Source organism: Flavobacterium sp. YJ01 (assembly GCF_029320955.1).
GTDB lineage: Bacteria > Bacteroidota > Bacteroidia > Flavobacteriales > Flavobacteriaceae > Flavobacterium.
This window is the reverse complement of the sequence record NZ_CP119757.1, coordinates 1672472-1787814: the sequence shown is the minus strand read 5'-3', so window position 1 is coordinate 1787814 and position 115343 is coordinate 1672472. Positions and strand designations below refer to the sequence as shown.

The 115343-nt window shown below is 34.5% G+C and carries 88 protein-coding genes, 4 tRNA genes and 6 rRNA genes (1 of these 98 cut by a window edge); 49 read left to right on the top strand and 49 right to left on the bottom strand.

The window, feature by feature from the left end; translation table 11 throughout:
• The 5 genes from kdpB to P0R33_RS07830 form a co-directional block, all read right to left on the bottom strand.
• Positions 1–1083, bottom strand: partial view of a potassium-transporting ATPase subunit KdpB gene (gene kdpB / locus P0R33_RS07850; RefSeq protein WP_276174921.1) — the 5' portion only. The gene continues 975 nt to the left of window position 1, outside the view; only the first 1083 of its 2058 coding nucleotides appear in the window; its start codon is at positions 1081–1083; its stop codon lies off the left edge, out of view.
• A gap of 272 nt (positions 1084–1355) precedes the next feature.
• The gene (kdpA, locus tag P0R33_RS07845) at positions 1356–3077 is read right to left on the bottom strand and encodes a potassium-transporting ATPase subunit KdpA (protein ID WP_276174920.1); all 1722 of its coding nucleotides are present in this window, start codon (positions 3075–3077) and stop codon (positions 1356–1358) included.
• A 67-nt stretch (positions 3078–3144) separates the two neighbouring features.
• On the bottom strand, positions 3145–3222 hold the full coding sequence (gene kdpF, locus P0R33_RS07840) for a K(+)-transporting ATPase subunit F (RefSeq protein ID WP_081909388.1): 78 nt from the start codon (positions 3220–3222) through the stop codon (positions 3145–3147).
• A gap of 172 nt (positions 3223–3394) precedes the next feature.
• A complete protein-coding gene (locus P0R33_RS07835; RefSeq protein WP_026730398.1) occupies positions 3395–3676 on the bottom strand; it encodes a hypothetical protein in 282 nt (93 codons plus the stop codon).
• A 280-nt stretch (positions 3677–3956) separates the two neighbouring features.
• Positions 3957–5303 carry a sigma-54 dependent transcriptional regulator gene (locus tag P0R33_RS07830; RefSeq protein WP_276174919.1) on the bottom strand — a complete coding sequence of 449 codons (1347 nt, stop codon included), beginning with the start codon at positions 5301–5303 and terminating at the stop codon, positions 3957–3959.
• A gap of 164 nt (positions 5304–5467) precedes the next feature.
• Here P0R33_RS07830 and P0R33_RS07825 point away from each other — a divergent pair, with 164 nt between their 5' ends.
• The gene (locus P0R33_RS07825; RefSeq protein ID WP_276174918.1) at positions 5468–6676 is read left to right on the top strand and encodes a polysaccharide deacetylase family protein; all 1209 of its coding nucleotides are present in this window, start codon (positions 5468–5470) and stop codon (positions 6674–6676) included.
• 100 nt (positions 6677–6776) lie between these two features.
• On the top strand, positions 6777–7793 hold the full coding sequence (locus tag P0R33_RS07820; RefSeq protein WP_276174917.1) for an LLM class flavin-dependent oxidoreductase: 1017 nt from the start codon (positions 6777–6779) through the stop codon (positions 7791–7793).
• A 271-nt stretch (positions 7794–8064) separates the two neighbouring features.
• Here P0R33_RS07820 and P0R33_RS07815 read toward each other — a convergent pair whose 3' ends face one another.
• Positions 8065–8190, bottom strand: coding sequence for a hypothetical protein (locus P0R33_RS07815; RefSeq protein WP_276171999.1), 126 nt, complete (start codon positions 8188–8190; stop codon positions 8065–8067).
• Between the two features lie 649 nt (positions 8191–8839).
• Here P0R33_RS07815 and P0R33_RS07810 point away from each other — a divergent pair.
• The 11 genes from P0R33_RS07810 to P0R33_RS07760 all read left to right on the top strand — a co-directional run bounded on the left by P0R33_RS07810 (position 8840) and on the right by P0R33_RS07760 (position 24424).
• Positions 8840–10353, top strand: a 16S ribosomal RNA gene (locus P0R33_RS07810).
• 125 nt (positions 10354–10478) lie between these two features.
• Positions 10479–10552, top strand: a tRNA-Ile gene (locus tag P0R33_RS07805).
• A gap of 108 nt (positions 10553–10660) precedes the next feature.
• Positions 10661–10734, top strand: a tRNA-Ala gene (locus P0R33_RS07800).
• A gap of 120 nt (positions 10735–10854) precedes the next feature.
• Positions 10855–13735 (top strand): 23S ribosomal RNA (locus P0R33_RS07795).
• Between the two features lie 173 nt (positions 13736–13908).
• Positions 13909–14018 (top strand): 5S ribosomal RNA (rrf, locus tag P0R33_RS07790).
• The 16S, 23S and 5S rRNA genes sit together here with 2 tRNA genes alongside, the layout of an rRNA operon.
• 326 nt (positions 14019–14344) lie before the next feature.
• On the top strand, positions 14345–14914 hold the full coding sequence (locus P0R33_RS07785) for an RNA polymerase sigma-70 factor (RefSeq protein ID WP_276174916.1): 570 nt from the start codon (positions 14345–14347) through the stop codon (positions 14912–14914).
• Positions 14915–15112: 198 nt separating this feature from the next.
• Positions 15113–16258: a FecR domain-containing protein gene (locus P0R33_RS07780; RefSeq protein WP_276174915.1), complete on the top strand. Its 1146-nt coding sequence runs from the start codon at positions 15113–15115 to the stop codon at positions 16256–16258.
• 236 nt (positions 16259–16494) lie between these two features.
• The gene (locus P0R33_RS07775) at positions 16495–20034 is read left to right on the top strand and encodes a SusC/RagA family TonB-linked outer membrane protein (RefSeq protein WP_276174914.1); all 3540 of its coding nucleotides are present in this window, start codon (positions 16495–16497) and stop codon (positions 20032–20034) included.
• 3 nt (positions 20035–20037) lie between these two features.
• Positions 20038–21462, top strand: coding sequence for a RagB/SusD family nutrient uptake outer membrane protein (locus tag P0R33_RS07770; protein WP_276174913.1), 1425 nt, complete (start codon positions 20038–20040; stop codon positions 21460–21462).
• A 5-nt stretch (positions 21463–21467) separates the two neighbouring features.
• Positions 21468–23906 (top strand): zinc-dependent metalloprotease, encoded by a 2439-nt coding sequence (locus tag P0R33_RS07765; RefSeq protein ID WP_276174912.1) that lies wholly within the window; start codon positions 21468–21470, stop codon positions 23904–23906.
• A complete protein-coding gene (locus P0R33_RS07760) occupies positions 23903–24424 on the top strand; it encodes a DUF3347 domain-containing protein (protein ID WP_276174911.1) in 522 nt (173 codons plus the stop codon). The genes P0R33_RS07765 and P0R33_RS07760 overlap by 4 nt, the downstream gene beginning before the upstream one ends.
• Positions 24425–24615: 191 nt before the next feature.
• Here P0R33_RS07760 and P0R33_RS07755 read toward each other — a convergent pair whose 3' ends face one another.
• From P0R33_RS07755 to P0R33_RS07735, 5 genes are all read right to left on the bottom strand, one after another.
• Positions 24616–25554: a ring-cleaving dioxygenase gene (locus P0R33_RS07755; RefSeq protein ID WP_276174910.1), complete on the bottom strand. Its 939-nt coding sequence runs from the start codon at positions 25552–25554 to the stop codon at positions 24616–24618.
• A gap of 379 nt (positions 25555–25933) precedes the next feature.
• Complete coding sequence (locus P0R33_RS07750; RefSeq protein WP_276174909.1) at positions 25934–26284, bottom strand: hypothetical protein; 351 nt, start codon at positions 26282–26284, stop codon at positions 25934–25936.
• Positions 26284–26904 (bottom strand): dienelactone hydrolase family protein, encoded by a 621-nt coding sequence (locus tag P0R33_RS07745; protein ID WP_276174908.1) that lies wholly within the window; start codon positions 26902–26904, stop codon positions 26284–26286. The genes P0R33_RS07750 and P0R33_RS07745 overlap by 1 nt, the downstream gene beginning before the upstream one ends.
• Positions 26905–27029: 125 nt before the next feature.
• A complete protein-coding gene (locus P0R33_RS07740) occupies positions 27030–27320 on the bottom strand; it encodes a GNAT family N-acetyltransferase (RefSeq protein ID WP_276174907.1) in 291 nt (96 codons plus the stop codon).
• Between the two features lie 122 nt (positions 27321–27442).
• Positions 27443–28258 carry an alpha/beta hydrolase gene (locus tag P0R33_RS07735; protein WP_276174906.1) on the bottom strand — a complete coding sequence of 272 codons (816 nt, stop codon included), beginning with the start codon at positions 28256–28258 and terminating at the stop codon, positions 27443–27445.
• A gap of 502 nt (positions 28259–28760) precedes the next feature.
• On the opposite strand from P0R33_RS07735, the gene P0R33_RS07730 reads away from it, so the two are divergent.
• Genes P0R33_RS07730 through P0R33_RS07715 form a run of 4 tightly spaced genes read left to right on the top strand, consistent with a single transcriptional unit; the run spans position 28761 to position 31217 of the window.
• A complete protein-coding gene (locus tag P0R33_RS07730; protein WP_276174905.1) occupies positions 28761–29567 on the top strand; it encodes an SDR family oxidoreductase in 807 nt (268 codons plus the stop codon).
• A gap of 45 nt (positions 29568–29612) precedes the next feature.
• Positions 29613–30524 carry a helix-turn-helix domain-containing protein gene (locus tag P0R33_RS07725; RefSeq protein ID WP_276174904.1) on the top strand — a complete coding sequence of 304 codons (912 nt, stop codon included), beginning with the start codon at positions 29613–29615 and terminating at the stop codon, positions 30522–30524.
• 23 nt (positions 30525–30547) lie between these two features.
• On the top strand, positions 30548–30886 hold the full coding sequence (locus tag P0R33_RS07720; RefSeq protein WP_276174903.1) for a nuclear transport factor 2 family protein: 339 nt from the start codon (positions 30548–30550) through the stop codon (positions 30884–30886).
• Positions 30887–30899: 13 nt separating this feature from the next.
• Positions 30900–31217 carry a MazG-like protein gene (locus P0R33_RS07715; protein ID WP_276174902.1) on the top strand — a complete coding sequence of 106 codons (318 nt, stop codon included), beginning with the start codon at positions 30900–30902 and terminating at the stop codon, positions 31215–31217.
• Positions 31218–31261: 44 nt separating this feature from the next.
• On the opposite strand, the gene P0R33_RS07710 is transcribed toward P0R33_RS07715, so the two are convergent.
• The gene (locus P0R33_RS07710) at positions 31262–31567 is read right to left on the bottom strand and encodes a hypothetical protein (RefSeq protein ID WP_276174901.1); all 306 of its coding nucleotides are present in this window, start codon (positions 31565–31567) and stop codon (positions 31262–31264) included.
• Between the two features lie 193 nt (positions 31568–31760).
• On the opposite strand from P0R33_RS07710, the gene P0R33_RS07705 reads away from it, so the two are divergent.
• A complete protein-coding gene (locus P0R33_RS07705) occupies positions 31761–32120 on the top strand; it encodes a hypothetical protein (protein WP_276174900.1) in 360 nt (119 codons plus the stop codon).
• Positions 32121–32197: 77 nt separating this feature from the next.
• Here P0R33_RS07705 and P0R33_RS07700 read toward each other — a convergent pair whose 3' ends face one another.
• From P0R33_RS07700 to P0R33_RS07675, 6 genes are all read right to left on the bottom strand, one after another.
• On the bottom strand, positions 32198–32887 hold the full coding sequence (locus tag P0R33_RS07700) for a CPBP family intramembrane glutamic endopeptidase (RefSeq protein ID WP_276174899.1): 690 nt from the start codon (positions 32885–32887) through the stop codon (positions 32198–32200).
• A 74-nt stretch (positions 32888–32961) separates the two neighbouring features.
• Positions 32962–33552 (bottom strand): cyclic nucleotide-binding domain-containing protein, encoded by a 591-nt coding sequence (locus tag P0R33_RS07695; RefSeq protein WP_276174898.1) that lies wholly within the window; start codon positions 33550–33552, stop codon positions 32962–32964.
• 322 nt (positions 33553–33874) lie between these two features.
• Positions 33875–34393 (bottom strand): PPC domain-containing DNA-binding protein, encoded by a 519-nt coding sequence (locus P0R33_RS07690; RefSeq protein ID WP_276174897.1) that lies wholly within the window; start codon positions 34391–34393, stop codon positions 33875–33877.
• A gap of 314 nt (positions 34394–34707) precedes the next feature.
• Entirely contained in the window at positions 34708–36219 is a 1512-nt protein-coding gene (locus tag P0R33_RS07685; protein ID WP_276174896.1) for a glycosyl hydrolase family 32, read from the bottom strand.
• Positions 36220–36436: 217 nt separating this feature from the next.
• Complete coding sequence (locus tag P0R33_RS07680) at positions 36437–38611, bottom strand: HAD-IIB family hydrolase (protein ID WP_276174895.1); 2175 nt, start codon at positions 38609–38611, stop codon at positions 36437–36439.
• A gap of 171 nt (positions 38612–38782) precedes the next feature.
• Positions 38783–39679 carry a carbohydrate kinase gene (locus P0R33_RS07675; RefSeq protein WP_276174894.1) on the bottom strand — a complete coding sequence of 299 codons (897 nt, stop codon included), beginning with the start codon at positions 39677–39679 and terminating at the stop codon, positions 38783–38785.
• Between the two features lie 187 nt (positions 39680–39866).
• Between P0R33_RS07675 and P0R33_RS07670 the strand changes: the two genes are divergently transcribed.
• Positions 39867–40247: a hypothetical protein gene (locus P0R33_RS07670; RefSeq protein ID WP_276174893.1), complete on the top strand. Its 381-nt coding sequence runs from the start codon at positions 39867–39869 to the stop codon at positions 40245–40247.
• A gap of 147 nt (positions 40248–40394) precedes the next feature.
• Positions 40395–41120: a hypothetical protein gene (locus P0R33_RS07665; protein WP_276174892.1), complete on the top strand. Its 726-nt coding sequence runs from the start codon at positions 40395–40397 to the stop codon at positions 41118–41120.
• Positions 41121–41188: 68 nt separating this feature from the next.
• Here P0R33_RS07665 and P0R33_RS07660 read toward each other — a convergent pair whose 3' ends face one another.
• From P0R33_RS07660 to P0R33_RS07620, 9 genes are all read right to left on the bottom strand, one after another.
• Positions 41189–41635 carry a copper resistance protein CopD gene (locus tag P0R33_RS07660; RefSeq protein WP_276174891.1) on the bottom strand — a complete coding sequence of 149 codons (447 nt, stop codon included), beginning with the start codon at positions 41633–41635 and terminating at the stop codon, positions 41189–41191.
• A gap of 21 nt (positions 41636–41656) precedes the next feature.
• Positions 41657–42373 (bottom strand): anaerobic ribonucleoside-triphosphate reductase activating protein, encoded by a 717-nt coding sequence (locus P0R33_RS07655; protein ID WP_276174890.1) that lies wholly within the window; start codon positions 42371–42373, stop codon positions 41657–41659.
• The gene (nrdD, locus tag P0R33_RS07650; RefSeq protein WP_276174889.1) at positions 42327–42494 is read right to left on the bottom strand and encodes an anaerobic ribonucleoside-triphosphate reductase; all 168 of its coding nucleotides are present in this window, start codon (positions 42492–42494) and stop codon (positions 42327–42329) included. Before nrdD ends, P0R33_RS07655 begins: the two co-directional genes overlap by 47 nt.
• On the bottom strand, positions 42475–44598 hold the full coding sequence (locus P0R33_RS07645; protein ID WP_276174888.1) for a ribonucleoside triphosphate reductase: 2124 nt from the start codon (positions 44596–44598) through the stop codon (positions 42475–42477). The genes nrdD and P0R33_RS07645 overlap by 20 nt, the downstream gene beginning before the upstream one ends.
• 11 nt (positions 44599–44609) lie before the next feature.
• The gene (gene ric, locus P0R33_RS07640; RefSeq protein WP_276174887.1) at positions 44610–45341 is read right to left on the bottom strand and encodes an iron-sulfur cluster repair di-iron protein; all 732 of its coding nucleotides are present in this window, start codon (positions 45339–45341) and stop codon (positions 44610–44612) included.
• A gap of 30 nt (positions 45342–45371) precedes the next feature.
• Positions 45372–46886 carry an L-aspartate oxidase gene (gene nadB, locus P0R33_RS07635; protein ID WP_276174886.1) on the bottom strand — a complete coding sequence of 505 codons (1515 nt, stop codon included), beginning with the start codon at positions 46884–46886 and terminating at the stop codon, positions 45372–45374.
• A gap of 27 nt (positions 46887–46913) precedes the next feature.
• Positions 46914–47846 (bottom strand): quinolinate synthase NadA, encoded by a 933-nt coding sequence (gene nadA / locus P0R33_RS07630; RefSeq protein WP_276174885.1) that lies wholly within the window; start codon positions 47844–47846, stop codon positions 46914–46916.
• Between the two features lie 230 nt (positions 47847–48076).
• Positions 48077–50431 carry a mechanosensitive ion channel domain-containing protein gene (locus P0R33_RS07625; RefSeq protein ID WP_276174884.1) on the bottom strand — a complete coding sequence of 785 codons (2355 nt, stop codon included), beginning with the start codon at positions 50429–50431 and terminating at the stop codon, positions 48077–48079.
• Between the two features lie 207 nt (positions 50432–50638).
• Positions 50639–50770 (bottom strand): hypothetical protein, encoded by a 132-nt coding sequence (locus P0R33_RS07620; RefSeq protein ID WP_276174883.1) that lies wholly within the window; start codon positions 50768–50770, stop codon positions 50639–50641.
• 92 nt (positions 50771–50862) lie between these two features.
• Between P0R33_RS07620 and P0R33_RS07615 the strand changes: the two genes are divergently transcribed.
• From P0R33_RS07615 to P0R33_RS07600, 4 genes are all read left to right on the top strand, one after another.
• Positions 50863–51156: a winged helix-turn-helix transcriptional regulator gene (locus P0R33_RS07615; RefSeq protein ID WP_276174882.1), complete on the top strand. Its 294-nt coding sequence runs from the start codon at positions 50863–50865 to the stop codon at positions 51154–51156.
• A gap of 132 nt (positions 51157–51288) precedes the next feature.
• Entirely contained in the window at positions 51289–51666 is a 378-nt protein-coding gene (locus tag P0R33_RS07610; RefSeq protein WP_276174881.1) for a hypothetical protein, read from the top strand.
• Positions 51667–51743: 77 nt separating this feature from the next.
• A complete protein-coding gene (locus tag P0R33_RS07605; protein WP_276174880.1) occupies positions 51744–56120 on the top strand; it encodes a CusA/CzcA family heavy metal efflux RND transporter in 4377 nt (1458 codons plus the stop codon).
• Position 56121: 1 nt separating this feature from the next.
• Positions 56122–57252 (top strand): efflux RND transporter periplasmic adaptor subunit, encoded by a 1131-nt coding sequence (locus tag P0R33_RS07600; RefSeq protein ID WP_276174879.1) that lies wholly within the window; start codon positions 56122–56124, stop codon positions 57250–57252.
• A 65-nt stretch (positions 57253–57317) separates the two neighbouring features.
• On the opposite strand, the gene P0R33_RS07595 is transcribed toward P0R33_RS07600, so the two are convergent.
• The 6 genes from P0R33_RS07595 to P0R33_RS07570 all read right to left on the bottom strand — a co-directional run bounded on the left by P0R33_RS07595 (position 57318) and on the right by P0R33_RS07570 (position 65620).
• Positions 57318–59258: an oleate hydratase gene (locus P0R33_RS07595; protein ID WP_276174878.1), complete on the bottom strand. Its 1941-nt coding sequence runs from the start codon at positions 59256–59258 to the stop codon at positions 57318–57320.
• 135 nt (positions 59259–59393) lie between these two features.
• Positions 59394–60029, bottom strand: a complete 636-nt coding sequence (gene pdeM, locus P0R33_RS07590) for a ligase-associated DNA damage response endonuclease PdeM (protein WP_276174877.1) — start codon at positions 60027–60029, stop codon at positions 59394–59396.
• 6 nt (positions 60030–60035) lie between these two features.
• A complete protein-coding gene (locus tag P0R33_RS07585; protein ID WP_276174876.1) occupies positions 60036–62495 on the bottom strand; it encodes a ligase-associated DNA damage response DEXH box helicase in 2460 nt (819 codons plus the stop codon).
• Positions 62496–64097 (bottom strand): ATP-dependent DNA ligase, encoded by a 1602-nt coding sequence (locus tag P0R33_RS07580; protein WP_276174875.1) that lies wholly within the window; start codon positions 64095–64097, stop codon positions 62496–62498.
• Between the two features lie 45 nt (positions 64098–64142).
• A complete protein-coding gene (locus P0R33_RS07575) occupies positions 64143–65153 on the bottom strand; it encodes a ligase-associated DNA damage response exonuclease (protein WP_276174874.1) in 1011 nt (336 codons plus the stop codon).
• Between the two features lie 149 nt (positions 65154–65302).
• Positions 65303–65620 carry a hypothetical protein gene (locus tag P0R33_RS07570; protein WP_276174873.1) on the bottom strand — a complete coding sequence of 106 codons (318 nt, stop codon included), beginning with the start codon at positions 65618–65620 and terminating at the stop codon, positions 65303–65305.
• 209 nt (positions 65621–65829) lie between these two features.
• Here P0R33_RS07570 and P0R33_RS07565 point away from each other — a divergent pair, with 209 nt between their 5' ends.
• Positions 65830–65961, top strand: coding sequence for a hypothetical protein (locus tag P0R33_RS07565; protein WP_255596598.1), 132 nt, complete (start codon positions 65830–65832; stop codon positions 65959–65961).
• Between the two features lie 177 nt (positions 65962–66138).
• Entirely contained in the window at positions 66139–68670 is a 2532-nt protein-coding gene (gene ligD / locus P0R33_RS07560) for a DNA ligase D (RefSeq protein ID WP_276174872.1), read from the top strand.
• Here the strand turns inward: ligD and P0R33_RS07555 are convergent, their stop codons facing one another.
• From P0R33_RS07555 to P0R33_RS07515, 9 genes are all read right to left on the bottom strand, one after another.
• Positions 68671–69444 (bottom strand): Ku protein, encoded by a 774-nt coding sequence (locus P0R33_RS07555; protein ID WP_276174871.1) that lies wholly within the window; start codon positions 69442–69444, stop codon positions 68671–68673.
• 111 nt (positions 69445–69555) lie between these two features.
• Positions 69556–70185, bottom strand: coding sequence for a DsbA family oxidoreductase (locus P0R33_RS07550; RefSeq protein WP_276174870.1), 630 nt, complete (start codon positions 70183–70185; stop codon positions 69556–69558).
• A gap of 405 nt (positions 70186–70590) precedes the next feature.
• Positions 70591–71709, bottom strand: coding sequence for a DNA polymerase III subunit beta (gene dnaN, locus P0R33_RS07545; RefSeq protein WP_111283020.1), 1119 nt, complete (start codon positions 71707–71709; stop codon positions 70591–70593).
• A gap of 107 nt (positions 71710–71816) precedes the next feature.
• Complete coding sequence (gene gldG, locus P0R33_RS07540; RefSeq protein ID WP_276174869.1) at positions 71817–73502, bottom strand: gliding motility-associated ABC transporter substrate-binding protein GldG; 1686 nt, start codon at positions 73500–73502, stop codon at positions 71817–71819.
• Positions 73502–74227 carry a gliding motility-associated ABC transporter permease subunit GldF gene (gene gldF, locus P0R33_RS07535; RefSeq protein ID WP_276174868.1) on the bottom strand — a complete coding sequence of 242 codons (726 nt, stop codon included), beginning with the start codon at positions 74225–74227 and terminating at the stop codon, positions 73502–73504. Before gldF ends, gldG begins: the two co-directional genes overlap by 1 nt.
• Positions 74228–74288: 61 nt before the next feature.
• Positions 74289–74663: a YbbC/YhhH family protein gene (locus tag P0R33_RS07530; protein ID WP_276174867.1), complete on the bottom strand. Its 375-nt coding sequence runs from the start codon at positions 74661–74663 to the stop codon at positions 74289–74291.
• 56 nt (positions 74664–74719) lie between these two features.
• Positions 74720–75016, bottom strand: coding sequence for an antibiotic biosynthesis monooxygenase family protein (locus P0R33_RS07525; protein WP_276174866.1), 297 nt, complete (start codon positions 75014–75016; stop codon positions 74720–74722).
• A 138-nt stretch (positions 75017–75154) separates the two neighbouring features.
• Positions 75155–75673: a hypothetical protein gene (locus P0R33_RS07520; RefSeq protein ID WP_276174865.1), complete on the bottom strand. Its 519-nt coding sequence runs from the start codon at positions 75671–75673 to the stop codon at positions 75155–75157.
• A 38-nt stretch (positions 75674–75711) separates the two neighbouring features.
• Positions 75712–76539, bottom strand: coding sequence for an SAM-dependent chlorinase/fluorinase (locus P0R33_RS07515; RefSeq protein ID WP_276174864.1), 828 nt, complete (start codon positions 76537–76539; stop codon positions 75712–75714).
• 262 nt (positions 76540–76801) lie between these two features.
• On the opposite strand from P0R33_RS07515, the gene P0R33_RS07510 reads away from it, so the two are divergent.
• The 7 genes from P0R33_RS07510 to P0R33_RS07480 all read left to right on the top strand — a co-directional run bounded on the left by P0R33_RS07510 (position 76802) and on the right by P0R33_RS07480 (position 84576).
• Positions 76802–77752, top strand: a complete 951-nt coding sequence (locus tag P0R33_RS07510; protein ID WP_095954015.1) for a PhoH family protein — start codon at positions 76802–76804, stop codon at positions 77750–77752.
• Between the two features lie 148 nt (positions 77753–77900).
• Positions 77901–78263 (top strand): DUF1801 domain-containing protein, encoded by a 363-nt coding sequence (locus P0R33_RS07505; protein WP_276174863.1) that lies wholly within the window; start codon positions 77901–77903, stop codon positions 78261–78263.
• Between the two features lie 135 nt (positions 78264–78398).
• Positions 78399–79229, top strand: coding sequence for a Cof-type HAD-IIB family hydrolase (locus tag P0R33_RS07500; protein ID WP_276174862.1), 831 nt, complete (start codon positions 78399–78401; stop codon positions 79227–79229).
• A gap of 194 nt (positions 79230–79423) precedes the next feature.
• A complete protein-coding gene (locus tag P0R33_RS07495; RefSeq protein ID WP_276174861.1) occupies positions 79424–81769 on the top strand; it encodes a prolyl oligopeptidase family serine peptidase in 2346 nt (781 codons plus the stop codon).
• A 127-nt stretch (positions 81770–81896) separates the two neighbouring features.
• Positions 81897–82850 carry a phosphoribosylaminoimidazolesuccinocarboxamide synthase gene (locus tag P0R33_RS07490; protein WP_276174860.1) on the top strand — a complete coding sequence of 318 codons (954 nt, stop codon included), beginning with the start codon at positions 81897–81899 and terminating at the stop codon, positions 82848–82850.
• Positions 82851–82881: 31 nt separating this feature from the next.
• The gene (locus P0R33_RS07485) at positions 82882–84018 is read left to right on the top strand and encodes a glycosyl hydrolase (protein ID WP_276174859.1); all 1137 of its coding nucleotides are present in this window, start codon (positions 82882–82884) and stop codon (positions 84016–84018) included.
• Positions 84019–84195: 177 nt separating this feature from the next.
• The gene (locus P0R33_RS07480; RefSeq protein ID WP_276174858.1) at positions 84196–84576 is read left to right on the top strand and encodes an ankyrin repeat domain-containing protein; all 381 of its coding nucleotides are present in this window, start codon (positions 84196–84198) and stop codon (positions 84574–84576) included.
• Positions 84577–84648: 72 nt separating this feature from the next.
• Here the strand turns inward: P0R33_RS07480 and P0R33_RS07475 are convergent, their stop codons facing one another.
• Positions 84649–85185: an SRPBCC family protein gene (locus P0R33_RS07475; protein ID WP_276174857.1), complete on the bottom strand. Its 537-nt coding sequence runs from the start codon at positions 85183–85185 to the stop codon at positions 84649–84651.
• 381 nt (positions 85186–85566) lie between these two features.
• On the opposite strand from P0R33_RS07475, the gene P0R33_RS07470 reads away from it, so the two are divergent.
• A complete protein-coding gene (locus tag P0R33_RS07470) occupies positions 85567–85947 on the top strand; it encodes an ankyrin repeat domain-containing protein (RefSeq protein WP_276174856.1) in 381 nt (126 codons plus the stop codon).
• Positions 85948–86123: 176 nt separating this feature from the next.
• Here P0R33_RS07470 and P0R33_RS07465 read toward each other — a convergent pair whose 3' ends face one another.
• The 6 genes from P0R33_RS07465 to P0R33_RS07440 form a co-directional block, all read right to left on the bottom strand.
• On the bottom strand, positions 86124–89222 hold the full coding sequence (locus P0R33_RS07465) for a CusA/CzcA family heavy metal efflux RND transporter (RefSeq protein WP_276174855.1): 3099 nt from the start codon (positions 89220–89222) through the stop codon (positions 86124–86126).
• Positions 89223–89225: 3 nt separating this feature from the next.
• The gene (locus P0R33_RS07460; protein ID WP_276174854.1) at positions 89226–90311 is read right to left on the bottom strand and encodes an efflux RND transporter periplasmic adaptor subunit; all 1086 of its coding nucleotides are present in this window, start codon (positions 90309–90311) and stop codon (positions 89226–89228) included.
• Between the two features lie 14 nt (positions 90312–90325).
• Entirely contained in the window at positions 90326–91573 is a 1248-nt protein-coding gene (locus P0R33_RS07455; RefSeq protein WP_276174853.1) for a TolC family protein, read from the bottom strand.
• Positions 91574–91657: 84 nt separating this feature from the next.
• Entirely contained in the window at positions 91658–93019 is a 1362-nt protein-coding gene (locus P0R33_RS07450; RefSeq protein WP_276174852.1) for a HAMP domain-containing sensor histidine kinase, read from the bottom strand.
• A complete protein-coding gene (locus P0R33_RS07445) occupies positions 93016–93696 on the bottom strand; it encodes a response regulator transcription factor (RefSeq protein WP_276174851.1) in 681 nt (226 codons plus the stop codon). The genes P0R33_RS07450 and P0R33_RS07445 overlap by 4 nt, the downstream gene beginning before the upstream one ends.
• 65 nt (positions 93697–93761) lie before the next feature.
• Entirely contained in the window at positions 93762–94850 is a 1089-nt protein-coding gene (locus P0R33_RS07440) for a M42 family metallopeptidase (RefSeq protein WP_276174850.1), read from the bottom strand.
• A gap of 80 nt (positions 94851–94930) precedes the next feature.
• Here P0R33_RS07440 and P0R33_RS07435 point away from each other — a divergent pair, with 80 nt between their 5' ends.
• The 15 genes from P0R33_RS07435 (at position 94931) to P0R33_RS07365 (ending at position 115096) form a co-directional block, all read left to right on the top strand.
• Positions 94931–95617 (top strand): DUF4294 domain-containing protein, encoded by a 687-nt coding sequence (locus P0R33_RS07435; protein ID WP_276174849.1) that lies wholly within the window; start codon positions 94931–94933, stop codon positions 95615–95617.
• Positions 95618–96603: 986 nt separating this feature from the next.
• Positions 96604–98117 (top strand): 16S ribosomal RNA (locus tag P0R33_RS07430).
• Between the two features lie 125 nt (positions 98118–98242).
• A tRNA-Ile gene (locus tag P0R33_RS07425) sits at positions 98243–98316 on the top strand.
• A gap of 108 nt (positions 98317–98424) precedes the next feature.
• Positions 98425–98498: transfer RNA gene (locus P0R33_RS07420), tRNA-Ala, on the top strand.
• Between the two features lie 120 nt (positions 98499–98618).
• A 23S ribosomal RNA gene (locus P0R33_RS07415) occupies positions 98619–101499 on the top strand.
• A gap of 173 nt (positions 101500–101672) precedes the next feature.
• Positions 101673–101782, top strand: a 5S ribosomal RNA gene (rrf, locus tag P0R33_RS07410).
• Between the two features lie 285 nt (positions 101783–102067).
• Positions 102068–102511 (top strand): PepSY-like domain-containing protein, encoded by a 444-nt coding sequence (locus tag P0R33_RS07405; RefSeq protein WP_276174848.1) that lies wholly within the window; start codon positions 102068–102070, stop codon positions 102509–102511.
• 145 nt (positions 102512–102656) lie between these two features.
• The gene (locus P0R33_RS07400) at positions 102657–103688 is read left to right on the top strand and encodes a LacI family DNA-binding transcriptional regulator (RefSeq protein WP_276174847.1); all 1032 of its coding nucleotides are present in this window, start codon (positions 102657–102659) and stop codon (positions 103686–103688) included.
• 271 nt (positions 103689–103959) lie between these two features.
• Positions 103960–106113: an alpha-glucuronidase family glycosyl hydrolase gene (locus P0R33_RS07395; protein WP_276174846.1), complete on the top strand. Its 2154-nt coding sequence runs from the start codon at positions 103960–103962 to the stop codon at positions 106111–106113.
• A 65-nt stretch (positions 106114–106178) separates the two neighbouring features.
• A complete protein-coding gene (locus P0R33_RS07390) occupies positions 106179–106916 on the top strand; it encodes an SDR family oxidoreductase (RefSeq protein WP_276174845.1) in 738 nt (245 codons plus the stop codon).
• A 174-nt stretch (positions 106917–107090) separates the two neighbouring features.
• A complete protein-coding gene (uxuA, locus tag P0R33_RS07385; RefSeq protein WP_276174844.1) occupies positions 107091–108263 on the top strand; it encodes a mannonate dehydratase in 1173 nt (390 codons plus the stop codon).
• A 101-nt stretch (positions 108264–108364) separates the two neighbouring features.
• Positions 108365–110956 (top strand): glycosyl hydrolase 115 family protein, encoded by a 2592-nt coding sequence (locus P0R33_RS07380; protein ID WP_276174843.1) that lies wholly within the window; start codon positions 108365–108367, stop codon positions 110954–110956.
• 280 nt (positions 110957–111236) lie between these two features.
• Positions 111237–112346, top strand: coding sequence for an endo-1,4-beta-xylanase (locus tag P0R33_RS07375; RefSeq protein WP_276174842.1), 1110 nt, complete (start codon positions 111237–111239; stop codon positions 112344–112346).
• A gap of 261 nt (positions 112347–112607) precedes the next feature.
• Entirely contained in the window at positions 112608–114041 is a 1434-nt protein-coding gene (locus P0R33_RS07370; protein WP_276174841.1) for an MFS transporter, read from the top strand.
• Positions 114042–114061: 20 nt separating this feature from the next.
• Positions 114062–115096: a glycoside hydrolase family 43 protein gene (locus tag P0R33_RS07365; protein ID WP_276174840.1), complete on the top strand. Its 1035-nt coding sequence runs from the start codon at positions 114062–114064 to the stop codon at positions 115094–115096.
• The last annotated feature ends 247 nt before the right edge of the window (positions 115097–115343 follow it).

Genomic DNA, 115343 nt, shown 5'->3' with positions numbered 1-115343 from the left:
TTTTACATCGATCATTTCACTTAGCTCTAAAATACTTTTTCCTTCAGGAGTATCATCAGCAAGCGAACTCAAAACAGCCGATTTAACGAAATCATCAAAAGAGATTCCTTTTGTTGGATAAAAATTGGTTGCTTTTCTGTTTCCGATTGTAATAGTTCCGGTTTTATCCAAAAGTAACACATCAATATCTCCGGCAGTTTCAACCGCTTTACCCGATTTTGTAATGACGTTAGCTCGTAACGCTCTGTCCATTCCCGCAATACCAATCGCAGAAAGCAATCCTCCAATTGTAGTTGGAATCAAACAAACAAACAAAGCAATGAAAGCCGCGATCGTGATGGGTGCGTTGGCATAGTCGGCAAACGGTTTTAGCGTAACGCACACAATCACGAAAATTAAAGTAAATGCGGCTAATAAAATGGTTAAGGCAATTTCGTTTGGTGTTTTCTGACGGCTCGCACCTTCAACTAAAGCAATCATTTTATCTAAAAAGCTTTCGCCAGGTTCAGAAGTTACTTTTACTTTAATTTTGTCAGATAATACTTTTGTTCCTCCGGTAACGGAAGATTTATCTCCGCCGGCTTCGCGGATTACAGGAGCACTTTCTCCGGTAATAGCACTTTCGTCGATTGTAGCCAGACCTTCGATAATTTCACCATCGGCAGCAATTGAATCGCCGGCTTCACAAATGAAAATATCGTCTTTTTTTAATGCCGAAGAACTAATGTTTTTAATTTCTCCGTTTGGAAGAATCTGTCTTGCAGGAGTCTCTTCTCTTGTTTTTCTTAAACTGTCGGCTTGTGCTTTTCCTCTTGCTTCGGCAATGGCTTCGGCGAAATTGGCAAATAAAAGTGTTGCCAATAAAATCAAGAACACAATTAGATTATAGGTAAAACTTCCCTGGTCATTGGCACCCATTAATATCGAAACGCAGACAGCAAACATAATGGCAGTTCCAATTTCTACGGTAAACATTACCGGATTTTTGATCATCATTGTAGGGTTCAGCTTGACAAAAGACTGCACTAAGGCTTCTTTTACCTGTTTACTTTCAAACAATGATGTGGATTTATTAGTTGTCATTTTCTTGTAAAAAGTTAAATGTTATTTGTTAGATGTTATGCGAAAAAAATACATAGATTATAGAACATAGCCAGCGGTTTTAACCGCTGGGACGCAACGTATATCACAATCTTTGTCCCTGCAATTCGTTTCCCGTCGTTAAAACCACGGGCTATATTAAAATAGGAATGAACAATTTGTTATTTCAGCTATGTGTGAAAACGAGTTTTCTTTTTGTTCTTTTTTATAGATTTAGATTCTATGTTTTTATGTGTTTAAATGATTCAGCATTTTTATTTTAGTGTAAAGAATTCTGCCAATGGACCTAAAGCCAACGCTGGGAAGAATGATAAAGCAGCGATAATTGCGATTACGGCAAAAGTCATGATTCCGAAAATTGATGTATCCGTTTTTAAAGTTCCTGCACTCTCTGGAATGTATTTTTTACCTGCCAGTAAGCCTGCAATTGCCAATGGGCCAATGATTGGAATAAAACGGCTTAACAGTAATACAATTCCAGTTGTGATATTCCAGAACGGATTATTATCTCCCAGACCTTCAAAACCAGAACCGTTATTGGCCGCGCTTGAAGTATATTCATATAATATTTCTGAGAATCCATGATTTCCTGGATTGTTTAACCAGCCTGTTGCATTTCCGTTAAACCAATAGCCCATTGCAGTATCATTTGCAGCAAAATAAGAAGCCAAAGCTGTTCCTGCTAATATTAATAAGGGGTGAAGAATGGCGATAAAAGCAGCAATTTTAACTTCCCGCGCTTCGATTTTTTTACCTAAAAATTCTGGTGTTCGGCCGACCATTAATCCGGAGATAAAAACAGCCAGAATAATGAAAATATGGTAGTTCAAAATACCAACACCACATCCGCCATAAAAAGCATTTACCATCATCGATAATAATTGCATTGCGCCAGACATTGGCATCGAACTATCGTGCATACTGTTTACAGAACCTGTAGAAATTACCGTTGTAGCAATACTCCAGAAACCTGACATTGCTGGACCAAACCGAACTTCTTTTCCTTCCATCGCTCCGGTTGCCTGTGCTATACCCATTTTTTCGATAGCAGGATTTCCGTTGATTTCACTCATAACTGTTGGAACAACCAAGAGTAAGAAACCAACCGTCATTACACCAAAAATAATATTCGCTAATTTTCTTTTGTTTAGGAAAAATCCAAGAGCAAAAATCATCGCAAACGGAATAATCATTTGCGCCCAAAGTTCAACTCCATTCGTAAAATAAGTTGGGTTTTCTAATGGATGCGCTGAGTTGGCTCCAAAAAATCCACCACCATTTGTACCAATATGTTTAATAGCAATAAAAGCTGCAGCGGGTCCGCGAGAAACTTCTACATGATCACCTTGAAGCGTTGTAATAGCATCTTTACCTTCAAAAGTCATAGGAGTACCGCTGAAAACTAATGCGATAGCTACAATTGCTGAAAGAGGTAATAAAATACGAGTACAGCTTTTGATAAAATAATTGTAAAAATTACCTAATTGTTCTGTTGTTCTTTCTTTCATTGCTGTAAAAATCATTGCAGCAGCAGCCATTCCGATACCAGCAGAAACAAATTGAAGAAACATCAAGACGATTTGTGAAAGGTAAGAAACCCCGCTTTCGCCTGAATAATGCTGTAAATTGCAATTGACTAAAAATGAAATAGCAGTATTAAATGCCAAATCTGGCGTCATGGATGGATTATTATCCGGGTTAAGCGGTAAAGATCCCTGAAATAATAAGACAAAAAAACAAAGAAAGAACCAAACCATATTAATACTTAAAAGTGCTTTTAAGTGTTGTTTCCAGTTCATTTCTTCAGCCGAATTAATACCGCTGATTTTAAAAATAAATTTTTCAATTGGATTGAAAATTGGGTCAAGAAGTGTTTTATCTCCCAAATAAACTTTAGCAATATATTTTCCTAAAGGAATCGCTAAAACAATAGTGAGGATAAAAATACCAATGACGCCTAATAATTCTGTGTTCATATTTTTAATATTAGATTGTTGATTTTAGATTTATTTGAGGGAATCTTAAATTCTAAAAATTCATTTTTTAAAACTTTTCGGGTTTGATTAGTACATAAACCAAGTACACGAAAACGGCGATTGAAATAATAAATAGTGCGGTCATGATTTAGATTTTTTCAAAAAATTCAACAGAGAGAAAACAAATGGCAAACAGCACAACGGCCAGTACGAGTAAAAGAAAAGTGATCATAGGATAATTATTTTAGATTTAAGATTGTAGATTTTAGAATTCAGAGTTTAAATTTTTTCGATTAAACAATTAAACAGTTAACCGATTAAACACCAGAAGCATTAACCTGCTTTATATATTCCGCTTTAAGTGTTTGTGGAAAAAGATGTGAAATATTGCAATGACGCACTTCCATAAAAGAAGAAACCGAAAAAACATACACATTAGAAATGGCGTTTTTAGTTTCTATGCTTCCGGTTATAAACAAACGTTCAGCAAGTGCCAAGCATTTTTTTGCTCGAACGATGTTTCCAGAAATAATAGATTTTTTGGTTATCTCAGCAAACCGTTCGGCTTGTTTGTAGATTGAGGTTACTTGATTTTTCATTTGGAATGAATTTTAATGTTCTCCCTCCTTATGCCAAAATATGTTCCGAAAAAATCAGGTTGTGTGTAAAGTGTTGTGAATAAAAGGAATGTAGTTGTGTGCCGAAAATTAGGCATAAAAAAAGCCTATCATTTTGATAAGCTTTTATTGAAATGATAAGGTGTATGTTGAGAATCTACGTTTCCTGCAAGGTTTTCAAAACCTTGTAGGTATTCTATTTAAGTATAAAGTTCCAATTATTTAAAATCTAAACCTACAAGGTTTTGAAAACCTTGCAGGATCACGCCTGTATATTATACTCTTCGAGTTTTCTGTATAAAGTCGCAATTCCAATTTCTAATAATCGTGCCGTTTCTGCTTTATTTCCTTTTGTATAATTTAAAACTTTTTGAATATGCAGTTTTTCAACACTCTGCATGGAAAAAGCCGACATTGATTTGGTAGTTTTCTCCGCTTGATGCTGCATTTCATAAGGTAAAACATCCGAAGTTAAAGTATCGCCATTACTCAAAATAACCGATCTTTCGATAATGTTTTTAAGTTCGCGGATATTTCCAGGCCAAGAATAATTTTCTAATTTTTGCAGAAAATCATCTGAGATATGTAATGTTTTTTTATTCGTTTTTTCAGAAAACTGTTTCACGAAATGATTTGTCAAAACCGCAATATCTTTAATTCTTTCTCGTAAAGAAGGCAGTTTTATTTCGAAGATATTTAAACGGAAGTACAAATCAGAACGGAAACGATGTTCGTCACTTTCGGCTTTTAAATCACGGTTTGTTGCGGCAATTAATCTGAAATTTGATTTTTTTGGAGTGGTATCTCCAACGGGAATATATTCTGAAGTTTCTAAAACACGCAATAATTTCGCCTGAAGATCAATTGGCATTTCACCAATTTCATCCAGAAATAAAGTACCACCGTTTGCTTCTTCAATAAAACCTTTTTTATCTTTTACAGCTCCAGTAAAAGCGCCTTGTTTATGACCGAAAAGTTCGCTTTCTAAAATTTCTTTTGTGAAAGTACTGCAATTCAAAGCCACAAAAGATTTCCCAACACGATTACTGTTTTCATGAATCGCCTGTGCAAAAACTTCTTTTCCAGTTCCAGTTTCTCCAGTTAATAAAACAGTCGAATCTGTTTTGGCTACTTTTTGCGCGAGATCGATAATTTGTTCAATTCCTTTTGATTTTCCAACAATGGTGCTGAAAGAATATTTGTCGTTGATACGTTTTTCGAGTTGTTGTACTTTTTTTTGCAAATGCACTTTTTCAACCGCTTTATAAAGAAGCGGAATAATTTTATCGTTGTCGTCGCCTTTTACAATATAATCGAAAGCGCCATTTTTCATTGCCTGTACGCCGTCTGGAATATTCCCGAAAGCGGTTAACAGAATAACTTCCGTAAGCGGAAAATTTTCTTTTATGTTTTGAAGAAAATCAACGCCATTTCCGTCAGGAAGTTTTACATCGCACAAAACGACATCAATATCCGTTTGTTCCAGTTTCTTAAAACCCGATTTTAAATCTTTGGCTTCAAAAACTTCAAATCCTTCCGATTTTATAATTCGCGCTAACAGACTTCTCAGTTTTTCTTCGTCGTCTATAATTAAAATTTTGTGTGTCATTTTGCAGATAAGCTAAAGCCGAATTGGTATTCGATGTACAAATTTAGGTTTAAAATTAGTTCTGTTTTTTGATTCTGAATAAATTATTTTAAAGAGGTAATCACTTTTGAAATATTTTTGAAAAAGAAATGTATTTTTAGATCTAAAAATAACCGCTAAAATTTATGTCAAAACAAATCCTCCTTATATTCACTGCAATTATTTTTGGCAGCTTTAATAGTTTTTCGAACGAAATAATTGAAAAAGATTCTTCAAAATCAAAGACTATTTCATTTAAAATAAAACTGAAATCGGCAGATAAAATCAAAATTGTCGTTTCCCCTTTAAAATATAACAAACATTTCGCTTATAGTTTTACGCTCGACGATGGTTACAGATCGGCTTATTTAACTGCTTTTCCATTATTGAATGGGGGAAAAATCAGTAATTCATCAATTAACGAATGGAAAATTGATCAAGGCGGTGACGGAACAACTTCAGAAGGACTTTTTTATTCGGACGGAATGGGGAATAAAATTCCGTTTAAATTAGGATTGGCGATAAATGGCGCTTCAATTCGTGATTTGCCAGAAAATCGCGGACATCTTTCTTGGTCAGAAGTTAAAGAAATGTACAATGCTGGCTGGGATATTTTGAATCACAGTTTTCATCATTTTACAAAACTAGGCACCAATTTCTTGACAGAAGTTACAGAAAACACGATTTCGATTAAACAAAATTTGAATTTTACAATGTCGCATTTTGTAGTTCCAGGCGGAGAAGGCGATCCGAATTACCGTTACGAATATGAAAATAATGCTTTAAAAAATGGGCATTTTTCTGTAGCTTCTTATACAGGAGTTGGACCAATGCTGAAAGTTGACTCTAAAGTGAATTTAGATAAAATGATTACGGCAAGAACTTTTGTGCTAAGTTCCAAAGACACTACAAATTTTAAAACAATGGATCGTTTTCTGAAAACGGTAGATTCAATTGCTAAACTGCCAAATCCGAATTGGTACAACGAATTCACTCACGGAACAGGAAATGGAAATCTGTGGAATTTGAGTATGCGTTTTCCAGATTTCAAATATTATATGACAACACTTGCGGATAAATATGGTTTGAAAGGAAATGACTCGATATGGATGGCACCGTGGCAAGAGGTTTATGAATATATTTGGTTAAGAGATCGAATTAAAGTCGATTTTCAGCAGAAAAATAAAGAAATAACAGTAACGATTCAGCTTCCAAAAATTCCGGAAATGTTTAGAAATCGAGATATTTCATTAAATATAGAAACACGTTCTAAATTTGAAATTGAATCGAGTAATGATTTGAAAATAAAAAATGATGGGAAAACAAATCATAAATTGATTTTGATACAATTGTAGGGGTAATATTTGTAACTACAAATATTATAAATCTATTAACATAAGAAAACAGAAGGCATTCATATAAATGAGTTAATTTTGCATTTTAGCCTTAATTTATATGAAAAAACCAATTTCAGTCTCAATATTAGAACTTGCAATTATCAACCAAGATAGTAACGCAACCGAAACATTTAAAAAAACAAAAGACATTGCGCAATTGGCCGACAAATTAGATTATAAAAGAATCTGGTTGGCAGAACATCACAATATGGCGCACGTTGCGAGTACAGCAACCGTAGTTTTAATTGGTTATGTAGCAAGTCAGACACAGAATATCCGTGTAGGTTCTGGCGGAATCATGCTCCCGAACCATTCACCTTTGGTAGTTGCCGAGCAATTCGGGACTTTAGAAACGCTTTATCCTAATCGAATCGATTTAGGCTTAGGAAGAGCGCCAGGGACAGATCAGCCAACTGCCGAAGCAATTCGAAAAGACTTTTTCGAACAAGCGCAGCGATTTCCACAAAACGTAAGTAAGCTTCAAGAATATTTTTCGAGCGAAAATGCAACAGGAAAAGTACGTGCATTTCCAGCTGAAGGTCTAAATGTGCCAATCTGGATTTTAGGATCAAGTATGGATAGTGCGGCTTTGGCTGCAGCTTACGGGCTTCCTTATGCTTTTGCTGGACACTTTGCTCCAAAATTGATGATTCAAGCATTTGAGTTTTACAGAGAAAATTTTCAGCCATCAGAGTATTTAGATAAGCCAAAAACTATGGCATGCGTCAATATCATTGCAGCAGATACAAACGAAGAAGCAGAATTATTATCTACAAGTTTGTACCAAATGTTTTTAAACCTAATTAGAAACGACCGCAAAGGATTACAGCCTCCAGTTCCGTCATTAGATGATATTATGAATGAAGCAGAGCGTTTTCATGTAAATCAAATGACAGCAGGGACCTTTACAGGAAACAAAGAACAATTAATAACAGATTTGAAAAAGTTTATCGATTACGCTAGAATCGATGAACTAATGGTAACAAGCCCAATCTTTGATCATCACGCAAAACTAAAAAGCATTCAAATAACAAAAGAAACAATAGATAGTTTAAACGAAGGTATACATATATAAGTATACATACATATAAGAGTAGATTTTATTCGTATAGCCCGACAGATTTCCAAAACCTGTCGGGTTTCTTTTTTTATAAGCATACATATATATAATATAGTATAGATTCCGATTTTCCGAAGAGGCGAACCGCAGTGCGTCTTATGCGCAAAGCATATTTGAAAGGGAAACAGATTCATGGAAGCTATAATATAGGAGAGCTGCCAGCTTTAATTATTTTCAGGAGCCATTTCCCGCTATGCGCTGCAATCTTTTTGCGGCGAACCCCTCCTCAAAAAGGATTTCCTCCCGAAGCTTCGGGACTGTCGGGGCTGGAAATCCCGTATTCTGGAGAAACATCAGCGGAAAAAGAGGCTTGAAGATCGATTTCGGGAGCAGATTGGGAGCAAAAGCGCATTTCAGGATTTAGATTTTCCCAATAAAAGTGCCTTAAAGGTTGGAAAATCCCCAAAATCGCTGTTGGTAAAACCCGCAAAACAATCAAAAACGCATGTGAATTCAGAAAAAGGCTACAGGCGGGCAAAAAAAGCGCATCCGTAAAGAATGCGTTATCAGCGCGTTAAGAAAAAGTTTTAAAAAACATTGAAATTATATAAACAAAAGGCTTGCGAATGTAAATAAAGGTTGTACTTTTGCACCCGCAACAGCGAAAAACGCTCATCGAAATACTGCAGAAGAATAGGAATCGGAAGGGAAGAAATTTTCTGAAAAAAAGATTCGGAAAAGCTTGCAGGAAAAGAAAAAGGTTTTTACATTTGCACCCCGCAAAACAGGGAAAGTTCATTGAAATATCGGAAGGGAAATCGGGAAAAGGAGACGAAAAAAAAGTTTCAAAATTTTTCAATTTTTTCTTGCGAGAAACAAAAAGAAGTTTTAGTTTTGCACCCGCTTTGAGAGATAAGCGAAAGACAAAAAAATTACGTTCGTAGACATATTGAATTGACAGCCGTTCCGATGCAAATCGGAACAGAAAAAATAAGAGTAATGGAATCGTAAGATTCGAATAAGACCGACTGGAAAAGCATCGCATAATAATATTAAAATATACGATGAAGAGTTTGATCCTGGCTCAGGATGAACGCTAGCGGCAGGCTTAACACATGCAAGTCGAGGGGTAGGATTCTTCGGAATCTGAGACCGGCGCACGGGTGCGTAACGCGTATGCAATCTGCCTTTCACAGAGGGATAGCCCAGAGAAATTTGGATTAATACCTCATAGCATAATGAGTTGGCATCAGCACATTATTAAAGTCACAACGGTGAAAGATGAGCATGCGTCCCATTAGCTAGTTGGTAAGGTAACGGCTTACCAAGGCAACGATGGGTAGGGGTCCTGAGAGGGAGATCCCCCACACTGGTACTGAGACACGGACCAGACTCCTACGGGAGGCAGCAGTGAGGAATATTGGTCAATGGGCGCAAGCCTGAACCAGCCATGCCGCGTGCAGGATGACGGTCCTATGGATTGTAAACTGCTTTTGTACGGGAAGAAACACTCCTTCGTGAAGGAGCTTGACGGTACCGTAAGAATAAGGATCGGCTAACTCCGTGCCAGCAGCCGCGGTAATACGGAGGATCCAAGCGTTATCCGGAATCATTGGGTTTAAAGGGTCCGTAGGCGGTCTTGTAAGTCAGTGGTGAAAGCCCATCGCTCAACGGTGGAACGGCCATTGATACTGCAGGACTTGAATTATTGGGAAGTAACTAGAATATGTAGTGTAGCGGTGAAATGCTTAGAGATTACATGGAATACCAATTGCGAAGGCAGGTTACTACCAATTGATTGACGCTGATGGACGAAAGCGTGGGTAGCGAACAGGATTAGATACCCTGGTAGTCCACGCCGTAAACGATGGATACTAGCTGTTGGGGGCAACTTCAGTGGCTAAGCGAAAGTGATAAGTATCCCACCTGGGGAGTACGAACGCAAGTTTGAAACTCAAAGGAATTGACGGGGGCCCGCACAAGCGGTGGAGCATGTGGTTTAATTCGATGATACGCGAGGAACCTTACCAAGGCTTAAATGCAGACTGACCGATTTGGAAACAGATCTTTCGCAAGACAGTTTACAAGGTGCTGCATGGTTGTCGTCAGCTCGTGCCGTGAGGTGTCAGGTTAAGTCCTATAACGAGCGCAACCCCTGTTGTTAGTTGCCAGCGAGTAGTGTCGGGAACTCTAACAAGACTGCCAGTGCAAACTGTGAGGAAGGTGGGGATGACGTCAAATCATCACGGCCCTTACGCCTTGGGCTACACACGTGCTACAATGGCCGGTACAGAGAGCAGCCACTGGGTGACCAGGAGCGAATCTATAAAGCCGGTCACAGTTCGGATCGGAGTCTGCAACTCGACTCCGTGAAGCTGGAATCGCTAGTAATCGGATATCAGCCATGATCCGGTGAATACGTTCCCGGGCCTTGTACACACCGCCCGTCAAGCCATGGAAGCTGGGGGTGCCTGAAGTCGGTGACCGCAAGGAGCTGCCTAGGGTAAAACTGGTAACTAGGGCTAAGTCGTAACAAGGTAGCCGTACCGGAAGGTGCGGCTGGAACACCTCCTTTCTAGAGCCCGATCAGTTAGCCGCAAGGCACGATTGGGAAATAAGATGCCGGACCATTGGTTTGGAATCGTGATTGCATTACTCTTGCTGTTAATTTAAAAAAATGATAAAAATTAAGTAAAACAGAGTCTCGTAGCTCAGCTGGTTAGAGTACTACACTGATAATGTAGGGGTCGGCAGTTCGAGTCTGCCCGGGACTACTATTTGACTTGATTTGAAGGAAATTCTGGAAGCTGGGATTCACCAAAGGAAATTAGAGAAGAATGGGAAATCTAAAATCTGAATTCTAAAATCTAAGATTTAAAAATGGGGGATTAGCTCAGCTGGCTAGAGCGCCTGCCTTGCACGCAGGAGGTCAACGGTTCGACTCCGTTATTCTCCACAGTTCCGAAAGGAAAAAAGTTCATTGACATATTGAGATAAGAAAATAATAAGAAAGTAGAAAGAACACGTTTTGCGATTTATTGCAAGACGGCAGAGACAAGGCATGCCTTGTCTAGTACAATAAGCAAAATAAGGGCGCATGGGGAATGCCTAGGCTCTCAGAGGCGAAGAAGGACGTGATAAGCTGCGAAAAGCTGCGGGGACTGGCACACACAGATCGATCCGCAGATATCCGAATGGGGCAACCCGCTATGCTGAAGGCATAGCACACCGATAGGTGGGCAAACCCGCTGAACTGAAACATCTAAGTAGGCGGAGGAGAAGAAAACAAAAGTGATTCCGTAAGTAGTGGCGAGCGAACGCGGATTAGCCCAAACCGGCATTGTTACGGCATTGCCGGGGTTGTAGGACCGCGATATTTCATGCATGAGGAACCGGAAGCTTCTGGAAAGGAGCGCCATAGAGGGTGACAGCCCCGTATGGGCAACAAATGTAATGGATAGCGGTATCCTGAGTAGGGCGGGGCACGTGAAACCCTGTCTGAATTTGGCGGGACCATCCGCTAAGGCTAAATACTCCTGAGAGACCGATAGTGAACCAGTACCGTGAGGGAAAGGTGAAAAGAACCGTGAATAACGGAGTGAAATAGATCCTGAAACCATGCGCTTACAAGCGGTCGGAGCCCTTTCGTGGGGTGACGGCGTGCCTTTTGCATAATGAGCCTACGAGTTAACGTTGCCGGCAAGGATAAGTGGTTAAGCCATGGATCCGCAGCGAAAGCGAGTCTGAATAGGGCGCTTTAGTCGGCAGTGTTAGACGCGAAACCGTGTGATCTACCCATGGGCAGGTTGAAGCTGTGGTAACACACAGTGGAGGACCGAACCGGTTGACGTTGAAAAGTCTTCGGATGACCTGTGGGTAGGGGTGAAAGGCCAATCAAACTCGGAAATAGCTCGTACTCCCCGAAATGCATTTAGGTGCAGCGTTATTTTAGTTATATAGAGGTAGAGCTACTGATTGGATGCGGGGGCTTCACCGCCTACCAATTCCTGACAAACTCCGAATGCTATATAATGGTTGATAACAGTGAGGGCTTGGGTGCTAAGGTCCAAGTCCGAGAGGGAAAGAACCCAGACCATCAGCTAAGGTCCCCAAATATATGTTAAGTTGAAAGAACGAGGTTTGTCTGCCCAGACAGCTAGGATGTTGGCTTGGAAGCAGCCATTCATTTAAAGAGTGCGTAACAGCTCACTAGTCGAGCGGACGAGCATGGATAATAATCGGGCATAAACATATTACCGAAGCTATGGATTTGCAGCTTGCTGCAAGTGGTAGGGGAGCATTCTGACAGGGCAGAAGGTGTATCGTAAGGTATGCTGGACCGGTCAGAAAAGAAAATGTAGGCATAAGTAACGATAATGCGGGCGAGAAACCCGCACACCGAAAAACTAAGGTTTCCACAGCTATGCTAATCAGCTGTGGGTTAGTCTGGTCCTAAGGCGAACCCGAAAGGGACAGTCGATGGCCAACGGGTTAATATTCCCGTACTTCTTATTGCTGTGATGGGGTGACGGAGTGATGAAAGCGCCGCGAACTGACGGAATAGTTCGTTAAAGCACCTAGCTATAGGGTCTCTAGGCAAATCCGGAGATCTTGGTGAAATGCGATAGTACTCGGAGTCTTCGGACAAAGAGATAGTGCGCCTAAGGGCTTCCAAGAAAAACCTCTAAACTTCAGGCAATAAGAACCAGTACCGTAAACCGACACAGGTAGTTGAGGAGAGAATCCTAAGGTGCTCGAGAGATTCATGGCTAAGGAATTAGGCAAAATAGACCTGTAACTTCGGGAGAAAGGTCGCCCCGAGCAATCGGGGCCGCAGTGAAGAGGTCCAGGCGACTGTTTATCAAAAACACAGGGCTCTGCAAAATCGTAAGATGAAGTATAGGGCCTGACACCTGCCCGGTGCTGGAAGGTTAAGAGGAGATGTTATCTTCGGAGAAGCATTGAATTGAAGCCCCAGTAAACGGCGGCCGTAACTATAACGGTCCTAAGGTAGCGAAATTCCTTGTCGGGTAAGTTCCGACCTGCACGAATGGTGTAACGATCTGGACACTGTCTCAGCCATGAGCTCGGTGAAATTGTAGTAACGGTGAAGATGCCGTTTACCCGCAGTGGGACGAAAAGACCCTGTGCACCTTTACTATAGCTTAGTATTGACCTTGGATAAATGATGTGTAGGATAGGTTGGAGACTATGAAGCGGCGTCGCCAGGCGTTGTGGAGTCATTGTTGAAATACAACCCTTTGTTTATCTGAGGCCTAACCCCGCGATGTGGGGGACAGTGCTTGGTGGGTAGTTTGACTGGGGTGGTCGCCTCCAAAAGAGTAACGGAGGCTTCTAAAGGTTCCCTCAGTACGCTTGGTAACCGTGCGTAGAGTGCAATGGCATAAGGGAGCTTGACTGAGAGACATACAGGTCGATCAGGTACGAAAGTAGAGCATAGTGATCCGGTGGTTCCGCATGGAAGGGCCATCGCTCAAAGGATAAAAGGTACGCCGGGGATAACAGGCTGATCTCCCCCAAGAGCTCATATCGACGGGGGGGTTTGGCACCTCGATGTCGGCTCGTCACATCCTGGGGCTGGAGAAGGTCCCAAGGGTTGGGCTGTTCGCCCATTAAAGTGGCACGCGAGCTGGGTTCAGAACGTCGTGAGACAGTTCGGTCTCTATCTACTGCGGGCGTTAGAAATTTGAGTGGATCTGATTCTAGTACGAGAGGACCGAATTGGACAAACCTCTAGTGTATCTGTTGTCCCGCCAGGGGCACCGCAGAGTAGCTACGTTTGGAAGGGATAAGCGCTGAAAGCATATAAGCGCGAAACCCACCACAAGATGAGATTTCTTTTAAGGATCGTGGAAGATGACCACGTTGATAGGCTACAGATGTAAAGGCAGTAATGTCACAGTCGAGTAGTACTAATAATCCGTAAGCTTATGTACGCCCTTTTCCCGATCCGCCCAGGCGGATCGGGAGGAAACTTTCTAAACTATTCTTCTTTTCTTTATCTCAGTATGTTAAAATATTTGCTCGACGCAGAGCAGTTGATGGTTAATAGTTGATAGTTGATGGAAAATCCAACAACCGACAACCGCAAACCAACAACTAAAAACCTTAAGGTGGTTATTGCGGCGGGGCTCACCTCTTCCCATCCCGAACAGAGAAGTTAAGCCCGCCTGCGCAGATGGTACTGCAGTTATGTGGGAGAGTATGTCGTCGCCTTTCTTTTGTGAAACCCTATCCAAACCGGATGGGGTTTTTTGTTTTATAAATTTTGTGAATATTAGAATTAAGGTTGGAAAGACTCCATATATTTTAGCAACTTTGAAGTTGTATTTAAAAAGCATAATTTTAAACGTTTACTTCTAAAGTAAAAAATGCAAAATACAAATTTTACTAATGTATTATCTTAATAAAAATTTATTGTTATAATGTTTAAGCTAAGAATTAATCTATTTTAAGCAAATGTTATTCTTTTAGATATTATTCTTTTAGTATTTAACATAAAAAATGTTTAATATTGCGTTTTTCATACTTATCTGTTTAATTAAATGTCTGTTTATAGCAAATATGCTGATCATATTTTATTGAATCTTCTTAGAGAGGATGATCAGTTGGCTTATACAGAAATTTTTGAAAGATATTCCAGACTACTTGTCAATCATGCTTATAAAATACTTGGAAATCGTGATGAATCACATGATATCGTTCAAGAAGTGCTTTTATTAATCTGGACGAAACGTAATGAAATAACTATTACAACTTCTCTTTCTTCTTACTTATACAAAGCAACAAAGAATAGAATATTAAATCATATCGCGCATGATAAAGTAGTTTCACGTTATGCTGATTCTATCTCTAAATTTATTGAGAATGATTATGTTTTTGCAGATTCAAAACTAAGAGAAAAAGAATTAGAACGGATAATAGAAAACGAAATCGCTTTACTTCCAGAAAAAATGCGTGAAGTTTTTCTTCTACGAAAAGTAGAAGAACTCTCATACGACGAAATTGCACTACAATTAAATATCACGGATAAAACTGCAAAGCAACAGGTCTACAATTCGTTAAAAATTCTTCGTAACAAACTTAAATCTTCAATGAATTTCTTTATTTGGTAAAGTTTTTCAAATTTATCTTGTAAATTTTTTGTTATCCAGTCAGCCTGTAGTTTGTTCATTATTAAGTGATAAGTAACATTGTAAAGATGTTATTTAATAATAATATAATATTTTTTAATTTTTTTTTTGTTTTCGTCTATGACGAAAACCATTTATAACTGTCTTATTTAAAACGGGACAAAATTTCGTATTGTAATTATGAATGAATCAGAAATCTTAGCGCTACTACAAAAACATCAAGAAGGTATCTTATCAGATTCAGATAAGGATAAACTTGATGCATGGTATTTGCATAAATCTTTGAATAGTGATAAACAGCTTACAGCTTATGAATTGGAAGATAGTTACGAACATTTAAAATCTAAATTACCGCTAAAGCAAGAAGAAAAAGTTATTAGTATTTGGCCACGTATTGCAGTTGCAGCTTCAATTACGGTTTTACTTGGCTTGGGAATATTTTATTTTACAATATCAAAACAACAAGAACAAAATATTCAAGTTGTAGAGAAAACTGTAGACATTGCTCCTGGAGGAAATAAAGGAATTTTAACTCTTTCTAATGGAAAACAAATCATTCTTTCAGATATATCATCAAAAGATATTATTGCAAAAGAAGGGGAAGAAGATGAAGTTACAATTAAAATGGATGAAAATGGAGTTATAACTTACGTAATAAACCCAAATAGTGATATTTCCAAAGAAGATGTCAATTCATTTAATACGCTTTCAACTCCAACGGGTGGGCAATATAATATTGTTTTAGCAGATGGAACTAAAGTATTTTTAAATGCGGTTTCATCAATTAAATATCCAACTCAGTTTAATGGCCATCAAAGAATAGTTGAATTAGAAGGAGAAGCTTATTTTGAGGTTGCTAAAAATAAAAGCAAACCTTTTTTAGTAAAATCGGATAACCAAACTATAGAAGTTTTAGGGACACATTTTAATGTGCATGCTTATAATAACGAATCGCTTGTAAAAACAACCTTGTTAGAAGGGAGTGTAGCTGTTTCATACAAAAATCAAAAAACAATTTTAAAACCAGGTCAGCAATCTAATACATCAAATAATTTCAATAAAATAGTAGTAAAAGAGGTTGATACTGAAGAGGCTATTGCTTGGAAGAATGGTCGATTTAAATTTGATAATGCAGATTTAAAATCTGTTATGAAACAATTAGAGCGTTGGTACGGAATTAAAGTTGAATACCGAGGCGATATTTCTGATGTGAGATTTAACGGAGGTACGTTTAGAAATAAAAATTTATCTGAAGTATTAAAAGTACTTGAGCTTAGTAATATAAAATTTAAAGTTGAAGGAAAAACAGTTATTGTATATCCCTAAATTTAAGTTTATCCGATTATGTTGAGTTTATAAACTAAAAAAACCAGAGGCAGTTGCGATGCTTCTGGTTGTTATAAAAGTTTATAGCCAATATAAGTTGTCCACTATTGTTTAACTATAACCAATGTAAATGTATGAAATTAAATTTACAACCAAAAAAACCTTACAAAAAACTTAAAAAAAAGATCCCAAAAATTAATTTTTCGACGAATTTATTGTCGTTATGCTTAATGTTTATGTTATTGTGCAGTTTATCAGGACAAGCTCAAAGCATTTCTATTAATTTTAAGGATGCACCATTAGAAAAAGTTTTAAAAGAAATTTCTAAACAGGCGAATTACGAGGTTTTCTACACTCAAAAATTACTAAAAGATTCAAAACCTTTAACAATTAATTTAAAGAATTCTAGCCTGAATGAAGCTTTAAATCAGGTCTTTAAGAGTCAAAATTTAAAATACACACTTACTAATCAAACTATTGTTGTAACTGCTTCAAATTCAAAAGATGAAGAGCGGGGAAACGGATTAATCGATATACGCGGAAAAGTCGTAAATAATAGAAATGAACCTTTTCCTGGTGTATCGGTGAATATTTGGGGGACTAATCGCACCGCAGTAACTGATTTTGATGGTAGTTTTTCTTTTGAAAAAGCACCATCGAATGGTATTTTAGACTGCTCAGGATTAACTATTGAAAAAAAATCAATTGCTATTAACGGACGTACAGATTTAACACTTGTTGTTGAAGATAAGGTCGCTGCAATGAAAGAAGTAGTTGTTACTGGTTTTCAAACTATTGCAAGAAGCAACTTTACTGGTGCCATAACTAAAGTCGATGAAAAAACATTAAACGAAAACATAAACACCAATTTATCAAGTGCATTAGAAGGTCGTGTTGCAGGTTTGATGTTTCAAAAGAACCCAAGTGGTTCCGCTGCTGACAAACCTATATTACGTGGTATGGGAACTTTTTCTAATCAAGTCGGTTATAGTCCACTTTTAGTAATTGACGGTTTACCAACAGAATTGACTTTAGATGATATAAATCCATATGATATTGAAAGTGTAGATGTGTTGAAAGATGCCGCTGCAGCTTCAATTTACGGTTCGAGAGCAGCAAATGGAATTATCGTTTTAACTACTAAAAAAGGAAATGGTAAATTAAAAGTAAGTATCAATTCTGATTTCTTTATAGCAGATAAACCCAATTTAAGAGATATGAATTATGCTTCTACAAGCGATTTAATCGATCTTGAACAAGCAGTTTACAATAGAGAAAGAGCGAGATTTGCTAATACTGCTACAATGTTTAGCAGTTATGGAGATATTGGGAATAGTAGTATGAAATATTACAGTCCGCTTTATCAGCTTAATAGAGATTTGGAGGAAGGTGTTATTAATAATGCTGATTATAATTCTACAATTGCTCAATGGAGAAAGAACGATTATATTAAGGATTATCGTGATAATGTATGGCAGAATGAATTAAGACAACGATATAATATTGCATTTTCGGGAAGTACTAGCAGGCAAAATACTTACGTTTCGCTGAATTATGATGAATCGAAAAATCGTATTAAATACAATAACAGCCGTGCATTTAATCTTTATGCCAAAAGTAGTTTTCAATTTAATGATTGGTTAAATGCTACATTTGGTGTGAATGGAACTTACAGTAATGATGATGTTACAGATTCTAGTTATAGCAATTATGATATTCAAAAAAGATACGAGCGCATCACAGATGACAACGGAAATCTTGTAATATCTCCATTTGTTGGAATTAATGACGGTTTTACTTCTGGAAGTGTTATTAATCCGTACGTAGCTAGAAAATTAGCTGGTTTAAGCGGATTTAAATCTAGTCAATTTAATGTTTTAGACGCGCTTCAAGAAGGTATAGAACAACAGAATTCATTAAGCTTAAGAACTTTCGCCAACATAAAAGCTAAACTTTGGAGAGGTTTAAGTTTTAATACACAGTTTCAATACGAAGTAAGAAAAAACGATAATGAGCAATATTATGCTATTGACTCTTATAAAATGCGTATGGCAATTAATTCTTTAACAGGATATAATCCAGCTACAAACGCGTATACTTATGTGGATGGATTTTCAACTGGTGGCCGATACAAACAATTAAGCAGTCAAGCGAGTAATTATTCTTTTAGAAATCAATTAGACTTTAATCAAGATTTTGCCGATGGAAAGCATTCTATAAATGCATTAGCTGGTTTTGAAATGCGTGAAACTTTTGTTCCAAGAAGTATAGAACAGCTAAGATATGGTTACGATCCAGTTACGCTTAGTTCTGCCGTGTTAAATAATCTTGCGTTAAGCCAGACAGGAGTTGCTAGTTATATCTATGGAAATAACAGAACTCTAGCAGCTTTAGGAAGAACACAACAAGAAATTTTACACCGTTATTTTTCAGTTTTTAGCACTGCTAGTTATACTTATTTGTCTAAGTATAATGTAACAGGAAGTTATCGTGTTGATCGAGCAGATTTGTTTGGAGTTGATCCAAAATATAAAAATCGTCCGTTGTGGTCTGCAGGTTTAGGATGGAATATAAGCAATGAGGATTTCATGAAAGAAGTAAAATGGGTTAGTATGCTTAAATTAAGAGCAACTTATGGTATTAATGGAAACATAGATCAAACTACAACTCCATATATTACGGCTACAAGAAGAAACGATAATTTATATCAATCTTTACAGTATACGAATATTACCGCACAACCAAATCCGATGTTGAGATGGGAAAAAACTCAAAGTACAAATTTAGGTGTAGATTATAGTTTGTTCCGTGCGAAGTTAAATGGTACTATTGATGTTTATCGCAAATACAGCAGTGATTTATTAGCTACAACAGATTTAGATCCTACAGTTGGAGCATTGACAAGAAGAATTAATGCTGGAGCGTTATTAAATAAAGGAATTGAATTTAGTTTAGGTTCTGAATGGTATAACAATGGAAGTTTCCGTGTTGCTTCTAATTTAATCTTTGCTTTTAACGAAACGACCGTCAAAAAAGTTACAAGAGCTCAATCTACAGCAAACTCATATGTGGCTTCTCCTGGAGATTATTTTATAGAAAATCAAGCTTATAATAGTTTGTATGCTTACAAATATGGCGGAATGGTAAATGGATATCCGTATGTATTAGATGAAAATGGAAATCCATCAATCACTTTTGATGAAAATGGAAATCCAATTTCAACTACAATTAAATCTGTTACAAGCCCTGATGCTTTGGTGAATATGGGAACTTTATTGCCAACTTATACAGGTTCGCTTTCGCAACGATTTTCATACAAACAATTTGATTTAAATTTCTTATTTGTTTTTTCTGGAGGAAATGTAATGCGTAAAGAAACCTTAGATATGTCATCTGATTTGGTGAATCTTTCAGGAATTTCGGATCGTTATACTGATACAAATAAAAATGGCAATACACGTCTATATGTAGATTTTGACGAAAGCATTAGAAATTGTGCAACTACAATAAGTAGTCAATGGAGAAATTCGAGTGCAAATGTTGTAGATGGAGATTACATTAAACTTAGAAATATTTCATTAGGTTATAATCTGCCAAAAACTTTTGCAAACAAAATCAAGATGGCATCGGCTAAATTTACTTTTCAGGTAAACAATCTTTGGTATTGGAGTGCTGCCGGAAATCATATTGATCCAGAAGTTTATACTGCAAATAGTGGAACACGTAATTTACCATCGCCAAAAACATATTTATTTGGCTTTAATCTTACTCTTTAAAAAATGAAACATATATATATAACACTACTGTCGCTTATGATGTTAACCGTAACATCTTGCGAAGATTATACTGATGTTACGCCAAAAGGAGCTCTTGTTATAGAAACTCCAGAACAATTTCTTGAATTGGTATCATTGCCAAATAGAGGTTATCCAATTAATAACTTTCAGTATTTGTCTGATGATCAATGGATGAGAGAAGCCAACGTAATCGGAAGAACTCCAAATATTGATATCATTAATTTTACATTTGATGAAAGTGTAGATCGCGTCTCTTTGTTGACAGGTTCAAGTTTTTACAACCAAGCTTACACGTACATCAACCGATGGAATACCATTATTTCGTTAGTCGATAATAGTAAAGGAGATGAAAGCATTAAACAATTAGCGAAAGCAGAAGCTAAAATTTTTAGAGCTTATGATCATTTTTTATTGATTAATACTTATGCTAAAGGTTATGATCCACAAACTGCTGCTACCGATGGAGGTATTTGCATTATGGATAAATTTGATTTAGAAGCACAACCTGCAAAGTCTACTGTAGCACAGGTTTACGATTTTATTCAAAAAGATATCGAAGACGCATTACCATATATTAAAGAAAAACCAGCTGACGTTTATCATCCGTCTTTAGCATTTGCTTATGCTTTTAAAGCTAAAGTTCATTTGTTTAAACGTGAAATAGCTCAAGCGCAAGCTGCTGCAGAAAAATCATTAACTTATAATAATCAAATATTTGATTTAGTTGCTTATAACGCTCAAGGCGGACCAACAGCTGTTGCTGTTCCGGCAGCAAATAATGTTGAAGTTTTGAGTTATATGTACATGACAGGTTATAATGAAATGAACTTCGCGCAAAGCTACATCATCAGTCCAGAATTGAGAACTTTATTCGGCACCAACGATGCTCGTTTTAATTTGTTTTTCAATTCTACAAGTACAACCAATTTAGATATAGGCTCGGGAACTGCTTATTGGGCAACGCAATACACAAGATTTTTTTATCCGACAGTTGGTATGAAAACGCCTGAAGTATATTTAATTCTAGCAGAATGTTATGCAAGAGATAATAAACTTGCAGAAGCAGTTGACGTTTTAAATAAATTAAGAGCAAAACGTATTGTATCAGGTACTGTAAATTTAACTGTTCCAGCAACAAGAAAAGAAACAATGCAATTGGTTATAAACGAACGCAGAAAAGAATTGCTTTTAGGATTTAATCGATTTTTTGACTTAAAAAGATTGAATACTGAAACGGAATATGCTAAAACAGTTACGAGAGTATTTCCAATCGTAAATAAAACAGTTCCGCAAAAGACGTACACATTACAGCCAAATTCTAGATTGTATATTGTTCCGTTTCCTTTAAATGCATTAATGAAGAATCCAAAACTTACACTAAATACAGACGAAAAAGTTCCGTTTTAATTCCAATGAAAAAACTATTTATAATGCTAATCATGCTGGCTCTCGGAAGTCAGCATGGTTTTGCTCAAACTCCAGAAAAAAAAGCCGATAGTACAAGTACTCAGCCAAAAGGCATGCAGGCTTATCATAAAATAATTACAGATAAAGCGATCAACAAGTCAGGTCTTTTTACGATTAGTCAGGTTGATACTAAATATTACTTTCAAATTCCAGATAGTTTATTTAATCGATATATGTTGGTTGTAACTCGATATCTGTCTACTCCAGAAGGAATGGGAATTTTTGGTGGAGAAAAAGCAAACGAACAAACTATTTATTTTGAGAAAGGATCCAACAACACCGTTTATTTAAGATCATTGCAATACAAGCAAGATGTTCGTTCTGCCGATTCAATGCTGGCAAAAGCGTTGGCAGGAAGTAACGAAAATCCAATTGTAGCTGCATTTCCAATTAAAACCACCAATCCTGATACGGGGAGTGTTGTAGTTGATATAACCGATGCTTTCAAAAAAGAAAATGCAATGTTTTCTATCGGAAGCACAGAGAAAACAGAAAAAAAATTAAATTCTCTTGCAGACGATAAATCTTTTGTTGAAAGTATAGATACCTACCCAATTAATATTGAAGTTAAAACAACAAAGACTTACACAAGTTCTACAGCAAGTAGTGGAAGCGTTACATTAAGATTAAATACTTCTATTGTATTACTTCCGAAAACGCCAATGCGTAAACGTTTTTTTGATGAGAGAGTAGGTTATTTTGCGAATAAATATGTTCTGTTTGATGACGATGAGCAACGTGCGCAGAAAAAATTTATTATTCAGCGTTATCGCTTAGAACCTAAAGACAAAGACATTAAAAAATATCTAAGAGGCGAATTAGTTGAACCAAAAAAACAAATCGTTTATTATATTGATCCGGCAACACCAAAAAAATGGAGACCTTATTTAATTGCTGGTATTAACGACTGGCAGAAAGCTTTTGAAGCCGCTGGTTTTAAAAATGCGATTGTTGGTAAAGAATGGCCAGAAGATGATAAAACGATGAGTTTAGAAGATGCTAGATATTCTGTCGTTAGATATTTAGCTTCTGAAACTCCAAATGCTTACGGACCAAGAATAAGCGATCCGAGAAGTGGAGAAATTATGGAAAGCCACGTTGGCTGGTATCATAATGTGATGAAATTAGTTCAGAGATGGTACATGATTCAGGCTGGACCATTAGATCCAAAAGCAAGAAAAATGCATTTAGATGATGAACTAATGGGACAATTAATTCGTTTTGTTTCTTCGCATGAAATCGGACACACAATCGGTTTACGTCACAACATGGGAGCGAGCAGCGCTACTCCTGTAGAAAAACTTCGCGATAAAAAATGGGTAGAAGCGAATGGACATACGGTTTCTATTATGGATTATGCTCGTTTTAATTATGTAGCTCAGCCAGAAGACAATATTAGTTCAAAAGGAATTTATCCACGCATTGGAAGCTACGATAAATGGGCTGTTCAGTGGGGATACAAATATTATCCAAATGCTAAAGATGAGTTTGAAGAAGAAAAAACATTAGCAAAATTAACGACAGATAGTTTAACTGCAAATCCGAAGTTATGGTTTGGCGGTGAAGGAAAAGACGAAGATCCAAGAAGTCAGTCTGAAGATCTTGGTGATGATTCAGTAAAGGCAAGCGATTATGGAATTAAAAACCTAAAGCGAGTAGTTCCAAATCTGGTTCAATGGACTTATCAGCCAAACGATGCTTATGACAATTTATCGGATATGCATAAAGCTGTTGTATTACAATACAGTCGCTATTTGTATCATGTATTGAAAAATATTGGTAATAATTACGTAACCAAAAGAACAGTTGACGAAAAAGGCGTGGTTTATCAGCCAATTCCAAAAGCAAAAGTAAAAGCAGCAATTGATTATGTTGGCAGACAATTGTTTATCGCACCTTTATGGATGTATCCAACAGAAATTGAACAGCTTATTCCGTTAAAAACGGCAGACCAAATAGCAGACCAGCAGAATCAGGTTTTAAATATGCTTTTGAGCTCTGGAATGCTTTACAATATCAGCGTAAAATCACTGCAGTTTGAAGGTGCTTATACAGTTCCAGAATTTTTAAATGATTTACAGCAAACGGTTTGGGTAAAATTCAGCGGAGATGAAAAACAAGATTTTTACAGAAGAAGTTTGCAACGTAGTTATGTTGAAAAACTTGGAATGCTTTTATTGCCAAAAGAGTTAGAGCCTGGTAAAGCTGCAAATACAGCACAACGTAGTGATGTGAACTTGTACGGAAAACAGCATCTTTTAAAATTAAAAGCAGATGTGACAAAGCTTATGAATGGAACTACAGGATTAAGCAAAGATCATTACGAAAGTATTCTGATAGACATCGAAAAAATTATTACAAAATTAGATAAACCTACATCATGAAAAAATTATTAGTTCTAGCATTAATTTTCTTTTGCAGTTTGGCGCAAGCACAGCTAACATCAAAAGAAGAAGTAACTCCTGAATTAGTTCAAAAAAGAGAAGAACAAAAAAGAGAAATCACAAAAAATTATCTGGCTTTAAAAAACAGTCTAATTTCTTCTGATAGTCTTGCTGTTGTTAAAAATGCGGAAGCTTTAAAAATTTCCTTAAAAAACTTTAAGTTTAAAAAATTGACGCTGGATCAAATGAATGCGGCAACTACAACAAGAAAAGCAATTTCAGATTTAGCAACCGAAATAGCGGCAACCAAAAATATCAACAAACAACGCAAAATTTTCGAATCGTTATCGGTAAAATATTGGGATGTTGCTTCAAAATTTAAAGCAGCCGATGCGACGTTATATTTACAAGTTTGCCCAATGACAGGCGCAGTTTGGACAAGTGATAGCAAAGAAATTAAAAACCCTTATTATCCAAAAAATATGCTGACTTGCGGTGAAGTAAAAGCAAGTTTATAAAAAGTTAGAATTTGAATTAGTTTGATAAATACGGTATTCTGAGCAAGGAGCCGTATTTGTCATTTCTAATTGATATGGGTTAATTGACTATTCTTTAAGTTGATTATTAATCAAAAAAGCTGTCTTAATAAGGACAGCTTTTTTAAAATAATAGTTGTGTGTTTTGGAATAAATTCCGTTCAGTATTTAAATTAATTTATTTTAACCAAATGCTCTTCAATAGCTTTTCTGTGTGATTCGTATTGAGCTGGAAGCTTCAAGTTTTTACCTAATTCTTCTAAGCTTTCATCAACAGTAAATCCTGGATTATCAGTTGCAATTTCGAACAAAACTCCGCCTGGTTCTCTAAAATATAAAGAGTGGAAGTATTGCCTGTCAATTTGTGGCGTTATAGACAATCCGTAGTCTTCAATTTTTTCACGGAAGTGCATTAAAATCTCATCGTTTTTTACACGGAAAGCTTCGTGGTGAACAGTTCCGTTGGCATTTAAACCGCGTTTTTCATCACTTAATTCTACCAAATCTACAATTGCGGCATTTTCTACAGCATCTGTTGCATAACGATAGCGATTTACGTCTTGATCGATTAATTTATAACCAAATATTTCAGTTAAAATCGCAGCAGTTGGTTTGATATCGTTTAAAGTCAAAGTAATGTTATGAAAACCTTTTGTTGCTACATCAGCTTTTACTTCGTCAGTTTCCCAAGCCTTTCTGTTATCGTCTGTTTTAGATTCGATTAACTCTAATTTTAATCCGTCTGGATCTAAGAAAGTCAAGTATTTTTCACCGAATTTTTCAGCAGGTTTATTGTAAATCACATTATATTGCTCAAAACGTTTTTGCCAGAAATCCAAGCTTCCTTTTGGAACAGAATAGCCAATTTCAGTTGCCATTCCAGAACCTTTTCTTCCTTGCTGAATTCCTTCTCCCCAAGGGAAAAATGTCAAAATAGTTCCTGCGCTTCCAACTTCATCTCCAAAGTAAAAATGGTAAGTTCCAGGATCGTCAAAATTCACTGTTTTTTTGATGAATCTTAATCCTAATATGTTTGAGTAAAAGTTAAAGTTACGTTTAGCGTCGCCTGCAATTGCAGTAATATGGTGTAAGCCTAAAATTTTATTTTCCATGGTATTTTTTATATTAAATTGTTATTTGATTTTTCTTTTACAAATTTACGTCGGTTATGGTTCTGCGTCGATTAACCTAGATTAAGAAATAAAAAGCGGTTAATTTTTGGCGTGTAATTATATAACCAAAGAATATTCTGTTTAGGTTAATGTGTTGTATATTAATGGTTTTCAGGCAAAAGCCATTTTTCGATTATACGATATATCGTAATTTTATGAAACGATTATTTCATATTTAGAAAATCAATAATGATTTGATAAGGACAATTATTAAATTGAATTTTTTGAATATGAAAGAAGTATTGAAGAATTAAAAAGTATAGTTTTAATACATAGAATCTTTAACTATAGATGTTAAAAAAACTTCTATGTATTAAAATTATAATTTTATAAATATTGATTTTCGAAGTTTAGACTCAATATTTTTTGTTTTGTGTCCTTTTCCTGTAGTATCTTCTACCAAAAGAATTGAACCAGTATTAAATGTTCTTTTTGCTCCCAAAGAAGTTTCGATTTCGACTCCGCCTTCTAACAGAACAATATACTGACGATCGGGAGCATTATGAAAATCGTAATCATAAGACGGACTTACTTCTCTAAAAACGATAGATTTTACTGCTTCATCATCAGATAAAAAACCGATATCTCCATTGTTTTTTAACGGAACTTCAAAGTCTTCAAAATGACTTTCTCCGTTTTCATCGCTGTAAACTCGCGTTATCGTAATCATTATTTTTTATTGAAGACCAAAGCATTTGCACAATTAATTTCGTCTTGGCTAATTGTATGTCCCATATTTGGGTAGATTTTTTTAGTAACATCTGCGCCCAATTTTGTCATAAATACCTCAGTATCATTTACTCTTCCTACAGGAACATGAAAATCTGGATCGCTTGTTCCGATAAAAACTGGCGTGTTTTCGAAATTTCCTGAATAATGATTTTCATAAATTTTATCGCCAATTAATCCGCCAGTAAAAGCTACGATTCCGCCATATTTTGCAGCATTTCTAGTCGTAAATTCCAAAGCAAGACAAGCTCCTTGAGAAAATCCTAAGAAATAGATATTTTCTTTTTCGATTCCGTTTTGCTGAATCGCGATCACAACTTGATGAATGGCTTCAAGCGATTTTGAAAACGAAGGCTCATTTTCGTTTAAAGGCGCTAAAAACGAATACGGATACCAAGTTCTGTTTTCTGCCTGAGGCGCCACTAAAGCAAAATCTTCCACTTTAAGATGTTTCGCAATCGACAGAATATCATGCGCTCCGGCACCACGACCGTGAATCATAATTAATGCTTTTTTTGCTTCATTTAAAGGAACACCGTCTGTTATTATTTCTGTATTCATAATAGATTTTTTTTAATGTATAAAGTTTTTTTCTCTCAGATTTCACACAATCTTGTCATTTCGACGAAAAAGAAATCTCCACAAGAAGCTCGACAAAGATTGCAGAAATTCGGTATCAGAAAAAACTACTTTTTCCAAATATCTTCATATTCATCTGGATGCCTCTTAAATTGAGCATGCACATAAGGACAAAGCGGTAAAACTTTTAAATTATTAGCGCGTACATACGATACCATTTCTTCCAAAAGTTTTTTGGCATAGCCTTTTCCTTCGGCTTCTGGTTCAACTCCAGTGTGATAAACCGTAAGCAAATCAGGTTTAAGGCTTACAGTCATTTCTCCTAATTTTTTGCCATCAACATAAAGATTAAAAGCACCATGCTGTTTTTCGTCTAATTCTAATTTTATTGTTTCCATATATTTATTTTCGGTATTTGTAAAAATTTTGGGCTTAAGTAACTATTAAAGTTATGATTTTTTTTCTTTTGAGAAGAGATTAAACTGCCCGAAAAGAAACCTTTGCAGGCAGTTATAATTAATTATTTTATAAAATCTAAAATATCCTTATTAATTGTTTCAGCTTCTGTAGTTGGCATTCCGTGTGGAAATCCTGGATAAGAAATTAATTTACTGTTTTTAAGCAATTTTGCTGCTCTAGGTGCTTGTGCATAAGGTACAATTTGGTCGTCTTCTCCGTGTAAAACCAAAACCGGAATGTCTAAACTTTTCAAATCTTCCGTAAAATCTGATTCAGAGAAAGCTTTAATTCCTTCGTAATGAGATAAAACAGAACCCATCATTCCTTGGCGCCACCAATTGTGTTTGATACCTTCTTGAACAGTTTGTCCTTCGCGATTCCATCCGTAAAATGGAATAGGAAAATCATAAAAATATTGCGCTCTATTAAATCCAGTTCCTTGTCTAATTTCATCAAAAACAGATAATGGCACACCTTCAGGATTAGATTCATTTTGAATCATAATTGGTGTTACAGCACTAATAATAACTGCTTTTGCAACACGACCTTTTCCGTATTTTGCTGCGTAACGAATTACTTCTCCGCCACCAGTTGAGTGTCCTACGTGAATTGCATCTTTTAAATCTAATGCCTCAGTTAATTCAGCAATATCAGATGCGTAAGTTTCCATATTATTTCCTTCAGAAGCTTGACCAGAACGACCATGTCCGCGTCGATCGTGTGCAATAACTCTGTAACCTTGTTTTAGGAAAAACATCATTTGTGCGTCCCAATCATCGCTTGATAAAGGCCATCCGTGATGAAAAACAATTGGTTGTCCATTTCCCCAATCTTTGTAATAAATTTCTGTTCCGTCTTTTACTGTAAATGTGCTCATGATTTTTTAGTTTTTAGATTAATATTATTTTATTATTTTAATTAAAATTGATAATTAAGTTTAAGATTTAAACTTTTCTATTGTTTTAATTATTGTTTTGTTATTAGTATGATGCAAATGTATATTAGAATGAAATCTTGATCGATTAATCTAGATTAAGAAGTAAAAAATGTTCTTAATTTTTAACTTGATCAAATGCATTTGTCTTGCGTGTTTTCATTTTAGGTATTCAAATTTGTTTTTTTATCGTAAATAACAGCCAATTAATATGCCTTTATTTAAATGTCTTTGATTTTAGGTAATTGCCTGATTTTAAGCATTTTTAAATTTACGATATTTCGTTGTTTTAGGAAATATTCGTTGCAATTTATCTGAATAACAACAAATTATAATAAAACATTTTTTTGTGCTCCGTAATTTCGACTTATCTATTCTCCTTTTTGGCTACATGCTAAAGTTTAAATAAGGACAATTTTGCAGTGTACAATTAAATACTGCAATTATGAGAAAGACAATTTTTATTACAGGCGCTTCATCAGGTTTAGGAAAAGCAACAGCAAAATTATTTCAAGAAAAAGGCTGGAATGTTATTGCTACCATGCGCAAACCTGAAAACGAAACAGAATTAACGAGTTTAGAAAATGTAAAAGTTATTGCGCTAGACGTTACAAATTCATCTCAGATAAAGGAAAGCATAAATCAAGTTTTAGCAACAGAAAATGTAGATGTTGTTTTGAATAATGCAGGTTATGGATTAATAGGTCCTTTAGAATCTTTTAGCGAAGAGCAAATTGAGAATCAGCTTCAAACGAATCTTTTTGGTGTAATCAATGTTTCAAGGGCTTTCGTGCCTTATTTTAGAGAAAGACAAAGCGGAACATTCATTAATATTACCTCAACATTTGGTTTATTGGGTTATCCGACTTGTTCGATTTATAATGCTTCAAAATTTGCAGTTGACGGATTTTCAGAAGGTTTGGCTTATGAATTGGCGCAATTCGGAATCAAAGTAAAAGTCGTAGCTCCCGGCGGAATGCAGACTGATTTTGCCGGTAGATCTTTGCAAGGCGGTTTACATCAAGCATATCAAGGTTTAATTGCGAAAGTCAGCGAAGGTTACAGCGAAGAACAACTGGCAAATTATACTAAAGCAGAAAGCGTTGCTGAAATTATTTATGACGCAGCAACAGATGATAAAGCTCAATTGCGATATATAGCTGGAAAAGATGCTAATGAATTGTATAACGAACGTTTGGTTATAACGCCAGAAAATCAATTTCAAAAAATGCTTCCTCAATTTTTAATATAAATCAAAATACATTCTAAGCATTATAAATGATTAAATTTGTTAGCAATGAAAAAACAACCCGTTATATTCAATTCCTTATCTCAATTGCACAAAGCAATGGGACTTCCAGCGCCACTTCATCCGCTTATTAGTATTATAAACTATGGGGAAGCCGAATTTGATCCTGACGATTTGGAAGGCGGAATTATTCTGAACTTTTATAAAATCTCTTTTAAAACCAAATTTTCAGGAAAACTAAAATACGGCCAGGGATTTTATGATTTTGAAGAAGGCGGAATGTCTTTTGTTGCGCCGGGACAATTATTGCGCATGCAAGAAGAAGAAGCCAATTACGACGGAATGTCTTTACACATTCATCCTGATTTACTTCGTTCTTATGCTTTAGATTCACAGATAAAACAATATGGATTTTTTAGTTATTCTGCAGCAGAAGCACTTTATCTTTCTGAAAAAGAAAAGACGACAATCTTAAGCATTTATCTGTTTATTCAAGATGAATTGAAGGAACGAATTGATAAATTCAGTCAAGATGTTATTATTTCGCAAATAGAATTACTGCTCAATTATGCCAATCGTTTTTACGATCGTCAGTTTATTACGCGAAAAGCGGTAAATAATGATCTTCTTTCTAAATTGGAAAATCAATTAGAAACTTATTTTAGAGAAAATAAAGCTGCAATGAAAGGTTTGCCTTCAGTAAATATTATTGCAGAAAGTTTGAATGTGACACCTCGCTATCTGAGCGATTTACTTCGAAATTTAATTGGTTTAAATACACAGCAATTTATTCATGAAAAAGTAATTGAAAAAGCAAAAGAATATCTGGCGAAAGATGAAATGACAACAGCAGAAATTGCGTTTCATTTAGGTTTTGAACATCCGCAGTCTTTTAATAAGCTTTTTAAAAGCAAAACCAATCTGTCTCCTTCAGATTACAAAAAAAGCCTATTGAACTAGGTTTAATTTTTAAAGAAATTACAATGAACATACATAATTTTATTAATGATTGGCTTATTGCCAGCAATAACTTTGATGCCGAAAAGTATCTTGAGTTTTACGAATCCGATGCCATATTAGACGATCCTTCCGTTGGAAGACAATTTATTGGTCACAAAGGAATTAAAGATTATTTTGATAGCTATTTTATTGGTTATAATACCACTACAAAATTAATAAATTTGAATGTAAAAGATGAAGAAAACGTTCATCTTGAAGTCGAATTTACGGGAGATTTTTCAGAAGGAAAATTGGGAGGAACCTTTGATTTAACATTTAAAAATAAAAAAATAATCTTCGCGAAAGCAGATTTAATTCATTAAAAAAAAAGAAATTATGAGCACAACATTTGACGAGATTATTGAGCGTTCTTTAGAAATCAGAAAAAAATATCACGAACTAGAATTGCATCATCACGGCAGTAAATGGTCTGTAGAAGAAGATGCTTTGGCTTATCTAACCGATGCTGGTTTAATTGGCAGAAATGTAATGTCGCAACAAGAACGCTGGCCTAAACTGGATTCTGAATCTGAATTAAAACATAAATTGGGCGAAAATATTTGGTGGCTAATTGTAATTGCAGAAAGATCTGGAATTGACATTAAAGAAGCTATGAATAGTTTTTTAGAAAAAACAGAAAGACTTTTAGAATAAAAAAAATGCTGTCTATAAAGGCAGCATTTTTTTATTTTTATAAATTAATCAATCTTATAACCATCATCGCTAAACGTTTCTGGTTCGCGATCATTTTCATCGTAACGTTCCACTAGATCGTCATCCATGTCATTTTCGTCTAAATCTTCAATATCATCATCTAGATCGCTTTCCGGTGTATTTTGTTCAAAATCAAAATCATCGTCATTATTTTTATCCGTAGCATTCAAAAAATCATTTTCGGTTAATTGATTTTCTTCAAAAAGAAATCTTTCATCAAAAGGATCTTGATATTGTTCTGAATAATTTTGATTTTCATCTTCGTAATTGGTGTATCTATCAGTTGTCATAATTCATTTCTTTTAATTAATAAATCTTAAAACTTATTTCATTAAAATTAAAAATTAGGTTTCGGGTTATTTTATACGATTCTCATTTCCAGTTGCTAAATTTTCATTAAGAGCTAAAATTGAAGTTTCAAAATGTTTTACTACAAAGAAGCTGTTTGATATTTTTATCTTTGCCTTTTTATATTAAGAACAAATGACAATACAAGATTTAGTTGGGAATTATGCCATTTCAGGAAGCAATCAAGATGAAAGTAACGAGATCACTTACAAAGGCGTTTTGACTTTAACTTTAGATTCCAATAATAGAATAAAAGCAGAGTGGGTTATTAATAATTCGCAAGTGCAAAAAGGGACTGGTTTTTTTAAAGACAATATTCTAGTTATTAATTTTAGATATAAAGGAGACGATCATAAAACCTACAAAGGAGTTGCGGTTTACAGATGCATTAACAAAGATATTCTAGACGGATTTTGGTCTGAAAAACATGGTAATCCGCTTTATTTGGGAAGTGAATATTGTCTGAGAATGGAAACTACAGAAAGATTGAATTAATTTTCGTTAAAAAATAAAAACAGCGCAAACTCTTACTATTTGCGCCGTTTTTTTATAAAATATTTAAAACTTATTCCTTAAGCCGCATTTGCAGCGGTTTTATATTTTCTATTATAAATAATAATAAAACTAATCCATATTATGAGTAAAGAAAGAATCAGGGTAAGTTCTGTTTGATGCAAACCGTTGCGAAAGAAATTGTTTAATGAATGCACTCCAGCAACTGCTAATAATGATCCGGTAGAAGAATAAACTTTTCCGATTCCCCAAGTTCCAAAGAAAATTATTCCAAAGAAAATCATATTGCTTGGCGTGGTTTCGAAATTTAAATGCCACGCAAACCAAAGAATAGCAATAATCAATATAGAAGTAAATTTAGGAAGTGATTTTAGCTGTTCTTGTAAAAATCCGCGCCATCCGATTTCTTCTAAAAGTCCGTAAACTAAAACTGTAAACAGTAATAAAATCGGGAATTTACCCATTACAAAATAATAAACACCAGCAATTAAAACCGCTGGAAGAATCCAATATACTGCAAAAGGTACAATTGCATTTTTGTATATTCCTTTCAAAGACATTGGATTATGAAGCGAGAATATTTTTATGGCAGCCAAAGCTCCTAAAGCTGGGCCAACGCCGCGAAGAAGAATTTCTAAATAAGGATTTTCTATTGCAGATAATAAAGTAGTTTTTACAGCAACATATCTGCAAGTAATTGCAATTACGTAATAAACTATAATGGCTCCAAAGTTGATTTTATTTTTCATCGGTTATTTTGTTTGATTTAGTAAAGCAAACTTAGCAAGGCAAAATGAAAACAAAATTGACTTTGGGTAAGAAATCATTTTTCGATAACTCTTTTTCGAATTCGGCTTAAACTTTCTGCCGTTAATCCGAGGTAAGAAGCGATGATTTTTAATGGAGTTCTTTGAAAAATTTCAGGTCTAGATTCTATAAGTTTTATATAACGTTCTTGAGGCGAAAGCGTCAAAAGATTAATCTGTTCCTGCTGTTTGCGCACATAAAGCATTTCAGAAATGGCTTTTCCGATTCGCAAACCTGTTTCAGATCTTTGATATAATTCAGTTAGATCCTGATGAAAAATAGACCATAAAGTAATATCTTCCAAAGCTTCAGTTTTAATAACAGACGGCTGCTGATTTAGAAAAGACATATAATCGCTGATAAAACTATTTTCGTATAATAAATTGATGCAGATATCTCTTTTTCCGTCCCAAACAAATAATCCAGCCGATCCTTTTATAACGATGTTTAGGTATTTTTCAACACCATTATAATCTTTAATAATTTCAGATTTTTGAAATTCACGTACTTTAATTTTCTCTGAAAAACCTTTCCAGATATTCATATCGGCAGAAAAATAAGTTTCGAAAATTCTTTTTACATCTTCTGGAGAAGGACTTTGTGGCATTTTTTTGGCGTATCAGTTAAAAGACCAAATTAAGTTTTTTCTGTAAAAATAAAAATAACTGTGTTACCTCGTTACTTTATTTTTTTAAACACATAGAAACATAGATTTTTCTTTTTTGGAAAAGGTGATGGAAAGAAACTAGTTTCTCACACATAGCGATGTGCCTACTTTGGGATCAACTTTGTCAAAGTTCAAAACTTTTACAAAGTTAGACACTCACAAAACTATGTTTGTTAATGCAAGTGAAACGCCTATTTTTAAGTATACTATTCTATGTTTCTATGTGTTTAAATAATAACACCAATGAATTTAGTACAAAATCTTACTTCAAACAAGGCAATTGTAAAACATTAGCATTCAAAGGCTGTTCAATCTTTCTTTCGAACTTTTCGCTATTGACTGTAATATAAATTTCCATAGAGCCAGTTCCAACTTTCAGTCCAAGAATATGTCCGCCGTAAGCATCAAATTTATCATCGGTTGCAACGCCGTGCATGTGTATTGAAGGTTTGTCGCCACTCCAGGCAATAGATCCTGTAATGCTTCCCATTTCTACTTTATTGAAAGTTTTGGGGTGAAATTTCTTTTCTCCAAAATCATAAAAACCAAAAGTAGCATCTTGTGCAAAACCAATTCCAGTAAAGTTTGCAGACGGAATATTTTGTTCTTTGGCGAGATTTTCGATTAATTCTAAAACATTATCGCCTTCGCGAAGAACCATCAGATAACCATAATTGGTTTTAGTATAACGGCATTTTTCTTTATCATTTTGTTGCGCATTAGCTAAATTAAAAGTGAGCAAAAGCAATAAAATGAGGGTTTTATGGATTTGAAATTTCATAATTATTTGAATTGAAATTGTAATCAATCTGTTGAATTTATTGCAAGAAAAGATTTTAAACACATAGAAACATAGGTTTTTTAAATCGTTAACGAGCTTTGTCAAAGTTTTGAATCAAGAGTGTAAGGGTTTTAAATTTGCACAAAGTAAGCACAATCTTTGTCATTTCGACGAAGGAGAAATCTCCGCAAGTAACTCCGCAACGAAAGTCCAATCTTTGTCGAGCTTCTCGTGAAGATTTCTCCTTCGTCGAAATGACAAAAAGTGCGTAAATATACACTATGTGTTTAAATTTTATCGCTTTAAATAAAACATCAAACTACAGAATTAGGCTGTAATTCATTATTATATTTTTCAGGATCAGATGCTGCATATTCATTTTCTGGTTCTGGAATAACATGAATTTTTGAATCGCTGATTGAAATTACAGCCGAACAAACATAGATTCCGACTTTTCCTTCATTGTATTTAAAATCAAGTAAAGTCAGTTTTACTATCTCATTAATCGAAAGTTCGTAATAATTTCCGTAGCGGATAATCTTAAAAGAAATCTGTTTTTCTTCACCAATTTCAAATTGATTGGTTTGAATATTCTCAAAAATAAAATTGTTCTTAACATCTTTTTCATTAAATCCCCACGCTCTAAACTGAACAAAACCGTTCATAAAATCAATCGAAATATAATATCCAGTTCCTTCTTTATCGCATTCTATTACAAAACCAGTCTTTCCCATTCCTTCCACAGAAAGCGTTCCTTCCCAAACAAAATCGCTTGAAGGTTTTTCGAAACCATAAATTTCGTAACCGCTTCTGCAACCAAAACGCCATTTATTTTCATTTTCTAGAATAAATTCAGCAGTAGGATTTCCGAGAATAGGCAAGGGAAGTGGCAGATCTTTTTGAAGAATCGTTTTCTGATAGAGTTTTTCCCAATAATAATAACTTTTTAAAAGAAGTCTGCCGCTTTTATCTGTTTCCAGTTCTTTTGGCGGCGGAATAACGCGGTGTGTATTAACATTTCCGTCGGCAAAATAAAAATTATAAAGCAAAAAATGTTTTCCGTCTTTTACGACTCTTGCGGCATAATTTCCCTGTGGTAGCAAAACATTATTATGAAAAGCCGAATATTCGCCTTTAAATTCAGAAGAAGACCAATAACGAACTTTAATATCTTCTCGAATAGAACCCAATAAATAATGTGATCCTTTAATTTCAAAAACACACGGACACTCAACATCATCATACACGTACGGAATATGAAGCGGTTTTTGCAACACATAGCCTTCCTTTTCTCTTTTAGCAACTCCAATACAACCTCTTCTATAAGTTGGTCCAGAAGCACTTCTGGCGCAGATTAGCAGATAATCTTCATTTTTATATTGGTATTTAAACGGATCTCTAAAACTAATCCATTCTCTTGGATTATTGTTTTTTCCTTCATAATGAGGCGCTTCACTTTTAAATGGAAGTCCGTATAAGTTTTCTTTTTTCCAAGTAATTAAATCGGTAGAAATTGCTCTTCCTACTTTTTGTTCGATTCCTTTATCTTGACGTTTAAGTCCAGTGTAATACATTTCATAACCTTCGCCTTCCGATTTTTTGCTAATATGCATGGTCCATAACATATCATCGTCCCATTCTCCGGGATCGCCAACAAAGAGAGCATTTTTAACCCTTTTCCACGAGAGACCATCTTTTGAAACTGCATGCGCAATATAATCGTGATTTGGGATAATTAAATGAAATAAATGATGAATTCCTTTTTCATCTATAAATACATCAACATCTCCAATTTCCCAATTGCTAAATCCTGAACCTGAATACATTTTATTACTTATTTAATAGGTTATTTTTTTTTTTTTTAAACACATAGAGACATAGGTTTTTGTTTGCGTTAAAAGGCGTTTCACTTGCATTAACAAACATAGTTTTGTGAGTTTCAAACTTTGTCAAAGTTTAAATACAGCTATGTGTGAGAAACTAGTTTCTTTCAATTAACTTTTACAAGAAAGAAAAGCCTATGTTTCTATGTGTTTAAATTTTTTATTTAATGACTTTATAATGTTTTAAACCTTCTAAAATTCCTTCTGATGCTGAAGTTGCGGCAACATAAATACTTTTTGTGGTTTCGTAAGCTGCCAGTTCAGCGCTTCTGTTTCCAACAATAATTCCTTTTACAGGACCTCTAAACATATCTACATCATTTCCTGAATCTCCAGCAGCAATCACATTTGAAAGCGGAATCGACCATTTTCGGCATAAAAATTTAATCGCATTTCCTTTTGAAGCTCTTTTTGGAATAAAATCCAGAAACTGCCCGTGACTCGGAATAATATTCACTTTATACCAGCCCGTTCCTAAAACGCGAATTAATTCCTCATGATCGTAATGTTCTTTTTCATAATAATAAGAGATTTTATAAGGATTCTGAGCATCTTCTTCCTGCAATTTTATCCATTTAATGGCTTTTAAGCGATTAACAATATCCTCTCTTTTCCACCTTCCAGAAAGGAATTTTGCCCAGCCTTTATCTAAAATGTAGTCTTTTCCGTTGGTGTAATAAATTTCAGTTCCGACAGAGCAAATAATAAAATCGGGAAGAGGAAACTCTTCTTCGTCAATTACTTGTTTTACAAGTTCAAGATTTCGTCCAGACGCCATTGCAAAAGCCATTTTATCTGTTCGATTGGTTAAATGAGATTTTAATTCTTTTAAACCAGGATTAGAAAGTTTAGGTTCAATTAAAGTTCCGTCAATATCAGAAACTAACAAATGATCGATTTTTCTTTTTAATCGGTCAATGTTGATGTTTGGATAATGCTGTTTTTTAATGCCAGCAGAAGAAACCGATAAATTCTCATTTATTAAGTCAACATATTGATTGACGTGACTTACCCAACTGTAATGTTTTTGAATATTAATCGCACCATTATTCGAATAGTATTTCCATTGATTTTCATCGGTTAAAATATTGCGAAGCGCTTTTTTAATCTGGCTTTCTTCTTGCGGATCGACCAATTCTCCATTTTGGCAAACAGGAATAATTTCCGAAGGTCCGCCATTTTTAGTTACTACAACGGGAAGTCCAGAACTTGCAGATTCGATAACGGTCAAGCCGAAGTTTTCATGCAAAGCTAAATTCACAAAAACACCTCTTTTTTCTGCGGCATAACGATAAATAATCGAAACTTCATTTTCGACATCATGTTTTTTCGGAATTGCCATTTTTCCATACAAATCGTATTTATCCATAAGCAGAAGCAAATCGGTTAAAACGTTTTTTTCAGATTCTGGCATTTTGGCAATATCTTTTCGAATTCCGGCAAAAATGACAAGATTGGCAAGACTCTGAAGTTCTTTGTCTTTTCCGTAAACTTCGATTAAAGTGTTGAGGTTTTTATGGCGATCTGGTCTAGAAAGTGCCAGAATAATAGGTTTGTGCGGATTGGTAAGAAATTTAGAAATACTTTCTTGAACCCAATATTTTCGTTGTATTTCTTCCATGTTTTTCTCAGAATCATTTTCTTGAAAATAGTAAGGAACAAATTTTCGGGTATCAATTCCGGGAGAAATGGCGTGGTATTTTCCTAATTCGAAATTTTTATACGCTTTATAAGTTTCAATTTCTTGTTCGGTAGAAGTGACAATAAATTCTGCGAGTTCAAGTGTCCTTTCTTCGGCGGCAATTCGGGTTTCAAATTTGAATTTTTTTTCTATTTCTTCTTCGTTTTCACCGCCTTCGAGTAATTTTTTCTTTTTATAAAATCCCAATGAGTGTCCAGTATGAGCAAAAGGAATATTTAAAACGGCTGATAATTCGGCTGCCGCATAACCTGCGTCTGCATAATGAGAATGTATCCAATCGGGAAAAATATTATGTTGTTTAATGTGCTGCATCGCACCATTCACGAAAGTGTCCAAACCTTCCCAAAGCTGTTCTTTTGCTTTGTATTTTTTACCCAGAAAAGGAATTCGCCTAATGTCTAATTTATCATTGATAATTTCTACAGGAACAGCATATTCTGGAGAAAGAGCAGGATCGTCTATCAATCTGGTAAAAAGATGCACGTGTTCTACATCTTCATGCTGAGATAAAAATTCGGCTAATTCGTAAATGTATTTGGTCTGACCTCCATTGTCGGCATCTCGTCCAATTTCAAGACCAGAACCTTTTAGAAGTCCGTGTATATTGATAAGTGAAATTCGTAATTTTTTCATCATTCTTCATTAAATATTTTCAAAACGCAAGTTACAGCGCCTGTCTCGATCTCGAAGAAATAATTACGTTTTAAATTTACATAGTTCCCATGTTTGAAAGTTAAATTAGATGTTTTAACTATAAAAAAGCCTGATCGTTAAATCAGGCTTTTAATATATTATATTTAATCTTTAATTTTGATTGATAAGATTTTCAATAGAATTTTTCGAAATTTCAGGATTTGCTCCAGCCGATCCTGCTACCAAAGCTCCCGTTGCACAAGCAAAATTTAAAGCATCTTGCGGTTCTTTATCCGTTAAAAGGGATGTTACTAAAGCACCTAAAAAAGAATCTCCGGCGCCAACTGTGTCTTCAACTTTAACGGTGTAACCTTTATTTTCATAAAGATGTTTGTCCCAAAGTAGTACAGCACCATCTTTTCCTCTTGTCACACAAATTGCAGTTGCATTGGTTAGCGAACAGATGAAGTTTATATTTTCTTCTAAAGTTGTATAAGGAGAATCTAAAGCAGCACTAATTTCAGCCAATTCTTCATCATTAAATTTAATGAAATTGGCAAACTGCATTAATTCAAGTAAAAGTTCATAATCGTAATGCGGTTTTCTTAAATTAACATCAAAAACCTTGTAAGTATGTGTGTTCAATAATTCTTCTAAAGCCTGTCTAGAAACCTCATCTCGACAAACTAAGCTTCCGTAAATTAAGACATCAGAATTAATAACCAATTCTCTTGCTTCTTCATTCAGAACAATTTTATCCCAAGCAGATGGATAAAGAATTTCATAAGTAGCAGATTTACTTTCGTCCAAAGTTACGTTCACTAATCCAGTAGGAAAATCATCAGATTTAAGAATAGTGTCTGTTTCCAAACCTAATTTTTTGATTTCATTGATGATTGTTTCGCCATTGTCGTCGTTACCAACACAGCTTATCATATTGGTTTCCGCTCCCAGAGCTTTCATTCGAAGCGCCACGTTTAATGGAGCTCCGCCAATTCTTTTTTCGTCGCCAAAAACGTCATACAATACTTCGCCAAAAGCGACAGCTTTAAGTTGTTTGTTACTCATTTAGTTTTCTTTTAATTTAATATTTGGGGCTTATAAAATCTTTCTTGATTCGATAAAAATAAAAAACATTAGCGGTATGTGCAACCAAAAGGCAAGAAAGCAAAGTTTTATTAACTTTAAAATATCCGAAATTTCAGTATATATTTGCTTAGAAGTGCTTTTTTTAAAATGAAATATCTTAAAAAAAATGATAAAGTGGGTTAAAATTTTAGCAAGCTGTTTTGTTCTCTTTATTTTGATTTATGAAGCGAATTTTTATATCAATTTTAGAACGAATAGTTATTTAGCGGTTTATGGCGGACCTTTAAACCATTATAAAGAGGATTTTCTTTTATTATTGAATGATAAAAAAATTGGCGACATACTCAATGTAAATATCCCGACTCCGTTTTCTAAAGGTGTAGATCTTTCTCTAGGAAAAAATACAGTCAAAATTATTAGTACAGATTCTAAAATTATTTTTGAAAGGGATATTTATTTTTATGGATTTTTTTCTTTTAATATAATTGAAGTTACTTCTAATGAGATTTTTTTCAGAAGGTCTTTTTCTGTTCCAGTTTTAGAATAATTTAATTAAAGAAAGTTACAAAGTACTTATTTAAATTTCACTACAAATTTTTTCTAACTCATTACAAGATGTAATTTTCTGCTTTCATTTTGTAAATAAAATAAATTTCAATGTTCTAAATTTGGTCAAAATGCAAAAATTACGACCATGGAAATCAATTTAAATTTAGAATCATTTTGGGGCAATAAAAAGAAAGTTTCTTTTTGGGAAAGGCTATTTAGACGAAATAAATCTATTGATAAAGAGCTTACTACACCAGAAATAATTGGTAAAAATTGTCAAGGTTTAGTATTGAAAAATGAAAATGTAAAATCGTTTCTTTTTTCTACAGACATGGCTCTCATCGAAAATAATGATGCCGATGCAATTTTAGCAGTTTATCCTTTTCCACCTTCGGCAAAAATCATTAAAACACTTATTGATTTTGCAGGAAAACCAATTGTCTGCGGTGTTGGCGGCGGAAAAACAAAAGGTAAAAAATCGGTAGAAATGGCGATTTATGCCGAAGAAGTTGGGGCGGCAGGAATTATTGTCAATATTCCGTTTGAAAATAAAGACATCAAAAAAATAAGAGAGAAAGTTTCTTTACCAATTGTAGCAACCGTTACTTCTTCTGATTACGATTTTCTTAAAGGAAAAATTGATGCAGGGGTTACTATTTTTCACGTTTCTGGTGGAGCAAATACCAGTAAAATTGTAAAAGAAATTGCCGATAAATTTCCAGATTTTCCTGTAATGGCAACTGGCGGAAAAAGTTTAGACAGTATCGAACAATCTATAAATTCTGGTTCAAGAGCAATTGTGCTTTCGCCGCCTTCAAATAAGGATTTGTTTAAAACCGTGATGGATAAATATAGAAAGACTTTTGGTTGATTTTTGATTTATATTTTGTTTCAAAAGCATTTGCTAAAGCTCGCGTTAGCTTATAAATTTTGTCAAAATCAAATCCCGCCATAACGAAGCGTTGATCCTAAAACCAACATTGTAACGCCAATAGAAGTAACCGAAATAATAATCACAGCAATTTTTTTTATATTATTTTCATTTAAATTCGGAATCACATAAAACTGTGCGCAAATTGCACAGAAGAAAGTACAGAAAAGCAAAATCAATTTTATTGAAATCACTTTTTCAAATCCGCTTTTAAAGGCAAACCAGGTTTCGATGGTAATGCCAAAATCGTATGCCATCCAGATTCCTGTAATGATTAATAAGGCTAGAGAAGACATGCCGAGAACTTCGAATTTCTTTTCAAAACTTAAAATAATATGCGGATCTTTTTTTCTTAACGCTGTTGGCAAATAACAAATGGCCAACAATAAATGTCCGCCAACCCAAATCGTCGCAGCCAAAAGATGAATTATTAATACAAAATGATGTAAAGTCATAATGAATTCATTTTAAGTTTGTTATTCTCTAAAAATAACTATTATTTTTGAAGTTGAGAAGTCTTTAAGTTGTATTTCTTTATTCGAACTATCTAGTTTTGAAAGCGTTGGAACATTATTCATAAAATGCTGTACATAATAATTTCCTTCAAAATTTTGAGTTTCTAAATATTCAATCATCTTCGAAAAGTCATCTTCTGAAATTAAAGAAGAATGAAAGGTAGTACGAACTTCAAACGGAATATTTGACTGAATTAAAAGTTTTAAACTCTCTTCAAATTCAGAAAATAAGCCTGATTGCGTTAGTTTTTTAAAGGTATGAGGAAGACTTTTGTAATCTAACGCGACATAATCAATTAATTGATTACGAATCAGGCTGTTCAATATTTTCGGGTTTGAGCCGTTGGTGTCTATTTTAACTGCAAATCCCATTGCTTTGATTTCTTTAATAAAATCAATTATTTTATGATGTAAAGTACATTCGCCGCCGCTTAAAACTACTCCGTCTAACAATCCTTTTCGGGTTTTTAGAAAATTTAAAACAGTTTGAAAATCTATTTTTCCTTTTCCTAAAACAATCTCTGGATTGTAGCAGTATAAACACCGCATGTTACAGCCCGCAAACCACACTATGCAGGCCGTTTTATGCGGATAATCTAATAAAGTAAAAGGCGTGAGGCTAAATATTCCTTTAATAGATAATGGTTTCTTCGAAATGTTTGCGTTGTTGGTGTTCACCTTTTTTTCCAATATTAAAACTTTCTACAGGTCTGTGATATCCCATTACGCGGGTGTAAACCAAACATTTGCTTCTTTCGTTTTTGTGTTCTGTTAAAACTTTATGCGTTTTTGTTTTCATAAGCCAAGTGTTTTTGATTGTTTTTTTGAAGTAAAATTTCATCACATTTCGGACAATATTCATGTTCTCCGTTAAGATAGCCATGAATAGGGCAAATGCTGAAAATTGGTGTTACAGTGATGTAAGGCAATTTGAAGTTGGTTAAAACTTTTTTTACGAAGTTTTTACAAGCTTCTGGACTGCTTATTTTTTCTCTCATGTAAAGATGCAAAACTGTACCGCCAGTATATTTACATTGTAATTCGTCTTGAAGCAATAAAGCCTCAAAAGGATCGTCGGTGTAATCTACCGGAATCTGCGAACTATTGGTGTAATAAATATTTTCATTTTGTCCCGCTTGCAAAATCTCTGGAAAACGCTTTTTGTCTTCTTTTGCAAAACGATACGTTGTTCCTTCGGCAGGAGTTGCTTCTAGATTGTAAAGATTTCCAGTTTCTTCTTGAAACTCTTTCATTCTTAATCGAATATGATCTAGAATTTCGGTAGCAAAATGAATTCCTGAACTACACGTAATATTCTGTTTTCCATCAGAAAAATTAATTACCATTTCGTTCATTCCGTTTACGCCAATTGTCGAAAAATGATTTCTAAAATGCTCCAAATAACGTTTCGTGTACGGATACAATCCGCGGTCGTACATTTGCTGAATAAAGACTCTTTTCTTCTCCAAAGTCGATTTGGCGATTTTCAACAATTCATCCAAATGAGCAAACAAATTGATGATATTTCCTCTATGCAAAAAGCCTAAACGTGCCATATTAATTGTAACAACACCGATACTTCCAGTCATTTCTGCGCTTCCAAAAAGTCCATTTCCTCGTTTTAGCAATTCTCTTAAATCGAGTTGTAATCGGCAGCACATGCTTCTAACGGCATTGGGTTTGTAAGCTTCTGGATTTTCGATTCGATTTCCTTTTTCATCCAAAATATATTGGCTTCCAATAAAATTCTGAAAATAAGACGAACCAATTTTAGCGGTATTTTCAAATAATAAATTGACATTTTCTCCATTCCAATCAAAATCTTCGGTAATATTCACGGTCGGAATCGGAAAAGTAAAGGGTTGCCAATTCGCATCACCTTCAGTCATAATTGTATAATACGCTTTATTGATGAGGTCCATTTCCTGCTGAAAATCGGCATATTTTAAATTCGTTAGTTTTTCAACGCCTCTTTTTTGAGCTTCTTCAATTAGATTTTTATCTTTTATTTTAGAAAATAAATGCTCGTTATTTTGTGTCGGAATCTGCTCTTTTAAATCTTCTGGAACATTCCAATCCAAAGTAATATTCGTAAAAGGCGATTGTCCCCAGCGCGCTGGAACATTCAAATTATAAACAAAACTTCTAATTGCTTTTAGAACTTCTTCATACGAAAGCTGATCTTTAAAAACATAAGGTGCCAAATAGGTGTCAAACGAACTGAAAGCTTGAGCACCAGCCCATTCGCTTTGCAAAATTCCCAAAAAATTAGCCATTTGTCCCAAAGCTTCTCTAAAATGAGAAGGAGGTCTGCTCTCGACACGTCCTCGAACGCCATTAAAACCTTCATTTAATAGTACTCGCAGGCTCCAACCAGCGCAGTATCCGGTAAGACAATCCAAATCATGAATGTGTATGTCGCCATTCCTATGAGCAGAACCTTCTTCTTTATTGTATATTTTATCCAGCCAATAATTGGCGATCACTTTTCCTGCGGTATTGCTGACTAATCCCGCATTTGAATATGAAATATTCGCATTCGCATTGATTCGCCAATCTGACTGGTTTATGTATTCTTCAACAGTTTGTGTGCTGTCTATATAAGTCGTATCATCGTTTAAACCATTAATATGTTCGCGCTGTAATTTTCGGGTATGACGGTAAATAATAAACGAACGCATGGTTTGGAAATAACCGTTTTCAAAAAGAACTCTTTCAATAATATCTTGAATTTCTTCAACAGGCCAAGAATATTTGACTTCCAGACCAGAAAGAACAATCTTGTAAATCTTTTTATCGAAAGGTTTATTGACACTTTGAAAAGCTTTTTGAATTGCATCCTGAATTTTATAAGCTTCAAAAGGCTTATAATCTCCATTTCGTTTTATTACATATTTTTCCATCCTAAATATATTTACAGTACTTTTTCGAAAGTTTTTTCCAGTTCAATTACTTTTGGGAAAAGGATATTATTTTCTAAATGAATATGTTTTCGTAAATCTTTTTCAAATTCTTCCAGCATTGCAAAAGCTACTTTGTACGTATTGCAAGATTCTGTTGGCGGCGTGTAATTATTTGTCAATGCTGCAATTCGTCTAAAACGTTTGCTTTCTGTTTCATGATCTTCTTTTAATGTTGCGATCGGATTTTCAACACTTAAAAAAGGTGGCGTATCTAAATAGTCTCCTTTACTTTGAGCATTTTTCATTTTTATAATGAAAGGAAAAACAACTGTTTCTTCTCGATTTAAATGTGCTTTTAAATCCAAAAAAGATTTTGAGAAAATCGTATGAATTTCATGCAATTCAGGATGAATAGCCCCTTGAGCCCCAGATAATTTATTTAAGTATTGAAGAATTATAGGCGCTTTTTCGTTAATGTATCTATGATGTGTTTTGGTGAGATAATCTGCTATAACATCAACAGGCCATGTTTTATAATCAAAAGATTGATTAACAGTGCTTCGTTTTGCATCTCGAATGTATTCTATTAAAATAGCTTCGTCGATGTCTCTTTTTTTGCAAACTTCCTCAATAGTTCGAAATCCTTTACAGCAAAAATCAATGTGGTATTTTGTAAAAACAGCCGCCGTTCTGAAATCATCTGCTACGATTTCGCCAATGGTACTTTTATTAGTTAGTTTCATAATGGGAGTATGTATAGATTAATTTTTGATTCAGCACATTTGTTTGTTTTTTGCCTCATTACAATGGTTTATTATAAGTAAAGAAGTCGCTATCATGTTCGAAAATTCAATAAACGGAATTGTAATTTCATGCGATTCTGTAAGTGAAACGGCATAATTATGAAGCTCTTTTATTTTTATAAAATACAATTCAGCATTGCGTTCTTCACTAGTGTAAAATGAAGTAACCAATTTTTGCAACTCTTTTTTTAATATTTCGAATGATAAATAATCATCAACTCGATGCGCTTTTGGAAACTTTGGAATTAGTATTTTGGATGAAAAAATAAATTCGGCAATAGTTTTGTCTACATTTTCACAAGCTTGATGCGCAAAAACCAAAGCTTCTAAAAGTGAATTGGAAGCCAAACGATTTTTACCATGAAGTCCAGTTCTAGCGCATTCGCCAACAGCGTAAAGATTTTTAATCGAAGTTGTAGCATTTTCATCTACTTTAATTCCACCACACTGATAATGAGCGGCAGGAACAACCGGAATTAAATCTTTTTCAGGTTTTATTCCTAATTCATTGCAATGTGCCGCAATTACTGGAAAATGAGCATAAAAATCGGCTTTATTCAAATGCCTGCAATCTAAGTAAACATGATTTTTTCCGCTCAATCGAAGTTCTTTACTGATAGCCTCGGATACCATGTCTCGTGTAGCCAATTCGCCTCGAATATCATATTTAAATAAAAATCTTTTTCCTTCATCGTTTACAATATGAGCGCCAAAACCTCTAACGGCTTCAGAAATTAAAAACAACGGATTTTCTTTTGCAGTAAACAAAGCTGTTGGATGAAACTGCATATATTGCATGTCAACAATTTCTGCTCCTGCACGCGCTGCCATTGCAATTCCGTCTCCAGTTGCAATTTTAGGATTAGTAGTATTTTCAAAAAGCTGACCGCAACCGCCCGTACTTAATACAACAGTTCGAGTTCTAATATATTTGATTCGATTGTATTTCTTTTCATAAAAAAAGGCTCCGGTACAGATCGTTTTATTCCGCTTCACTTCTGTATTCAAGTCAATCACCAGATGGTTTTCTAAAAGTTCAATGTTTGGCATTTTCTTGATGATCTTGAGCAGTTTACGCTCAATTTCTAATCCGGAGCTATCTTTATGATGTAGTATTCTGTTTTGAGAATGTCCGCCTTCAAGTCCTAAATCCCATTGTCCTTTTTCGTTTTTGTCAAAAGAAGTTCCAATTTCGATTAATTCCTGAAGTCTTTCAGGAGCTTGTCTAATCACCATATTAACAATTTCTTTGTCGCATAAACCACCTCCAGAACGAAGCGTATCGTGAATGTGTTTATTAAAACTGTCTTTCATAAGGTCGGTTACCACAGCAATACCGCCTTGTGCCAGTTGTGTATTGGTGTTTTTGGCAGTTTCTTTGGTCATTATAACAATAGATAAATCTGGGCGTTTTTTTGCCGTTTTCATCGCAAAAAATAATCCCGAAATACCAGAACCGATGATCAATATATCTGTTTTAAGCATGTTATTTTGATTTTAGCGTTATTGCATTTATGATAATTCAAGCATTCTTTCAATTGGTTTTAAAGCTTCTATTCTAAGCTTTTCTGAAATCTTCATTTCCGGACTTTCATTTTTAAGACACCAATACAATTTTTCAAGCGTATTCATTTTCATGAAAGCACATTCGCTGCAAGCGCAAGTATTGTCTTCTGTGGAAGGAGCCGGAATCAACGTTTTATCGGGTACCGCTTTAGAAAGCTCATGCAGGATACCGGCTTCTGTAGCCACAATGAAAACGGCAGCAGGATCCGTTTTAATAAAATTAATAATGCCCGAAGTAGAACCGATGTAATGTGCCACCTTCAAAATATGGCTTTCAGATTCAGGATGCGCTGCTATTTTCGCATTCGGATTCTTATTATAAATTTCAATTAATTTGTCTAATGAAAAGGCTTCATGCACAACGCAAGAGCCTTTCCATAAGACCAAGTCACGTTTGGTTTCTTTTTTGAGATAATTACCTAAATTCTCATCTGGAGCAAATATGATTTTTTGTTCTTCGGAAATAGAACCGATTATTTTTTTGGCATTCGCCGAAGTGCAAACCAAATCGCTCATGGCTTTTATTTCGGCAGAACAATTTATATAAGTTACGACAACATGATCAGGATATCGTTCTTTAAACAATTTAAAATCTTTTGGATGACAACCATCTGCAAGAGAACATCCCGCTTCCCAATCTGGTAGTAATACTTTTTTATTTGGGTTTAAAATTTTAGCGGTTTCCGCCATAAAGTGAACGCCAGCAAAAACAATAACATCGGCATTTGTTTGTTGTGCTTTTTTAGATAATTCAAGACTATCACCGATAAAATCTGCCATTTCCTGAATTTCCTCATCTTGATAATAATGAGCCAGAATTACAGCATTTTTTTCTGTTTTTAATCGGGTTATTTCTTGTCTTAAAAAGTTCTTGTTCATTTTAAATCGTAATCAATTTTTTGTTTTGATGTACTTTAAGCACATAATTTTAATAGGGTAAATGTATTATCATCATTTTTTTTAAAACATGATTCTAATCATACTCTTATATATTTATTTTTTTATTTTATGCAGTAGAGAAGGTTTTGAAAAAGAGTATTAAATAAAAAAAAGCTGCAACTCTTTTTAGAGCTACAGCTTTTTTATTAATCAGGATATTTTAATTTCTTTTAACTAGAAAAATTCAAACCTTTATTTTTAAAACTCACATAAAGTTCTTGTCTTGCCGAACTTATTGTTTCTTCGGTTCTGTAAATACTGCACCAGAATTTAATGAGCAGTTTGTATTTTCCGTCAGAAATAGAACTGTAATAAATTTGAGATGGTTTTGCATTGTTTACCATCGGCAAGTTTGCGAGCGTTTCGTTTACAATAGTATTTATTTCTTCAGGAATAGTTTCTCCGTTGATTTCAAAAGTAATTTCGACCAATTTAAAATTGTCTGTATAGGTCCAGTTCGTGATATTTTGAGACAACAAATTACCATTCGGAATAATAATTTCGGCACCGTTTGGCGCATTTATTTTGGTTGTACGAAGTCCCATCGATTTTACACGACCAGATTCTGAACTAATTTCTACAACATCGCCAATTTGGATTGGTTTATCAAAAATCAAAATAATTCCCGATACAAAGTTGTTAACCACATTTTGAAGTCCAAGACCAACACCGACACCTAAAGCTCCTAAGAGAATACTTAATTTGTCTAAAGGCATTCCTGATGCGGCAACTGCCAGAAGATAACCACTTATTAAAACTACTAATCGCGTTATAAGCAATTTAGAATGCTGTCTTTTATTGATGTTTTCTTCGTTTTCATCGTCAATTTCGCCAAAGAAATACGCCACATATTTCTGTAATAAATGTGCTGCCCAAATGATAATAAAGAATAAAACAATATTGCCTAGCGTAAAAGTAATGCTTCCGATTGTGTTCGGATGACTTAATAATGAAGCTAGAGAAGCACGAAGCGATTCCCAAATATTAAGATTAGAAGCAATAACAATCAGCCACATATAACTGATTACGATGATGAAAGGTTTTTTAAGCGTGTCTGATAAACTTTCGTAATCAAACATTTTTTCGATTCCTCTTTTAACTCGAGTTGTATAAATCTGCAATAAGATGATTTCTAAGATAATCTTCAATAAAACGCTTAAGGCAACAATCTGTGTTAAAGAAATAAATGCAGTAAGACTTAACATGTTGGAAAGCGAAACTCTTCCGAACAAATTGTAAAGAATCGATAAAACATTTAATCCGATAAAAAGAATGCTAGCCCATTTAAAAAAGCCTTTTATATACAATTCATCTTTAAGTGTTTTAATCTGAACTAAACCGTATCTAATTCCTAAAAGATTAATTGCAACAAAAGCAAAACGCTGTAATAATCCGATTGTGATAAATAAATCTAGGAAGCAAAGCGAAAAAAATAATCCTAAAAGGAAAAGCCAATTTCGCATAGAAACTCCCGACCATTGATTTTTAAAGAGAATAGTCAAAACCCCAAGAAGGAAAAGCTGTAATAATTCTAAAAATAGGGCAGGAGCATATAAATTGGTAACTACTGCAATGTTTAATGCAATTACTAAAACGGGCAATAAAACACCTCGATTTAAGTATTTGAAATTTAAAAGTGAAAGACTTTCTGTATAATTATTTTCTTTTAAATATTTTATATTTCGGGAAATGTACCAAAACAAAAGTCCCATAAAGAAAGCCAGAGTAATCAATCCACCAGCTTTGTAGCTTAGATAATAAGCTGCAACATTTTCTTCAATTATGATTTTGGCTTTGATGTTATGCGTTACTTTTTTAGAAACGGCAGAATCTCCAATCTGCCACAAAGAAGGATATTCTTTTTTGAAAATACTGATTCCAGATTTTTCTAATTTATTTTCAACCGTAACCAAAGCATTAGAAACGGCAATTTTTCGCTCAACAGTAAGTCTTTTTTTATTGTTTAAAGTCGTTTGGTTTTTTGTCATAAGACTATCTGTACCAACGTATCTTTTTCTAAGATTTGCAAATTCTTTTTTGAATTGCTGACGACGAATCGTGTCTTTTATCAAAGTCATTAAAGTCTTATCTTTTCGAAGTTCGATAACACGACTTTTGATTTTTTCAAGACTTAGATTTTTCTCATTAATGGCTTTATTTTGGTCTTCTAATTCTTGTTGAATTTCTTGAAGAACAACACGATACATTTGCTGGTTGCGAACATTCGGATTTGCACCTTTTAAACTTTCAAGAATTAAATTCAGTTTACTTTCGGTACGTTTCATTTCGCCAAAAAGATGGCGTGTATCACCCGCAAAATCAATGTCATTGTAGGCAGATTCTAATACTTCTCCGGCTTTTTCGATTGCCATTAAATAATCGCTGTCGGTAGCTGTAGTATCGTTGAATAAACGTCCGCGACTTTCTTTTTTGACCTGTTTTTGTTCTTGTGCGTAATTAGACTGCGAAAAGAAAAAAAGAAAAAATAAGGATAGAAAATAAAAAGTTTTTTTTAGAAAAATCATAATGTAAAGGGCTTATTTAGGGAGCTCAAATTTAATTGTTTTTAGAAAACTTTCGGTCACTAAATATTAAATTTAAGTAAGTTTAAAACGCTTTATATTATGGGTTTATTTTATGAGTTTCTAAAAGTGATTTTGTTCAAAGAATGAAAATTATTTATGATATTAAAATCATATGAAAAGTATCATAAACAAAACAGAAATTATTTTTTAAAATATAAATGCAATGCCAATGATTAATAAGATGCTCATTGCAATTAAAGAATAAATTACGGTCTGAATTAGTTTCTCCTTTTTTAGTAATTCTTCGAAACTCATTTCGCTTGGTTTCTTTACTTTCATTTTATATTTTTACGCTTGAAGTTTTGCAAATTTTAATAAAAAAATTAATCTAAAGCAATAAGTCATAATTTTTTGACTACTTAAATAATCCAATGGAAGAAATCGAAACTTGTCCGGCACAAAGACTTTTAAAAATGTTATCTGGTAAATGGAAAGCTGAAATTTTTCGTTTGGCATCAGAATCTCCATTACGTTTTAATACTTTGCTGAGACAAATTCAAGGTTCTAACAAACAATCTTTGGCAACAGCGCTAAAAGAATTAGAAGAAGAAGGACTTTTAGAAAAAACAACAATTAAACTGAAACCTTTGCACATCGAATATAATTTGACGGAAAAAGGAAAAGCTTTGATTCCTGTTTTTCAGCAGTTAGAAGGGTTATCTTAATTTAAAACTGTTTTTTAAAATCATACTGCTTTTAAGATGTTTAGCAGGATCAATATGTTTAAATTGTTAAATCCAACACTTTGAACTATTATTAATGTTGAGATTTTATATTATTTAAGTTAAATTTGCCATGTGCATAAACAAATTGTCTACATATTTATTTTTCTAATTGCTTCAAACAGCAGTTTTATTCAGCAGTTTTATAAACTGCCGATACTGATTGAGCATTTTCAAGAGCATCAAAAACTGCAAAATGTAAGTTTTATAGATTTCTTGTCGATGCATTATTGGGGAGAAGATTTGAATGATAATGATGATGATCGCGATATGCAACTTCCCTTTAAAGTGATTAGCAGCAGCTCCTTTCATTTTGTTTTTATTTTAGACGACAAAGATTTACTTCCAGTTCCTTTTAAACTGGATTTGCCACAATCCAAAATTCCAACTTACAGATCCGATCTTTTCTCAGATCCGAATCTCCTTTCTCTTTTTAGACCTCCGATTGCATAATTAATTTTTAAATTTTTTGCTGTGGCTAAGACATTTCGTTTTGGTCGCTCATTTATTATTTTTTAATTAATTATAAGATGCTTAATAAAGTAATTCAGTTCTCAGTTAAGAACAAACTGGCGATTGGAATCTTTACACTGCTGTGGATTGTCTACGGCGTGTATGAGGTTACGCAATTGCCAATTGATGCCGTGCCCGACATCACTAATAATCAGGTACAAATTATTACAACGGCGCCCTCTCTTGGCGCAGAAGATGTAGAAAGATTAATCACTTTCCCGATCGAACAGGCGATTAGTAATATTCCGCATTTAAAAGAAAGCAGAAGTATTTCTCGTTTCGGACTTTCGCTTGTAAGTGTTGTTTTTGAAGATGATGCCGATGTATATTGGGCTCGACAACAAATTACAGAAAGGCTTCAACAAGTAGAAATTGACAGAAATGCCAATGCGCCAGAAATGGCTCCCGTAACAACTGGTTTGGGAGAAATCTATCAATATGTTTTAAAACCTATAAAAGGTTACGAAGAAAAATATTCTTTAGAAGATTTACGAACCATTCAAGATTGGACCATAAGAAGACAGCTTCTCGGAACTCCAGGAATTGCAGATGTTTCGACTTTTGGAGGAAAATTGAAACAATATGAAATTGCGGTAAATCCTGCCAGATTAAAATCGCAAAACCTCACAATTACAGAAGTTTTTACCGCCTTAAATAATAGCAATGAAAATACTGGCGGAGCTTATATCGAAAAAGGTCCGACGGTTTCTTACATCAGAAGTACGGGTTTAGCCAAAAGTATTGAAGATATTGAAAACATTGTAGTTAAAAGTACGCAAGGCGGATTACCGATTTTAGTGAAAGATGTGGCAAACGTCAAAATTTCTTCTGCCATTCGTTACGGTGCATTGACCACAGATGAATTTGGAGAATCTGTTGGTGGAATTGTGATGATGTTAAAAGGTGAAAATGCCAATAATGTCATTGTCAATGTAAAAGACAAAATTGCTCAAATTGAGAAGATTTTGCCAGAAGGGTTAAAAATCGAACCTTTCTTAGACAGAACCAAAATGGTAGACAACGCCATCGGGACTGTACAGAAAAATTTGATTGAAGGTGCTTTAATCGTCGTTTTGATTTTAGTTTTATTTTTAGGAAATCTTAGAGCGGGTTTTATCGTAGCTTCTGTAATTCCGCTAGCGATGCTTTTTGCCATTATTATGATGAATACTTTTGGCGTAAGCGGAAATTTAATGAGTCTTGGCGCATTAGATTTCGGATTAATTGTAGACGGAGCCGTAATTATTGTGGAAGCCATTCTGCATCATCTTCACAGTTCGAAAAAATACCAAACGATAGATAGTATTTCGCAAGACGAAATGGATAAAGAAGTTTCGGGATCGGCTTTCAGAATGATGAACGCGGCGGTTTTTGGACAAATTATTATTCTAATCGTTTATCTGCCAATTCTTTCTTTACAAGGAATTGAAGGTAAAATGTTTAAACCAATGGCACAAACTGTTGCTTTTGCCATTTTAGGCGCTTTTATTTTGTCATTGACGTATGTGCCAATGGTTAGCGCGTTATTTCTAAGCAAAAAAATCAGTCATAAAAAGAATCTTTCTGATCGAATTATGGCCAAGTTAGAAAATGCATACGAAGGTTGGCTAACAAAAGCTTTAGGCATTAGAAAATCTATTGTTATTGCAGCATTTGTACTTTTCGGAATCGCTGTTGTTTTGTTCGGAAGAATGGGAGGAGAATTTATTCCGCAATTAGAAGAAGGAGATTTTGCTGTTGAAACGCGATTGTTATTAGGAACAAATCTTTCTACCACAACCGAAACTATCGAGAAAATTTCAAGAGAATTAAAGAAAGAATTTCCAGAAGTACAACAAGTGGTTTCTAGAATTGGAAGTGCCGAAATCCCAACCGATCCGATGCCAATTGAAGGCGGCGATATGATTATTGTTCTAAAAGACAAATCAGAATGGACAAGTGCTTCTTCGTTTCCAGAATTGGCAGATAAAATGACGAAAACCGTTAAAAGAATTGCGCCGGGAGTTACAACTGGATTTCAATTTCCTGTTCAAATGCGTTTTAACGAATTAATGACAGGAGCGAAACAAGATTTGGTTTGTAAAATTTACGGAGAAGATCTTAATAAACTTTCAGAATATGCTGAAAAGTTAGGTTCGATAAGTAAAACAGTTCAGGGCGCGGCTGATCTTTATGTAGAAAAAGTGACCGGAATGCCTCAAATCGTAATTGATTACAATTGGGCAGAAATGGCAAAATACAGTTTGCGTGTTGCCGATGTTAATACAACTATTAATGCGGCATTTGCTGGAGCTGTTGCAGGAAGTATTTACGAAGGAGAAAAACGTTTTGACATGGTTATTCGCGTAGAAGATAGCGGCAGAAAAGGAATTGAAGATGTTAGAAATCTTTTGATTGCAACACCTTCAGGAATGCAGATTCCATTGTATCAAGTCGCCAACGTAGAAGAAGTTGAAGGTCCGAACCAAATTCAGCGTGAAAATGCAAAACGTAGAATCATTGTCGGTTTTAATGTTCGAGGACGAGACGTTCAGTCGATTGTAGAAGAATTACAACAAAAAGTAAATCAGCAGATTAAATTTGATCCGGGTTATTATATCACTTATGGAGGAGCTTTTGAAAATCTTCAGCAAGCAAAATCAAGATTAGGAGTTGCTGTTCCGGCAGCTTTATTAATGATTTTTGCTTTACTGTATTTTGCTTTCCGATCTTTCAAAGAAGGAATTATCATTTTTACGGCAATTCCATTATCGGCAATCGGAGGTGTTTTTGCTTTAGGAATGCGCGATATGCCTTTTAGTATTTCTGCTGGAGTTGGATTTATAGCGCTTTTTGGAGTAGCGGTTTTAAACGGAATTGTTTTGATTTCTGAGTTTAATCGAATTCAAAAACAAGGCAAAATTACCGATCCTTTCCAAATTATTTTATTAGGAACAAAAAACAGATTGCGTCCCGTTTTAATGACTGCAGCTGTGGCTTCTTTAGGATTTCTTCCAATGGCTTTAAGTAATGGAGCAGGAGCGGAAGTACAGCGTCCGTTGGCAACCGTTGTAATTGGTGGATTGGTTACAGCGACACTTCTTACGCTTTTTGTACTTCCAGCCATTTATTTAATGACCTATCACGCTAAAGGTTTTTCTAAAAAAAGAAAAAAACATATGAATAATCTAACCATTTTATTGAGCATTCTTTTTATTGGGAATGTAGCTAAAGCACAGGAATTACCAATTTCGCTTGACGAATCAATTTCTATCGCCATTCAAAATAATAGAATTGTTAAGTCGGCAAAGTTGAATGAACAATCTAAAAATTATCTGCAAAAATCGGCTTACAATATTCCGCAAACGCAGATAGATGCCGATTACGGTCAATTTAATAGTATAAAAAACGATACACGATTCGGAATCAGCCAAACTTTTGCTTTTCCTACTGTTTACAGCAATCAGAAAAAAGCTTTGAAAGCCGATTTTAATAAAGCAAAAACAGAAGTGCAATTGACATCACAAGAAATTAAAACTCGCGTTCGAAATGTTTACTACGATTATTTGTGGTTGAATAGCAAAAAAGAACTTTTGGTTTATGCCGATTCGATCTACAGAATTATGGAGAAAAAATCGGATTTGAGATTTAAAGCAGGAGAAGCCAATGTTTTAGAAAAAAGCGCTTCGCAATCTGCCAGACAATTTTATAGTAATCAATTGCTTATGGTAAACCGAGATATCGAAATTGCTATAAATTCATTTAATGCTATTCTTCAAGACAAAGTTGAGTATAGTCCGAAAAAAGAAAAACTGAAAGCAACTTTAAATCATTCTTCAATAGAAAATCTTAAAGCAGAAAATCTTCCAGCAGTACAAGTTTCACAATTTGAATCCGAAGCTGCAAAATGGAGATGGAAAACCGAAAGCGCTAAAATGCTTCCTGAAATTACTTTAGGTTATAACAATCTGAGTATTATTGGAAATCAGACGAATGCTTCAGGTCAAGATGTTTATTATGGAAGCGGACAAAGATTTAATTATGTGAATGCTGGACTTTCAATTCCTGTTTTTTTCACAAGTCAGTCAGAAAGAAAAAGAGCAGCAAAAGCAGAATATGAAAGTTTTGTAGAACTTTCTGAAGCCGCTAAAATTGAAGTGAAAACTAATATCGAAAACGCCGATAGAGAACTAAAAAAATATCAAGAAAGTTTAGAGTATTATGAGAAAGACGGTTTAAAAAATGCCCAAACAATTATCGAAGCTTCTAGCAGTCAATTGCAAAATGGAGATATTGATTATCTGCAATGGGTTTTGGTAGTTAACCAAGCGATTACGATAAAAAGTGAATATCTAGACGCATTAAATGCTTACAATAAAGCAGTTGTAACACTGCAAAATCTTAATAATATTTAAAATGAAAAAATATATTGCAGCGTTTATAAGCGCTATTTTCTTGATTTCTTGCGGAAATAAGAAAAATGAAGAGAACAAAAATACTGAGGTCAAAAATATCAATATCATTAAATTAAGCGCTGAACAGATTAAAAATGCTGATTTGCAATCAGGTAATCCCACAGTAAAAAATGTAAAAGAGATTTTACAGCTTCAAGGAACCGTTACAGTTCCGCCAAAAAGTGTGGTCAGCATTAGTATTCCGTTAGGTGGTTATGTAAAAAGTACCAATTTAATTGCAGGAATGAATGTGCAGAAAGGACAAGTTTTAGCCGTTTTAGAAGACATGCAGTTTATCGAATTGCAGCAAAATTATTTAATGGCGAAAGAAAAATTCGAATTGGCTCAAAATGAACATAAAAGGCAAAAAGAATTGAATGCAAATAAAGCGGCGAGCGATAAAGTTTTGGAACAGATTACGACTGAAATGAGAACGCAACGTATTACAATGTCTTCATTAGAACAAAAATTAAATTTATTAGGAATTAATGCTAAAACGCTGAATGTTAATAATATTAGTAAAACGATAAAGGTAGTTTCTCCAATAAATGGCTTGGTTTCTAAAGTGAATGTCAATATCGGAAAATATGTAAATCCGACTGATATGCTTTTTGAACTAATCGATAAAAAAGACATCGTTTTGACTTTAAATGCTTTTGAAAAAGACGTTGCATCACTTTCAATTGGGCAAACCGTTATGGCGTATACAAATGCTTCCGAAAACAAAAAATACGCGGCCAAAATTGCTTTTATCAATCAAAGTTTAAATGGAGATAGAGCTGCAGAAATTATCTGCAAAGTAAATGCTTATAATCCTGCGCTTTTGCCTGGTCTTTTTGTAAATGCTGAGGTTGAAGTTGAAAATCAAAAAGCATTGACAGTACCAGAAGATGCTGTGGTGCGTTGGCAGGGTAAATTTTATGTTTTCACCGATATTGGCAACAATCAATTTCAGATGAATGAAGTAAAATCAGGAGTTAAAAATGAAGGATATTCTCAAATTATTTCTGATGCGATTTCTAATTCATCAAAAGTTGTAATCAAAAATGCCTATACGCTTTTGATGTCGGCTATGAATAATGATGAACAATAATATTTTCATTGAAAAATGATAAATAAGAAAACCCAGTAAATTTAGTTTTACTGGGTTTTATTTTGCTAATCTTTTATTCCTTTCAGCCAATCTTTAAAGCGGCTAAACTGCTCGCCAATAAAAGATTCATGATCGTCTTTATCTTCTTCAATTGGCGGTAAAATATGTTCAAAATATGTTCCTCTTAAGACTTTATGCAGAATGCCTTCTCCTAAAAATGCTTTACCATCATTTAACGTTCTAACAGCTTTTAAAAGATGTCGAATATCATATTGCAACGGATTAATATCTGGAACTTGCTTGTTCAAATTCAATAACTTGTAAACCGCAATTCTAGCAGTTCTAATCGAACTTTCCATCGTAAATACCACATCGTTATTGGTCTCGACAAATTGTCCTATTAATCCAAGATTTTTGCATCCTTCTGGCACAACGCGCGGACGATCGCCTTTTGCTCTCGGCATAAACATCGAAGTGATATAAGGCATGAAAGCGGTTCTTACAATAGTATTTTCTATAATATTATCAAGTTTGTCTAGAATTCCTAAATGAAAAGATAATTCGGTCAAAATCTCATCTCCGGTGCATTCTGGCATTGCTTTTTTAATGTAATTTCCAGGTTTGTCCATAAACAAGGCATAAACCCAAAGCACCAAAATATCATCTGGCTGATCTGGAAAATGAGGCTGTCTGTTGCAGGTAAAACTCATTAACCAATTAGAATCTGTGATTGTGATAATTCCGCCCGTAACTGTTTTTCCAGAATAAGGATCATTCACAGAATATTCTTTTAGCTTTTCTACAAAAGCAGAAGGTTTGCAAGTAAGCGTCACCGATTCCCAAGAAGATTTTTCAATATTTGTGCAGAACTTTTCGGGTTTTCCAAAAATTGGTGATTTGGCAGCAAGGTTTTTCCATAACATCCATCCCGCACTTTTTCCGCTTGTAGAGTTGTCGATACCGATAATTGGAGCTGTTTTATTATCTCCATAAAAAGTATCTTCGGTCATCGAGCCTGTTGTTACGATTACAAAATCATCTTTTCCAACTGGATTTCTGGTTTCTTTTCCTTCATGTTCTGTAATAATTCCTTCAACAATTTTTCCTTCAGTATTACTTTGAATCACTAAATCTTTGATAAGCGTATGAAATTTGATGTTAACACCTTTTTCTTCAAGGAATTTTCGCAGTGGCGTAACAAAAGTATCGTATTGGTTATATTTCGGAAATACCAAAGACGAAAGATCATTTAACCCGTCAATTGCGTGAAGAAACCGATGCATATACAGTTTTAATTCTAATAAACTATGCCAGTTTTCAAAAGCGAACATCGTTCTCCAGAAAGTCCAAAAGTTGCTTTCTAAAAACGATTCGCTAAAATAATCTTCAATAGTCAAGTCGTCCAATTCGTCTTTTCTTTTCAGCAGAAGTTTTACAATCGCCAATTGGTCTTTTTTGTTTAAACCAAATTTGCTAAAATCTTTAATTTCACCATTTTTATGAATTAATCTTGCTTTCGAATAATTCGAATCATTATCATTTATTAATCGATATTCGTCTAAAACTGTGTAAGGTGGCGGCATTTCTAAAGCTGGAATATCCTGAAAAATATCCCAAAGATTTTCGTAAGTCATATCCATTTCACGGCCGCCGCGAATCATATAGCCATCTTTCGGATTTCCAGAACCATCTAAAGAACCTCCATCGATGTGAAGTTGTTCTAAAAACGTAATGTTTTTCGCTGGAATTCTTCCGTCTCGAATAAAATAATAAGCAGCAGCCATTCCAGCAATTCCGCTTCCTACAATATAGATTTTACTGTTTTCGTGAGATTTGAGCGGAATTCCAATATTACGTTGGTAATTTCCAATCTGATCTGAAAACGGCATCGATTTTTCTGGGGTGTTCAATTGCGTTTCAGTACTCGAATCTGGTTCGTGATTAACATTTCCGTAGGTCGTAGAATTGTTGAGAACTTTGTCAAATTTTGATGTAATATTCTTCATTTTCTAAGCTTTAGATGTTTGTCGAACTAAATTAAGCCTAAATTTTGAAAGATAATTCTTTTATTTTTGAGAATAAATACGTATAAATAATTGATTGTTAATTAGATATGAACTAATGTTTGACTAAATATTATCTCAGTTTTTATTTATTTCAATAACCTCATTTCCTGCAATAGCATAAATTGTGTCTTCTGGATTAGGTTTAAGAAAATATTTTCCTGTAAACTCGCCAAATGCAGGAAGTATTATTTGGTTTGGTTTGCAAAAGAAACATTTAAGTTTTAAAGTCTGCAAACCCAAGCCACGTAAAACAATTCCGGGATGAATATGTCCTGAAAAATTAAACAAATCTGCTTTTTCTGTAGGATGATGCGTAAAAAAGAGGTTGTCAATTTCTAAAAGTTCTGTTACAATTACGCCGATTTTTTTATAATGACTTTCATCAATAATGTCGTGATTTCCAGTAATTAAATAAGTTTCTTGTTTGTGATTGGAAAGCCATTCTTCAAAAATATTCCATTCTGTATTTTTGGTGCTGTGAAATAAATCTCCCAAAAAAATGATTTTTTCGGGAAGAAAATAATTTAAAACAAGAGTGATTTTTCTAAAATTTTCAGAAATGGCATTTTGCGGAATAGCAATTCCATGTTTTCGAAAATGGGTAATTTTTCCTAAATGAACATCAGAAATAATTACTGTTTTTTTTCTTTCCCAAAAAACGGCACCGCTTGAATGCAATACAAAAGTATCATTGTTGATTTGAATTTTCATAAACTGTCATTTCATATAAGAAGCCGTCATTTTTTGAATTCTTTCTGCCAAAGTTTCGCTTGATAATTTTTCTCGCAATCGATCTGTGATGATTGGGAAACTAAAAGGCGTTGGTTTTAAGCATTGTTTCCAAATGATATTTTGACTCGCAATTCTCTCTAAAGCCAGAATCAAACGTCCTTCTTCTAACTGATGTTCAAATGTTTCGCGATAGGCTTGATGCAATAATAAATTATCGGGTTCAAAATCCCTAAAAACTTCAAACAATAATTGAGAACCGCTTTGCAAATGTTTTATTTTAACCATTTTTCCCGGAAAACCTGTAAAAACCAATCCAGCAATAACGGCAATATCTCTAAACTTTCTTCGAGCCATTTCAGTCGAATTCAAACTTTTCTGTAAATCGTGATGGACATATTCCGTTGAAAATAAATTATTATCCAAAACCGCTTCAATGTCAATTTCCTGATCCGAAAGCAATTCAAAACCATAATCATTATACGCCAAAGAAAAAGTAATCGACTGCAATAAGCTAATTCTAAATGCTAATAAACTTGCCAAAGCTTCATGCACAAAACGACCTTCAAACGGATAAAAAATAGCGTGAAATCCTTCTCTTGTTTTGAAAGTTTCAATTAAAAATTCATTTGAACTCGGAACAATTGATTCTTTTCGCTGCCGTTGAAATAAAGGTTGTAACGCTTTTAATTCTGGCGAAAGATTATCAGTATTCGCGCGATACAATTCCTGACGAAGCAATTCACTCATTTGAGAAGACAAAGCCAAACGTCCGCCCATCCAACTCGCAATTTTTGATTCTTTCTTCGGACTCGCTTTTTTTACCAAAACCTGCATATTTCTGATTTTGAACAGTTCCAGTTTTTTTCCCGCGAAAATAAAAGTATCGCCTGGTTTTAATTTCGAAATAAACCATTCTTCGATAGTTCCAATATAACCGCCGCTTAGAAATTTTACATTCATAACAGCATCGCCAACAATGGTTCCAATCTGCATTCTGTGATGCATGGCAATCATTCTGCTATTAATTTTGTAACAGCCGTTTTCGTCAATTTCTACTTTTTTAAATTCGTCGTAAGCTTGCAAACTCTGACTTCCGTTGGTAATAAAATTGAGAATCCAGTTCCAGTTTTCTTTGGTAATAGTTTGATAACTAAAAGTTGATTGAATTTCTTTGAAAATTTCATCAGGAAAAAAACCATCTGAAACGGCTAAAGTGTTGAGGTATTGTATTAAAACATCCCAACTGTTCAAGTACGGAACACGATCTTCGATAACGCTATGTTCGACTGCTTTTTTCAATGCCGAAGCTTCAATCAATTCAATAGCATGTGTGGCTAGAAAATAAATTACACTTTCTTTTCCAGGCTGATGTCCGCTTCTTCCGGCGCGTTGCATAAAACGCGCAACGCCTTTTGGTCCGCCAACTTGAATAATCGATTCGACAGGAGCAAAGTCAACACCTAAATCTAAACTTGAAGTACAAACGACTACTTTTAATTCTTCATTTCGAATCGCATTTTCTACCCAAAGTCTTGTTTCTCGGTCAATACTTCCATGATGCATTGCCATTTCGCCTGCAAATTCAGGATATTTTTCTAATAATCTTTGATACCATATTTCACAAGCCGAACGAACATTTGTAAAAATTAGAGTGGTTTTACTGGCTTTGACAATTTTTGCCACTTCATCAATTAAATGCAAACCCATATGTCCACGCCAAGGATAAGTATCCATTTTTTCTGGAATAATAGAAACTACTTTTATTTTTTTATTGATAACCGCTTTTATTAAAACAGAGTTATTATAAGCTTCAGAATCAACTCCGAGCAAAACTTCTTGCGCTTGCTGAAGATTTCCAATTGTGGCTGAAATTCCCCAAATTCTAAGGTTTTTGGCTATAGTTTTAAGTCGGGATAAACCCAATTCTACTTGAACGCCTCGTTTAGTTCCTAACAATTCGTGCCATTCGTCAATTACAATTGCACTACAATTTTTAAAAGTATTGGCATATCCTTTTGAAGCTAAAAGCAATTGCAAACTCTCTGGAGTTGTAATTAATAAATCGGGCATTTTGCCTTTTTGTTTGGCTCTTTCTGCCGCAGAAGTATCTCCAGAACGAATTCCAACTGTCATCGGAATTTCTAAATCTGTTAAAACTCGTTCTGCCGCTTGTTTTATTTCTACGGATAAAGAACGAAGCGGCGTAATCCAAATTGCTTTTAAACCAGAATTATGTTTCGTTTTATAATTAGGATTTTCTTTAATATAATTTAAAATGATTGGAAGCCAAAGTGCATAGGTTTTTCCGCTTCCTGTTGGCGCGTTCAGTAAACCATTTTTTCCTTGCAGAAAAGCAGTCCATGTTTGTGTCTGAAACGGAAAAGGTTTCCATCCCTGACTTTCAAACCAATTGCTGGCGATTGTAAAAAGCTGCTCTCTGTTCATTTATAAAATCATATTTTTTAAATCTTCTATAGAATTGGCTTCTTCGATTTTCTTGTCGTGACGCCATCTTAAAATTCGTGGGAAACGAGTTGCAACGCCGCTTTTATGTCTTTTAGAAAGTGCAATTCCTTCAAAACCAATTTCAAAAACCAATTTTGGTGTTACACTTCTTACGGGACCAAATCTTTCTAAAGTATTTTTTTTAATGAAATCATCGACCATTCTAAATTCTGCATCGGTTAAGCCAGAATACGCTTTCGCGAAAGTGACGAGTTCACGTTCCTGATTTTCATTTTCCTGCCAAAGGGCAAAAGTATAATCGGTAAATAAATTGGATCGTCGCCCGTGACCGCGCATCGCATAGGTGAGAACGGCATCTATGGTTAAAGGTTCAATTTTCCATTTCCACCAATCGCCTTTTTTTCTTCCCACCAAATACGGAGAATCTTTTCGTTTCAGCATTAAACCTTCACTTTTCATTTCGCGAGATTTCATTCTTTCATTTACAACATCTTCCCAATTAGAAAAAGTAACTCTTTCTGAAAGCTGCAACGGAATATCTTTTCCAATTAAAGTGCTGAATAATTCTTCTAATAAAGTACGACGTTCTTCGTAAGGCAGATTCCGAATATCATTTCCTTGCCATTCTAATAAATCGTACGCTTTTATGATTACAGGAGTTTTTTTTAAAACAGAAGCCGAAACATTTTTTCTTCCAATTCGAGTTTGAAGATCATTAAAAGTTCCAATCTCATTTTCTATAAAAGGAAGAATCTCGCCATCAATAACAGTTCCGTTCGGAATATTTCCGATGAAAGATTGAAATTCAGGATATTTATCGGTTACCAATTCTTCGCCACGGCTCCAAACATAAATTTCGTTTTCACGAATAATAGTTTGAGAACGAATTCCGTCCCATTTATGTTCGGCGCTCCAATCTTCAGGATTTCCTAAAGTTGAAGGCTCGCCTTCAATCGGATAAGCCAAATAAAACGGATAAGGTTTAGATAAATAATCGCTGCTTCTTTCGTCTAAAATCAATTCCTGAAAAGTTATAGTATTCGGATTCCAATCGCCCATTAATTTGTAAGCCAGCGTATCTTCGTCTATATTTTCTGCTTTAGAAAGTGCTCTCGTCATCAACTTCTGACTTAAACCAATTCTAAAACTTCCTGTAATTAATTTTGTAAAAACAAAGCGTTCGTAATAATTCAAATTCAGCCAATTGGTTTGCAAATATTCTTTCTTTTCAAAATCATCTTTCTTTTTTAAAGCGATAATTTCCTGTAAAAATTCAGTCAAACTTTTATCTGAATGTTCTTTTGTGGTTGGAATAACTAATGCAATGGTTTCGGCTAAATCTCCAACGATATGATAACTTTCTTCAAACAGCCAAAGTGGAATATTAGCGATTTCATTTGCCCATAATCGCAATAAAGTAGTATTTACAGGTCGAGGCGGACGCCTATGCGAAAGAATTGCAATTGTCCAGACTTTATCTTCGTCACTTGCTTTCAAGAAATAATTAGTCAAAGCATCTACTTTTACCGATGTTTTATTAGAACTGTCTAAGGTTTTTATAAGCTCGGCAAAGTTTTTCATTTTTTGGTTGTTGGTTTATAGTTGATTGTTGATGGTTTGATAAACTTATAATTCATCATTAATTACGTCGTTTGTTTCTCCTTCATATTGGGTGTGTGCTGTTCTGGCGTCGTAACCTAATTCTCGGAGATATTTGGAAAATATATCAGAATAACCGTGTGTGCAGATTATTTTTTCGGCTCCCGTTGCTTTAATACTTTCTAATAATCCAGTCCAATCGCAATGGTCGCTAATTACGAATCCGCGATCAACGGCACGTCTTCGTCTGGCGCCACGAAAAGCCATCCAACCACTTGCTGTTCCGGTTACAAAAGGAGTCATTTTTCTGATCCATGTGCTTCCGTGAGCGCTTGGTGGCGCGAGAACAATATTTCCAAGTAAATCTTCTTTTTTAGTTTCTGGAGTTACTCTAATTGTCGGGGGCAAATCTATTAATGGTCTAACAACATTTGTCATATTTTCGATTGCGCCATGCGTGTATATTGTACCAATATTAGGATCAAGATATTTTAGTAAACGTTGCGCTTTTCCCAAAGAATAACCAAAAAGTATAGAAGTTTTGCTTTCAGCTCGATTTTCTACCCACCAATTATTAATCTCGGTCATTACATCTTTTTGGGATTCCCAATTAAAAGCAGGAAGTCCGAAAGTGCATTCGGTTATAAAAGAGTGGCATTTTACAACTTCATAAGGAACAGAAATTCCGTCGTCTTCAGTTTTATAATCTCCTGTAAAAACCCAGATTTCGCCTTTGTATTCTACTCTAATTTGTGCCGAACCAATAATATGGCCCGCAGGATGAAGAGAAAATTTTACTCCATTTATAGTAAAAGTTTCGTTCCAATCTTTGCCAGAAACGTTGATTTCTCCTAAACGATATTTAATAATTGGCACATTAGAATGATGTGTAATATAATTTTGATGCCCCCATCTAGAATGATCAGAATGCCCGTGCGTAATGATAGCATTTTTTACAGGACGCCAAGGATCAAGATAAACATCTGCTTGCTGGCAGTAAATTCCTTTGTCGTTAAACTGTAATAATGGTGGATTCATCTCTTTTTATTAGATAATTGTAAATTACTATCTTGTTGCAATTATTAGATAAGTAATAAGAGAAATGCTTAAAACACAAGTAAAAGCGTTTATAAAATTAAGCATTGCGTAAGAATATTTATATTTTGGTGTCATGGTAATTCTTGGTTTTAATGTTCAAAATTTCGGTAAGGCGGACAGTCATATTTATGATCTTCAGGATCTAAATTATAACTGTTGTAAGGATTTACTTCATCATAACTAGAAAAAGGCGTGTTGTCTTCAGCTGTGTTCAAACCGCTTTCTATTTTTTCATAACAATCTTCAGATTGGTTGCATTCATTTCTGTAATTATAATCCGGATTTTCTCCCGATGTAAATTCTTGATCTAGCGCTTCATTTTCATGAGCGGTATCAATATGATCTGGTTTGCTACATTTAAAATCATTTAATTTTGCAGTGTATCGGTTGTCTGATTCTGTTTTCATAGCTGCTTTTTTAAATTAATAATTTTTCAACTTGTATATACAAATTTGATAATTAGAACATTAAAAAAATTATACGATTTGATTTTAATTTTACATGATTCGTTTATCGGTTAATTTTCATTCTATAAAAATCAAATGTAATTCTGTAAAAAAAGCCTGAGGTAATTTTGGAACTTTGTATCTATTAATTATTTAAAAATTAAAACATTATGGAAACTTCAAGAAAAGATTCGAAATCTGGAATGAAAGATTCTGGAAAAACTCAAAAATCAACATCTGGTTCTAGAGGAAAAAGCACTACTACAAAATCAACAGATTCAAAAGGTAGAGCTGGTCATTAATTTTTTGTTAGTTAATTAAAAACTAAAAATAAAAGCGTGCTGTTTACATGTAAGTAGCACGCTTTTACGTTTTTAGTAATTCAGATTAAAAATAATACTGTAATAAGACATGGAAATTGTATAACTCATTTTTTTACAATTATTTATAGCTTTATATTATAATAAATACCTGAAAATATGTCGCTTACGAAATACAATCAGAAAAGAAATTTTAAGGAAACGAAAGAACCTCAAGGGAAAAAAGCTAAATCGGAAAGCAAATTAATTTTTGTTGTTCAGAAACATGCTGCGTCTCATCTTCATTATGATTTTCGTTTAGAAATGGATGGTGTTTTGAAAAGTTGGGCAGTGCCAAAAGGACCTTCGTTAGATCCAGACATAAAGCGTTTGGCTATGATGGTCGAAGATCATCCTTATAGCTATAAAGATTTTGAGGGAAATATTCCGAAAGGAAATTATGGCGCGGGAAATGTAATTGTTTGGGATAATGGAACTTACGAACCGGCAGAGGAAAGCAATCTTAATGCTGAAAAACAATTATTAGCCGATTTGAAAAAAGGACATTTGAGAATTGTTTTGAAAGGAAAAAAACTGAAAGGAAATTTTTCATTGGTAAAATTAAAAGGCAAAGAAGATAATGCTTGGCTTTTAATTAAAAAAGAAGACCAATATTCTGATAAAGTTGATATTACACTCAAAAATAAATCGGTTATTTCAAGACGCACTTTAGAATCTTTGGAGAAAGAAAATAAACCTGAACCAGTTAAAAAAAAAGTAAGTCCGATAAAGAAAACAATTGAGGAAAACAAACCAGTTGCTTTTATAAAACCAATGCTGGCAAGCTTAAACGACAAACCTTTTGATGATGAAGATTGGGTTTTTGAAAACAAATTTGACGGTTATCGAACAATTGCGGTTTGCAATGAAAATGATATTGAGTTATTCAGCAGGAATAAAATTTCGTTTACCAATAACTTCAAAATAATTGCTGAAGATTTAAAAAAAATAGATCACAATGTTGTTTTAGATGGAGAAGTGGTGGTGGAAAAAGCAGGTCGTTCTGATTTTCAGTTACTTCAAAATTATCTGAAAACAGGAAAAGGAAATTTAAAATATTATGTTTTTGATATTTTAAATCTGGAAGGAAATGATGTAACTGGACTTTCTTTGCTCGAACGAAAAGAATTACTCAAAATTTTACTCGAAAAATATGATTTTACCAATGTTTTTTATTCGGAACACATTCAAGAAAAAGGAATTAAATTTTTTGATCAAGCTGTAAAGAAAAATGGAGAAGGTATTATTGCCAAAAGAGCTTCTGGATCTTATTCGGAAAATAGAAGGTCTAAAGATTGGCTGAAAATAAAAATATCTCAAGCAGAAGAAGCGATAATTGTCGGAATTACAGAACCTAAAAATTCCAGAGAACATTTTGGAGCTTTGCTGTTAGGACAATATGAAAATAAAGTCTTGAAATTTATCGGAAAATGCGGAACAGGATTTACACAAGCAACATTAAAAGAGTTGTATGAAAAGTTTAGTCCTTATTTTATTGATGAAAGTCCGTTAGAGGAGAAAACGGGTTTAAGAGATATTGTACAATGGATGAAGCCAAAATTTGTCTGTCAGGTAAAATTTGCAGAATGGACTCAGGAAAATCATTTAAGACAACCAGTTTTTTTGGGACTTCGCTTGGATAAAAATCCTAAAGATGTTGTTTTTTCTAAAGAAATTATTACGCCTAAAAAAGAAACTACAATGAAAAAAGAAATACTTAATAAAGATAAAAATGAAAATGAAAATGATTTTGATTTGAAAGTCGGAAAAGTAAAACTTCATCTTACGAATCAGAATAAAATCTATTTCCCTGACGATCATATTACTAAAGGAGAAATTGTAAATTATTATAATGAAGTTTCAGAATTAATTCTTCCGTATTTGAAAGATCGACCGCAATCTATGAACAGATTTCCAAACGGAATTGAAGGCCCAAGTTTTTATCAGAAAGATGTAGATGAAGATAAAATTCCAACTTGGATTAAAACCAAAAAAATCTTTTCAGAATCGAACAACGCTAATATTGATTATCTGATTTGTAACGATAAAGCGTCTTTACTTTACATGGCAAATTTAGGTTGCATTGACATCAATCCGTGGAATTCAACCATAAAACGAATTGATAATCCGGATTGGGTTGTAATCGATATTGATCCTCAAAAAGATGATTTTAAAGAAGTTGTAAAAGTAGCTTTGGCTGTAAAAGAAGTTATGGATAGTTTTGAAGCACAATGTTATTGCAAAACTTCTGGAGCGTCAGGATTACATGTCTATATTCCGCTTGGAGGAAAATACGATTACGATTCTGTAAAAATATTTGCAGAAATTCTTGCTCATGAAGTTCATCAAAAATTACCAGACACAACAAGTTTAGAGCGTTCAATTAAAAAACGAAATGGTAAAATTTACATCGACTATTTGCAAAACAGAAAAGGTCAGACTTTGGCGGCGCCTTATTCAGTTCGTCCAAAACCTGGAGCAACTGTTTCAACTCCGTTAGAATGGAGTGAAGTAAATGCTAAATTGACTCCTCAACAATTTACAATCAAAAATGTTTTGAAACGTTTTGAAAAGAAAGGCGATTTATGGGAGCCAGTTTTAGGTAAAGGAATAGATATAAAGTCTATTTTGAAAAAGTCTGAAGCTATTTAATCAAGAAGATTTTTTCTTCTTTTCTAAACTCGCTTTTAGCATACTCATTAAATCATCTGATTGTTTATGGACGACTTTAAGTTTAGGCGCAGTTTGTTTTTTGCCTTTCGCTTTGTCTTTGATGATTTTTAAAAGTTTTGCGGTGTATTCATCTTTGTATTTCGAAATATCGAAAGGCTCGGTCAATTGTTCTACCAATTTATTTGCCATGTCAACTTCTTTTAACTTTGTTTTCGAAACCGCTGGAAGCTTGAGCTCACTTGTATCTCTTATTTCTTGTTCAAATCGAATACGATTTAAAACAATAACATCTTTATAAGGTTTAAGAATAGCAAGAGCTTCTTTGTTTCGAAGTACAAAACTAGTAACACCAACTTTTCCTGTAGATGCCATGGCATCTCTTAATAAAGCGTAGGCGTTTGCGGCACCTTTATCGGGCTCTAAATAATACGGTTGTTCGTAATACAAACTGTCAATTTCTTTTTCTAGAGTAAAGTTCAGAATATCGATGGTTTTCGTTTTTTCAGCATCTGCCGCTTCAAAATCTTTATCTTCAAGAATAACATATTTGTCGTCTATTTTATATCCTTTTACAATATTGCCAAAAGCAACTTCTTTTCCTGTGGTTTCGTTGACTCTTTTGAATTTAATATTGGCATTATCATTTTTATCCAGCATATCCAAGTCTAGAGAACTTTCCTGAACCGCAGAAAAAAGTTTTATGGGAATATTAATTAAGCCAAAGCTAATCGAACCTGTCCATATTGATCTCATAACATTATTTTTAAATGAAAATAAAGTTATGAAGATCAGAACAGATTCATTTACAAAGGATTTTGTAAAAGTTATAAAATCTCAATCTTAATTAAAGAGAATTTAAAGTGATTATTTCAGAACTTCCTGAATTGTATTTACAAAAGTTTCTACAGGTTGTGCTCCAGAAACGGCATATTTTCTGTCGAAAACAAAGAATGGAACGCCTTGAACACCAATTTCTCCAGCTTCTCTAATATCCGATTGAACTTCTTTTATAAACAAATCATCACTTTCTAGAACTTCTCTAACTTCATTTTCAGCCAGACCAGCCTGAATGCCTAATTTTATTAATGTTTGCCCATTATTTAAATCTTGACCGTCAGTAAAATAGGCTTTAAAGAAAATTTCTTCCATTCGATCGCCAATATTTTTGGTTTTAGCCAATTGAATGATTCTATGCGCATTTAAAGAATTAGAGATAACAGCTTTGTCGAAATTATAATCTAAACCAACACTTTTAGCGCGTTCTGCAACGCCTTTATGCATTTCTTTAGATTGTTCAACCGACATGCCTTTTCTTTCTGCTAAAAACGTGTAAACGTCTGTATCAGGTTGTGCAGTAATTGTTGGATCAAGCTGAAAGCTTTTCCACTCAATTTCAAAATTATCATTTGGAAATACTGAAAGAGCAGTTTCCAATTGTCTTTTTCCGATATAACAAAACGGACACATGATGTCCGACCAAATTTCTATTTTCATATCGTAAAGATAATGAAAAATTTGTTTCAGGTTTTAGGTTTGAAGTTTCAGGTTTCTACGCTTTGTGTTGTTTTTTAACGCAAAGTGCGCTAAGTTTTTTTAAAGGCTTGTGTTTGCAAAACGCTAAGTTCGCAAAGCTTTGAGTACTAAACTTTGTGAACTTTGCGTAAACCTTGGCGTCTTTGCGTTAAAACTATACGTATAGTATATCAACCTGAAACTTTAAACGTGAAACCTGAAACCTGAAACAAAAAACACCCAAAAATAAAAAACCGCAACTCTTTATAGGAATTGCGGTTTCTAGGTATAAAAAATGGTTGGTTAATAGCGATATTTTTTTTTTACAATGATATATCTTTAATATTGAACTAAAAAATATCCCTGTAACAAAAAGAAACTTTGATGTTAACTATTTAACATAACAGGCATTACAAGCATCGTAACTGTTTCACCCTCTTCTAAACCATCAACTGGAGTTAAGATTCCAGCTCTGTTAGGCAATGACATTTCAAGCATAATCATGTCAGATTGTAAATTAGTCAACATTTCTGTTAAGAAACGAGAGTTGAAACCAATTTGAAGATCATCTCCTTGATAATCACAAGTTAATCTTTCTTCTGCTTTGTTTGAGTAATCGATATCTTCTGCAGAAACGTTTAATTCAGCTCCAGCAATTTTCAAACGAATTTGGTGCGTAGTTTTGTTAGAGAAAATCGCAACACGACGTACAGAACTTAAAAATAAAGAACGGTCAATCATTAATTTGTTTGGATTTTCTTTTGGAATTACCGCTTCGTAGTTTGGGTATTTTCCATCAATTAAACGACACATTAAAATATAATTGTCAAATGAGAAAGTCGCATTTGAATCGTTGTATTCAATTTTTACTTCAGCATCAGAACTTCCTAAAATACTTTTTAAAATGTTTAAAGGTTTTTTAGGCATAATAAAATCTGCAACTTGAGATGCTTTTACATCTGTACGTGCATATTTTACCAATTTATGAGCGTCTGTTGCAACAAATATTAATCCTTCTGGTGAAAACTGGAAGAAAACTCCAGACATTACCGGACGTAAATCGTCATTTCCTGCTGCGAAAATAGTTTTGCTAACCGCAGTTGCTAAAACTTCTGCAGGAACAAGTGTAACAGATGGATCTTCAAGACTTACAGCTTTTGGGAATTCTTCTCCTGCAGCATAAGCCAACGCATATTTACCTGAATTAGAGCTGATTTCTACTGTGTTATTATCTTCAACCGTAAAAGTTAATGGCTGTTCAGGAAACGTTTTTAAAATTTCAAGCAAAAGTTTTGCTGGTACAGCTACGCTTCCTTTGCTTGTAGAATCGATCGATAATGTAGCCGACATAGTCGTTTCAAGATCTGAAGCAGAAACGGTCAACTCATTATTGTTTAGTTCAAATAAAAAGTTGTCTAAAATAGGCAACGTGTTATTACTATTGATTACACTACCTAAAACTTGTAATTGTTTTAATAAGTACGAACTCGATACTATAAATTTCATCTGTTTTATTTTATTTTTTGAAAGATCTTTTAGCAAATAATGCGCTAAATATACGGATTACAAATATATCTTAAACTATCCAAAGTATTACATTTTTTTATTAACATCTATTTGCGGTACTTTCTTTTTCTAAGGAAAGTGAAAGCAAGTCCAAATAGTGTTAAAATTAGAATTGGAACTCCGATAGTTATGAATTGTGTTAAAGTATAACTTTGATAAACTTTTTCTTTGTCTAATAAAGGCAGTTCAACATCTTTGCTTCTGATGTTAATAAGTCCAGTATCATCAAGCAAATAATTAATACTATTCATGATGAAGTCTTTATTATCGTATAAATTACCAGTTCTTTGGTCGTAACCCAATTCAACCGGTTCTAAATTTTTATCTAGTTGATTTCTAGCTAAATCTCCATCGGCAACTACGATCATTTTGTTTGGTTTTCCTTTTGCAACAAAGGAATTGTCTTTAAAAGGCAAAACTCTATTTTCAAAAGCCGAATGAAACTCTCCTTCTAATAAAACAGCCATTGGCTTATTGCCTTTATTTATATATTCTTCAGGCGTTGTTTTTTCGGTTACCATATTCAGATTTACTTCTGCTGGTGTTCCGATAGTTTTCGAATATTGAGAAGACTGCAATAAAACCGTTTTCTTGATTTCGTTTTTTAAAGTGTCTATCGGGTTCGCAAAATCGAATTTAATTCCGCCCAGATTTTTTACAATTGGATGTTGGCTCGTTGGATAAACCTGCGGCGCAAATTTCCAGATAAAATCCTGATATTGTGTTGCACTTCCTTGTTCGCCAGTTGCTAGTTTTATTGGACTTCCTTGCTCGTCTTTCACCAGATCAGGATTAATTCTGAATCCGTATTTGAAGAACATATCGTTCAGATTTAAATCTCTCGGATACGCCAGAGTAGCACCTGCATCATTGTACAAACTGTCCATGTCTGCGGCAGCCTGATCAATTAACCAAAGCGTTTTTCCTCCATTCATAACAAACTGATCAAGAACTTCTTTTTCTTCGTCAGAGAATTTTTCTGTTGGTTTAGAAATTATGGCTAAATCGTATTTTTTAAGCGCATTTAAAGTTCCATTCGGATCTTTAGCAACAGAATCTAAAGTAAACGGACCAATAAAATAGCTTTCTCTAATTTGAAGCAGCATTTTAGCAATGTAAATCTCTTTCAATTCACCATTTCCTCTAATAATGGCAACTTTTTTCTGCTTGTTTTTAGTAACTTTATTAATGGCATCTGCGATAGAATATTCTAAATGCTGAATAGAACCAATCACTTTTTGGGTTGTAGAAGCGCCCATTCTGTTTTTCAACAATGGAATATTAACTTCTTTATTATTGTAAACGGCAACTGCCCAAGGAAAAACCATCGCTTGAGATTGTTTTCCTTTATCATCAACGGTAATGTTTACTGGAGTTAAGCCTTTTTGGAAAAGCGATTTTGTCAATTCGTCACTTTCTTCTTCGTTTGCTAACGGATCAACAAATTCGAAAACTATATTTTTATTATATGCTTGAAATTCTTCTAATAATTGTTTCGTTTCTTGTTGTAAACGTCTAAAATCGGCTGGAAGTTCGCCAGCCATGTAAATTTTTATAGAAAGCGGATTTTCAACTTGTTTTATAATTCCTAACGAAGTTGGCGATAACGTATAACGTTTGTCTTTTGTTAAATCAAAACGATGAAAAAATAGCGTTCCAAGTATATTTAAAACAATTAAAATAAAAATTGTAATTCCTAACGTCTTGATATTTTGTTTTGTAGATGCTTTCATTACGCTTTAAAAGATTTTAATTGATAAACAGTAAAAGAAAGAAAAGCGATTGAAATGCTTAAAAAATAAATAATATCGCGAGTATCAATAACGCCTCGACTCATACTTTTAAAATGATTCTGCATTCCTAAAATAGAAATAAAATCTCCAGAACCAGGAATTAGCGAACTCAATCCTTCAAAACCAAAATAAAAGAAAAAGCAAAGAAAAACAGCAATAATAAATGCTACAATCTGATTTTCTGAAAGGGTAGAAGTAAAGATTCCGATTGCTGAATAAGAAGCAATTAAAAACAATAATCCGAAATAAGAACCAATTGTGCTTCCCATATCGATATTGCCTTCAGGCGAACCTAAATCTGAAATTACTTTTACATAAATCAAAGTTGGAATTATCGCTAAAATGATCAATAAAAATGAGCCAAAGAATTTGCCGTTTACGATTTGCCAGATTGATAAAGGTTTGGTTAAAAGCAACTCTAAAGTTCCTTGTTTTTTTTCGTCAGAGAAACTTCTCATGGTTACGGCTGGAATTAGGAAAATTAAAATCCAAGGCGCTAAAGTGAAAAACGGAGTCAAATCGGCATAACCTGAATTTAGAATATTATAATCTCCTTCAAATACCCATAAAAATAGCCCGTTGCTGATTAAGAAAATCGCAATGACTAAATAGCCAATTGGCGAGCCAAAAAAGGATTTTATTTCTCTTAAAATGATTGATTTCATTTATTTTTTGTTTTTTATTGTTTCATGTTTCAAGTTTCATGTTCTTGAAACGACTTATAAATTATTTTCCGTGTGTAATTTTTATAACTTTTGAATTTCTAGCATCAATAATTATTAAAAATGTTCCTCCTACATAATTTTCAGGTAATGTCCCAGATATAACCCAGTAATTTTCTAAAAGATAAATTTCATATGGTCTTTGTTTTTCTATGTTTTCTTTCCCGTAGATATCAAATAAAATTGGTTCTGCGATTTTAATTGCATTAATGCTATCTTTTATAATTATCGTTTTATTATCGACAACATTATGCTGTGATTTTTTAGATAAAGCAATTCTTAGTTCTTCATTCGCATTTTCAATCCCTAAAACTAAACGCTTGTTTTGTGCACAACTGCTAAGTGTAATTAGTAAAAATGATAACAGAAAATATTTCATAATTTGATTTTTTATTTCATGTTTCAAGTTGTACGCTTAACGTGAAACCTGAAACTTTAAACTAAACTCACTATTTTGTTTACGCTCCAAGCTTCTGGTTTTGCATTGAATAATTTCTTTGTAAAATTCCAAACGGTATTAAAAAGCTCAGAATTTCTGTAATTTTCCAGATCTTGCTCGGTTTCCCAATAACTATATGTGAAAAAGATGCATTTATCATTTTTATCCTGATACAATTCTAAAAAACGATTTCCTTCTGCATTTCGTATTTTGTCTTTCACAGATTCAAAATTCTCCAGAAAATCAGGAATTTTTTCTTCGTGAAAACTCATTTTTACTATTCGAACAAACATGCTTGCAATTTTAGATTTCTGAATTTAGATTTTAGATTTTTGAATTGTCTAAAGTCTTACAAGTGCGCAAAAATACCAAATTTGATTGTTGTTTTTCTAAAAATTGCACTTGTTCTATAAAAAATAGTTTGCGTTTGATTAATTGGATTTTATTATAGCTTTTAATTTGAATTTTTCTTGATTTCTTTCATTCATTATAGTAATGATTTTATCATTAAAAAACTCTTTTAAGAATCCCCAACTACTCGCATTAACTGCGCCGTTTCCATTTTTATTTAGATTTGGAAGAATGTCAAGATTGCTAATGAATTCTAAATTGTCACGAAATGTCATAAAATCTTTTCTCCAGATGATGAGACTATATGTTCCCAGAAGACATGGTTTGATTTCAGGATGACATTCCCACATATTTTTTAAATCTTCCTCAGAATAGTTATAATGATTGGTTTTAGTCATATTTCCCACTCCAAAAAAGTTCAGACTTTTAATCTGTTCAATAGTTGGTTTTTGTATATCATTATAATCTAGAAGACAAAAAGTATAATTATGAGGACTTATCGTTTTATTTGTATTTGTGCAAAGAATAATGTTGTAATTATTATTTGCATTTACGAATGTTAATAGATCACCTTGATTAATATCTTTGATTTTCGTCATTAGATTTCTTATTGAAGTGAAATGATTTATTTTAAAAACTAAGAAAACTTAATCGTAATCACATCGCGATAATTCAATCCCAACAAACTATTTGCTGAGCCGACTTTAGAAGGATTACTTCTAAAAATGGCAATTTCGAGAAAGCCAGCTTCGTTAAAAATAGCCAGTTTTTCTCCTTCATAGTTCTTAATAGGATATTTGTCTGAAGTCGCAATGGCAGAATAATTAGGCAGAATTGTTTTGATGTTTTTCGACTTCATTATAATTTCGTACGGGCGTCCGCGCGAAACTTCTAAGAATTGTTTTTTAGAAATATTAGTTACAATGTTTCCAAAATGATCGATGTAAATTACGTAACCTTTTAAAGAATTTCCGTCGCTTGCCACAACAGCTTGCAATTCGGTTGCCTCTTTTATTGCTGTAATTTCTTTTCCGATAACATTTAGTAATCCGCCTTTAGCCAAATGTGAAGCGACCTGAATAAAAATATCCAAATCTGTTGCTTCAATAGGAAAACGATCGTGAATGTTAATTGCCACAATTTTCTGCGGCACAATTTTCTGCGTAAGCATACTCAGGATTCCGTTATCGGCACAAATAAAATAGTGGTCATTCCACTGCATCGCAATATGCTGATTCTCTTTATTACGCTCAATATCGACACCAATTAAATGTACAGTTCCTTTCGGAAAGCTCGTGTAAGAAGCGCCAATAATGTAACTTGCTTCGGCAGTATTAAAAGGATCAATGTCATGAGAAATGTCAATAATCTGAACTTCTGGATTTTCAGAAAGTATTTTACCCTTCAGCGATCCCACAAAGTGATCTTTCAAGCCGTAGTCTGTTGTAAGGGTAATTATTGACATAATTTTGTTTATAACTATTGATAGTATTTAAATCTAATTTTCATTAAATTTGAGAAATGCAAAGCTAGTAATAGTAAATACAAATTGAAAGAAAGAAAAGACAAATTGTATTTTTTAAAGCATTTGTATGTTACAATATTCAGAAACACTGATTTAGTTTAAAGAACAAAAAACTGAAAACTGCGACTGAGTAGTGTGACTTTAAAAAGACCCGACAACCTCTAAATACTAAAAGGAATTATTTAATTTAAAACTACTTCATTTGAACGAAAGAATAATCGAGCTAGTAGATATTGCACCAAAAGAATTTTGGGGCGCTCAGGACAGCCATCTAGAGATCATTAAAAAGTATTACCCAAAGCTTAAAATCGTAGCGCGAGGGACAACTTTAAAAGCATTTGGCGAAAAAGATGTTTTAGATGAATTCGAAAAAAGATTTCAAAGATTAATGCTTCATTTTACCCGTTACAATAATATTGATGATAATGTAATTGAACGTGTAATTATGAGTGATGGTCAAGAAGATAAAAGATCTTATGATCATGACAAAATCTTAGTTCATGGTGTTGGCGGTAAAATTATCAAAGCGATGACGCCAAATCAGCAATTACTTGTTGATACCATTAAGAAAAATGATATGGTCTTTGCTATTGGTCCTGCTGGAACCGGAAAAACATATACCGGTGTTGCTATGGCGGTTAAAATGCTAAAAGATAAAGAAGTAAAAAGGATCATTCTAACACGTCCTGCGGTAGAAGCCGGAGAAAATCTAGGATTTCTGCCTGGAGACATGAAAGAAAAACTTGATCCTTATATGCAACCATTGTATGATGCGTTGCGTGATATGCTTCCGAATGAAAAACTTGAGGATTATATTTTGAAAGGAATTATCCAGATTGCGCCGCTTGCCTTTATGCGTGGGCGTACGCTTGATAATGCTTTCGTAATTCTTGATGAAGCCCAAAACACCACACACTCACAAATGAAAATGTTTTTGACTCGTATGGGAAAAAACGCCAAATTTATGATTACGGGTGATCCTGGACAGGTCGATTTACCACGAAGAACTATTTCTGGTCTTAAAGAAGCAATTTTGGTTCTGAAAGACATTGACGGAATCGGAATTATTTATCTGGATGATAAAGATATCGTGCGTCACAGATTGGTTAAAAAGGTAATTGACGCTTATAAACAAATCGAAAATCACGATTAAGTTTAATTTTTACTAAAAATGTTTTTTAGCCAGAGATTAAAGGATTTTTAAAAATCATTTTAATCCTTTAATCTGTGGCAAAAAAATAAAAAAAAATGTAGGTTTTTTAATTTGTTTCTATAAAAACTGCAAAACGATTTTTTTTAATATGAAACAATTAGACGATTTCTACCTAAACCAAGAAGAACCTATAAAAGGAATATTTTTAGCATTAAAAGAAATCATTCTAAAACAAGATCAAGACATTACAAATACATTAAAATACGGAATGCCTTTTTTCTCTTATAAAGGAAAAATGTTCTGCTATTTCTGGATTCATAAAAAATTCAAACAGCCTTATATAGGAATTGTAGAAGGAAAACATTTTGATGAACCATTTTTGATACAAGAAAAGCGATCGAGAATGAAAATTATGATGTTTGATGTAAATGAAGATTTGCCTTTGGAACAAATTGAATTTGTAATTCAAAAAGCTATAAATTTATACAAATCTGGAATTGTTAAGATTTAATTATTTTAAAAGCAATATTTAACTGAATAGTTAAATAAATAATAAACTTCCCTCAATTTTGGCTTTCAAAGCTTGCAATCTTTGTCTAGCCGAGCTTAAAATCGTAAATTTGCATATCATCGATATTTGATAAATATGACAAAGCTTAAAAATATAAAAGTTGTAGTAAGCGACCTTGACGGAACTTTACTCAACCCACAACACAGAATTTCAGAATATACTAAATCTATTTTTCAAGAACTTCATAATCAAGGTTATCTAATTGTTGTAGCTACAGGACGTCATCATCTTGATGCTATGGCGATTATAGAAACACTAGAAATTCCCGTTTATTTAGTAAGTTCAAACGGAGCAAGGATTCATTCACCAAATAAAGAACAACTTTTTGCTTTTAACCTAGACAGCGATGTGGTTAAAGCGGCTTTAAATGTTGAAATTGATCCAGCAATTACAGTAGTTTTATTTAAAGAAAATGTTTGGCAAACGAACAAATGGAATGAAAGATTGAACTCTTTTCAAGCAGAATTAAAATACCGTCCAGAATTGGTTGATTATAAAAGTTTAGAAGATTTTGGAGCAATTAAGATTTTCTTTTCATGTGATGATCACGAAAAATTAGTAAAATTAAAAGATGCAATTTTAGCCAATTCTTCAGAACATTTACATCATGCTTTTAGTTTGCCGACTTGCTTAGAATTTATGGATAAATCTATCGACAAAGCCGTGGCAATCGAACAAGTTTTAGAAAAAGAAGGCTATACTTTAGATCAAGCAGTTTCATTTGGAGATGGTTTTAACGATGTGCAAATGTTGTCAGCTTCTGGAAAAGGGCTAATTATGGGAAATGCTCCTGCAATTTTAAAAGAAACTTTACCAGATTTAGAAGTGATTAAAACAAATGCAGAAGATGGAGTTGCAAAGTATATTGCAACTAAAATTTTAGATAAAGAATTTGCGACGAGCTAAAATCATAAGTAAGAAAAGCAAATAGTTATTTTTTTGAATATTAAACTTTTCTATAAAAATAGAATCCTTGAAGACATTTCTTCAGGGATTTTTTTATTAAATGTGTTAAAAGTAAATAATTTCGCAAGGAAATTGCCAAAACATTTTTTTAGAAGTTTTCAGAGTGTATTTTTGTTTTTTCAAAAAACAAAATTATGACAAAAAACATTTTTACCGCCGCCTTTTTATTTCTTTCTCTTTTAGGAAATGCCCAAGAATTGAAATTAGAAGAAATAATGAAAGGCGAATCTTTTATTGGAAATCAACCCACAAACGGACGCTGGTCTTTAGATGGTAAAAAGGTTTATTTTGAATGGAATCCGAAAGACGAATTAGGACCAAGCACATTTTATTGGCAAAAAGGAATGTCAAAACCTGAAATTGTTTCTCCCAAAGAGGCAGCGTTTTCTCAACAGGATTTCAAAACAAAACCAGGATCAGATTTAGTTTATTATTTAGATAACGGAAGTCTGTTTTCGTACTCAATTCAATCTAAAACAACAAAAAAACTAATTCAGCAATCTTCAAGATTATCCAATTTGGAATTGGGAGCTCAAGATGGAGTTTTATTTTTTGTTCAAAATGAGAACATTTTTAGATACGATACAAAAGCTGGTACAATTTTACAAATCACTAATTTTAATAAAGGAATAAAAAAAGAAATAAAACCAGATACTGAATCTTTTTTAGCAAAACAGCAAAATGAGTTATTCCAATTTATAAGAGATAAGGAAGCAAAAAAACAATGGAATCTTGATAAAAGCAAAGCGGTAAAATCTGATTTTGCAAAACAATTTTTCTATGGAAACGACCGATTTGCAGGACTTCAAGTGAATCCGAATGGTAATTTTGCGACTTTTATTTTGGTCGAAGAGCCAGAGGTTAAAAGCGAAAAAATGGAAGTTTTTATAACAGCAGATGGTTATAATCAAAGTCCGGAAACAAAAGAAAAAGTCTCTACAAAAAACTTCGTGAAAACAAAATTCGGAATCTATTCTGTAGCAAAAGATTCTGTATATTATGTAAACTTTTCGACTTTAAGTCATATTCAAGATGCGCCAAAATATTTTGAATTATATGATAATTTAAAAAACAAAGCTAAAGAAGATAAATTAATTGTTCCTAAAGCGCCAATTTATAACGAAAGTGGCTCACTGGCAATTGTAGATATTAGAAGCCAAGATAATAAAGACAGATGGTTGGTAAGTTTGAATTTGGAAAAAGGTACTTTTGAAGAAATTGAACATCAGCACGATGATGCTTGGATTGCTGGACCTGGAATTCCTTCTTATTCATTTTCTTCTGGAAATTTAGGTTTTTTAGCTGATAATGAAACTATTTATTTTCAATCTGAAGCTACAGGTTATTCGCATTTATACACTCTTAACTTAAAAAGTAAAAAGAAAACACAACTTACTAAAGGGAATTGGGAAGTGCGTGATGTTACTTTATCAAAAGACAAAAAAGTTTTCTATCTGTCTACGAATACAACTCATCCAGGAAATAGAGATTTCTATAAATTATCTCCTGTTGACGGAGTTTTACAGCCGATATTAACAAAAGATGGAGCTCATGAAGTTGTCCTTTCGCCTGACGAAAAATCGCTTCTAGTTCGTTATTCGTATAAAAACATTCCTTGGGATTTTTATATTGCAGACAATAAAAAGAATGCAACTCTGCAGCAAATTTCTTCTTCAGTTTCAGAAGATTTCAAAAAATACAAATGGAGAGAACCTGAAGTAATTACTTTTAAAGCTCAAGACGGAACGCCTGTAAATGCAAGATTATATACTCCAAAATCAGAAAATGCTAATAAAGCAGCAGTAATTTTTGTACATGGTGCAGGATATCTTCAAAATGCGCATAATTTCTGGAGTAATTATTACAGAGAATACATGTTTCATAATTTATTGACAGATTTAGGATATACTGTTTTAGATATTGATTATAGAGGAAGTGACGGCTACGGACGTGATTTTAGAACTGGAATTTACCGTTTTATGGGAGGAAAAGATTTATCTGATCATCTTGATGGTAAAAAATATCTGGCAGAAAAATACGGTATTGATACTAATAGAGTAGGAATTTATGGAGGTTCGTACGGAGGTTTTATAACTTTGATGGGAATGCTGACTACTCCAGGTGAATTTAAATCGGGTGCTGCTTTGCGTTCTGTGACGGATTGGGCGCATTACAATCACGGGTATACGGGAAATATTTTGAACTTTCCAGAAACAGATCCAGAAGCTTACAAAAAAAGTTCGCCAATTTATTTTGCCGATAATTTAAAAGGAAATCTGGTAATGCTTCACGGAATGGTTGATGATAATGTGGAGTACAAAGATATTGTACGTTTGTCTCAGCGTTTTATCGAATTGCAAAAAAAGAACTGGAGTTTAGCATCATTTCCAGTTGAAGCCCACGGTTTTAAAGAAACCTATTCATGGATAGATGAATACAGCAGAATTTTGAATTTATTTAATGAAACACTTTTGAAATAATAGTTTTCAGTCACAGTTTTCGGTCACAATATTAAAACTGAAAACTGTGACTGAAAACTGAATACTTTCTTGCTTGCTCTTTTAAATAGTTTTAAATTTGCATGCATAAAAAAACAACACAACAAAAATGAGCAATACAATCACAACTACAAATTTTAATTTCCCGAATCAGAAATCAGTTTACCGCGGAAAAGTTAGAGAAGTTTATAATATCAACGATGAGCTTTTGGTAATGGTGGCAACCGATAGACTTTCGGCTTTTGATGTGGTTTTGCCAAAAGGAATTCCTTACAAAGGACAAATCTTAAATCAGATTGCAACTAAATTTATGGAATTAACAGAAGATATTGTTCCAAACTGGTTAATTGCAACTCCTGATCCAAATGTTGCTGTTGGACATTTATGTGAGCCTTTTAAAGTAGAAATGGTAATTCGTGGATATTTATCAGGACATGCAGCTCGTGAATATGCAGCGGGAAGAAAACAAATTTGCGGTGTTGCTATGGCAGAAGGTTTAAAAGAAAATGATAAATTTCCAGAACCAATTATTACGCCGACAACAAAAGCAGATAACGGTTCTCATGACGAAGATATTTCTCGTGAAGACATTTTAGCAAAAGGAATTGTTTCTGAAGAAGATTATTTAGTTTTAGAAAAATATACTCGCGCTTTATTTCAAAGAGGAACTGAAATTGCAGCTTCTCGCGGATTAATTTTAGTAGATACAAAATACGAATTCGGAAAAACAAAAGACGGAGTTATTGTTTTAATTGATGAAATTCATACACCAGATTCTTCTCGTTATTTTTATGCAGATGGATATGCTGAAAGACAAGAAAAAGGAGAAGAGCAAAAACAATTATCTAAAGAGTTTGTTCGTCGTTGGTTGATTGAAAATGGTTTTCAAGGACAGGAAGGACAGCAGATTCCAGATATGTCAGACGAATATATTGCCTCTGTTTCTGAAAGATACATCGAATTGTACGAGAATATTTTAGGAGAAAAATTCGTGAAAGCTGATATTGACAATATAGATCAACGTATTGAAAAAAATGTATTAGAATACCTTTCTTCAAAATAGTAATTTCGGGTTTAAACTAACTATTTAAACCATGAATGATAAAATTAGAAAAAATGCCCTGTTATTTGTATGTCTTATAGCAGGGCATTTTCTTTTGGCACAAATTGATAAAAAGGCGACAAAAGAAACCACAAATCTTTTTCAAAATTTAAAAACAATTTCGAAAAATCATATTCTTTTCGGACATCAGCATGCACTTGAGTATGGACACGGGTGGAGTAATGAACCCAATCGATCTGATGTAAAATCGGTAACGGGTTCTCATCCTGCAGTTGTCGGAATAGATTTTAGTGATTTTTCAGGACGATCTAAAGAACAGCTTGAAAAGACCAAAGCAATTTTAAAGAAAAATGTAATTGAAACTTATGAAAGAGGCGGTATTACAACTGTTTCATGGCATTTTAATAATCCTGCTTCTGACGGCGGGTTTTACTGGAAAGACGGAATTTCTAAAGCTTCAATGTCTTTAATAAAACCAGGCGGTTCGCATCACGAAGAATACAAAGAAATTTTAAAAACAATTGCCAATTTTGCACATTCGGTAAAAGCTAAAGACGGAAAACTTTCTCCAATGATTTTTAGACCTTTTCATGAGTTTGATGGTGATTGGTTTTGGTGGGGAAAATCACAAACTTCTCGTGAAGATTTTATTGCAGTTTGGCAATTTACTGTTTCATATCTCAAAGATACTTTAGGAGTTCATAATTTTATTTATGCTTTTTCTCCTGACAATCGATTTAATTCTGAAGAAGAATATTTGGAAAGATATCCTGGTGATGATTTTGTTGATATGTTAGGAATGGATGATTATGGCGATTTTGGCCGTGACGGCAAATATGATTTAGAAGCAGGAGTACAAAAACTGAAAATCTTTTCTGATTTGGCTATTAAAAAGAAAAAATTGGCCGCATTTACAGAAACAGGTTTAGAGTCGATTCCTAATGAAAAATGGTGGACAGAGGTTTTACTTAAAACTTTAAAATCAGAAAATTTGCAATTGGCTTATGTGTTGGTTTGGCGAAATGACATTACAAGCGCAACGCATTATTACGCGCCTTATCCCGGTCAGAAAAGTGAAAAGGATTTTATCAAATTTTATGATGATCCGTTTACCTTGTTTGAAAAGGATTTACAAAATATTTATAGTACAAAATTCAATTTGAAATAGTATAAATTTCAACAAAAAGTAAAGCGCGATTCAATTATTTGGATCGCGGTTTTTTGTTGATAGATAACGATTTTAAAAAAAAATGTAAATTTTTTCATTTTTAGTGCAACGTTTTACCTGTTGTATGCGTCTATTAATAAATCATCACAATCATCAATCAATTAAAAACAATCAATCATGAAAAAAACAGTAATCGTTTTAGGAACTGCTTTGTTCCTATTTGCAAATTCCGTAACAGCTTCAAATCAAAAGCTTGCAGTTAAAAATCAAACTGAAATTTCTACTTATTTATCATCTCCCTTGCATGTAGCGATATGTAAAGGCGATGTTGAAAGCGTGAGAAAAATTATCGAGTATGGCGCAGATGTAAATAAAATTATAAGAAATATGACGCCTTTAATGCTCGCAGCTCGTTATAATCATGTCGAAATTGTTAAAATTTTATTGGCAAAAGGAGCTTTGCCTTCAATTGAAAATGAACATGGATTAAGAGCTTTAGATTATGCGAGATATGCTAAGTCAGAAGAGTCTGCAGCTTTATTAAAAGGGTTGAAATAAGACCTTTTCAACTCAAAAGAAAAGCCTCATTAATTGATAAATGAGGCTTTTTCTTTTAAATTTATTGGACTTTTATTCCATTTTATCTTTAAGATTTTCAAGACCTTTTTGCAAATCGTTTCCAATCATTTGATCCATTTTAAGCATCGGGAGCATAATATTCGTCGGATAAGGAATAACGCCGCTGATTCCCCATTTGACTTTAGTTTGATTTCCTCCTAGAGGTTCCGTAGACATAAAACCTATAGCAGTATCTTCCATTGGTTTTTTAAATCGAAGAGCAAAATCAATACGTCTGTTTTCTGTTATTTTAGTAATTTCCTGTTCACCAACACCAACTTCTTTTACGTTGCTTTCCCAAGAAGAAAGTGAACCGACTTGGCCTTCGGTACCTTTATAATTTACTTTCATTTTAGGATCTGTATTGGCCCAAACACTAAATTCATTCTGATTTTTTAATGATCTAACATAATTAAAAACAGTATCTACAGGTTTATTAATTGTGATTTCTCTTTCTACGGCATATTCTTTCGGCATAAAATAGGCAACTATTAGAACAATTGAGATAATTAAAATTAGGACGACAAGAATTCTTTTGATAATGATCATAACGTTATGGTTTTATGGTTACTACTTCGTTGATTTCTTTATATAAAACAACTATCGCTGTTAGATTCTGTATCTCTTTTTAATCGGAATGTCTAGTAAAGTTAAATAAATAAGAACTGTTTTTTAGCTGGTAATAAAAAAAAGAGCATTATTCTGTAATTTTTTTCCGTCTTAAGTGTAACATTTTCGGTTTAGTTGCGTCTATTAGTAGGAAACCAATCAATTTGGTAACGTTAGGCTCTTATTATTATCGTTTTATTAAGCAAATGTTAAGTATTAGTTAAAACACGGTACTTTGTATTGCATAATACGATTTAATAATTACCTTTGAATAGAAATTAAAATCATCATTAATCAATCATTTAACAACAATCAATCATTATGAAAAAATCAGTTATTTATTTAGGAGTAGCCTTATTATCATTAGGAAATGTAGCAATGGCTTCAAACGGAACTTCATCTTTAAACAATAAAGTAGAACGTACTAAAAATTTTGCAACACCTTTAACAGTGGCAATCAGCAAAGGAGATCTTGAAACAGTAAAGAAATTTATTGAATACGGAGCAGATGTAAACCAAATGTCTGAAGACCTATCACCATTAATGACGGCAGCGCGTTACAATAAAGTTGAAATTATTAAAGTTTTATTAGCAAACGGAGCACGTCCTAGTGAGAAAAATGACAAAGGATTTACTGCATTAAAATACGCAGAATTATCAAATGCTACAGAAGCAATTGCAATTTTGAAGGATTTGAAATAATCAGTTTAAGACTTTGAGTTAGTGGACAAATGACCTTTCTGAGCAAAAGGTCATTTTTTTTGCTTTATATTTAAGTTTTCATTTATTTCTAAAAGTAAAAAAGCACCATTACAAGAATGATGCTTTTCCCTTTTTAAACCCAACAATTGATTTAAAAAATCTAAAAAAATAAACTATTATTCGATTGGTACATGTTTTTTACGATTGAATACCCAAAATAGAATCGGGAAAACCAATAATGTCAAAACGGTTGCGGTTACTAAACCTCCGATAATTACTATGGCAAGAGGTTTTTGTGATTCTGAACCAATTCCTGTAGAAATTGCTGCAGGCATTAATCCTATAGATGCCATTAAAGCGGTCATTACTACGGCTCTTGTTCTTGCTTTTACTCCCATAAATATGGATTCTTCGAGCGTAAACTTCGCCTTCAAATTATGATGAAATTCGGATATTAGAATTACACCATTTTGAATACATATTCCTAAAAGAGCAATAAAACCAACTCCAGCCGAGATTCCAAAGTTCATTCCTGTAAGATGTAAGGCGATAATTCCACCAATTATAGCAAAAGGAACATTGGCTAGAACCAAAAGCGAATCTTTAAAGTTTCCAAACAGAATAAATAACAGTACAAAAATTCCAATTAAACTGATTGGTACAACCTGAGCCAAACGCGCACTCGCACGAACTTGGTTCTCAAATTCGCCTGTCCAACCAGTTGTGTAACCGGCAGGAAGTTTTAATTTATTTACTTTTTGCTGTGCTTCTGCAATTGTACTTCCTAAATCTCGATCACGAACAGAGAATTTTACTCCGATAAAACGTTTGGTATTATCTCTATAAATAAACGCTGGTCCAGTAATTGTTTTAATGTCGCAGATTTCTTTTAATGGAATTTTAACACCGCTAATTGTCGGTACTTTAATTTCTTCTAAATCTTTTTCATCTTTTCTATATTCTTTAGAAAAACGAACACGAACATCAAATTTCTTTTCATCTTCATATTTTTCAGTTGCTGTTTTTCCTCCAAAAGCCAATTCTAAAACCGCTTGCGCATCACTTAATGTTACGCCGTAAGCCGCCATTTTTTCACGATCTAAGATCACACTTATTTCTGGTTGACCAACATTTCGAAGAATTCCTGCATCTTTTATACCTGGAATATCTTTAATTTGAGCTAAAACTTCATTGGCAAGCTGATCCAGTTTATTCAGATCATCTCCATAAATTTTCACCGCGTTTGAAGCTTTAAATCCAGCAACAGATTCTGCAACGTTATCAATTACAGGTTGCGAATAATTATAAGTAATTCCTTGATGAACTTTCAATTTAGTATCCATTTCATTAATCAATTCATCCATCGAAATTTTTCGTTTCCATTCTGCTTTTGGCAATAAATCAACCTGAAGCTGAATGAATCCAAAACCATTTGGATCGGTTCCATCGTTACTACGACCAGTTTGCGATAAGACTTTTTTCACTTCAGGAAAAGTTTCTAAGTCTTTTCTAATCATTGCAGCGGTTTTGACACTTTCTGGAAGGGAAGTACTCATTGGTAATTCTGCTGTTACCCATAATGCTCCTTCATTTAATTGCGGTAAAAATTCTGTTCCTAAAAATCCAGCAGAAAAGAAAACTGCAGCCAATAATCCTGTAGAAGCAATTAATGTTTGAATTTTATGTTTAAATGTCCAAGCAAATCCTTTAGAAACAATTCGATCCCAGAAATTCACAAACGGATTATGTTTCTCTTTTACATTTTTATTTAATAAAATATGAGAAAGAACCGGAACCAAAGTCAACGTAAAAATTAATGCTCCAAGCAATGCAAAACCTAAAGTAAAGGCTAGGGGAGAGAACATTTTTCCTTCTACTTTCTGGAAAGAGAAAATAGGAAGTAAAGCTGTTATAATAATCAATTTTGAGAAAAAGATGGCTTTACCCATTTCTGTTCCTGTTTTTTTGATCAAGCTTCCTTTGGCAATTTTATTAAATTTTTCCATTCCCAATTGATGTGCTCGATGATCTAAGACGACAAATAAACCTTCGACCATTACGACGGCACCATCAATGATAATTCCGAAATCGACTGCACCTAAACTCAATAAGTTGGCACTCATCCCCATCATTTTCAAACATAAAAAGGCAAATAATAAGGAAAGCGGAATTACAATTGATACCGTAAAAGTGGTTCTCCAATCGGCCATAAAAAGGAATACGACAACCGTAACCAGAATAATACCTTCAAATAAATTATGCATTACGGTTTCGGTCGTGAAATTCATCAAATTATCACGATCGTAAAAAGTCTCTATTTTAATATCTTTCGGAAGAACATTATCGTTTAAGTCTTGAATTTTAGCTTTAATTAAAGCCAAAGTTTCCTGTGGATTTTCTCCTTTTCGCATAACAACAATTCCTTCTACAGCATCGTCATTATTTCCTAAACCAGTTTGTCCAACTCTTGGCATGGAACTTTCGTAAACTTCTGCTAAGTTTTTAACCAAAATCGGGTTTCCTCCAGCATCGTCAACAATAATATTTCCAATATCTTCTTTAGACTTTAATAAACCAACTCCGCGAACAACAAATGCTTGTCCGTTTTTCTCAATAACGTCACCACCAACATTTAAGTTTCCTGCATTTACGGCATTATAAACTTGCAAAGGCGTAATATTGTATTTTGCCAATTTGATAGGATCAACTCCAACTTCATACGTTTTAGTTTGTCCTCCAAAAACGTTTAAATCTGCAACACCAGGAAGAGATCGTAATTGTTTGTCAATTACCCAGTTCTGGTAAGTCAATAATTCTCTACTATCCCTACTATTACTTTTTACAATATACCTGAAAATTTCTCCAGTTGGGCCGTAAGGTGGCTGAACATCTGGTTCTACATCATCTGGAAGCGAAACGTTTTTAAGTAGATTGTTTACCTGAAAACGAGCAAAAGTATCATCAACGCCATCATCAAAAATAATTTTGATTACTGATAATCCAAACATGGTAATGCTTCTCACGCTTGTTTTCTTCTGAACAGAGTTCATCGAAATTTCAATCGGAGATGTTACAAAACGTTCTACTTCTTCTGCACTTTTTCCGTTCCACTGCGTGATAATAATGATTTGCGTATTGGTAACGTCTGGAAAAGCGTCAATAGGCATATTTTTGAACGAAATAAATCCAGCAACAGCTAATAATCCAACCCAAAAGAAGGTAAATGCTTTATTCTTTAGCGAAAAAGCAATAATATTTTTTATGAATTTGTTCATGTCTTAATTATTTAAAGCACCATAAATAAACAGCTGATTGTTTGTGATTACTTTCTCGTTTTCTTTTAATCCGCTAGAGATATAAGTTGTATCTCCAACAACTCTGTATACTTCAACTTGTCTGGTTTCTATATTGTTACGATCTTTAAAAACCACAACAAAGTTTTTACTTTTATCAAATACAATTGCTTTACTTGGTACAGCTATCATATTTTGATTTTCATTAAAAGACAATTTAATATTAGCATTCATATCTGGTTTAAGCAGATAGTCAGGATTGTTTAATTTAATTCTTGCCTGCATTGCTTTTGTCTCAGGATCAATTACATTGTAGATTTTATCTACTTTTCCATTAAAAGTTTTATCTGGATAACTTAAAGTTGTTACTGCAGCGCTGGTTCCTAATTTTACCTTATTAATGTCAATTTCATTAATGTTTGACATTGCCCAAACTTCGCTGATTTCTGCGATGTCAAAGATGTTTTCAGAACGGTCATTACGCAAAAGCATATCTTGATTGATACTTTTTTGAATAATGAAACCGCTTATCGGAGCCGTTACTTCGTAAATTGAACCTGCTTTAATATTATAGATTTTGTACGTTTCTTGAATTTTACTCAATTGAGATTGCGCTTTATTCACTTCAGATTTCGCCTGAAGAACATCACTTTCAGAATTTAATTTTCCGTCAAATAGTTCTTGAGCAACTTTCAAATTATTTTTTGCAACTAATAAATCACTTTTTGCGTCAATTGATTGTTTTTCAAAATCAGCAACATCGGTACTTTTTATGGTTGCGAGAACTTGTCCTTTCTTAACATAATCACCAAGTTCAACATTTACTTTCATAACATTTCCACCAACTAACGGATAAACGTCAATCATTTTATTGTTGTCAGCTGTAATTTTTCCATAAAAACTTAACTCATTTTTTAAAGGCAACATTTCTGCGTTTGCTGTTGTTGTAGTTTTTAGCATATCGTTACTTAAAACAAAAGAAGTATTTGTTTCAGGATTTTCGACTTCTTTTTTGCAGCTTGTCAGAGATAGACTTACTATTGCGATTCCTAAGAATAATATATGTTTCATTTCTATAATTTTTTTTAAAATAAATCTTTGTTGATTGTACTGTTTAATTCTTCGCCAGCTATGACGACTTTCTTCTTCAATTCGTTTAACTGAATTATAGCCTGATTATAACTTTCCATGAAATCGGTAAATTCTAGAAGGCTGACATTTCGTTTCTGAAAGTTCGTTAGCATTCCGTTGTAAACAGCTTCAAAATCTGAATTTACAGTAGGTTTAATTACAGAATAATTTTGTCTAGATTCATCCCATTTAGTCCATGCAGCAGTAATTTCTGTTTGCAGTTGCAATTCAAAATTTTGTTTTTCAATTTTTGATTGTTCGAGAATAGTTTGAGCATATTTGATATTTCCTTTGTTTTTGTTCCAAAGTGGTAACGGAATTCCGACGCTCACATTTGCTTCACGATTAAAAGCTCCACTTCGCTGATCGTAATTTGCTCCAAATGTAATATCAGGAACAGAAAGAGATTTTTGCCATTTCACATTCAATTCATTGGCATCAATTTCTTTTTGTTTTGCTAAGTAATCTGGACGATTTGCTATTGCTTGCTCTTCAAAACCTTTAAGATCAAAATCAATTATTTTTAAATACTTGTTCGAATCATCTTTAGGAACTGTCGGAACTACATTTTCAGTTTCATTCATTAACAACTTTAAATTTGCTTGCTCGTCAATATTATCATTAATTACTTCAAGTCGTTCATTTTTAAAATTAAGATACAATGATTGCAGACGAACAACATCTTTAAGCGGAATATTCCCTTTTTGTGCTTGAATAGAATACGAATTAATCAAGTTTTCTATGTGAGCCAGTTGCTTGTCTGTGTTTTCAAGATTTTTAGAATTGTAATAAACGGTGTAAAAACTTTTACGCAATTGAAATTTTAAAGTTCGAAGCAAATCATTAAACTGAAGTTCTGCTAATTTTTCATTGGCTTGAGCCAATTTTACTTCATTTCGTTTCTTTCCGCCAAGATAAATAAGCTGCTCGATCGAAAAAGCTTTCTGACCTTCTTTGCCTACATCAAAAAACTTATCTCGTTCTGGATTATAGGCATTTAATTCAGCCGAAATTGTCGGATTGTCCCAGATACGAGCTTGAATAGTTAGCGCTTTCGAGGCATCAATATTATATTGAGATGCCAATAAAAAAAGATTCTTCTTTAAAAATTGCGTTTCACAGTCTTGAAGAGTAACTGTTTTTTGAGCTATTGCAGCTTGATTTAGAAGTGCAAATAACAGCAGTGCGAATAACTTTTTCATTGTATCATTTTTAATTTGTACAAATATGCTATCAACGGGCTTTAAGAGACCTTAAATTCTACCTTAAAAATAGCTTAAAAAAGTTTACAAATTGAAAAATAACTGAAATAAATTCGTGTTAATATTTGGTATTGAATAGATTATGTTTGCTTTGTGTAAAGTCAATATTCTTTGGACAATTCTTAAACCCAATCCAAAACCAGAAGTTCCTTTAGCGTTTTCTCCGCGCATAAAAGGCTGAAAAAGATTTTTTTGTTCTTCTTCGCTTAATGTATTTCCGGTATTAGAAACCGATACAATCAAATGATAATGATCGGTGCTTATTTTGACTTTGGCTTGCTTGTTGTCTGAATAAATGCACGCATTTTTTAGAACATTTGTTAGAGCGATTTCTAAAAGATTTTTATTTCCTTGTATTTCTAATGCAGTATCAAGATTGTCATTGTCTTCAATTTCAAAAAGGATGACAAAATCCGGAAAAGCTTTATTGATTTTTTCAATAGAAGAAAACAAGATTTCGTCTATTCGCTGCGTTTCGTGATTTTCAGTCCTTTTATTATCTATTTTAGAAAGAATTAAAAGTGAATGAATTAATTCGCTTAAATGATTAACATCACTCAATATTCCATTTAAGAAAGATTTGTTTTTTGGTTGAATATCAGGATCAGAAACAGCATTTTCAATTTGCGAAGTCATTCGCGAAAGCGGTGTTCTTAATTCGTGAGAGGCGTGAGCCGTAAATTCCTTTTGTTTTTGATACGAAATTTCAATCCGATCCATCATAAAATTGAATTCATCTGCAATCAAATCAATTTCATTTTTACTGCTTTTAGATTCAATTCGAGTATCGAGATTGTTTTCGTTTATATTTTTTATTTTTTGATGAAAGTCATTCAACGGATTCATCAATTTTCTAACAGTAAATGAAGTAATAACCCAGCACAAACAAGTGAAAAAGATATAAGATACAATTAAGGTGTAACGCAAAAAAAGCAATTTCTTTTTTCCGTAATCATCTGTCGCCGATATTAAGGCATAAAAATCTTTATCATTAGTATCATAAAAAACACCGTAGACTTCGTAATCACCTTGCTGTTTAAAAAACGTTTTATTTTTCTTTAAATATTTTAAATCATCAACAGACCAATTAATTTTGGCATCGTCGATACTGCTGTAAATAAGTTTATAATTTGAATCAAAAACTAAAGTCTTTTCATCGTATAACTTATTAATAGAGTTTTGATCGATTATTTTTAATAGCTGATTATCAACTTGTTTTACATTAACTAACAATTTAATATTAGATAATGCTTTGATTTCTAAACGATCCCGAAATTCTTCTTTTCTATAATTGGAATATAAAACGAATATCACAGTAGATGCCAGCCCAAAAAGAATGGTAAACAGCAAACTGACTAAAAGTGATATTCGATTTTTTAATGTCATTCCTGATCGCTTAAATAATATCCGTAACCTACTTTGGTACGAATAAGTTTGGTTTCATGATCTTTATCTATCTTTTTTCTTAAGAAATTTATGTAAACTTCAATCGTATTCTGATTGGTTTCTATATGATAATCCCACAGTTTTTCGGCAATAAACTGCTTTGATAATACTTTTCCTTTTGCATGAGCGAGAATAAGAATCAATTTAAATTCTTTTGGTGTAAGTTTTATTTCTCCGCCAGATCTAAAAACTTTCATTTCATCTTCGAAAATTTCCAAATCTTTGACCGCTATTTTGTTCTCGATTTGCTGCGGCACTTCTTTTCTTCTCAAAAGAGATTGAACACGAGCATATAATTCATCAAAATGAAATGGTTTTACCAAATAATCGTCTGCGCCGCTATCAAAAGAAGATAATTTATCTTCAATTTCGCTAAAAGCAGTTAGCATAATAATTGGTGTTTTTTTGTCGATCTCTCGAATGCCTTTGCAAACTTCAATTCCGTTTATTCCAGGAACATTTATATCAAGAATTATAATATCGTAATCATAAGGGAAATATTTTTTCAGCAAAAAAGTTCCATCATAATAAGGAGTACACTCGAATTCTTTAGAGACAAAGAATGTTGAGATTTCTTTAGATAAAGTAAAATCGTCTTCGAGTAGTAGTATTTTCATGTTAGTTTTTATTTGTAAATCTGGTCAAAATAAAATTAAGACCAGATTTACATTTAGGATACATCTTATTTAAAATAAGAAAAAGTCTCGTTGTTTTCAATTTTTAGCAAAGACTCATAAATGAGCTGAATCACATTTTCAACATCATCTCTATGAACCATTTCTACAGTTGTATGCATGTAACGCAAAGGAAGAGAAATCAATGCCGATGGTACACCGCCATTACTGTAAGCAAAAGCATCTGTATCTGTGCCTGTAGCTCGAGAAGTAGCGTGTCTTTGAAAAGGAATTTTATTGTCTTCAGCAGTATTTACAATTAAATCGCGTAATTTATTTTGAATAGCAGGAGAATAACCAATAACAGGACCTTTGCCCATTTTTAAATCGCCTTCCACTTTTTTGTCAATCATCGGTGTGGTAGTGTCGTGACAAACATCAGTAACAATAGCAACATTTGGTTTAATTCTGTGTGCAATCATTTCCGCTCCGCGAAGACCAATCTCTTCTTGAACAGAATTTACGATGTATAAACCAAAAGGAAGTTTTTTATTGTTTTCTTTTAATAAACGAGCAACTTCAGCAATCATAAAACCGCCCATTCTATTATCAATCGCGCGGCAAACAAATTTATTCTCGTTCAAAATCATAAATTCATCAGGATACGTAATCACACATCCAACATGAACGCCTAGAGCTTCAACTTGCTCTTTATTCTCGCAGCCCAAATCAATAAAGATATTACTCAATTTCGGAATTTCCTCTTTATCGCGCAAACGAGTATGAATGGCAGGCCAACCAAAAACACCTTTAACAATTCCATTTTTAGTATGTATGTTAACTCTTTTCGAAGGCGCAATTTGATGGTCAGAGCCACCATTTCTAATTACATAGATTAAACCATCATCCGTAATATAATTTACATACCAAGAAATTTCGTCCGCATGACCTTCAATAACAACTTTGTAAGGAGCATCAGGATTAATTACACCAACAGCTGTTCCATAAGTATCTGTTATGAAATTATCAACATAAGGCTCCAAATAATTCATCCAAAGCTTTTGTCCCTCGCTTTCGTAACCAGTAGGAGAGGCATTATTTAGGTAGCTTTCCAAGAAAGCGATAGAAGTATCTTTTAAAATAGATTTCGTGCTCATAAAATATTTTTTTGCTAAAATATAAATTTGGTATTAGAGTTGTGTATAAATATATAATTTTACATTTAAATTATGATTCGATGAGATTAACCGGCTTTATTTTATTTATAGTATTTGTTTCCTTTTCATGTCACGCCCAAATTACTCCAAAAGAGAATGAACAGATGGGATATATATTAACGGAAAAAGATTCTATTTTAAATGATACTATTCAATTGCCTGAAATAATTATTTCTAAAGAAAAAAAATTAAGCGCAGAAGAAATGAAGCAATTTCAAATTCTTCAGAATAGAGTTTATAAAGTTTATCCCTATGCAAAATTGGCTTCAGAAAGATTGACGGCTTTAAATAACGGAATGGCTCGTTTAAAAACAAGAAGCGAGAAAAAGAAGTATTTTAAAATTGTAGAAGACTACCTTAATAATGAATTCGAAGAAAGACTTAAAAAACTTTCGCGAAAGCAAGGACAAATATTGGTAAAGCTTATCCATCGCCAAACAGGAATCACAACCTACGAACTAATTAAAACATTAAAAAGCGGATTCAAAGCATTTGTTTCTAACACAACCGCAAATTTGTTTGATATAAGTTTAAAGACAGAATACAAGCCTTATGATGTAAATGAAGACTATTTAATTGAAACAATCTTACTTCGGGCATTTGAATCTGGCCGATTGGTAAATCAAAAACCAGCAACTCCTATTGATTATGACGATTTATCTCTTAAATGGCAACAAAGAGCAAAGGAATTAAATAAACCAAATTAAGTAATTCATAATTCTACTTATATATAAGTATACAACCCGACAGATTTTAAAAACCTGTCGGGTTTCTTTTTTTATAAGCATACATATATAATATAGTATAGATTCCGATTTACTGTAGAGGCGTACCGCAGTGCGTCTTCTGCGTAAAGCATATATTAAGGATATGGAATCGGGAGCATTTATGATTGGTCTTGGCATTTATAAGGAGCTTTTTCCCGCTATGCGCTCCAATCTTTTTGGGCTAACCCCGCCGCAAAATGGATTTCCTCCCGAAGCTTCGGGACTATCGGGGCTAGTTCGGCTGTTTTCGGAAGAGCCTTTTTGCAAAGAATGAATTTTTCGGGCATAGAGAAAGGGCAGAAAACGCCCCCAAAACCTGAAAAACCCCAAAAAACGGGAATGCGGAAGCGGCAGCAAATAGGGAAAACATAGCCAAACGGAGAAAAGCCTTACGAATGGCAAAAAAAAGCGCATCCGTAAAGAATGCGTTATCAGCGCGTTAAGAAAAAGTTTTAAAAAACATTGAAATTATATAAACAAAAGGCTTGCGAATGTAAATAAAGGTTGTACTTTTGCACCCGCAACAGCGAAAAACGCTCATCGAAATACTGCAGAAGAATAGGAATCGGAAGGGAAGAAATTTTCTGAAAAAAAGATTCGGAAAAGCTTGCAGGAAAAGAAAAAGGTTTTTACATTTGCACCCCGCAAAACAGGGAAAGTTCATTGTAATATCGGAAGGGAAATCGGGAAAAGGAGACGAAAAAAAAGTTTCAAAATTTTTCAATTTTTTCTTGCGAGAAACAAAAAGAAGTTTTAGTTTTGCACCCGCTTTGAGAGATAAGCGAAAGACAAAAAAATTACGTTCGTAGACATATTGAATTGACAGCCGTTCCGATGCAAATCGGAACAGAAAAAATAAGAGTAATGGAATCGTAAGATTCGAATAAGACCGACTGGAAAAGCATCGCATAATAATATTAAAATATACGATGAAGAGTTTGATCCTGGCTCAGGATGAACGCTAGCGGCAGGCTTAACACATGCAAGTCGAGGGGTAGGATTCTTCGGAATCTGAGACCGGCGCACGGGTGCGTAACGCGTATGCAATCTGCCTTTCACAGAGGGATAGCCCAGAGAAATTTGGATTAATACCTCATAGCATAATGAGTTGGCATCAGCACATTATTAAAGTCACAACGGTGAAAGATGAGCATGCGTCCCATTAGCTAGTTGGTAAGGTAACGGCTTACCAAGGCAACGATGGGTAGGGGTCCTGAGAGGGAGATCCCCCACACTGGTACTGAGACACGGACCAGACTCCTACGGGAGGCAGCAGTGAGGAATATTGGTCAATGGGCGCAAGCCTGAACCAGCCATGCCGCGTGCAGGATGACGGTCCTATGGATTGTAAACTGCTTTTGTACGGGAAGAAACACTCCTTCGTGAAGGAGCTTGACGGTACCGTAAGAATAAGGATCGGCTAACTCCGTGCCAGCAGCCGCGGTAATACGGAGGATCCAAGCGTTATCCGGAATCATTGGGTTTAAAGGGTCCGTAGGCGGTCTTGTAAGTCAGTGGTGAAAGCCCATCGCTCAACGGTGGAACGGCCATTGATACTGCAGGACTTGAATTATTGGGAAGTAACTAGAATATGTAGTGTAGCGGTGAAATGCTTAGAGATTACATGGAATACCAATTGCGAAGGCAGGTTACTACCAATTGATTGACGCTGATGGACGAAAGCGTGGGTAGCGAACAGGATTAGATACCCTGGTAGTCCACGCCGTAAACGATGGATACTAGCTGTTGGGGGCAACTTCAGTGGCTAAGCGAAAGTGATAAGTATCCCACCTGGGGAGTACGAACGCAAGTTTGAAACTCAAAGGAATTGACGGGGGCCCGCACAAGCGGTGGAGCATGTGGTTTAATTCGATGATACGCGAGGAACCTTACCAAGGCTTAAATGCAGACTGACCGATTTGGAAACAGATCTTTCGCAAGACAGTTTACAAGGTGCTGCATGGTTGTCGTCAGCTCGTGCCGTGAGGTGTCAGGTTAAGTCCTATAACGAGCGCAACCCCTGTTGTTAGTTGCCAGCGAGTAGTGTCGGGAACTCTAACAAGACTGCCAGTGCAAACTGTGAGGAAGGTGGGGATGACGTCAAATCATCACGGCCCTTACGCCTTGGGCTACACACGTGCTACAATGGCCGGTACAGAGAGCAGCCACTGGGTGACCAGGAGCGAATCTATAAAGCCGGTCACAGTTCGGATCGGAGTCTGCAACTCGACTCCGTGAAGCTGGAATCGCTAGTAATCGGATATCAGCCATGATCCGGTGAATACGTTCCCGGGCCTTGTACACACCGCCCGTCAAGCCATGGAAGCTGGGGGTGCCTGAAGTCGGTGACCGCAAGGAGCTGCCTAGGGTAAAACTGGTAACTAGGGCTAAGTCGTAACAAGGTAGCCGTACCGGAAGGTGCGGCTGGAACACCTCCTTTCTAGAGCCCGATCAGTTAGCCGCAAGGCACGATTGGGAAATAAGATGCCGGACCATTGGTTTGGAATCGTGATTGCATTACTCTTGCTGTTAATTTAAAAAAATGATAAAAATTAAGTAAAACAGAGTCTCGTAGCTCAGCTGGTTAGAGTACTACACTGATAATGTAGGGGTCGGCAGTTCGAGTCTGCCCGGGACTACTATTTGACTTGATTTGAAGGAAATTCTGGAAGCTGGGATTCACCAAAGGAAATTAGAGAAGAATGGGAAATCTAAAATCTGAATTCTAAAATCTAAGATTTAAAAATGGGGGATTAGCTCAGCTGGCTAGAGCGCCTGCCTTGCACGCAGGAGGTCAACGGTTCGACTCCGTTATTCTCCACAGTTCCGAAAGGAAAAAAGTTCATTGACATATTGAGATAAGAAAATAATAAGAAAGTAGAAAGAACACGTTTTGCGATTTATTGCAAGACGGCAGAGACAAGGCATGCCTTGTCTAGTACAATAAGCAAAATAAGGGCGCATGGGGAATGCCTAGGCTCTCAGAGGCGAAGAAGGACGTGATAAGCTGCGAAAAGCTGCGGGGACTGGCACACACAGATCGATCCGCAGATATCCGAATGGGGCAACCCGCTATGCTGAAGGCATAGCACACCGATAGGTGGGCAAACCCGCTGAACTGAAACATCTAAGTAGGCGGAGGAGAAGAAAACAAAAGTGATTCCGTAAGTAGTGGCGAGCGAACGCGGATTAGCCCAAACCGGCATTGTTACGGCATTGCCGGGGTTGTAGGACCGCGATATTTCATGCATGAGGAACCGGAAGCTTCTGGAAAGGAGCGCCATAGAGGGTGACAGCCCCGTATGGGCAACAAATGTAATGGATAGCGGTATCCTGAGTAGGGCGGGGCACGTGAAACCCTGTCTGAATTTGGCGGGACCATCCGCTAAGGCTAAATACTCCTGAGAGACCGATAGTGAACCAGTACCGTGAGGGAAAGGTGAAAAGAACCGTGAATAACGGAGTGAAATAGATCCTGAAACCATGCGCTTACAAGCGGTCGGAGCCCTTTCGTGGGGTGACGGCGTGCCTTTTGCATAATGAGCCTACGAGTTAACGTTGCCGGCAAGGATAAGTGGTTAAGCCATGGATCCGCAGCGAAAGCGAGTCTGAATAGGGCGCTTTAGTCGGCAGTGTTAGACGCGAAACCGTGTGATCTACCCATGGGCAGGTTGAAGCTGTGGTAACACACAGTGGAGGACCGAACCGGTTGACGTTGAAAAGTCTTCGGATGACCTGTGGGTAGGGGTGAAAGGCCAATCAAACTCGGAAATAGCTCGTACTCCCCGAAATGCATTTAGGTGCAGCGTTATTTTAGTTATATAGAGGTAGAGCTACTGATTGGATGCGGGGGCTTCACCGCCTACCAATTCCTGACAAACTCCGAATGCTATATAATGGTTGATAACAGTGAGGGCTTGGGTGCTAAGGTCCAAGTCCGAGAGGGAAAGAACCCAGACCATCAGCTAAGGTCCCCAAATATATGTTAAGTTGAAAGAACGAGGTTTGTCTGCCCAGACAGCTAGGATGTTGGCTTGGAAGCAGCCATTCATTTAAAGAGTGCGTAACAGCTCACTAGTCGAGCGGACGAGCATGGATAATAATCGGGCATAAACATATTACCGAAGCTATGGATTTGCAGCTTGCTGCAAGTGGTAGGGGAGCATTCTGACAGGGCAGAAGGTGTATCGTAAGGTATGCTGGACCGGTCAGAAAAGAAAATGTAGGCATAAGTAACGATAATGCGGGCGAGAAACCCGCACACCGAAAAACTAAGGTTTCCACAGCTATGCTAATCAGCTGTGGGTTAGTCTGGTCCTAAGGCGAACCCGAAAGGGACAGTCGATGGCCAACGGGTTAATATTCCCGTACTTCTTATTGCTGTGATGGGGTGACGGAGTGATGAAAGCGCCGCGAACTGACGGAATAGTTCGTTAAAGCACCTAGCTATAGGGTCTCTAGGCAAATCCGGAGATCTTGGTGAAATGCGATAGTACTCGGAGTCTTCGGACAAAGAGATAGTGCGCCTAAGGGCTTCCAAGAAAAACCTCTAAACTTCAGGCAATAAGAACCAGTACCGTAAACCGACACAGGTAGTTGAGGAGAGAATCCTAAGGTGCTCGAGAGATTCATGGCTAAGGAATTAGGCAAAATAGACCTGTAACTTCGGGAGAAAGGTCGCCCCGAGCAATCGGGGCCGCAGTGAAGAGGTCCAGGCGACTGTTTATCAAAAACACAGGGCTCTGCAAAATCGTAAGATGAAGTATAGGGCCTGACACCTGCCCGGTGCTGGAAGGTTAAGAGGAGATGTTATCTTCGGAGAAGCATTGAATTGAAGCCCCAGTAAACGGCGGCCGTAACTATAACGGTCCTAAGGTAGCGAAATTCCTTGTCGGGTAAGTTCCGACCTGCACGAATGGTGTAACGATCTGGACACTGTCTCAGCCATGAGCTCGGTGAAATTGTAGTAACGGTGAAGATGCCGTTTACCCGCAGTGGGACGAAAAGACCCTGTGCACCTTTACTATAGCTTAGTATTGACCTTGGATAAATGATGTGTAGGATAGGTTGGAGACTATGAAGCGGCGTCGCCAGGCGTTGTGGAGTCATTGTTGAAATACAACCCTTTGTTTATCTGAGGCCTAACCCCGCGATGTGGGGGACAGTGCTTGGTGGGTAGTTTGACTGGGGTGGTCGCCTCCAAAAGAGTAACGGAGGCTTCTAAAGGTTCCCTCAGTACGCTTGGTAACCGTGCGTAGAGTGCAATGGCATAAGGGAGCTTGACTGAGAGACATACAGGTCGATCAGGTACGAAAGTAGAGCATAGTGATCCGGTGGTTCCGCATGGAAGGGCCATCGCTCAAAGGATAAAAGGTACGCCGGGGATAACAGGCTGATCTCCCCCAAGAGCTCATATCGACGGGGGGGTTTGGCACCTCGATGTCGGCTCGTCACATCCTGGGGCTGGAGAAGGTCCCAAGGGTTGGGCTGTTCGCCCATTAAAGTGGCACGCGAGCTGGGTTCAGAACGTCGTGAGACAGTTCGGTCTCTATCTACTGCGGGCGTTAGAAATTTGAGTGGATCTGATTCTAGTACGAGAGGACCGAATTGGACAAACCTCTAGTGTATCTGTTGTCCCGCCAGGGGCACCGCAGAGTAGCTACGTTTGGAAGGGATAAGCGCTGAAAGCATATAAGCGCGAAACCCACCACAAGATGAGATTTCTTTTAAGGATCGTGGAAGATGACCACGTTGATAGGCTACAGATGTAAAGGCAGTAATGTCACAGTCGAGTAGTACTAATAATCCGTAAGCTTATGTACGCCCTTTTCCCGATCCGCCCAGGCGGATCGGGAGGAAACTTTCTAAACTATTCTTCTTTTCTTTATCTCAGTATGTTAAAATATTTGCTCGACGCAGAGCAGTTGATGGTTAATAGTTGATAGTTGATGGAAAATCCAACAACCGACAACCGCAAACCAACAACTAAAAACCTTAAGGTGGTTATTGCGGCGGGGCTCACCTCTTCCCATCCCGAACAGAGAAGTTAAGCCCGCCTGCGCAGATGGTACTGCAGTTATGTGGGAGAGTATGTCGTCGCCTTTCTTTTCAAAAACCCTATCCAAACCGGATGGGGTTTTTTGTTTTTATAAATTTTGGGTATCAACTCTGTCTCTTTAATTTTTATCTTGAAATGATTCTTGAGACTGTTCAATTGTTTAGCTAAAACTTTACTGGCTTTACTTTAATTTAAAATAAAAATTTTGACAAGGAATTGTATTGTAAATCAGTTTGTTATGTAAGGTTTGAAAACTAAAAAAATCTTAAAATTATTTGAAAACATTTTTAGAAGCAGTAAATTAGTAATACTACTCTTAAATAAAAATGATTATGAAAAAGATATTTTTGGCCATAGCTTTGTTAGTTTTAACAATCTCGACCAGTGCGCAGAAAAAAATTGAAGTAACTGAACTACCAAAACCAGCACAGGAATTTTTGAAGAAGCATTTTAGTCATACTTCAGTAGAAAAAGCTCAAAAAGATCCAGAACATGGGGAAAAGGGCTATGAAGTTAAACTGAAAGATGGAACTGAAGTAGAATTTTGGAAAGATGGTTCATATCGAGAAGTTGATGGAGGAGATAAACCAATTCCAACTGCTTTTATTCCTGAAAACATAAAAGCTTATGTAACTAAAAATCACCCGAATGAGAAAATAACACATATCGACTATGGGCATAAAGACTTAGATGTCGATTTAACCAATAAAATTGATTTGGAATTTACCAAAGAAGGCAAGATTCTAAAAGATAAAAAGAACAATGTCAGTAAATAAATGATGTATTGTTCATATGAATTCCCTATTTGGATTATACTTTTGAAAGATATTTTGTAAATGGAGAATTTTATTTAGTGCGATTTTTCAAGAAAGAATATCTTGAACGAAAATAGTTTATATTTACATCTTTATTTTTTATTTCATGGAAGAAAATAAACATGTAACAATCTATGATATTGCAGAGAGGCTTAATCTAGCAACATCTACCATTTCGCGAGCTTTAAAAGATCATCACACCATAAGTGATAAAACGATTAAGAAAGTGAAAAAAACTGCTGAAGAAATGGGCTTTGTTCCCAATACATTAGCAGCAGGTTTGCGTGGAAATAAAACTAGAACGATTGGTGTTTTGATTCCAACCGTTACACAGCCTTTTTTGTCATCACTTATTAGCGGAATCGAAATCACAGCTCAAAAATCAGATTATACTGTTATTATTATGCAGTCGCACGACTCGTATGAGGAAGAAGTCAATATGGCGAAATCTTTATACAGTAATCGTGTAAGTGGTGTTATTTGCTCTTTGGCAATGGAAACCAGAGATACTGCACATTTTCATCAGTTTTCGAATAATAATATTCCGTTGGTTTTTGTAGATAGGGTTCCAAAAGATTATAATACTTTTAGAGTAGTAATTGATAATTATACAGCTGGTTATAAAGCAACTAAACATCTTATTGAACAAGGTTGTATTCGTATTGCACATTTAACAGCTGGATCAGAATTAGGTAATTTGTATAATGAAAGAAAAAGAGGTTACATAGAAGCCCTAAAAGATCATAATATAGAAGTAGAAGAAGAGCTGATCATTAATCTAAATTCTGTTACTTATGAAGATGGAGTAAAAGCAAGCAATTCGTTATTCGATTTAAATCCAATTCCTGACGGATTGTTCGCTCCTGGAGATATTTTGGCTGTAAGTGCTGTTCAGACTGCTAAAAAACGCGGAATAAAAGTACCGGAAGAGTTTAAAGTGATTGGTTTTAATAACGATCCAATTTCTCAGATTATTGACCCTAATTTATCTACGATAACGCATCCGGCTGAAAAAATGGGAAAAGCAGCAGCCGAAATTATTATCAAAAATCTGAAATCATCTAAAAATGATGATGCTAAAGAAATTACCTTTTTAAATACAGAAGTACTTGCAAGGGAATCTTCACAGAAACAATAAAATTTAGGATTTTAATCCTCAATTCAACCCCTCCAAAGCAGGATAGTTTTTATAATTATCCTGCTTTTATTTGTTATAGAAATATATTTTTTGAAAAAAATCAGCTTTAAATTTTTTTCTTAAATAACAATCTTATATTTTTACGCAACCGATTGCATTTGTTGTTTTGTTTTAAATAATGTATTTTTTAAATTAAATTTTGTAGAATACTTTAATTGGATCTAAAATAGTGATGGTGTAAAAACGTGATTATAAAGAATAAATTAAAACCATGGCTTTATTACGATTTCTTTTCCTATTTCTTCTTATTTCCTTTTCGTCTTTAGCACAAAAGGATTATAAATTGTGGCTTCAGTATAATAGAGTTAACAATTCTGTCTTGGTTTCAGAATATAAAAGAAATTTTAAAGGTATTGTTGTTTTAGGAAACTCCGAAACTATTAAAATCGTTGAGAAAGAAATCAAAGCTGGATTTTCAGACATGTTGGGAAATATTCCTGAAATCAAATTAGATGTAAAAGGAGAAAATAATCTTATCGTTGGTTCAGCATCGAATTTGGATATGGAACTAAAAAACGAATTGAAATCAGATTTTAGTAAAATAAATGAAGAAGGTTTTATCATCAAATCGATTTCTTTTAAAAACAAAAAACAAATCATTATTACAGGAAAAAATGACGTTGCGGTTTTATACGGAGTTTTTAATTTCTTGAGAATATTACAGACGAATAAATCGGTTAAAAATTTAAATATTGTCGATTTTCCAAAGATAAATATCAGAATCCTGAATCATTGGGATAATCTCGATAGGACTGTAGAAAGAGGTTATGCCGGATTTTCGCTTTGGAACTGGCAGAAATTGCCTGATTTTATTGATCAGCGTTATATTGATTACGCTAGAGCGAATGCCTCAATCGGAATCAACGGAACGGTTTTGACCAACGTAAACGCAAATGCTTTAATTCTAACTCCGCAATATTTAGAGAAAGTGGAAGCATTAGCAAATGTTTTTAGACCTTATGGAATAAAAGTATATTTAACAGCAAGATTCTCGGCACCAATCGAAATTGGAAAATTAAAAACTGCCGATCCAAAAGATACGGAAGTGATTAATTGGTGGAAAAATAAATCTGCTGAAATTTATAAAAGAATTCCAGATTTTGGAGGATTTTTGGTAAAAGCCAATTCTGAAGGTCAGCCTGGCCCTCAAAATTATGGTAGAGATCATGTCGATGGAGCAAATATGCTAGCTGATGCCGTTGCGCCTTTTGGTGGCCTGATTATGTGGAGAGCTTTTGTATATTCTGAACACGATGCAAACGATCGTGCGAAACAAGCTTACGTCGAATTTCAGCCATATGACGGAAAGTTCAAAGAAAATGTAATTGTTCAGGTCAAGAACGGACCAATCGATTTTCAGCCTAGAGAACCTTTTCATCCATTATTTGGAGCGATGCCGAAAACGCCTTTAATGATGGAGTTTCAAATCACTCAGGAATATTTAGGTTTCAGCACGCATTTGGTTTTTCTGCCAAAATTATTTCAAGAAGTTTTAGAATCAGATACCTATCAAAAAGGAAAAGGTTCAACTGTTGCTAAAGTTGTGGATGGCACGTTATGCCAAAATAAATTAACAGGAATTGCAGGCGTTGCCAATATCGGGAGCGACTTAAACTGGACAGGCCATCCTTTTGCACAGGCAAATTGGTATGGTTTCGGGCGATTGGCTTGGAATCCGTATTTAGATTCGGAGACTATTGCTGATGAATGGTTAAGAAGTACTTTTTCAAACGATGAAAATTTCATCAAACGTGTAAAAGATATGATGATCGAATCGCGTGAAGCAGTTGTCAATTATATGACGCCGCTCGGTTTGCATCACATTATGGACACTGGACATCATTATGGACCTGGGCCTTGGATTTCGGATTTATCAAGGCCAGAATGGAATCCGACTTATTATCATAAAGCAGATAAAAATGGAATTGGTTTTGACCGTTCAAAATCGGGTACAAATGCTGTTTCTCAATATGCACCAGAAGTTGCAAATGTTTTTGATAATTTAGAAATCTGTTCAGAGAAAGATCTATTATGGTTTCATCATGTTTCGTGGGATTATAAATTGAAAAACGGTCAGACGCTTTGGAACAGTATGGCATTAAAATATCAGGAAGGTGTAAATCAGGTTGCAGCAATGCAAAATGTTTGGAATCAAACAGAAAAATATGTTGACAGCGAACGTTTTAATGAAGTAAAAATGTTATTGGAAATTCAGCATAAAGAAGCAAAATGGTGGCGTGATGCGTGTTTGTTGTATTTTCAACAGTTTTCAGGAAAAGAACTTCCTAATGGAGTAGAAAAACCGACACAGACATTAGAGTATTTTAAATCATTAAAATTCCCTTTTGCGCCAGGGAATGGATAAATAAATTGAATAATTGTAACGCGAATCCGTCTAATCAGCGCATTAAAAAATATTGTATAAAAATTATGAGTAAGAAAACGGCAATTGTAACCGGAGGAAATTCGGGTTTAGGTTTTGCAACCGCAAAAAAACTTTGTGATAATGGGATCAAAACTTACATAATCGGAAGATCGAAAGAGAAAACAGAAGATGCATGTAAGGAAATTGGAGAAAATGCTATTCCAGTAATCTTTGACTTAAATAATCTAGCCGGAATTCCAGAGATGATTGAAAGCATTACAAAAGAAAATTCGATTGATATTTTGGTAAACAATGCTGGAATTAATATGAAAAAGGAAATTCCAGATGTAACCGATGAAGATTTTCTTTCAATTATTCATACCAATCTTTTGAGTGTTTTTGCGGTGAGTAGAGAAGTCGTAAAAAAAATGAAAGCAAACGGAGGAGGAAGTATTATTAATATCAGCTCGATGGCGTCGCAATACGGAATCCCAAAAGTTATTGCATATTCATCAAGTAAAGGCGCAATTGAAGCTATGACTCGTGCTATGGCAACAGAATTGGCACCTGTAGGAATTCGCGTAAACTGTATTGCTCCGGGATTCATCAAAACTAAAATGTCATCGACAGCTTTGGACAATGATCCAGAAAGAAAAAATAAAGTATTGGGAAGAACGCCAATGGGATATTTAGGAGAACCATCAGACATTGCAGATGCGGTTTATTATTTCGCTTTAAGCGAATCAAAATATACTACTGGTACAGTATTGCCAGTTGATGGAGGAAATAGTATAGGTTTTTAATTTTTAAATATTTTAAACACATAGAAACATAGTTCTTCTTTGTCTAAAAAAGGCGTTTCAATTAGCTATGCACATAGACTATGTGTTAGAAACTAGTTTCTTTTTTTAATCTTTTTTCGAGTTAATATCAATCTATCTTTTTATGTGTTTAATTAATTTTTATAAAAGTTAAATATGATAAGAATACAGCAAACCATCCGATGGTTCGGACCAAATGATAATGTCAAGCTTATTGACATTCGACAAGCTGGCGCAACAGGAATTGTAACGGCATTGCATCAAATTCCCATTGGTGATGTTTGGACAATTGAAGCGATAAAAGAAAGGCAGGAAATCATTCGCAATTATGGTTTGGAATGGACTGTGGTTGAAAGTCTCCCCGTTCATGAAGAAATCAAACGTGCTTCGGGAAATTATCTGAAATACATTGAAAATTATAAAATCAGTTTGCGGAATCTGGCCGAATGCGGAATCAAAATCATTACCTACAATTTTATGCCGATTTTGGATTGGGTAAGAACTAATCATAATTTTATAAATGAAGATGGAAGCAGAGCTCTACTTTACAATCAGGATGCATTTACTTATTTTGATGTTTTTCTTTTAAAAAGACCAAACTCAGAAAATGATTATTCAGAAACTGAAAAAGAAAAAGCTTTGCAGTTTGGAAATCAATTGGCTGAAGATGAAAAAGCACTTTTGTTTAAAAATGTTTTATTAGGGCTTCCTGGAAGTAAGATCAATTTTACAGCAGAACAGATTTTGTCCCTTTTAGAAAACTATGCCCAAATCGACAATCAAAAACTACGAGAAAACCTGATTTATTTTTTATCTGAAGTAACTCCGATTGCGGAGCAAAACGAACAAAAATTAGCCATTCATCCAGATGATCCGCCGTTTTCGGTTTTAGGACTCCCAAGAATTGTTTCGACAGAAGCCGATTTGAAAGCTATTTTCAACGCCGTTCCTTCAACAGCAAACGGATTGTGTTATTGTACAGGCTCATTAAGTGCAGATCCAAAAAATAATCTTGAAAAAATAATAGACGATTTTGGAGATAGAATTCATTTTTTGCATCTGAGAAATACTATCCGCGAAAGCGAAACTATTTTCAGGGAATCAGAACATTTAAATGGAGATGTTAAAATGGAAGTTATTGTTGAGAAATTATTGTTGTTGATGAACAAAACCAAAATAAGTCTTCCAATGCGTCCCGATCATGGTTTTCTTCACAGAGTTGATGAAGAAACCGAAACTTATCCGGGTTATTCTTTAACAGGAAGGTTAAAAGGTCTTGCTGAACTGAGAGGTTTAGAAATGGGGATTGGTTATAAATTGGGTTTATAAATAAAGTTAAGTATCCTAACATTTTTTAAACCTGTTAGGTTTAAGATTGTAAACGTACTGTTTTGCAGACAAAGAAAATCTATTATTCTATGTACTTAAAAATGAAAACTTCATATCTAATTCTATTACTTCTCCTAATCGGATTAAGTACAAATTCGTACGCCATAAATCCAGAGAAGTATGTTGTCAATAAAGCTTCTAATGAAAATTTTCCTTTGGTTTCAAAAGGAAAAACGGCTTCGATTTTAGTTGATGATAAAGATTATGCAGGAGTTTTAAAAGTAATTGGACATTTAGAAAATGATATTTTTCAAGTTTCAGATTTATATTCAAAAAGAATTAAAAAGATTTCTGAAGCAAAAGATTTTGTTGTCATAATTGGAACTTTAGGAAAAAGTAAAATCATCGATCAATTAGCTAAGGAAGGTAAAATTGACGCTAAAGAACTTCAAGGAAAATGGGAGAAATTTACAACTCAAATTGTCGAAAGTCCATTTAAAGGAATCAAAAAAGCTTTGGTAATTGCAGGTTCAGATAAACGAGGAACGATCTACGGAATCTATGATTTATCGAATCAAATTGGAGTTTCACCTTGGTATTATTGGGCAGATGTTCCAGTTAAAAAACAATCAGAACTACATGTTTTACCTGGAGTTCATTCTCAAGGAGAACCAAAAGTAAAATATAGAGGAATTTTTATAAATGATGAAGCACCTGCACTTACAGGTTGGGCATTTGAGAAATTGGGCGGATTCAATTCGAAATTTTACGATAAAGTTTTTGAATTAATTCTGCGAATGAAAGGCAACTATTTATGGCCAGCAATGTGGGGCAGAATGTTTTATGTCGAAGATCCGCAGAATGCTGTTTTGGCTGATGAATATGGAATTGTAATGGGAACTTCACATCATGAACCTTTAACAAGAGCGCATGCAGAATGGGGAAAATCAAACGGGAAATGGGATTTTAATTCCAATTCTGAAGCTTTGATTCAATTTTGGAAAGATGGAATTAAACGAATGGGAAATAAAGAAACCATTGTTACAATTGGAATGCGTGGCGATGGCGATGAACCTATGACGGAAGGAACAGCAATTGAATTATTAGAAAATATCGTAAAAACACAAAGAAATATTATTGCAGAAGTTACTAAAAAACCTGCTGAAGAAACGCCTCAAATGTGGGCACTTTACAAAGAAGTTCAAGATTATTTTGACAAAGGAATGACCGTTCCCGACGACGTAACACTTTTGTTATGCGATGATAATTGGGGAAATATCCGTAAACTGCCAGAATTAGACGCAAAAACAAGAAAAGGCGGTTACGGTATTTACTATCATTACGATTATGTTGGAGGCCCAAGAAACTATAAATGGATCAATACAAATCAAATTGAGCGAACTTGGGAACAAATGGATTTAGCATATCAATATGGAGTTGATAAAATCTGGATTGTAAATGTTGGCGATATCAAACCAATGGAATTTCCGATTGCCTTTTTCTTAGACATGGCTTGGAATCCTGAAAAATTCACTGCAGGTAATTTGGAGCAATATTATATGGATTGGGCAAAAGAGAATTTCGGAAATCAGTTTACAGAAGAAATTGCCACTATTTTAAAATTATATACTAAGTACAATGCGCGAAGAAAACCAGAATTGCTAGATGCTAAAACGTACAATATAAGTAATTATAACGAAGCAGATCGAATTGTTGCCGAATATCAGAAACTGGCTGAAAAAGCCAATTTGATAAATGAAAAATTGGAGTCAGAATACAAAGATGCTTTTTATCAATTGATTTTATTTCCAGTTTTGGCAAGTGCCAATTTAAATGAAATGTATGTAGCACAGGCTAAAAATAATTTGTATGCAGGACAGGGAAATGCTATTGCAAATGAATATGCGGAAAAAGTAAAAGAATTATTTGAGAAAGATGCCATACTCACTAATTATTATCACACTCAATTAGCAAATGGAAAATGGAATCATATGATGTCACAAACCCATATTGGGTATGACAATTGGCAGCAACCAGATAAAAATGTGATTCCGAAAACAAAAACAATCGAAGTTTCAAACAAAGCTCAAACGAGAATTTCTGCTAACGATAATTCACTGAAAGTTGGGACATTTATTAATAAAAATCTAGATAATGTTCGAGGTTTTGTTGAAAATCAAGGTTACATTTCAATAGAAAGTAAAAATTATTCAAAAGCAATAAACTCAGATGCTGTAAAATGGACTATAATTCCAAATCTTGGAAAAACAGATTCGGGAATAACTATAAAACCTTCGAATATCAAACCAATTGAAATTTCAGAAGTATCACCAAGATTAGAATATAATGTTCATTTTTTCAGCAAAGGAAAAATAAAAGTAAATGCCTATTTTTCGCCAACAATCAATTTTAAAATTGGAAACGGTTTAAAATACGGAATTGGCTTTGATGATGAGGAACCGCAAATTATGAACCTCAACACAGATTCTTCGGAAAAAGCTTGGGCTGAATCTGTTGCTAACAATATTAAAATCATAACCTCACCGCATAAAATCGAAAAAGCGGGAAATCATGTTTTGAAAATTTATGCGATTGATCCAGCTTTGGTACTTCAAAAAATTGTAATTGAAACCGAAGAAGGAAAAATTTTGCCGTCGTATTTGGGACCGCCAGAGAGTTTTAGGAAGAAATGATTCCATAACATAACACGTTCTGTTTGTCATTTCGACGTAAGGAGGCTCGAGCGATAGCGAACAGGCGAAGCAAATCTTCGCAAGAAACTCTACAAAGTTGATCCAGCATGCGGAGCTACTTACGAAGATTTGCTTCGCCTGTTCGCTATCGCTCGAGTCTCCTTACGTCGAAATGACAAGATTGAGGGGAAGCGTTACGGATTTAGAGCTGACAGGTTTTTAAAACCTGCCAGGTCTACGCTGAGAAACAAAAAACATTTAACTATTTAAACCAAGAGATATGAAATGTATTAAACCTTATTTATTTGCCGTCACGGTTTTGCTGACTGTCAGCTGTACATCGCAAAAAGAAACTACTTCATTAAAAGATGCTTACAAAGATGATTTTTACATTGGAACTGCTTTAAGTGCAAATCAAATTGAAGTTAAAAATGCTAAAGAAGATTCTTTGATTAAAAAAGAGTTTAATGCAATTACGGCAGAAAATATCATGAAATCGATGTACACGCATCCGCAAAAGGACAAATATGATTTTACTTTGTCTGATAAATTTGTGGCGTATGGAGAAAAAAATAAAATGTTCATTCACGGGCATACTTTAATTTGGCATAGCCAATTGGCACCTTGGATGGAAAAAATTGCCGACAGTACAGAAATGAATGCCTTTATGAAAGATCATATTAATAAGATTGTTTCTAAATATAAAGGCAGAATCAATTCGTGGGATGTTGTGAACGAAGCGTTGAATGAGGACGGAACTTTGAGACAATCTGTTTTTTTGAAAACGCTTGGCGAAAAATATCTAGTTGACGCTTTCAAATTGGCAGAAAAAGCCGATCCAAAAGCCGAGTTATATTATAACGATTATAATATCGAAGAACCTGCTAAAAGAGCTGGAGCAATCGCATTAATCAAAAAAATAAAAGCGGAAGGCGGAAAAGTGGATGGAGTTGGAATTCAAGGACATTGGCGATTAAATAGTCCATCATTAGAAGAAATTGAAAAAAGTATCTTAGAATATTCGTCACTAGGAATTAAAGTTGCTTTTACAGAATTGGATATTACGGTTTTACCAAATCCGTGGGATTTAAAAGGGGCAGAGATTAGTCAGAAATTTGAGGGAAGTGAGAAAATGAATCCTTATCCAAAAGCATTGCCAGATTCTATTCAAAACAAGCTTGCAGAACGTTATGCTTCAATTTTTAAATTATTTTTAAAACACAAAGATAAAATTAGCAGAGTTACTTTTTGGGGTGTTCACGATGGGCAATCTTGGTTAAATGACTGGCCAATAAAAGGAAGAACCAATTATCCGTTGCCATTTGATAAAGACTTAAGACATAAAAAAGCATATGATAGTATTTTAAAGCTGAAAGCAAATAAAGAATAAACACCAAAAATAGTGCAGCTTTGAGAAAACAATCAACAATCGGTTGTGAAATGAAAAATAACTTAAATAAAGTAAACTAAATTTGCATAATATGTTTTTTTGTCTAATTTTACACAACCGATTGTTTTAATTGTAATCTGTTTTCCTGCAAGGCTTTCAAAACCTTGTAGGTATGGATTGCAAAGTTGTATAAAAACAATTGAAACCTACAAGGTTTTGAAAGCCTTGCAGGAATAGAACTAACTAACCACAAAACCACCAATGACTAACATTTCACAAAAATTATCCATCAAAGAGAAAATTGGATACAGCTTAGGAGACTTAGCCGCCAATCTCGTTTTTCAGACTTTGATGACGTATTTGGCATATTTCTATACCGATATTTACGGATTATCACCAACAGATTCTTCTATAATTATGCTGATTGTTGGGTTAATTGCGGCCTTTATTTTTAATCCGATCATTGGGGTTTTAGCAGACAGAACGAGTACCAAATGGGGAAAATTCAGACCTTGGATTTTAATAACTGCAATTCCGCTTGGTGTGGTAGCTTTATTAGCATTTTCGACTCCAGATTTCTCTTATAAAGGAAAAGTAATTTATGCCGTTGCAACCTATACTTTATTACTTCTTTTTTATGCAGCTAACAATCTGCCTTATTCAGCTTTAAGTGGTGTTATTACGGGCGATATGAAAGAACGAAATAGCATGTCTTCCTATCGTTTTGTGGCGGTTATGTTTGCTCAGTTTTTTGTTCAGGTTTTTATGCTTGGCATTATCAAAAGTGCTGGAAACGGAGATAAAGCTATCGGAATTGAAAAGGTAATGACTGCGCTGGCAATTATTGGAACAATCATGCTTTTAATTACTTTTTTAACCACAAAAGAAAGAATCATTCCAAAACCTGAACAAAAGTCAAGTGTAAAAGAGGATTTGAGCGATTTAATCAAAAATAGGCCTTGGGTAATTATGCTTTCGCTGACGACTTTGGTTTTTGTGACTTTGGCAATGAAAGGCGGTTCGTATGTGTATTATTTTGAGAATTATGTAGATAAAGAACAATTAGCGATTTTTATTCAGCCTATTTTGGATTTTCTAACCAATATCGGATTGAATCATTTTGGAAATGATCCAGTTTCAGCAGGATTTGGTTTGTTCAATGCAGGTGGAATTATATTCATGATTGTCGGAATTACATTGTCTAAAAATCTGGCAGACAAATACGGAAAACGAAATGTTTTTGGAGTATTCTTATTCATTTCAACACTATTTATAATCGCTTTCTATTTTTATCCGCCAACATCGATCGGATTGATATTTTTCTCTCAAATTCTGCACGGATTTTTCTACGGAATCACCATCCCGATTCTTTGGGCGATGATTGCCGATGTTGCCGATTATTCAGAATGGCTGAACAATCGCCGCGCTACAGCAATTATTTTTTCGGCAATGATGGTTGGATTAAAAGCAGGATTAAGTATTGGTGGCGCTTTAACTACTTTGTTTTTGGGGTATTTCAATTATATTCCAAATGCGTCAGAACAGTCGCAAACTGCCATAAACGGAATCAAATTATTGGTGAGTATTTTCCCCGCAATCCCATTTTTAATTGGAGCTGGATTGTTGTTTTTCTATAAAATCAATAAAGCAATGGAAGTGCAGATTGAAACAGAATTAAAAGAAAGAAGAACTTAATTATTTAATAAAATATTACTATGCCTGAAGATAGCATTGAACACATTAATTTTGAGGAAATTAATGAGCTGGCGATTTCAAAGCCTTTAGTATCTCATATGTATACAGCCGATCCTTCGGCACATGTATTCAACGGGAAGATTTACATTTATCCGTCGCATGATATTGATGCAGGAATTCCATTTAACGATAATGGTGACCATTTTGGAATGGAAGATTATCATGTTTTTTCTATGGAAGATATTTCATCAGAAGTAGTTGATAATGGTGTTGCATTGCATGTAGATAATGTGGCTTGGGCCGAAAAACAAATGTGGGCGCCTGATGCTGCACATAAAAACGGAAAGTATTATTTGTATTTTCCTGCCAAACGTGCCAATGGAATTTTTCAGATTGGTGTTGCTATTTCAGATTCGCCAGTTGGACCTTTTGTTCCTGAAAAAGATGCCATAAAAGGAAGTTACAGTATCGATCCTGCAGTTTTTGAAGACGAAGACGGAAAACATTATATTTATTTTGGTGGAATTTGGGGCGGTCAGCTTCAAAAATATCGTCATAATAAATACGATGATAATAACGAAGAACCTTCTGCAAAAGAAAAAGCTTTAGGACCAATTGTGGCTTTATTAAGAGACGATATGTTGGAATTTGCTGAAGAGCCAAAAGAGATTAAAATCTTGGATGAAAATGGAAATGAAATTCTGGCTGGCGATAACGACCGTCGTTTTTTTGAAGCTTCTTGGGTTCATAAATACAACGGAAAATATTATTTCTCTTATTCAACAGGCGATACGCATTTTATCTGTTATGCAATTGGCGATAATCCTTATGGACCGTTTATATATCAGGGAAGAATTTTGAATCCTGTTGTGGGCTGGACATCTCATCATTCGATTTGTGAAGTAGAAGGCGAATGGTATTTGTTTTACCACGATTCGAGTTTGTCAAAAGGTGTAACGCATTTGAGAAGCATGAAAGTAACCAAAATCGATTATTTAGAAGATGGTTCGATTATCACGATTGATCCTTATGGTATTAGAAGATTAATCGATTAGTTTTTTATGTAAAAAAAATTTAGCAAAAATTACAATCGGTTGTGTCAATGTAGTTCATCAGGTTTGTCATTTCGACGTAAGGAGAAATCACACTAGAAACTCCACACAGTATATCGCCAATCTTTGTCGAATCTCGAGTGTGATTTCTCCTTACGTCGAAATGACAAATATTGCGGTCATTGCTTTGCACACTTTGCGGTTAAGTCATTTTGTAGAGCTACTTGCGAAGATTTCTCGTTCTTCGAAA

Bases quoted from the DNA above. Each gene is read 5' to 3' on its own strand.
- P0R33_RS07745 (WP_276174908.1), bottom strand. From the start codon at position 26,904: ATGAATACAGAAATAATAACAGACGGTGTTCCTTTAAATGAAGCAAAA.
- P0R33_RS07645 (WP_276174888.1), bottom strand. From the start codon at position 44,598: ATGGAAAAATATGTAATAAAACGAAATGGAGATTATAAGCCTTTTGAA.
- P0R33_RS07665 (WP_276174892.1), top strand. From the start codon at position 40,395: ATGGAAATCAATTTAAATTTAGAATCATTTTGGGGCAATAAAAAGAAA.
- P0R33_RS07370 (WP_276174841.1), top strand. From the start codon at position 112,608: ATGACTAACATTTCACAAAAATTATCCATCAAAGAGAAAATTGGATAC.
- P0R33_RS07375 (WP_276174842.1), top strand. From the start codon at position 111,237: ATGAAATGTATTAAACCTTATTTATTTGCCGTCACGGTTTTGCTGACT.
- P0R33_RS07755 (WP_276174910.1), bottom strand. From the start codon at position 25,554: ATGGAAAATAAAATTTTAGGCTTACACCATATTACTGCAATTGCAGGC.
- uxuA (WP_276174844.1), top strand. From the start codon at position 107,091: ATGATAAGAATACAGCAAACCATCCGATGGTTCGGACCAAATGATAAT.
- nadB (WP_276174886.1), bottom strand. From the start codon at position 46,886: ATGCTTAAAACAGATATATTGATCATCGGTTCTGGTATTTCGGGATTA.
- P0R33_RS07495 (WP_276174861.1), top strand. From the start codon at position 79,424: ATGACAAAAAACATTTTTACCGCCGCCTTTTTATTTCTTTCTCTTTTA.
- P0R33_RS07625 (WP_276174884.1), bottom strand. From the start codon at position 50,431: ATGATTTTTCTAAAAAAAACTTTTTATTTTCTATCCTTATTTTTTCTT.
- P0R33_RS07475 (WP_276174857.1), bottom strand. From the start codon at position 85,185: ATGATCATTATCAAAAGAATTCTTGTCGTCCTAATTTTAATTATCTCA.
- P0R33_RS07720 (WP_276174903.1), top strand. From the start codon at position 30,548: ATGAACATACATAATTTTATTAATGATTGGCTTATTGCCAGCAATAAC.
- P0R33_RS07725 (WP_276174904.1), top strand. From the start codon at position 29,613: ATGAAAAAACAACCCGTTATATTCAATTCCTTATCTCAATTGCACAAA.
- ligD (WP_276174872.1), top strand. From the start codon at position 66,139: ATGTCGCTTACGAAATACAATCAGAAAAGAAATTTTAAGGAAACGAAA.
- P0R33_RS07505 (WP_276174863.1), top strand. From the start codon at position 77,901: ATGAAACAATTAGACGATTTCTACCTAAACCAAGAAGAACCTATAAAA.
- P0R33_RS07365 (WP_276174840.1), top strand. From the start codon at position 114,062: ATGCCTGAAGATAGCATTGAACACATTAATTTTGAGGAAATTAATGAG.
- P0R33_RS07730 (WP_276174905.1), top strand. From the start codon at position 28,761: ATGAGAAAGACAATTTTTATTACAGGCGCTTCATCAGGTTTAGGAAAA.
- P0R33_RS07605 (WP_276174880.1), top strand. From the start codon at position 51,744: ATGCTTAATAAAGTAATTCAGTTCTCAGTTAAGAACAAACTGGCGATT.
- P0R33_RS07765 (WP_276174912.1), top strand. From the start codon at position 21,468: ATGAAAAAACTATTTATAATGCTAATCATGCTGGCTCTCGGAAGTCAG.
- P0R33_RS07395 (WP_276174846.1), top strand. From the start codon at position 103,960: ATGGCTTTATTACGATTTCTTTTCCTATTTCTTCTTATTTCCTTTTCG.
- P0R33_RS07405 (WP_276174848.1), top strand. From the start codon at position 102,068: ATGAAAAAGATATTTTTGGCCATAGCTTTGTTAGTTTTAACAATCTCG.
- P0R33_RS07525 (WP_276174866.1), bottom strand. From the start codon at position 75,016: ATGTTTGTTCGAATAGTAAAAATGAGTTTTCACGAAGAAAAAATTCCT.
- kdpA (WP_276174920.1), bottom strand. From the start codon at position 3,077: ATGAACACAGAATTATTAGGCGTCATTGGTATTTTTATCCTCACTATT.
- P0R33_RS07785 (WP_276174916.1), top strand. From the start codon at position 14,345: ATGTCTGTTTATAGCAAATATGCTGATCATATTTTATTGAATCTTCTT.
- P0R33_RS07595 (WP_276174878.1), bottom strand. From the start codon at position 59,258: ATGAAGAATATTACATCAAAATTTGACAAAGTTCTCAACAATTCTACG.
- P0R33_RS07445 (WP_276174851.1), bottom strand. From the start codon at position 93,696: ATGAAAATACTACTACTCGAAGACGATTTTACTTTATCTAAAGAAATC.
- P0R33_RS07575 (WP_276174874.1), bottom strand. From the start codon at position 65,153: ATGAATCCACCATTATTACAGTTTAACGACAAAGGAATTTACTGCCAG.
- P0R33_RS07700 (WP_276174899.1), bottom strand. From the start codon at position 32,887: ATGAAAAATAAAATCAACTTTGGAGCCATTATAGTTTATTACGTAATT.
- P0R33_RS07680 (WP_276174895.1), bottom strand. From the start codon at position 38,611: ATGAAAAAATTACGAATTTCACTTATCAATATACACGGACTTCTAAAA.
- P0R33_RS07580 (WP_276174875.1), bottom strand. From the start codon at position 64,097: ATGAAAAACTTTGCCGAGCTTATAAAAACCTTAGACAGTTCTAATAAA.
- P0R33_RS07465 (WP_276174855.1), bottom strand. From the start codon at position 89,222: ATGAACAAATTCATAAAAAATATTATTGCTTTTTCGCTAAAGAATAAA.
- P0R33_RS07820 (WP_276174917.1), top strand. From the start codon at position 6,777: ATGAAAAAACCAATTTCAGTCTCAATATTAGAACTTGCAATTATCAAC.
- kdpF (WP_081909388.1), bottom strand. From the start codon at position 3,222: ATGACCGCACTATTTATTATTTCAATCGCCGTTTTCGTGTACTTGGTT.
- P0R33_RS07460 (WP_276174854.1), bottom strand. From the start codon at position 90,311: ATGAAACATATATTATTCTTAGGAATCGCAATAGTAAGTCTATCTCTG.
- P0R33_RS07470 (WP_276174856.1), top strand. From the start codon at position 85,567: ATGAAAAAATCAGTTATTTATTTAGGAGTAGCCTTATTATCATTAGGA.
- P0R33_RS07780 (WP_276174915.1), top strand. From the start codon at position 15,113: ATGAATGAATCAGAAATCTTAGCGCTACTACAAAAACATCAAGAAGGT.
- P0R33_RS07500 (WP_276174862.1), top strand. From the start codon at position 78,399: ATGACAAAGCTTAAAAATATAAAAGTTGTAGTAAGCGACCTTGACGGA.
- nrdD (WP_276174889.1), bottom strand. From the start codon at position 42,494: ATGAAAACAAAAACGCATAAAGTTTTAACAGAACACAAAAACGAAAGA.
- P0R33_RS07750 (WP_276174909.1), bottom strand. From the start codon at position 26,284: ATGATTACGATAACGCGAGTTTACAGCGATGAAAACGGAGAAAGTCAT.
- P0R33_RS07440 (WP_276174850.1), bottom strand. From the start codon at position 94,850: ATGAGCACGAAATCTATTTTAAAAGATACTTCTATCGCTTTCTTGGAA.
- P0R33_RS07530 (WP_276174867.1), bottom strand. From the start codon at position 74,663: ATGAAATATTTTCTGTTATCATTTTTACTAATTACACTTAGCAGTTGT.
- P0R33_RS07550 (WP_276174870.1), bottom strand. From the start codon at position 70,185: ATGAAAATAGAAATTTGGTCGGACATCATGTGTCCGTTTTGTTATATC.
- P0R33_RS07620 (WP_276174883.1), bottom strand. From the start codon at position 50,770: ATGAAAGTAAAGAAACCAAGCGAAATGAGTTTCGAAGAATTACTAAAA.
- P0R33_RS07380 (WP_276174843.1), top strand. From the start codon at position 108,365: ATGAAAACTTCATATCTAATTCTATTACTTCTCCTAATCGGATTAAGT.
- P0R33_RS07600 (WP_276174879.1), top strand. From the start codon at position 56,122: ATGAAAAAATATATTGCAGCGTTTATAAGCGCTATTTTCTTGATTTCT.
- gldF (WP_276174868.1), bottom strand. From the start codon at position 74,227: ATGAAATCAATCATTTTAAGAGAAATAAAATCCTTTTTTGGCTCGCCA.
- nadA (WP_276174885.1), bottom strand. From the start codon at position 47,846: ATGAACAAGAACTTTTTAAGACAAGAAATAACCCGATTAAAAACAGAA.
- P0R33_RS07710 (WP_276174901.1), bottom strand. From the start codon at position 31,567: ATGACAACTGATAGATACACCAATTACGAAGATGAAAATCAAAATTAT.
- P0R33_RS07735 (WP_276174906.1), bottom strand. From the start codon at position 28,258: ATGAGCACATTTACAGTAAAAGACGGAACAGAAATTTATTACAAAGAT.
- P0R33_RS07490 (WP_276174860.1), top strand. From the start codon at position 81,897: ATGAGCAATACAATCACAACTACAAATTTTAATTTCCCGAATCAGAAA.
- P0R33_RS07585 (WP_276174876.1), bottom strand. From the start codon at position 62,495: ATGAACAGAGAGCAGCTTTTTACAATCGCCAGCAATTGGTTTGAAAGT.
- P0R33_RS07390 (WP_276174845.1), top strand. From the start codon at position 106,179: ATGAGTAAGAAAACGGCAATTGTAACCGGAGGAAATTCGGGTTTAGGT.
- P0R33_RS07675 (WP_276174894.1), bottom strand. From the start codon at position 39,679: ATGAGTAACAAACAACTTAAAGCTGTCGCTTTTGGCGAAGTATTGTAT.
- P0R33_RS07670 (WP_276174893.1), top strand. From the start codon at position 39,867: ATGATAAAGTGGGTTAAAATTTTAGCAAGCTGTTTTGTTCTCTTTATT.
- P0R33_RS07775 (WP_276174914.1), top strand. From the start codon at position 16,495: ATGTTATTGTGCAGTTTATCAGGACAAGCTCAAAGCATTTCTATTAAT.
- dnaN (WP_111283020.1), bottom strand. From the start codon at position 71,709: ATGAAATTTATAGTATCGAGTTCGTACTTATTAAAACAATTACAAGTT.
- P0R33_RS07770 (WP_276174913.1), top strand. From the start codon at position 20,038: ATGAAACATATATATATAACACTACTGTCGCTTATGATGTTAACCGTA.
- P0R33_RS07455 (WP_276174853.1), bottom strand. From the start codon at position 91,573: ATGAAAAAGTTATTCGCACTGCTGTTATTTGCACTTCTAAATCAAGCT.
- P0R33_RS07815 (WP_276171999.1), bottom strand. From the start codon at position 8,190: ATGCGCTTTTGCTCCCAATCTGCTCCCGAAATCGATCTTCAAGCCTCT.
- P0R33_RS07435 (WP_276174849.1), top strand. From the start codon at position 94,931: ATGAGATTAACCGGCTTTATTTTATTTATAGTATTTGTTTCCTTTTCA.
- P0R33_RS07615 (WP_276174882.1), top strand. From the start codon at position 50,863: ATGGAAGAAATCGAAACTTGTCCGGCACAAAGACTTTTAAAAATGTTA.
- P0R33_RS07570 (WP_276174873.1), bottom strand. From the start codon at position 65,620: ATGAAAACAGAATCAGACAACCGATACACTGCAAAATTAAATGATTTT.
- P0R33_RS07515 (WP_276174864.1), bottom strand. From the start codon at position 76,539: ATGTCAATAATTACCCTTACAACAGACTACGGCTTGAAAGATCACTTT.
- P0R33_RS07685 (WP_276174896.1), bottom strand. From the start codon at position 36,219: ATGTATTCAGGTTCAGGATTTAGCAATTGGGAAATTGGAGATGTTGAT.
- P0R33_RS07835 (WP_026730398.1), bottom strand. From the start codon at position 3,676: ATGAAAAATCAAGTAACCTCAATCTACAAACAAGCCGAACGGTTTGCT.
- P0R33_RS07825 (WP_276174918.1), top strand. From the start codon at position 5,468: ATGTCAAAACAAATCCTCCTTATATTCACTGCAATTATTTTTGGCAGC.
- P0R33_RS07705 (WP_276174900.1), top strand. From the start codon at position 31,761: ATGACAATACAAGATTTAGTTGGGAATTATGCCATTTCAGGAAGCAAT.
- gldG (WP_276174869.1), bottom strand. From the start codon at position 73,502: ATGAAAGCATCTACAAAACAAAATATCAAGACGTTAGGAATTACAATT.
- ric (WP_276174887.1), bottom strand. From the start codon at position 45,341: ATGAAACTAACTAATAAAAGTACCATTGGCGAAATCGTAGCAGATGAT.
- P0R33_RS07450 (WP_276174852.1), bottom strand. From the start codon at position 93,019: ATGACATTAAAAAATCGAATATCACTTTTAGTCAGTTTGCTGTTTACC.
- P0R33_RS07520 (WP_276174865.1), bottom strand. From the start codon at position 75,673: ATGACGAAAATCAAAGATATTAATCAAGGTGATCTATTAACATTCGTA.
- P0R33_RS07565 (WP_255596598.1), top strand. From the start codon at position 65,830: ATGGAAACTTCAAGAAAAGATTCGAAATCTGGAATGAAAGATTCTGGA.
- P0R33_RS07740 (WP_276174907.1), bottom strand. From the start codon at position 27,320: ATGGAAACAATAAAATTAGAATTAGACGAAAAACAGCATGGTGCTTTT.
- P0R33_RS07695 (WP_276174898.1), bottom strand. From the start codon at position 33,552: ATGCCACAAAGTCCTTCTCCAGAAGATGTAAAAAGAATTTTCGAAACT.
- P0R33_RS07690 (WP_276174897.1), bottom strand. From the start codon at position 34,393: ATGAAATTTCAAATCCATAAAACCCTCATTTTATTGCTTTTGCTCACT.
- P0R33_RS07830 (WP_276174919.1), bottom strand. From the start codon at position 5,303: ATGACACACAAAATTTTAATTATAGACGACGAAGAAAAACTGAGAAGT.
- P0R33_RS07480 (WP_276174858.1), top strand. From the start codon at position 84,196: ATGAAAAAAACAGTAATCGTTTTAGGAACTGCTTTGTTCCTATTTGCA.
- P0R33_RS07485 (WP_276174859.1), top strand. From the start codon at position 82,882: ATGAATGATAAAATTAGAAAAAATGCCCTGTTATTTGTATGTCTTATA.
- pdeM (WP_276174877.1), bottom strand. From the start codon at position 60,029: ATGAAAATTCAAATCAACAATGATACTTTTGTATTGCATTCAAGCGGT.
- P0R33_RS07400 (WP_276174847.1), top strand. From the start codon at position 102,657: ATGGAAGAAAATAAACATGTAACAATCTATGATATTGCAGAGAGGCTT.
- P0R33_RS07555 (WP_276174871.1), bottom strand. From the start codon at position 69,444: ATGAGATCAATATGGACAGGTTCGATTAGCTTTGGCTTAATTAATATT.
- P0R33_RS07715 (WP_276174902.1), top strand. From the start codon at position 30,900: ATGAGCACAACATTTGACGAGATTATTGAGCGTTCTTTAGAAATCAGA.
- P0R33_RS07760 (WP_276174911.1), top strand. From the start codon at position 23,903: ATGAAAAAATTATTAGTTCTAGCATTAATTTTCTTTTGCAGTTTGGCG.
- P0R33_RS07660 (WP_276174891.1), bottom strand. From the start codon at position 41,635: ATGACTTTACATCATTTTGTATTAATAATTCATCTTTTGGCTGCGACG.